General features: G+C 37.9%; 115 protein-coding genes, 1 pseudogene and 2 riboswitches (2 of these 118 only partly in view). Of the genes and pseudogenes, 15 read left to right on the top strand and 101 right to left on the bottom strand.

The features are described 5' to 3' along the window. From KHA93_RS11805 to KHA93_RS11940, 28 genes are all read right to left on the bottom strand, one after another. Positions 1-974, bottom strand: partial view of an ABC transporter ATP-binding protein gene (locus KHA93_RS11805; protein ID WP_213110908.1) — the 5' portion only. The gene continues 745 nt to the left of window position 1, outside the view; only the first 974 of its 1,719 coding nucleotides appear in the window; its start codon is at positions 972-974; its stop codon lies off the left edge, out of view. Positions 975-1,075: 101 nt separating this feature from the next. Beyond that, positions 1,076-1,333, bottom strand: coding sequence for an HPr family phosphocarrier protein (locus tag KHA93_RS11810; protein ID WP_213110909.1), 258 nt, complete (start codon positions 1,331-1,333; stop codon positions 1,076-1,078). 23 nt (positions 1,334-1,356) lie between these two features. Further along, the gene (gene whiA, locus KHA93_RS11815; protein WP_213110910.1) at positions 1,357-2,301 is read right to left on the bottom strand and encodes a DNA-binding protein WhiA; all 945 of its coding nucleotides are present in this window, start codon (positions 2,299-2,301) and stop codon (positions 1,357-1,359) included. Between the two features lie 33 nt (positions 2,302-2,334). After that, positions 2,335-3,318, bottom strand: a complete 984-nt coding sequence (locus KHA93_RS11820; protein WP_213110911.1) for a gluconeogenesis factor YvcK family protein — start codon at positions 3,316-3,318, stop codon at positions 2,335-2,337. Further along, positions 3,315-4,208 carry an RNase adapter RapZ gene (gene rapZ / locus KHA93_RS11825; RefSeq protein ID WP_213110912.1) on the bottom strand — a complete coding sequence of 298 codons (894 nt, stop codon included), beginning with the start codon at positions 4,206-4,208 and terminating at the stop codon, positions 3,315-3,317. The genes KHA93_RS11820 and rapZ overlap by 4 nt, the downstream gene beginning before the upstream one ends. 375 nt (positions 4,209-4,583) lie before the next feature. After that, on the bottom strand, positions 4,584-5,546 hold the full coding sequence (gene trxB, locus KHA93_RS11830) for a thioredoxin-disulfide reductase (RefSeq protein ID WP_349772350.1): 963 nt from the start codon (positions 5,544-5,546) through the stop codon (positions 4,584-4,586). Positions 5,547-5,633: 87 nt separating this feature from the next. Further along, the gene (locus KHA93_RS11835; RefSeq protein ID WP_213110914.1) at positions 5,634-7,145 is read right to left on the bottom strand and encodes a tetratricopeptide repeat protein; all 1,512 of its coding nucleotides are present in this window, start codon (positions 7,143-7,145) and stop codon (positions 5,634-5,636) included. A gap of 438 nt (positions 7,146-7,583) precedes the next feature. Then, on the bottom strand, positions 7,584-8,120 hold the full coding sequence (locus KHA93_RS11840) for an acyltransferase (protein ID WP_213110915.1): 537 nt from the start codon (positions 8,118-8,120) through the stop codon (positions 7,584-7,586). After that, positions 8,117-8,770 (bottom strand): pyrophosphatase PpaX, encoded by a 654-nt coding sequence (gene ppaX, locus KHA93_RS11845; RefSeq protein ID WP_213110916.1) that lies wholly within the window; start codon positions 8,768-8,770, stop codon positions 8,117-8,119. The genes KHA93_RS11840 and ppaX overlap by 4 nt, the downstream gene beginning before the upstream one ends. Next, positions 8,770-9,708 (bottom strand): nucleoside recognition domain-containing protein, encoded by a 939-nt coding sequence (locus KHA93_RS11850; RefSeq protein ID WP_213110917.1) that lies wholly within the window; start codon positions 9,706-9,708, stop codon positions 8,770-8,772. The genes ppaX and KHA93_RS11850 overlap by 1 nt, the downstream gene beginning before the upstream one ends. 13 nt (positions 9,709-9,721) lie before the next feature. Then, on the bottom strand, positions 9,722-10,531 hold the full coding sequence (lgt, locus tag KHA93_RS11855) for a prolipoprotein diacylglyceryl transferase (RefSeq protein WP_213110918.1): 810 nt from the start codon (positions 10,529-10,531) through the stop codon (positions 9,722-9,724). A 71-nt stretch (positions 10,532-10,602) separates the two neighbouring features. Further along, on the bottom strand, positions 10,603-11,538 hold the full coding sequence (hprK, locus tag KHA93_RS11860) for an HPr(Ser) kinase/phosphatase (protein WP_213110919.1): 936 nt from the start codon (positions 11,536-11,538) through the stop codon (positions 10,603-10,605). A 434-nt stretch (positions 11,539-11,972) separates the two neighbouring features. Then, positions 11,973-12,329, bottom strand: a complete 357-nt coding sequence (locus KHA93_RS11865) for a phage holin family protein (RefSeq protein WP_213110920.1) — start codon at positions 12,327-12,329, stop codon at positions 11,973-11,975. Between the two features lie 22 nt (positions 12,330-12,351). Then, a complete protein-coding gene (locus KHA93_RS11870; protein WP_213110921.1) occupies positions 12,352-13,515 on the bottom strand; it encodes a DUF4097 family beta strand repeat-containing protein in 1,164 nt (387 codons plus the stop codon). A gap of 315 nt (positions 13,516-13,830) precedes the next feature. After that, the gene (gene uvrA, locus KHA93_RS11875) at positions 13,831-16,716 is read right to left on the bottom strand and encodes an excinuclease ABC subunit UvrA (RefSeq protein WP_213110922.1); all 2,886 of its coding nucleotides are present in this window, start codon (positions 16,714-16,716) and stop codon (positions 13,831-13,833) included. 7 nt (positions 16,717-16,723) lie between these two features. Further along, positions 16,724-18,703: an excinuclease ABC subunit UvrB gene (gene uvrB / locus KHA93_RS11880; RefSeq protein ID WP_213110923.1), complete on the bottom strand. Its 1,980-nt coding sequence runs from the start codon at positions 18,701-18,703 to the stop codon at positions 16,724-16,726. 148 nt (positions 18,704-18,851) lie between these two features. Beyond that, a complete protein-coding gene (locus tag KHA93_RS11885; protein ID WP_432806314.1) occupies positions 18,852-19,094 on the bottom strand; it encodes a DUF2164 family protein in 243 nt (80 codons plus the stop codon). 80 nt (positions 19,095-19,174) lie between these two features. Beyond that, positions 19,175-19,414, bottom strand: coding sequence for a CsbA family protein (locus KHA93_RS11890; protein ID WP_213110924.1), 240 nt, complete (start codon positions 19,412-19,414; stop codon positions 19,175-19,177). Between the two features lie 300 nt (positions 19,415-19,714). After that, complete coding sequence (locus KHA93_RS11895; protein ID WP_213110925.1) at positions 19,715-20,920, bottom strand: MFS transporter; 1,206 nt, start codon at positions 20,918-20,920, stop codon at positions 19,715-19,717. Beyond that, positions 20,917-21,318: a MarR family winged helix-turn-helix transcriptional regulator gene (locus KHA93_RS11900; RefSeq protein WP_213110926.1), complete on the bottom strand. Its 402-nt coding sequence runs from the start codon at positions 21,316-21,318 to the stop codon at positions 20,917-20,919. The genes KHA93_RS11895 and KHA93_RS11900 overlap by 4 nt, the downstream gene beginning before the upstream one ends. 489 nt (positions 21,319-21,807) lie before the next feature. Continuing rightward, positions 21,808-22,464: a phosphate signaling complex protein PhoU gene (gene phoU / locus KHA93_RS11905; protein ID WP_213110927.1), complete on the bottom strand. Its 657-nt coding sequence runs from the start codon at positions 22,462-22,464 to the stop codon at positions 21,808-21,810. Positions 22,465-22,492: 28 nt separating this feature from the next. Then, positions 22,493-23,278, bottom strand: coding sequence for a phosphate ABC transporter ATP-binding protein PstB (pstB, locus tag KHA93_RS11910; RefSeq protein WP_213110928.1), 786 nt, complete (start codon positions 23,276-23,278; stop codon positions 22,493-22,495). A gap of 15 nt (positions 23,279-23,293) precedes the next feature. After that, complete coding sequence (pstB, locus tag KHA93_RS11915) at positions 23,294-24,037, bottom strand: phosphate ABC transporter ATP-binding protein PstB (RefSeq protein ID WP_233711517.1); 744 nt, start codon at positions 24,035-24,037, stop codon at positions 23,294-23,296. 152 nt (positions 24,038-24,189) lie between these two features. Then, positions 24,190-25,074 (bottom strand): phosphate ABC transporter permease PstA, encoded by an 885-nt coding sequence (gene pstA, locus KHA93_RS11920; RefSeq protein WP_213110930.1) that lies wholly within the window; start codon positions 25,072-25,074, stop codon positions 24,190-24,192. After that, positions 25,071-26,003 carry a phosphate ABC transporter permease subunit PstC gene (gene pstC, locus KHA93_RS11925; RefSeq protein ID WP_267917339.1) on the bottom strand — a complete coding sequence of 311 codons (933 nt, stop codon included), beginning with the start codon at positions 26,001-26,003 and terminating at the stop codon, positions 25,071-25,073. The genes pstA and pstC overlap by 4 nt, the downstream gene beginning before the upstream one ends. 131 nt (positions 26,004-26,134) lie before the next feature. Then, positions 26,135-27,073: a phosphate ABC transporter substrate-binding protein gene (locus tag KHA93_RS11930; protein ID WP_213110931.1), complete on the bottom strand. Its 939-nt coding sequence runs from the start codon at positions 27,071-27,073 to the stop codon at positions 26,135-26,137. 330 nt (positions 27,074-27,403) lie between these two features. Then, positions 27,404-29,185 carry a two-component system histidine kinase PnpS gene (pnpS, locus tag KHA93_RS11935; RefSeq protein WP_213110932.1) on the bottom strand — a complete coding sequence of 594 codons (1,782 nt, stop codon included), beginning with the start codon at positions 29,183-29,185 and terminating at the stop codon, positions 27,404-27,406. Between the two features lies 1 nt (position 29,186). Beyond that, complete coding sequence (locus KHA93_RS11940) at positions 29,187-29,888, bottom strand: response regulator transcription factor (protein ID WP_213110933.1); 702 nt, start codon at positions 29,886-29,888, stop codon at positions 29,187-29,189. 330 nt (positions 29,889-30,218) lie between these two features. Here KHA93_RS11940 and fdxA point away from each other — a divergent pair, with 330 nt between their 5' ends. Further along, positions 30,219-30,461, top strand: coding sequence for a 4Fe-4S ferredoxin (fdxA, locus tag KHA93_RS11945; protein WP_213110934.1), 243 nt, complete (start codon positions 30,219-30,221; stop codon positions 30,459-30,461). Positions 30,462-30,523: 62 nt separating this feature from the next. On the opposite strand, the gene KHA93_RS11950 is transcribed toward fdxA, so the two are convergent. The 3 genes from KHA93_RS11950 to KHA93_RS11960 form a co-directional block, all read right to left on the bottom strand. Further along, on the bottom strand, positions 30,524-32,941 hold the full coding sequence (locus tag KHA93_RS11950) for a heavy metal translocating P-type ATPase (protein WP_213110935.1): 2,418 nt from the start codon (positions 32,939-32,941) through the stop codon (positions 30,524-30,526). A gap of 75 nt (positions 32,942-33,016) precedes the next feature. Next, positions 33,017-33,226: a copper chaperone CopZ gene (copZ, locus tag KHA93_RS11955; protein WP_213110936.1), complete on the bottom strand. Its 210-nt coding sequence runs from the start codon at positions 33,224-33,226 to the stop codon at positions 33,017-33,019. A 14-nt stretch (positions 33,227-33,240) separates the two neighbouring features. Next, the gene (locus KHA93_RS11960) at positions 33,241-33,582 is read right to left on the bottom strand and encodes a metal-sensitive transcriptional regulator (protein WP_213110937.1); all 342 of its coding nucleotides are present in this window, start codon (positions 33,580-33,582) and stop codon (positions 33,241-33,243) included. A gap of 152 nt (positions 33,583-33,734) precedes the next feature. Here KHA93_RS11960 and KHA93_RS11965 point away from each other — a divergent pair, with 152 nt between their 5' ends. Beyond that, positions 33,735-33,947 (top strand): hypothetical protein, encoded by a 213-nt coding sequence (locus KHA93_RS11965; RefSeq protein WP_213110938.1) that lies wholly within the window; start codon positions 33,735-33,737, stop codon positions 33,945-33,947. Positions 33,948-34,226: 279 nt separating this feature from the next. Here KHA93_RS11965 and KHA93_RS11970 read toward each other — a convergent pair whose 3' ends face one another. Next, a complete protein-coding gene (locus KHA93_RS11970; RefSeq protein WP_213110939.1) occupies positions 34,227-34,670 on the bottom strand; it encodes a disulfide oxidoreductase in 444 nt (147 codons plus the stop codon). Next, positions 34,663-35,334: a DsbA family protein gene (locus KHA93_RS11975; protein WP_213110940.1), complete on the bottom strand. Its 672-nt coding sequence runs from the start codon at positions 35,332-35,334 to the stop codon at positions 34,663-34,665. The genes KHA93_RS11970 and KHA93_RS11975 overlap by 8 nt, the downstream gene beginning before the upstream one ends. Before the next feature lie 422 nt (positions 35,335-35,756). Here KHA93_RS11975 and KHA93_RS11980 point away from each other — a divergent pair, with 422 nt between their 5' ends. From KHA93_RS11980 to KHA93_RS11995, 4 genes are all read left to right on the top strand, one after another. Then, positions 35,757-37,172 (top strand): spore germination protein, encoded by a 1,416-nt coding sequence (locus tag KHA93_RS11980; RefSeq protein ID WP_349772282.1) that lies wholly within the window; start codon positions 35,757-35,759, stop codon positions 37,170-37,172. Then, the gene (locus KHA93_RS11985; protein WP_213110942.1) at positions 37,162-38,256 is read left to right on the top strand and encodes a GerAB/ArcD/ProY family transporter; all 1,095 of its coding nucleotides are present in this window, start codon (positions 37,162-37,164) and stop codon (positions 38,254-38,256) included. Before KHA93_RS11980 ends, KHA93_RS11985 begins: the two co-directional genes overlap by 11 nt. Beyond that, positions 38,253-39,377: a Ger(x)C family spore germination protein gene (locus KHA93_RS11990; RefSeq protein WP_213110943.1), complete on the top strand. Its 1,125-nt coding sequence runs from the start codon at positions 38,253-38,255 to the stop codon at positions 39,375-39,377. Before KHA93_RS11985 ends, KHA93_RS11990 begins: the two co-directional genes overlap by 4 nt. 214 nt (positions 39,378-39,591) lie before the next feature. Further along, the gene (locus KHA93_RS11995) at positions 39,592-41,616 is read left to right on the top strand and encodes a S9 family peptidase (RefSeq protein WP_213110944.1); all 2,025 of its coding nucleotides are present in this window, start codon (positions 39,592-39,594) and stop codon (positions 41,614-41,616) included. Between the two features lie 42 nt (positions 41,617-41,658). Here the strand turns inward: KHA93_RS11995 and KHA93_RS12000 are convergent, their stop codons facing one another. Beyond that, positions 41,659-42,168 (bottom strand): hypothetical protein, encoded by a 510-nt coding sequence (locus tag KHA93_RS12000; protein WP_213110945.1) that lies wholly within the window; start codon positions 42,166-42,168, stop codon positions 41,659-41,661. A gap of 23 nt (positions 42,169-42,191) precedes the next feature. After that, positions 42,192-42,692, bottom strand: coding sequence for a hypothetical protein (locus tag KHA93_RS12005; RefSeq protein WP_213110946.1), 501 nt, complete (start codon positions 42,690-42,692; stop codon positions 42,192-42,194). 353 nt (positions 42,693-43,045) lie between these two features. Between KHA93_RS12005 and KHA93_RS12010 the strand changes: the two genes are divergently transcribed. After that, positions 43,046-43,681, top strand: a complete 636-nt coding sequence (locus KHA93_RS12010; RefSeq protein ID WP_213110947.1) for a carboxymuconolactone decarboxylase family protein — start codon at positions 43,046-43,048, stop codon at positions 43,679-43,681. Positions 43,682-43,821: 140 nt separating this feature from the next. On the opposite strand, the gene KHA93_RS12015 is transcribed toward KHA93_RS12010, so the two are convergent. From KHA93_RS12015 to KHA93_RS12125, 23 genes are all read right to left on the bottom strand, one after another. Beyond that, a complete protein-coding gene (locus tag KHA93_RS12015) occupies positions 43,822-45,021 on the bottom strand; it encodes a PDZ domain-containing protein (RefSeq protein WP_213110948.1) in 1,200 nt (399 codons plus the stop codon). Between the two features lie 211 nt (positions 45,022-45,232). Further along, the gene (locus KHA93_RS12020) at positions 45,233-46,684 is read right to left on the bottom strand and encodes a S41 family peptidase (protein ID WP_213110949.1); all 1,452 of its coding nucleotides are present in this window, start codon (positions 46,682-46,684) and stop codon (positions 45,233-45,235) included. 744 nt (positions 46,685-47,428) lie between these two features. Continuing rightward, entirely contained in the window at positions 47,429-48,727 is a 1,299-nt protein-coding gene (locus KHA93_RS12025; RefSeq protein WP_213110950.1) for an O-acetylhomoserine aminocarboxypropyltransferase/cysteine synthase family protein, read from the bottom strand. A 111-nt stretch (positions 48,728-48,838) separates the two neighbouring features. Next, a riboswitch (SAM riboswitch) is annotated at positions 48,839-48,952 on the bottom strand. A gap of 100 nt (positions 48,953-49,052) precedes the next feature. Then, entirely contained in the window at positions 49,053-49,658 is a 606-nt protein-coding gene (locus KHA93_RS12030; RefSeq protein ID WP_213110951.1) for a redoxin domain-containing protein, read from the bottom strand. Continuing rightward, complete coding sequence (locus tag KHA93_RS12035) at positions 49,651-50,298, bottom strand: hypothetical protein (protein WP_213110952.1); 648 nt, start codon at positions 50,296-50,298, stop codon at positions 49,651-49,653. Before KHA93_RS12035 ends, KHA93_RS12030 begins: the two co-directional genes overlap by 8 nt. Before the next feature lie 26 nt (positions 50,299-50,324). After that, positions 50,325-51,779, bottom strand: coding sequence for a cardiolipin synthase (gene cls / locus KHA93_RS12040; RefSeq protein ID WP_213110953.1), 1,455 nt, complete (start codon positions 51,777-51,779; stop codon positions 50,325-50,327). A 364-nt stretch (positions 51,780-52,143) separates the two neighbouring features. Continuing rightward, positions 52,144-53,490, bottom strand: coding sequence for a murein hydrolase activator EnvC family protein (locus KHA93_RS12045; protein WP_233711135.1), 1,347 nt, complete (start codon positions 53,488-53,490; stop codon positions 52,144-52,146). A 68-nt stretch (positions 53,491-53,558) separates the two neighbouring features. Then, a complete protein-coding gene (gene ftsX / locus KHA93_RS12050; RefSeq protein ID WP_213110954.1) occupies positions 53,559-54,446 on the bottom strand; it encodes a permease-like cell division protein FtsX in 888 nt (295 codons plus the stop codon). Next, positions 54,436-55,122 carry a cell division ATP-binding protein FtsE gene (ftsE, locus tag KHA93_RS12055; RefSeq protein ID WP_213110955.1) on the bottom strand — a complete coding sequence of 229 codons (687 nt, stop codon included), beginning with the start codon at positions 55,120-55,122 and terminating at the stop codon, positions 54,436-54,438. Before ftsE ends, ftsX begins: the two co-directional genes overlap by 11 nt. Before the next feature lie 635 nt (positions 55,123-55,757). Beyond that, positions 55,758-55,949: a hypothetical protein gene (locus tag KHA93_RS12060; protein ID WP_213110956.1), complete on the bottom strand. Its 192-nt coding sequence runs from the start codon at positions 55,947-55,949 to the stop codon at positions 55,758-55,760. Positions 55,950-56,167: 218 nt separating this feature from the next. Further along, positions 56,168-56,497, bottom strand: a complete 330-nt coding sequence (gene cccB / locus KHA93_RS12065) for a cytochrome c551 (RefSeq protein WP_213110957.1) — start codon at positions 56,495-56,497, stop codon at positions 56,168-56,170. A 595-nt stretch (positions 56,498-57,092) separates the two neighbouring features. Continuing rightward, positions 57,093-57,917, bottom strand: a complete 825-nt coding sequence (locus tag KHA93_RS12070; RefSeq protein WP_213110958.1) for a nuclease-related domain-containing protein — start codon at positions 57,915-57,917, stop codon at positions 57,093-57,095. Positions 57,918-58,006: 89 nt separating this feature from the next. Beyond that, positions 58,007-59,105 (bottom strand): peptide chain release factor 2 gene (gene prfB / locus KHA93_RS12075; RefSeq protein WP_213110959.1). Its coding sequence is split into 2 segments (ribosomal slippage): positions 58,007-59,032 and positions 59,034-59,105, totalling 1,098 coding nucleotides; the frame shifts between segments, so codons are not numbered across the junction. A gap of 123 nt (positions 59,106-59,228) precedes the next feature. Beyond that, positions 59,229-61,742 carry a preprotein translocase subunit SecA gene (gene secA / locus KHA93_RS12080; protein ID WP_213110960.1) on the bottom strand — a complete coding sequence of 838 codons (2,514 nt, stop codon included), beginning with the start codon at positions 61,740-61,742 and terminating at the stop codon, positions 59,229-59,231. Positions 61,743-61,912: 170 nt separating this feature from the next. Continuing rightward, the gene (locus KHA93_RS12085) at positions 61,913-62,446 is read right to left on the bottom strand and encodes a chromate transporter (RefSeq protein WP_213110961.1); all 534 of its coding nucleotides are present in this window, start codon (positions 62,444-62,446) and stop codon (positions 61,913-61,915) included. Next, positions 62,443-63,009, bottom strand: a complete 567-nt coding sequence (locus tag KHA93_RS12090) for a chromate transporter (protein ID WP_213110962.1) — start codon at positions 63,007-63,009, stop codon at positions 62,443-62,445. Before KHA93_RS12090 ends, KHA93_RS12085 begins: the two co-directional genes overlap by 4 nt. Before the next feature lie 187 nt (positions 63,010-63,196). Continuing rightward, positions 63,197-64,807, bottom strand: coding sequence for a gamma-glutamyltransferase (ggt, locus tag KHA93_RS12095; protein WP_213110963.1), 1,611 nt, complete (start codon positions 64,805-64,807; stop codon positions 63,197-63,199). Between the two features lie 199 nt (positions 64,808-65,006). Next, positions 65,007-65,561, bottom strand: a complete 555-nt coding sequence (gene hpf / locus KHA93_RS12100; RefSeq protein WP_233711137.1) for a ribosome hibernation-promoting factor, HPF/YfiA family — start codon at positions 65,559-65,561, stop codon at positions 65,007-65,009. A 112-nt stretch (positions 65,562-65,673) separates the two neighbouring features. Continuing rightward, positions 65,674-66,021, bottom strand: a complete 348-nt coding sequence (gene fliT, locus KHA93_RS12105; protein WP_490710552.1) for a flagellar protein FliT — start codon at positions 66,019-66,021, stop codon at positions 65,674-65,676. Then, positions 66,021-66,425, bottom strand: a complete 405-nt coding sequence (gene fliS / locus KHA93_RS12110) for a flagellar export chaperone FliS (RefSeq protein WP_213110965.1) — start codon at positions 66,423-66,425, stop codon at positions 66,021-66,023. Before fliS (KHA93_RS12110) ends, fliT begins: the two co-directional genes overlap by 1 nt. Before the next feature lie 62 nt (positions 66,426-66,487). Then, positions 66,488-68,605 (bottom strand): flagellar filament capping protein FliD, encoded by a 2,118-nt coding sequence (gene fliD, locus KHA93_RS12115; protein ID WP_213110966.1) that lies wholly within the window; start codon positions 68,603-68,605, stop codon positions 66,488-66,490. Positions 68,606-68,715: 110 nt separating this feature from the next. Further along, positions 68,716-69,081 (bottom strand): flagellar protein FlaG, encoded by a 366-nt coding sequence (flaG, locus tag KHA93_RS12120; protein WP_213110967.1) that lies wholly within the window; start codon positions 69,079-69,081, stop codon positions 68,716-68,718. A gap of 67 nt (positions 69,082-69,148) precedes the next feature. Further along, positions 69,149-69,772 (bottom strand): hypothetical protein, encoded by a 624-nt coding sequence (locus tag KHA93_RS12125; RefSeq protein ID WP_213110968.1) that lies wholly within the window; start codon positions 69,770-69,772, stop codon positions 69,149-69,151. 174 nt (positions 69,773-69,946) lie between these two features. Between KHA93_RS12125 and KHA93_RS12130 the strand changes: the two genes are divergently transcribed. Next, positions 69,947-70,288, top strand: coding sequence for an inner spore coat protein YmaG (locus KHA93_RS12130; RefSeq protein ID WP_213110969.1), 342 nt, complete (start codon positions 69,947-69,949; stop codon positions 70,286-70,288). Between the two features lie 312 nt (positions 70,289-70,600). Here the strand turns inward: KHA93_RS12130 and KHA93_RS12135 are convergent, their stop codons facing one another. Further along, positions 70,601-72,718, bottom strand: coding sequence for a sensor domain-containing phosphodiesterase (locus KHA93_RS12135; RefSeq protein WP_213110970.1), 2,118 nt, complete (start codon positions 72,716-72,718; stop codon positions 70,601-70,603). 136 nt (positions 72,719-72,854) lie between these two features. Beyond that, the gene (locus KHA93_RS12140) at positions 72,855-73,379 is read right to left on the bottom strand and encodes a DoxX family protein (RefSeq protein ID WP_213110971.1); all 525 of its coding nucleotides are present in this window, start codon (positions 73,377-73,379) and stop codon (positions 72,855-72,857) included. A gap of 408 nt (positions 73,380-73,787) precedes the next feature. Here KHA93_RS12140 and KHA93_RS12145 point away from each other — a divergent pair, with 408 nt between their 5' ends. After that, complete coding sequence (locus KHA93_RS12145) at positions 73,788-74,780, top strand: Gfo/Idh/MocA family protein (protein ID WP_213110972.1); 993 nt, start codon at positions 73,788-73,790, stop codon at positions 74,778-74,780. Positions 74,781-74,795: 15 nt separating this feature from the next. After that, positions 74,796-75,728, top strand: coding sequence for an aldo/keto reductase (locus KHA93_RS12150; protein WP_213110973.1), 933 nt, complete (start codon positions 74,796-74,798; stop codon positions 75,726-75,728). A 186-nt stretch (positions 75,729-75,914) separates the two neighbouring features. Here the strand turns inward: KHA93_RS12150 and KHA93_RS12155 are convergent, their stop codons facing one another. Further along, a complete protein-coding gene (locus KHA93_RS12155; protein ID WP_233711138.1) occupies positions 75,915-76,664 on the bottom strand; it encodes a YybI family spore inner coat protein in 750 nt (249 codons plus the stop codon). A 172-nt stretch (positions 76,665-76,836) separates the two neighbouring features. Continuing rightward, positions 76,837-76,937: riboswitch (cyclic di-GMP riboswitch) on the top strand. Positions 76,938-77,029: 92 nt separating this feature from the next. On the opposite strand from KHA93_RS12155, the gene KHA93_RS12160 reads away from it, so the two are divergent. After that, on the top strand, positions 77,030-77,491 hold the full coding sequence (locus tag KHA93_RS12160) for a chemotaxis protein CheX (protein ID WP_213110974.1): 462 nt from the start codon (positions 77,030-77,032) through the stop codon (positions 77,489-77,491). Between the two features lie 220 nt (positions 77,492-77,711). Here the strand turns inward: KHA93_RS12160 and KHA93_RS12165 are convergent, their stop codons facing one another. The 19 genes and pseudogenes from KHA93_RS12165 to KHA93_RS12255 form a co-directional block, all read right to left on the bottom strand. Next, positions 77,712-78,170: a DUF2269 family protein gene (locus tag KHA93_RS12165; RefSeq protein WP_213110975.1), complete on the bottom strand. Its 459-nt coding sequence runs from the start codon at positions 78,168-78,170 to the stop codon at positions 77,712-77,714. Positions 78,171-78,207: 37 nt separating this feature from the next. Continuing rightward, the gene (locus KHA93_RS12170) at positions 78,208-78,597 is read right to left on the bottom strand and encodes a globin domain-containing protein (RefSeq protein ID WP_213112896.1); all 390 of its coding nucleotides are present in this window, start codon (positions 78,595-78,597) and stop codon (positions 78,208-78,210) included. A 114-nt stretch (positions 78,598-78,711) separates the two neighbouring features. Beyond that, entirely contained in the window at positions 78,712-78,876 is a 165-nt protein-coding gene (locus KHA93_RS12175) for a glycine zipper domain-containing protein (protein ID WP_213110976.1), read from the bottom strand. A 490-nt stretch (positions 78,877-79,366) separates the two neighbouring features. Beyond that, positions 79,367-79,918, bottom strand: a complete 552-nt coding sequence (locus KHA93_RS12180; protein ID WP_213110977.1) for a D-lyxose/D-mannose family sugar isomerase — start codon at positions 79,916-79,918, stop codon at positions 79,367-79,369. Positions 79,919-80,951: 1,033 nt separating this feature from the next. After that, on the bottom strand, positions 80,952-81,086 hold the full coding sequence (locus tag KHA93_RS12185) for a flagellin (protein ID WP_432806315.1): 135 nt from the start codon (positions 81,084-81,086) through the stop codon (positions 80,952-80,954). Positions 81,087-81,408: 322 nt separating this feature from the next. Continuing rightward, positions 81,409-82,143: a flagellin N-terminal helical domain-containing protein gene (locus tag KHA93_RS12190; protein ID WP_213110978.1), complete on the bottom strand. Its 735-nt coding sequence runs from the start codon at positions 82,141-82,143 to the stop codon at positions 81,409-81,411. 153 nt (positions 82,144-82,296) lie between these two features. After that, positions 82,297-82,410 (bottom strand): annotated as a pseudogene (locus tag KHA93_RS23245) (flagellin); the annotation flags it as partial. Between the two features lie 345 nt (positions 82,411-82,755). Continuing rightward, positions 82,756-83,475, bottom strand: coding sequence for a flagellin N-terminal helical domain-containing protein (locus KHA93_RS12200; protein WP_213110979.1), 720 nt, complete (start codon positions 83,473-83,475; stop codon positions 82,756-82,758). A gap of 193 nt (positions 83,476-83,668) precedes the next feature. Beyond that, positions 83,669-83,893 (bottom strand): carbon storage regulator CsrA, encoded by a 225-nt coding sequence (csrA, locus tag KHA93_RS12205; protein WP_213110980.1) that lies wholly within the window; start codon positions 83,891-83,893, stop codon positions 83,669-83,671. A 4-nt stretch (positions 83,894-83,897) separates the two neighbouring features. Next, positions 83,898-84,335, bottom strand: a complete 438-nt coding sequence (fliW, locus tag KHA93_RS12210) for a flagellar assembly protein FliW (protein WP_213110981.1) — start codon at positions 84,333-84,335, stop codon at positions 83,898-83,900. 18 nt (positions 84,336-84,353) lie between these two features. Next, positions 84,354-84,887, bottom strand: a complete 534-nt coding sequence (locus KHA93_RS12215) for a DUF6470 family protein (RefSeq protein WP_233711139.1) — start codon at positions 84,885-84,887, stop codon at positions 84,354-84,356. Between the two features lie 281 nt (positions 84,888-85,168). Then, complete coding sequence (gene flgL, locus KHA93_RS12220; RefSeq protein ID WP_213112897.1) at positions 85,169-86,053, bottom strand: flagellar hook-associated protein FlgL; 885 nt, start codon at positions 86,051-86,053, stop codon at positions 85,169-85,171. Positions 86,054-86,064: 11 nt separating this feature from the next. Then, complete coding sequence (gene flgK, locus KHA93_RS12225) at positions 86,065-87,540, bottom strand: flagellar hook-associated protein FlgK (protein ID WP_213110983.1); 1,476 nt, start codon at positions 87,538-87,540, stop codon at positions 86,065-86,067. 22 nt (positions 87,541-87,562) lie between these two features. Then, complete coding sequence (locus tag KHA93_RS12230; protein WP_213110984.1) at positions 87,563-88,048, bottom strand: flagellar protein FlgN; 486 nt, start codon at positions 88,046-88,048, stop codon at positions 87,563-87,565. 18 nt (positions 88,049-88,066) lie between these two features. Then, positions 88,067-88,504, bottom strand: coding sequence for a YaaR family protein (locus KHA93_RS12235; RefSeq protein WP_213110985.1), 438 nt, complete (start codon positions 88,502-88,504; stop codon positions 88,067-88,069). 174 nt (positions 88,505-88,678) lie between these two features. After that, the gene (locus tag KHA93_RS12240) at positions 88,679-89,494 is read right to left on the bottom strand and encodes a flagellin N-terminal helical domain-containing protein (RefSeq protein ID WP_213110986.1); all 816 of its coding nucleotides are present in this window, start codon (positions 89,492-89,494) and stop codon (positions 88,679-88,681) included. A gap of 21 nt (positions 89,495-89,515) precedes the next feature. Beyond that, positions 89,516-89,944 (bottom strand): flagellar export chaperone FliS, encoded by a 429-nt coding sequence (fliS, locus tag KHA93_RS12245; RefSeq protein ID WP_213110987.1) that lies wholly within the window; start codon positions 89,942-89,944, stop codon positions 89,516-89,518. A gap of 46 nt (positions 89,945-89,990) precedes the next feature. Continuing rightward, entirely contained in the window at positions 89,991-90,287 is a 297-nt protein-coding gene (locus tag KHA93_RS12250; RefSeq protein ID WP_213110988.1) for an EscU/YscU/HrcU family type III secretion system export apparatus switch protein, read from the bottom strand. Next, positions 90,284-92,293, bottom strand: a complete 2,010-nt coding sequence (locus KHA93_RS12255) for a hypothetical protein (RefSeq protein ID WP_213110989.1) — start codon at positions 92,291-92,293, stop codon at positions 90,284-90,286. The genes KHA93_RS12250 and KHA93_RS12255 overlap by 4 nt, the downstream gene beginning before the upstream one ends. Position 92,294: 1 nt before the next feature. Here KHA93_RS12255 and KHA93_RS23525 point away from each other — a divergent pair, with 1 nt between their 5' ends. Further along, the gene (locus tag KHA93_RS23525; RefSeq protein ID WP_267917340.1) at positions 92,295-92,426 is read left to right on the top strand and encodes a hypothetical protein; all 132 of its coding nucleotides are present in this window, start codon (positions 92,295-92,297) and stop codon (positions 92,424-92,426) included. An 83-nt stretch (positions 92,427-92,509) separates the two neighbouring features. Here KHA93_RS23525 and flgM read toward each other — a convergent pair whose 3' ends face one another. The 9 genes from flgM to KHA93_RS12300 all read right to left on the bottom strand — a co-directional run bounded on the left by flgM (position 92,510) and on the right by KHA93_RS12300 (position 99,517). Next, a complete protein-coding gene (gene flgM / locus KHA93_RS12260) occupies positions 92,510-92,767 on the bottom strand; it encodes a flagellar biosynthesis anti-sigma factor FlgM (RefSeq protein WP_213110990.1) in 258 nt (85 codons plus the stop codon). Positions 92,768-92,924: 157 nt separating this feature from the next. Beyond that, positions 92,925-93,329, bottom strand: coding sequence for a TIGR03826 family flagellar region protein (locus KHA93_RS12265; protein ID WP_213110991.1), 405 nt, complete (start codon positions 93,327-93,329; stop codon positions 92,925-92,927). A 67-nt stretch (positions 93,330-93,396) separates the two neighbouring features. Next, positions 93,397-94,107 carry a ComFC family protein gene (locus KHA93_RS12270; protein WP_213112898.1) on the bottom strand — a complete coding sequence of 237 codons (711 nt, stop codon included), beginning with the start codon at positions 94,105-94,107 and terminating at the stop codon, positions 93,397-93,399. Beyond that, positions 94,107-95,567, bottom strand: a complete 1,461-nt coding sequence (locus KHA93_RS12275) for an ATP-dependent helicase ComFA (protein WP_213110992.1) — start codon at positions 95,565-95,567, stop codon at positions 94,107-94,109. Before KHA93_RS12275 ends, KHA93_RS12270 begins: the two co-directional genes overlap by 1 nt. 122 nt (positions 95,568-95,689) lie before the next feature. Next, positions 95,690-96,532: a DegV family protein gene (locus KHA93_RS12280; RefSeq protein WP_213110993.1), complete on the bottom strand. Its 843-nt coding sequence runs from the start codon at positions 96,530-96,532 to the stop codon at positions 95,690-95,692. Positions 96,533-96,581: 49 nt separating this feature from the next. Continuing rightward, positions 96,582-96,776, bottom strand: coding sequence for a Cys-every-fifth RiPP peptide CefA (locus tag KHA93_RS23855; RefSeq protein ID WP_213110994.1), 195 nt, complete (start codon positions 96,774-96,776; stop codon positions 96,582-96,584). A 32-nt stretch (positions 96,777-96,808) separates the two neighbouring features. Then, a complete protein-coding gene (locus KHA93_RS12290) occupies positions 96,809-97,351 on the bottom strand; it encodes a transposase (protein WP_213110995.1) in 543 nt (180 codons plus the stop codon). 231 nt (positions 97,352-97,582) lie between these two features. After that, entirely contained in the window at positions 97,583-98,263 is a 681-nt protein-coding gene (locus tag KHA93_RS12295) for a response regulator (RefSeq protein WP_213110996.1), read from the bottom strand. 111 nt (positions 98,264-98,374) lie between these two features. Next, complete coding sequence (locus KHA93_RS12300) at positions 98,375-99,517, bottom strand: sensor histidine kinase (RefSeq protein WP_213110997.1); 1,143 nt, start codon at positions 99,515-99,517, stop codon at positions 98,375-98,377. Positions 99,518-99,802: 285 nt separating this feature from the next. Here KHA93_RS12300 and KHA93_RS12305 point away from each other — a divergent pair, with 285 nt between their 5' ends. Then, complete coding sequence (locus KHA93_RS12305; RefSeq protein ID WP_213110998.1) at positions 99,803-100,444, top strand: YigZ family protein; 642 nt, start codon at positions 99,803-99,805, stop codon at positions 100,442-100,444. A 4-nt stretch (positions 100,445-100,448) separates the two neighbouring features. Here the strand turns inward: KHA93_RS12305 and KHA93_RS23530 are convergent, their stop codons facing one another. From KHA93_RS23530 to KHA93_RS12350, 10 genes are all read right to left on the bottom strand, one after another. Further along, positions 100,449-100,580: a hypothetical protein gene (locus KHA93_RS23530; protein ID WP_267917341.1), complete on the bottom strand. Its 132-nt coding sequence runs from the start codon at positions 100,578-100,580 to the stop codon at positions 100,449-100,451. Between the two features lie 25 nt (positions 100,581-100,605). Beyond that, positions 100,606-101,430, bottom strand: a complete 825-nt coding sequence (locus KHA93_RS12310; RefSeq protein ID WP_432806349.1) for a carbohydrate ABC transporter permease — start codon at positions 101,428-101,430, stop codon at positions 100,606-100,608. 15 nt (positions 101,431-101,445) lie between these two features. After that, positions 101,446-102,393: a carbohydrate ABC transporter permease gene (locus KHA93_RS12315; protein WP_213110999.1), complete on the bottom strand. Its 948-nt coding sequence runs from the start codon at positions 102,391-102,393 to the stop codon at positions 101,446-101,448. A gap of 96 nt (positions 102,394-102,489) precedes the next feature. Continuing rightward, positions 102,490-103,746 carry an ABC transporter substrate-binding protein gene (locus KHA93_RS12320; protein WP_213111000.1) on the bottom strand — a complete coding sequence of 419 codons (1,257 nt, stop codon included), beginning with the start codon at positions 103,744-103,746 and terminating at the stop codon, positions 102,490-102,492. A gap of 319 nt (positions 103,747-104,065) precedes the next feature. After that, positions 104,066-105,490, bottom strand: coding sequence for a glycoside hydrolase family 32 protein (locus tag KHA93_RS12325; protein ID WP_213111001.1), 1,425 nt, complete (start codon positions 105,488-105,490; stop codon positions 104,066-104,068). Between the two features lie 74 nt (positions 105,491-105,564). Next, complete coding sequence (locus KHA93_RS12330; protein WP_213111002.1) at positions 105,565-106,440, bottom strand: ROK family protein; 876 nt, start codon at positions 106,438-106,440, stop codon at positions 105,565-105,567. 211 nt (positions 106,441-106,651) lie between these two features. Then, on the bottom strand, positions 106,652-108,178 hold the full coding sequence (gene galT / locus KHA93_RS12335; protein WP_213111003.1) for a UDP-glucose--hexose-1-phosphate uridylyltransferase: 1,527 nt from the start codon (positions 108,176-108,178) through the stop codon (positions 106,652-106,654). Positions 108,179-108,278: 100 nt separating this feature from the next. Next, positions 108,279-108,473: a hypothetical protein gene (locus KHA93_RS12340; RefSeq protein WP_213111004.1), complete on the bottom strand. Its 195-nt coding sequence runs from the start codon at positions 108,471-108,473 to the stop codon at positions 108,279-108,281. A 146-nt stretch (positions 108,474-108,619) separates the two neighbouring features. Then, positions 108,620-109,609, bottom strand: coding sequence for a UDP-glucose 4-epimerase GalE (gene galE, locus KHA93_RS12345; protein WP_213111005.1), 990 nt, complete (start codon positions 109,607-109,609; stop codon positions 108,620-108,622). A 28-nt stretch (positions 109,610-109,637) separates the two neighbouring features. Then, positions 109,638-110,810, bottom strand: coding sequence for a galactokinase (locus KHA93_RS12350; protein WP_213111006.1), 1,173 nt, complete (start codon positions 110,808-110,810; stop codon positions 109,638-109,640). Between the two features lie 144 nt (positions 110,811-110,954). Between KHA93_RS12350 and KHA93_RS12355 the strand changes: the two genes are divergently transcribed. Further along, a complete protein-coding gene (locus KHA93_RS12355) occupies positions 110,955-112,166 on the top strand; it encodes an ROK family transcriptional regulator (protein WP_213111007.1) in 1,212 nt (403 codons plus the stop codon). A 426-nt stretch (positions 112,167-112,592) separates the two neighbouring features. Further along, positions 112,593-113,774, top strand: coding sequence for a M14 family metallopeptidase (locus tag KHA93_RS12360; RefSeq protein ID WP_213111008.1), 1,182 nt, complete (start codon positions 112,593-112,595; stop codon positions 113,772-113,774). Positions 113,775-114,315: 541 nt separating this feature from the next. On the opposite strand, the gene manA is transcribed toward KHA93_RS12360, so the two are convergent. Beyond that, positions 114,316-115,263, bottom strand: a complete 948-nt coding sequence (gene manA, locus KHA93_RS12365) for a mannose-6-phosphate isomerase, class I (RefSeq protein ID WP_213111009.1) — start codon at positions 115,261-115,263, stop codon at positions 114,316-114,318. Between the two features lie 18 nt (positions 115,264-115,281). Further along, on the bottom strand, positions 115,282-115,343 hold the 3' portion of the coding sequence (locus tag KHA93_RS12370; RefSeq protein WP_213111010.1) for a low molecular weight protein-tyrosine-phosphatase. Its footprint extends 397 nt past the window's final position; 62 of the gene's 459 nt are visible here — the last part of the coding sequence; its start codon lies beyond the right edge, outside the window — the gene reads right to left on this strand; the stop codon is at positions 115,282-115,284.

A 115,343-nucleotide genomic window follows, 5' to 3' on the forward strand; every position in this document is an offset into this window, starting at 1 on the left:
TTTTCGGCATTTGGGCGATCCTTAATCTCTGGTTCTTGTTCAATTAGTTCTAGGAATCTCTTAAATCCAGCCATTCCTTTCGGATATAACTCTAGTAGCGCACTGATTTTATCAACTGGTTTGATCAACACATTGACATACAATACGAAACTGACAAGCTCCCCGTAAGTAAGGCTTCCTTTAAAACTAAACCACGCACCTACGACTAAAACTAATAGAGTAACTAAACGGGTCATCATATATATGCTGGAATGTGTTACAGCCATAACTTTATATGCGATTAGCTTTGCTAAACGGAAGCTTCCATTATCCTTTTTAAAACGATTAATTTCAAATTCTTCATTTGTAAAAGATTGGACAACACGAACGCCGGATACGCTGTCTTCCACCCTTGCATTTACATCGGCAATTCGGCTGTACATATTCTTCCATGCATTGTTCATTTTAATATTGCAATACGTAACAAGCCAAATAAGGAAAGGAATCATGATGATTGCAATAACGGCAAGCTCAGGATTAATATTAAACATGATGACAAATGCCCCAACAAAGGTCATGATTGCAATAAAAAAGTCCTCAGGACCGTGGTGGGCAAGTTCACCTATATCAAATAAATCATTCGAAATCCGACTCATAATATGCCCTGTTTTCGTATTATCAAAAAAACGAAAAGATTGACGTTGGACATGGGTAAATAATTGTTCTCTCATATCAGTTTCAATATTGATTCCAAGTTTGTGACCTAAATAACTGACGATATATTGCAAAATCGTGCTAAAAAGGTAGACAAGAAACAAAAGAAAAGCAATGGTTACAATCTTATTCCAGTCTCCCCCTGGCAACAGCTTATCAATAAACCATTGGACCGCAACCGGAAAAGCTAATTCAAGAATCGCCACAAAAACGGCGCTTGAAAAATCTATAATAAATAAGCGTTTATGCGGTTTATAATATGAAAAAAACTTTTTCAACATGTACTGCTTCACCTCCAAAGCTCTTTTCCAACATAGAATTTACTTATGATAAAAATAAAAAGGCAGCCAATGGTAAGTTACATCAGCCGCCCATCATTAGATTAATTTTCACTTTGTACAAATGCTGATAATGTGTCTATTGCTTCTTCCTCATCATTACCATCTGCATAAAGCTTTATTGTTACACCAGGACCAATAGCAAGGCTCATTAATCCCATGATGCTTTTTGCATTTACCTTTCTGCCATCTTTTTCAATAAAAATATCAGCAGCAAAACGACTAGCTTCTTGCACAAATTGTGCAGCAGAACGAGCTTGTAACCCAGTATTTAATTTTACTTCTACTTCTTTTACAGCCAAAGTTCATCTCTCCCTTTAATCATTTATTTTTCTTGATCACCTTTTCGAAGGTTCTCCGCAATGGCATCAATTTTTCTTAAACGGTGATTAATACCTGATTTACTAATCGTCCCACTTGATACCATTTCTCCTAATTCTTTTAACGTAACATCTTGATGTTCAACACGGAGCACCGCAATTTCTCGCAGTTTATCCGGCAAAATATCCAATCCTACTGTTTCTTCAATGTAGCGAATATTTTCTACTTGTCTAAGTGCAGCACCAATCGTTTTATTTAAATTTGCTGTTTCACAATTGACTAGTCGATTTACGGAGTTACGCATATCCCGTACAATTCTAACATCTTCAAACCTCAGCAACGCATTATGAGCACCTACTATATTGAGAAACTCTGTGATTTTCTCCGCTTCTTTTAAATAAGTAATAAAACCATTTTTTCTTTCCAACGTCTTACTATTCAATCCAAAATCGTTCATAAGTTCACAAAGCGAATCATTATGTTCTTTATAAAGAGAGAAGATTTCAAGGTGATAAGATGACGTTTCAGGGTTATTGACTGAACCACCAGCAAGAAATGCACCGCGTAAATAAGATCTTTTGCAACATTTCTTTCTGACTAATTCTTCTTCAATATCATGAACAAAGGTTAATCCTTCGCCAAGAATTTTTAAGTCTCTTAGGATTTTCTCAGCGTCTTTTTTTAAGCGAACAATATATATATTATTTTTTTTCAGTCGCATTTTTTTCCTGACCAGCAATTCAACGTCTGTTTCATATAGCTTTTTTATTAATGTATAAATTCGACGAGCGATCGCCGCATTTTCTGTTTGAACATTGACTATCAAAATCCGGTTAGAAAAAGAAATGGAACCATTCATTTTGATGAGAGCTGAAAGTTCTGCCGTTGCACAACAATCTTTCACTTCGAGGTTCGTCAATTCTTTCTTTGTCTCAGAAGCAAACGACATCCCACCTCACCTCCTTTTCTACACGTGATGCGCTTATATTTGAGCCATTTGATCTGGGCTTTTATTTAAAAGCGAATAAATAATACTTGCCACTTTTTCTGTATTATGTCGAATATACCCATTTTCAAAACTGATGAATTCGTCATATAACACTTCAAGTCCGAGAGAGATTAACCGATCAACGTCAAATAGTACCGGTTGCGCTAGCTCTTCCTTATATCGATTTTGTACATCAACAGGAATTTCTTCATTATTTACAAGCACGATGTCAATGAATGGTCTTTTCATATGACTATACAATGCTTCCACATGGTCACTAGCAGTAAATCCTAAAGTCTCTCCAGCTTGAGTCATCAAGTTGCATATATATACTTTTTTAGCTTTTGCATTACATACTTCCTCACCAAGTCCAGGTACGAGTAAATTAGGAAGAATACTTGTATAAAGACTTCCAGGTCCTATTACAATCAAATCAGCTTCACGAATTGCTCGAATGGTTTCAGGAAGTGGTTTAATTACCTCAGGTGTTAAAAAGACGCGATTGATCTTCTTACCGGAAAAAGGGATTTTCGACTCCCCACTTACAATCGTTCCATCTTCCATTTCCGCATGCAGCACGACACTTTGATTGGCAGCAGGTAAAACTTTACCATGAACATTGAGAACACGGCTCGCTTCTTGCACCGCATGAACGAAGTCTCCTGTAATTGAAGTTAAAGCAGCAAGTATTAAATTACCTAAAGAATGACCAGATAGCTCATTCGTCGTGTTAAAGCGATGCTGGAACATTTCTTCTACTAATGGTTCAACATCAGATAATGCAGCTAAAACATTCCTAATATCACCAGGTGACGGAATTTCCATTTCATTTCTAATTCTTCCTGAACTTCCCCCGTCATCGGCAACTGTCACAATTGCTGTAATATCAACTGGTCTTTTTTTTAAGCCGCGCAAAAGTACAGGTAAACCAGTCCCGCCGCCAATTACAACAATTTTTGGCTTTGAATTTTGCTTCATTTAGCTATTCCCTTTCTCTTTTGTATATCTCGGTGGACCACTTGAATTTTGTAGTCCTTCCCATAAAAAGCTCCAATATATTCGGCTAGTGCTACTGACCTATGTTGGCCACCTGTACATCCGATTGCTATGACGAGTTGACTTTTTCCTTCCCTTTTATAAAGTGGAAGCATAAAAGTTAATAAATCAGTTGTTTTGACAAGAAATTTTTGTGTATCATTCCATTTTAAAACATAGCTTGATACTTCCTCATCAAGTCCAGTCTTTGGTCTCATATGATCAACATAATGGGGATTTGGCAGAAAACGTACATCAAAGACAAGATCCGCATCTATTGGAATGCCATGTTTAAATCCAAAGGACATAACATTGACTGTAAAAATGGTTTGTTTATTTGCAGAAAACTCAACTAATATTTTTTCACGCAACTCCATCGGTTTCATCGTCGATGTGTTGTAAATGATTTGAGCACGACCTTTAAGTTCGTCTAGTAATCTTCTCTCCTGCTCAATTCCCTCTAATGGTAAACCTGAAGGAGCAAGTGGATGGGATCTTCGCGTTTCTTTATATCTCCTTACTAATGTAGCATCATCTGCATCAAGAAAGAGGATTTGCGGTGTCACCCAAGTCGAGGCAGATAATTCGTCGATAATCCGGACTAATGTATCGAAAAATTCCCTTCCTCTTAAATCCATTACAAGTGCTACCTTATTCATTTTATTTCCTGATTCCTTCATTAATTCTAGGAATTTTGGCATAAGTGCCGGAGGTAAATTGTCCACACAAAAGAAACCTAAATCTTCAAAGCTGTGGATGGCAACAGTTTTTCCTGCCCCTGACATTCCTGTAATAATAACTAACTGTATTTCATCAGTTGCATTTGGATTCATGCTTCCCCACTCCTATTTTCACTCGAAACGTATTTATTCGTAGTTTCCATTCATATTATTATACTATTTACGATTACGAAATAATAGTGCTTCTTATATAGCAATGTTGAGTCAAAAAAAAATAGCACAGGCTAGGCCTATGCTCTAAGAAAGGGATATTGTATAAAAAGGGGGTCAATATCTCATGATTATACTGTACCCGAAAATCATTTCATTACTGTTACAATTTGATTAAGTCGTGATTACTTTTTTTGATTCTGTTAACCAAGTATGTTGATTTCCTCCCCAATCAACGAAGAAGAAATCAAACATTAGGTTTAACAATTATTTTATAAAATGAAATAGTACGACCCCTTTATGAGTTTCCCTTATAAATTAATTCTGAACAGCTAAATGCTCTTTTACATTTTCAATATACGCTTGAGCGCTTTGGGCGGCGATACTTCCGTCACCGGTAGCTGTAACAATTTGACGTAAAAGTTTTTCACGCACGTCCCCAGCTGCAAAAATACCAGGGATTTTTGTTTCCATATTTTCATTCGTCTCAATATATCCATTAGCATTTGTAATACCCAATTTTGCCACTGGTTCTGTCAATGGATCCATTCCGATATAAATGAAGACACCATCTGTTTTAAACTCTTGCTCTTCTCCATTTTTCGTGGATACAAGAGTAACAGATCCGACTTTCCCGTTTTCTTCATTTACTTCCTTGACAGTATGGTTCCAAATAAATTCTACTTTCTCATTGGCGAACGCACGGTCTTGTAAAATCTTTTGGGCACGTAATTCATCACGACGATGAACGATGGTCACTTTATTCGCAAATCTTGTTAAATAAACACCTTCTTCAACTGCGGAATCCCCTCCGCCAACTACGACAAGATCTCTACCTTTAAAGAATGCACCATCACATACCGCACAATACGATACTCCTCGGCCTGTTAATTGCCCTTCACCTTGAACTCCCATTTTTCGGTATTCGGCACCAGTCGTAATGATTACTGCAAATGCCTTATATTCTTTCGTACTTGTTTTGACAATTTTATATGGATTGCCATCGATGACTTCCTTAATATCGCCATAGGCATATTCAGCACCGAATTTTTTAGCATGATCAAACATTTTTGTTGAAAGCTCTGGTCCAAGTATATGGTCAAATCCAGGATAGTTCTCAACGTCTTCCGTGTTAGCCATTTGACCACCGGGAACACCACGTTCAATCATTAAAGTCGATAAATTGGCACGCGAAGAATAAACTGCAGCAGTCATACCTGCTGGCCCAGCGCCAATAATAATTACATCGTAAATTTTATTCTCTGACATTGTTGTAAACACCCCTTCAGTGTACAAAACAGTTCATTATTTTTACTATTTCCTTACATCTATCGTATAAAACAATCATCATCAAGTCCAAATATATGCTTATTTCCAATACATTTCTACAAACTTAATATATTTACGCAAAGTGGATTGCGATATTCCGTACTCCTCTGCTGTATCCTTTTGTGTTTTTTTATTATTGCTCTGTTTAAGGCAAATATACTCTGATGCGGCTGCAAGCGCATTTGCGTTCTTTAATGAAATATCTTCTCCTAAGCATTCGATAAAAAAAGAAAACCATGGTAATAGTATATTACGTGTATTTAATCCTGTTTCCTTAAACCGCTCGTATAAAATGACTGCAACTTCATGACACTTTTCAACATATTTATTTTCGGGTATCGAGGCATTCAGGCTCTCCTTTAATATTTGAGCCAAATATATCTTTTCAACAAAGGAAAAATCCTCTAGTCGTTTAAAATCCGAATGAGCGATGATGTCTTGCTTATTTTCTATTGTTGAAATTAAAAATATGCCATAAAGCCTTTCTTCCAGCCGTTCACTACGAATCATTTTCAAGACCATATCATTATCCTCTATATTCCGAGGATCTGGATGGTCCTTAACATTCCAAGGTTCGATCTGGTTCTGTCCAGGATTCATTTTAGATAATATTTCCCATGCATTATTGGCTACTTTTTTATTACCTGTAAAGTATGCTGCTTTTGCGAGCCAATAATAAAAACCCGCATCTCCGTCATAGCCATATTTTTGAATATGCCTGAGCCAAAAATACGCCTGTTCATATTTTCCAGTTAAGGCGAATGTAGCACCGAGCTTATAACGATGTTCAAACAGCATCGGCTGTACTTTATCTAAAGCTGCCAACAATTCATCTAATTGTTCTGTTTCTTTTTCATAATAAAGAAACACAGCTAGATTACAAAGAGCGTGTAAATTTCCAGGATTATTTTCCAACACTTTTTCTAAAATACCTGCTGCTTTTCCTGTCTCACCTTCATAAAAATAAGCTAATGCAAGATTGTTGTATGCTGGCCAAAATTCAGGATAATCCTCTATTGTTGTCTCTAACATTTTTACTGCTTCGATAAAATCTCCTTTCTCTAGCAAAACCCTAGATGTTTCGAGTTTATCGATGATTTCATCCTGTTCTACTAAACTTTCAAGATTATCTTCTTCTTCAAGACCGATTAATTGCATTAATTCTTCTGCCTCTATAGTAAACTCGCCAATTGGGTCTTGTTCAAGATAAAGTTGAGAATGCTTATACGCGTCCGTAAACATGCCTAAATGAGCAAAATTATTAGCTAGGAAATAATGGCATTCTGTCATGCTATCATCTAAATCATTAAGTATCATAAATAAAAGTTTATTAGACTCTGTATACTCACCAGCTTCAGTATGGACAATCGCAAGCTGGCAAGCAATCATTGCTTCATCTGGTTCCAGTTCCAATGCTCTTTTCAAATATTTTTTCGCTTTACTTATATCAAAACGGTCGTACGCTTTTACACCTTTATTAAAATAATATTCACCTGTTGGGATGAAAGGAAATATTTTTGCCTTCTCTAATCGTGCCTTTCGGTCCTTCATCTAGATCCTCCGTTGCTATATTCCTTTGTCGCTTTTTGTAGTATATCATACTAGTATGATTGTTTGAAGTAGCGTTGAAATAGGTGTTTTTGTCAATAAAGCAACTGCGACATTGAGTGGAATTCGTCGAAGTATGTTAGTAAGCGTTTCAGTGTTGATGACTTAATAGGAGTTAGGGAAACTCTTAACCAGAAACTTTTTGATTTAAATCTTATGAAAAAAATATTATGCTTACGTATCTAAAATAGTTCTGAGAACCTCACTCTAAAAGAATCAACACAAAAGATGTTAATAACCGCTTTGAACGCCATTATCATTAAAGAAAATGGTGATAAGTGTGTTAATACTGTAACAAGGTATCGGTACTAATATAGCGTGCGAAAATCCTTCTCAATTCACAACAAAAAAAAGACCGAATGCCTCAATAAAAGCATTTGGTCACTTATTCATAACGCCATATATTACATCATCTTTCCGTCTTTCGGCGAGTTCTTCTTTTGTGTATATTACTCGCATCGGGTTGCCACCGACGAAAGCGCCATTTGGCACATCTTTATGTACGAGCGTTCCTGCGGAAACTATAGCTTGATCGCCAATTTTTACTCCGGGCAAGATTGTCGAATTGGCCCCAATCATTACTTCATCCCCAATTTCCACATTTCCTAAACGATATTCCTTTATTAAATATTCATGAGCCAAAATAGTAGTATTGTAGCCAATCACAGTATTCCTACCGACATATATTTTTTCTGGAAACATGACATCCAGCATGACCATTAAAGCAAAAGAAGTGTGTTCACCGACTTTCATTCGTAAAAACGTCCGATACATCCAATTTTTCAATCCTAAAAATGGAGTATACCTTGCCATTTGAATGACGATGAAGTTGCGAACAACTTTCCAAAACGGCACTGTTTTATAAACGTGCCATAATGAATTTGCTCCGGAAACTGGAAAACGTTCCGTCCTTCTCATTTCGTTCCGACTCCAACGATATCCAATAAATCAGACATTTGCTCAAGCATAAAATCAGGCTCAAACTTTTCCAAATACTCTCTGCCTTTTAATGACCAGGAAACGCCGCATGTATAAGTCCCTGCATTTTTCCCACCTAGAATATCATGATGATTATCCCCAATCATGATCGCCTCATCTGGAGAAGATCCCAACTGACTCAACGCCTTTTCTAAAGGCTCCGGATTCGGTTTAGCATGTTCCACCTCATCCAATGAAATCACGACATCGAAAAATTGATCAAGATTTGTTAGAACAAGTCCTTTTAATACAACAGCTCGTACCTTCGTGGACACGATCGCCAACTTGAATCCATTTTCATGAAGAGCTTGGATCGTTTCGAACACTCCATTAAATTCCTTTACTAAAAGATCGTGCTGCTCTACATTAAACGTACGGTAAATCTTAATCATCTCATCTACCTTATCAGGATCGATTCCCATAAATACATCATGTAAAGTTGGTCCCATAAAAGGGAGGACATCCTCTCTTTTATACTTACCGGGATAATATTTATCTAATGTATGTAAGTAAGAGGATATAATTAAATCATTTGTATCGATCAACGTGCCGTCGAGATCAAATAATAAAGTCGTTATTTTTTTATCCATTAGGCGAATCCCCTTTCGTGCTTCACTTTAAGATGCTTCCAGATAGCAGATACAATGAATGTTAAAATAATAGCAGTTACTAAGCGAATGAGAAGTAGTGGTAAAACGGGAATCCCAAGCGGAAGAAAAATTAACGTATCTTCAATAACTGCATGGCATCCGACAAGAAAAATAAATGCCAACGTTGCATCCTTTTTACTTACCCCATCTTCTTTTACTGCTTGAATCATTACACCTGCACCGTATGCAAGACCAAAGATTAATCCCGCTGCCATTGTTGTAGATGTATTTTCTTTCATCCCTAGTAATTTTGTAAAAGGAGCCATCCATTTCGAAAATACAGATAACCATTTATAATCTTTCAATAACTGTATTCCAACCATTAGCGGAATAACAATGATGGCGAGCTGTACGACGCCATAAAAGGCTTTTGACAGTGCAAGCATTGCGATAGACCATGTACCTGTCACTTGTTCTTCTTGCACATGCAGGATTCCGTACTGGGCGATATCTTGACCACCAGACCAAACAAGATTAATGAATATAGCTGAAAAAATTGCCAACCCTAATCGAACGACGATCATAATCCATAATTTCACACCAACTTTTGTCGCAACTGCCGACTCAATGATCAGGTTATGTGAAAATGACATCATCACTGCAATAATAAAGACTTCCTTCACTGTTAAATCAAGTGACAGAATACCGGCAATTCCAGCATATAAATTTAAAAAGTTCCCTAAAACAAGTGGAATCGCGGCATCCCCCGATAAACCTAGGATACCCATAAAAGGCTCAATCATATTTATGATCCAAGGTAGTATAGGTGTATGCTGCAGGACTACCACAATCAGCGTAACAGGAAAAATAACTTTTCCTAATGTCCAAGTTGTCTTAAGGCCTAGTAAACCACCATTTTTTATCGAAGACTTCCACATGATGTTAACTCCTTTATCCTTCCTCTAAGTACCTCTTATCGGCAAGTCCTGCTTTTCGACGATAAATGATAATAATTATAGAGCCAATTATTAATACTAGAGAAAGAACTTGGGCCATTCTTAAACCACTTGTCAGCATGAGACTATCCGTGCGAAGCCCCTCGATAAAATATCGACCGACTGAATACCAAATTACGTACGTTAAGAACAGCTCACCCCTGCGAAGGTTGGCTTTTCTTAATAATATTAATATGATGAAACCAATTAAATCCCATACAGACTCATATAAAAAAGTAGGGTGATAATATTCCCCTTTGATGTACATCTGATCAATAATAAATTGCGGAAGATGTAAATTTTCTAGAAAAGCTCTTGAAACTTCTCCACCATGAGCTTCTTGATTGATAAAATTACCCCATCGTCCAATTGCTTGTCCAATTATGATACTTGGTGCAGCAATATCAGCTAATTTCCAAAAGGATAGTCCTTTCCGCTTCGCATAAATAATCGTAGTTAAAACAGAACCTATTAAAGCCCCGTGAATCGCGATTCCGCCTTCCCAAATTTGTATAATCTGTTCGGGATGCTGTGAGTAATGTTCCCATTCAAAAATGACATAATAAATCCTTGCAGAAATAATCGCAATCGGAATCGCCCATATTAATAGATCAGGAAAAGTATCCTTATGAAGTCCGCGCCTTTCACTTTCACGCACAACTAAAATTAATGCAACAGCAATGCCTATTCCGATAATAATTCCATACCAGTGAACCGGGAAGGGTCCAAGTTTAAATGCAATAGGGTTAATTGGCTCAATACCCATATAGTCAACTCCTTTATATTATGATCGAATACAGCTTGAGACTTGGTTAGCCTCGAGAGGAAGAACTACTATTAAACAATTCCATCTTCGCCGTCTTTAATCACTTGAGCAAGCCGTTCAGTGAATTGTTGGGCAGCATTTACACCCATTCTTTTTAAGCGGAAGTTCATTGCAGCCACTTCAATAATGACAGCTAAGTTACGACCAGGTCTGACTGGTACCGTCAACTTTGTAATATTGGTATCAATGATTTTTATTGTCTCTTCGTCAAGCCCGACTCGGTCATAATGCTTATTTTCATCCCACGATTCTAAATGGACAGTCAATGTAATTTTCTTACTAGGTCGAACTGCTCCTGCACCAAATAATGTCATTACATTAATGATGCCCAGTCCACGAATTTCCAAAAGTTGTTCGAGTAAATCTGGCGGCGATCCGACGAGTAGATTTTCTTCTATTTGCCGAATTTCAACACAATCATCCGCCACAAGCTGATGTCCCCTTTTGATTAATGCAAGCGCAGTTTCACTTTTACCAACGCCACTTTGTCCAGTTATTAAAACACCAATACCATAAATATCGACAAGAACACCGTGAACGGCTGTAGTTGGTGCTAATTTTCCATCCAAATAATTCGTCAGCTTGCTTGAAAATCGTGTTGTTTTCATATTTGTTCGCATAAGAGGAACGCTATTTCGCTCTGCAGCTTCGATTAATTCACTTGGAATATCAAGTCCACGTGATACTACGATCCCAGGGGTTGTATCATTACAAAGCGTCTCCATGCGTTCTTTTCTTTCATGTGGTAGAAGCCCTTCACTAAAAACGATTTCCGTTCTTCCGAGAAGTTGAACACGCTCAGCAGGATAATAATTGAAAAAGCCAGCAAGTTCCAAGGCTGGACGAGAAATATCACTAGTGGTGATTGGTTTATGGATGCCTTCCTCTCCACTAATTAGTTCTAAGTTAAATTGCTTTATTATGTCTTCTGTTCGGACTTTCGCCAACTCAATCACTCCCAATGCATAATGAAAAGCTGTTTTCCTAAAGAATATTGCTTTTGTAAAAACTCCAAAAGCCGGCTTTTACACCTAATGAGTAGGTGTAGCGTTTCTCATGGACTTACCAGCTCTTTTCTCAGTTGGATTATTCTTTTTTGAGGACCGAATCCATTTCTTATTATTGATAATTGTATTAAATAACAACAATGATCGAGAAAAGGGCATAATGAAAATCTTACACTCATTTTATTATTCTATCACTTATTTAATTGGAATCTCTACCCTTCGAACTATTTTTATCAGGACGGACTTGAAAAAACCCTTGCCATAGCATCGAGAATAAGACAGATAGGAACTCTACTAGAAAGATCATTATCTATACCCTATGAACCCAAAATAAAAAGCCCCACTGTATGTAGTGGAGCATTTTCTAGTACCAATTATTTTCTTTTTTTAGGATCAATCAATGCTTTATGAATAATTAAGTTAACGATTGACATGATGATCGCAATGAGAAGGGCAAGCCCAAATCCTGATATTTCAAATTTACTTCCCATGATAGCGTCCGTTATTAATAACGTGCATGCATTAATGACGAATAAAAATAGTCCAAGGGAAAGAACGGTAACAGGTAAAGTAAGGATGATAAGAAGCGGTCTAACAAGCATATTTATTATATATAGAACGATGCTTGCTCCTACAGCCGCTCCGAAGCTTGATACTTGAAAGCCCTCAAAATATCCCGCAAATGCGATGAATAAAAGAGCATTAATCAGTATTCCAATGATCCATTTCATCTACTATCCCCACTCTCTCCAATCAGACGACAGTTGCTTTTACTTCTCCTATATTCACAGATCCTGTTTTCGTATCTGCAAGCACATGGATCACATGATCGTCTGTACCAGTTCGTTTAAATTTCACTTGTTTCTGAATGATTTCTTTCTTTTCATGCATCACATCGATGCCATCTAAATCTAGCTTATAGCTTCCTAAATTAGAACGAACATCGCCATCCACACTCGAATTGCCAGGTACAATTAATTTAATATTTCCTGTAACGGCCTTTGCCTCAAACTTATTTGTATTATTTTCTGTCAGAGTACATGCAATATTTCCATTAAAGGATTGGAGATCGATATTTTCAAATTGACCTAATGCATCAATGGCTCCATTCACAGTTTCAGCTTCTAAATGTGAAGCATTTGAATTGGTAATTTTGATTTGACCATTAACAGTATCAATATCAAATTTTTCTCCGTCGATATTGGAAAGCTCTACTTTACCATTCGTTGTTTTTACCGTTAAGTATTGGGCTTCCAACTGTTCACCTGTCAGTCCGCCATTAAAAATACGAACTGAAATCTTTTTATAAGGTTTCTTTGGAATATATACGGCTGTTTCTACTCTCATCCATTTTGATTGGGTTGCGAAAATGAGCATTTCTTTTTCAACGGAAAATACCGTATTTTCGATAAAATAATTTCTTGCATCTTCTCTATCTTCATATCGATAAACTTTTGCCTGACATTCAATCCGAACCTCGGGTTGATCCCAACTTACTAATCTAACTGGACCATTCGCCACATCCAATTCAATTCTTTCGATTCCCGTATCTGCTTGTTGGAACGTATGAGGAACATCAACGGATTGATTAAATTGAAAATCAAAATGTTTAATCTTATTTAAGGCGTTGCTAACAAAGTCAAAAATTCGTTCTCCCGCAGTTTCTAATTGGGAGTAAAAGGAATCATCTTTACTTGTTTTTTCTTGCTGCTTCTTATCTTCCTCTTGAGATCCAATAAATTCTTCACTTGTTGTGTTTTCGTGCTGTTCTGCCTCCAAGGTTTTGTGCTCTGTTTCACTAACTGGGGCTTTCATTTCACCGTCTTCATCTAACGCTTCTAGTAGGATAATCGCTTCTTGGGCAGATAGTTTTCCTTTTTGCACCAATTCAAGTATTTTTTTTCTTTCTTGATTCATTTTCGACTTCCTCCTTATCCGTAATACAAAGTAATACGATTACGAAGCAGTATAAGTTTCACTTCATTGGCACTAGGTTTTAGTCCATAGATTCTTTGATAAGTTTCCTAAAACGTATATATTGATTTCTGCATCAGGCACTCACTTTTCGCGGTCGATACACAACTCCTCCGCGCTAGGTAGGCCTGCGGGTCTCCCCGCAGGAACTCATGCCAATTATAATGAGCAATCAACAATACGCTTTAATAAAATTTACAAGAATTTCAGCCAAGGAATGACTAACTAATTAATTTAAGTATCTTTCCCTTAAAGATGTTAATGTTTCGCAACTAGTTCTTCTACTTGTTCTTGTCCTGCTATTCGTTTTCTCATTCTCTCTCTGTCACGCTCTAGAATTGGTTTTAAATACCTTCCAGTGTATGAACCAGAACTTTCAGCCACTTTTTCAGGAGTTCCTTTTGCGATGATTGTTCCACCTTTGTCGCCGCCTTCAGGACCGAGGTCAACAATATAATCGGCTGTCTTAATAACATCAAGATTGTGTTCGATGACGAGAACGGTATCGCCATTATCAACGAGTCTTTGTAATACTGTGAGCAGTCTTGCAATATCATCGACATGAAGCCCAGTGGTCGGTTCGTCTAATATATAGAATGAACGGCCATTTGAACGGCGATGTAATTCTGATGCGAGCTTTACACGTTGAGCTTCCCCACCTGATAATGTTGTTGCCGGTTGGCCAAGCTTCATGTATCCAAGTCCAACATCCACTATCGTTTGTAATTTCCGGCTGATTTTAGGAATGTTTTCAAAAAACTCAAGTCCATCCTCAATCGTCATATCAAGCACTTCTGCAATGTTTTTCTCTTTATATTTTACTTCCAGCGTTTCTCGGTTATACCTTTTACCGTGGCATACTTCACATGGTACGTATACATCTGGTAAAAAGTGCATTTCAATTTTAATAATCCCATCTCCGCGGCAAGCCTCACAGCGGCCGCCTTTTACGTTAAAGCTAAATCGTCCTTTTTTATACCCTCGGACTTTTGCTTCATTAGTAGATGCATAAACATCACGAACATCATCAAACACGCCAGTATAAGTGGCAGGATTCGATCTAGGTGTTCTGCCAATTGGTGATTGATCAATATCGATTACTTTTTCCAATTGTTCAATGCCTTTAATTTCCTTGTGTGCTCCGGGCTTTGCCTTTGCTTTATGAAGCTTTTGGGCAAGGCTCTTATGAAGGATTTCGTTGATTAACGTACTCTTCCCAGATCCAGAAACACCTGTAACAGCAATAAAGAGTCCTAGAGGAAATTTAACATTCACGTTTTTTAAATTGTTTTCCTTAGCCCCTTTAATTTCAAGATATCTTCCATTTGCTTTTCTGCGTTCAATTGGAAGCGGAATGAACTTTTCACCTGATAAGTATTGCCCCGTGAGAGATGCTTTGTTATTCGCAACTTCTTCCGGAGTCCCTGAAGCGACAATTTCTCCACCATGAACACCTGCTCCAGGGCCAATATCAATCAAGTAATCCGCCGCAAGCATCGTATCTTCATCATGTTCTACGACAATAAGCGTATTACCTATATCCCGCATATTTTGCAAGGTGCTGATGAGTCTGTCGTTATCTCTTTGATGTAAGCCAATTGAAGGTTCATCCAATATATATAGGACACCTGTTAATCTTGAACCAATTTGGGTTGCCAATCTAATTCGCTGTGCCTCTCCACCTGATAATGTTCCGGCAGCTCGGCTCAACGTCAAATAGTCAAGCCCAACATTGACAAGGAAGCCTATTCTTTCTTCAATTTCTCTTAAAATAAGTTTGGCAATTTGCATTTCTTTATCTGATAAAGTCAAACTAGAGAAAAATTGGTCAGCTTCGACAACGGATAGTCCCGTGATTTCACTAATATGACGGCCCTCAATTTTAACAGCAAGACTTTCTTCTTTTAATCTATGTCCTTTACAGCGCGGACATGGCTGCTGCGCCATATATTTTTCCATTTGTTCGCGGATATAATCTGAACTTGTTTCTTGAAAGCGTCGTTCAACATTACGAATGACTCCTTCAAATCTAATATTGCTTTCACGGACTTGACCGAAATCATTTTCGTAACGAAATTTTATCTGATCACCAGTTCCGTAAAGAATTTTCTCCATATCTTCTTTCGGTAAATCTTGTACCGGGATATCCATATTAATTCCATGATGGTTACAAATAGCAGTCAGGAGCTGCGGATAATATTGAGAACTGATTGGAGTCCAAGGAGCAATAGCATCCTCATTTAACGTACGAGACCAATCTGGAATGATTAGTTCGGGATCGACTTCGAGTTTTGACCCTAGTCCATCACAATCCGGGCAGGCACCAAATGGACTGTTAAAGGAAAACATTCTCGGCTCTAACTTTTCAATTGAAAAACCACATTCCGGGCAGGCATGGTTTTCACTAAAAAGTAATTCTTCTTCACCAATCACATCGATGATGACTTTTCCTTCTCCCAACCCGAGTGCCGTTTCCAATGAATCTGCAAGTCTCGTTTCAACTCCTGCTTTTACAACAATACGGTCGACAATGACTTCAATAGAATGCTTTTTGTTTTTTTCAAGCTCAATATCATCGCCAAGATCATATACATCCCCATCTACACGGACACGAACAAAGCCTTGCTTTTTAATATCCTCAAAAACTTTCGCATGTGTCCCTTTTCTCCCCGAAACGATAGGGGCTAAAACTTGGAGCTTTGTCCGCTCTGGGTATATCATTATTCGATCGACCATTTGTTCAATCGTTTGCGATGTAATTTCAATCCCATGGACAGGACAAATTGGTCTACCAATTCGAGCGTAGAGTAAACGCAAATAATCATAAATTTCGGTAACGGTACCTACAGTCGACCTTGGGTTTCTGCTCGTCGTTTTTTGATCAATTGAAATAGCAGGTGAAAGACCTTCAATCGTGTCTACATCAGGCTTATCCATTTGACCGAGGAATTGACGGGCATATGCAGATAAAGACTCTACATATCTCCGTTGCCCCTCGGCATAAATGGTGTCAAAGGCAAGGGAGGATTTTCCCGAACCAGATAAGCCGGTTAATACGACAAGTTTATCTCTTGGAATAGTGACATCTATGTTTTTTAGATTATGGGCTCTTGCCCCCTGCACGATTATTTTATCCTGTGCCATATTATGTTCATCCTTCCGCTTTTAACTCCAAGATTGCATCGCGAAGCTCAGCTGCACGTTCAAAATCAAGCGCTTTTGCTGCTTCTTTCATCTCTTTCTCCATTGTAGCCAGTAGCTTTTCTTTTTCTTTTTTTGTATACTTTTTCGTTTTTACAGAGGCAGCGTATTCTTCCGTATCCTCTGCAGCAACGGTTGCTCTTATGACATCTCGTATACCTTTTTGAATTGTCATTGGTGTAATGCCATATTTCTGGTTATGGGCTTCCTGCACAGCACGACGGCGCTTCGTTTCTGTAATGGCTTTTTCCATGGAATCCGTCATTTTATCGGCATACATGATGACATGTCCGTTCGCATTTCGAGCTGCACGTCCTGTTGTTTGTATAAGTGAACGCTCTGAACGAAGGAAACCTTCTTTATCTGCATCAAGAATGGCAACGAGAGAAACTTCAGGAATATCTAAACCCTCTCTTAATAAGTTAATTCCTACGAGGACATCATACGTCCCCATCCTTAATTCTCGAATAATTTCAATTCGTTCAAGCGTTTTTATTTCAGAGTGTAAATATTGAACTTTTACCCCAATATCTTTTAAATAATCTGTTAAGTCTTCTGACATTTTTTTCGTAAGCGTTGTAATGAGTACGCGCTCATTACGTGCAACACGTTCATTGATTTCTCCAAGGAGGTCATCGATTTGACCTTCAATAGGTCTAACGTCAATCTTCGGATCAAGCAATCCTGTCGGACGAATAATTTGCTCAACCATCTTAGGAGTATGTTCAAGTTCATATGGACCTGGAGTTGCCGATACAAATATAGCTTGGTGAATATGTTTCTCGAATTCTTCAAATTTAAGAGGACGGTTATCCAGAGCTGAAGGTAAACGAAAACCATGGTCGACAAGAACTTGTTTCCGTGCCTGGTCCCCATTGTACATTCCGCGAATTTGCGGCAATGTCACATGTGACTCATCGATGACAATTTGAAAATCATCCGGAAAATAGTCTAGTAATGTATATGGTGTAGCTCCCGCAGGTCTTAATGTTAAATGACGGGAATAGTTTTCAATTCCTGAACAGAAACCCATTTCTCTCATCATTTCTAGGTCGTAGCGTGTTCGTTGTTCAAGTCTTTGGGCTTCTAGGAGTTTATCATTAGCTCGCATTATCGCAAGCTGCTCTTCCAATTCTTTTTCAATATTTTCAATCGCGATCGATAATTTTTGCTCTCCCGTTACGAAGTGGGATGCCGGAAAGATAGCGGAATGTTCACGATCTCCGATGATCTCTCCTGTAAGAGCATCCACTTCCCTAATTCGATCGATTTCATCCCCGAAAAATTCGACGCGGATACATTGTTCATCTCGCGATACAGGAAAGATCTCTACAACATCGCCACGAACCCGAAATGTTCCCCGTTGAAAGTCAATATCATTACGGGCGTACTGAATATCAACAAGCTTACGTAAAAGTTGATTTCTCTCAATCTCCATTCCCGTTCTTAGAGAAAGAACATGCTCCCGATATTCTTCAGGCGAACCGAGACCATAAATACAAGACACACTGGCGATGATAACAACATCTCTACGCTCAAATAAAGAAGAGGTGGCCGAGTGCCTTAGCTTATCAATTTCATCATTGATACTAGCATCCTTTTCGATATACGTGTCTGTTTGCGGTACATATGCTTCTGGCTGATAATAATCGTAATAACTGACAAAATATTCAACAGCATTATTCGGAAAAAACTCTTTGAACTCACTATACAATTGACCTGCAAGTGTCTTATTATGTGCAATCACAAGCGTAGGCTTGTTAACTTCTTGGATGACATTGGAGACCGTAAATGTTTTCCCTGTACCTGTCGCTCCGAGCAGCGTCTGATACTTTTTACCATCGTGAAGACCAGCGACAAGGCTTTCAATAGCCCGCGGCTGGTCGCCAGCAGGCTTATATTTCGAAACTAGTTCAAATTGATTTTTCAAAATGACGGCCCCCCTACTCTCCCTTTTCATTCGAAAATATTATAACTATCATTATGGACAACACTTATACGCAATTAATCATGTAATATATTTTACCACAACCTATATTGTAAAAACCAGTAAGAAGCGAACATATATTTGGTTTATTTTAAATGTGTTTTTCGAGGGCATATAGGTCTTCTTCGAGCGTTTGCATTCGTTGCTCGGCAATTTCACGGGCATCACGAATCGCTGCATTGTAAAAGACAGGTCCAAGTCGATCTTTTATGAACTCGAAACATGTTTCTGCTGCTATCTCGCCAATTTCCTCTCCACGTTCCTCCCAAAAAAAGTTTTGTATTTCTCGAATCATTTCCCGCTTTTTTTCCGCTGTTAATCTAGGCATTAACATATTATCCACTCCTATCAATATAATGAAAAAATGGAGTTAGACATCCATCGATCGAACTAGGTGGATGACTGACTCCGTATTTACGTTGATGCACTATTTTTCTTTTTCCTTTTCATTTGATTGGTAAAATATAAGCCTACTGTCAGCGAGGCCGCTTCTATTACAATTAACCACCAAGTCATAATATACCCTTTATATGCAGATACGATAATTAACGCAATCGTTAAGAAGAATCCGACTGTTCGGCTATACGTCACTCTTGTAAAAAAAATCATAAGTAGTGCGGGTATAAAAATGGCAGATATTATTTTATCAATCATAAGAAAACACCTCACTTCGGACTATATGTTCAGTTTTTCTGAAAACAGTCAAAAAAGCAAGGATTTTTTGTAAAAAGGGAAATTCGGTATGGTTGACATCCTTTTCTCTATCCGAAAGACTATGATTCTCGATTGAAACGAGCATTTGTCACAATTACTTTCCGAATGGCTACGATTCAAGTATAAAATCGAGCGTCTGTCACTATTCTAATGCACTTGGAAGCCTATCAAAAAAGATATCGTGGCTCGATTGTGTACAGATCAATACAAGGGGAAAATTCATCTCTTGACGAACTAAACCTACATTTCCTTAGCCTCAACAGAACTCTTCACCATTGATTTTTTCTTATCAACCACTAAATAAAACGCTAAAATTACAAAAATTAATATTCCTGATAATACATACACATCTTGATAGCCAAAATGAACAGCTAATATTCCTAGTACAAAGGAGCCGACCGCGATCCCTATATCAAAAAACGTAAAGAAGGTGGCAGTTGCATACCCACTTCTCTCGGGAATGGTTGCCTGCACTGAAAGAGTTTGTAAACTTGGAACGAGTGCACCGTATCCGAAACCAATTAAAATACCAGACAATAAAAATAATAATGGTGAGTTGATAAAGGCTAATAAAATTAGTCCGCCACAAAAGCTAACGAAACCTGGAATTAATACGAATTTTGGGCCTTTTTCATCAAACCATCTTCCTGTATACGGACGAGTTAGGAGCATAGCCGATGCATACACCAAATAAAAAATAGTTGCTAAATGCAACAGATGTTTTTCCTGAGCGTAGATGGATAAAAACGAAAGAACGCTAGCATAAGAGAAAGAAATTAAACTACCTAGGAGGGCAATTGGTACAGATTTTTTTTCGAATAAGTCATGTATGGAAAAAGGTCTTTTTGGGGCTGCACTTTTTTCATACTTTTTATCTGCTTGAATGGTTAAAGATAATGAAGCACCTATAAGCATTAAAATACTCATAATGATAAACAAAGCATTAAATGATAACAGTTGAACAATAAATAGCGCTAGCATAGGTCCGAGGACAACCGCTAAATTGGTGGACATCGTAAAATATCCTAATCCTGCACCACGTCGAGACATTGGAACATTATCTGCCGCAAGAGAACCACTGGCTGTTGTAGCAATACTAAACCAAATACCTTGTACAAATCGCAAAATTAATAGTCCAGAAAATGGTTTTACAAAGGCATATAAGACTGTACAAACTAAATAAAAGAATAAACTAATCCATAACATTTTTCTTTTGCCATTAAGATCTAAGATTTTTCCAGTAAAAGGTCTGATTAAAATCGCAGATAGAAGAAATATTGTCATTAATAGACCCGCATCTTTATCTGATCTATTTAAGCTTTCAAGCGCGTAAAGTGGCAAGGTTGTAACTAAACCATAGAACACAGTAAAAACAGATAAATTCGTACAGAATAAACTTATGAATGTTTTTGTCCATATTGGTTGTTTGTTTTCCAAAGATTTCATCCTTTCTTTAGTTTTCTAAGTAACATTAATAATTGATTTTGCTCTTCTAATGATAGTTGTTGCAAAAATTGATTTTCAAAATTTATCACAGACTCTTCAATCGTCTTAAACTTTTTTTTAGCTTCTTCCGATAGCTGTACCATTTTTTCTCTGCGATCTTCTCCGAACTTTTCAATTAACCAACCTAATTCAATTAATCTTTGAACAGTCCTAGAAATAGTTGGCGCTTCAACATTTAAATATTTCCATATTTGCGTCAGCGTCATTTCTCTATTTTGCTGAACAATATATAAAACGCTCCATTGTGCAGCAAATAAATCAAATTCCTTTAACGTGTTATTCAATTCTTTACTTAAATAGCGCGTCTTTTGGAAAATTTCATGGAATATCGGATTCACAATTTTTCACCTCTAATTATTTACCTAGGTAAGTATTTATTTTAAATCATATTACTACATTTGTAAACTTTATAATAATGAAAAAAATAATGGGCTGTCCAAAAAGTCAGGTAACTGACCTTCGGTGCCCCATCTTGTTTTTATTTTTTTGAGTTGCTTTAAATTGGTCTGTTGATTTGCGCTCCAGGCGCTTCGCTTTCCAAGGGCGTGCCAAGGAGCCTCCTCAGCCACGTACTCTTCGCGCCTTCCACTCCAATCAACAAGTGCAAATTATTAGCATCGGGCTCTAAAGCTATTTTTTAAAAAAGTACAAAAAAATGTCCTATCTAGTAAAGTGTAATTATTGCTTTGGCCCACAATATACTGAAGTAGCAGGCATCTACTAGCTACCTTCAGAAAATGATCCAAAAAATACAAAAGCAGGAGGAGAAAAACGAATGATTTTTCTCCTCCTGCTTTATATTTGCACTTATGGATAGCCCCATCTAGTTAATTTAATTCAACCATCTTACCTACTGACATATAAACAATCCATTCACAAATATTTGTAGCATAGTCTCCGATTCTTTCTAAATATTGTGCCGCCAACAATAAGTGAGAACCTTGATGAATTAAATTTTTGTCATTACCCATTAATTCAATCAAATCAGAAAACACCTTATTAAAATATTCATCAATTACATCATCCTGCTTCGCAATTTCAGCAGCTGCTTCGTGATCCATTTTTATATAGGCACTTAATGAATCACGAACAATTTTCTGAACAAGTTCACCCATTTTTGGAATATCGATAAGCGGCTTAGCATACGTTTCATCTTTTAAGCTAATCGTTGTTTTGGCAAAGCTGACTGCATGATCTGCCATTCTCTCTAAATCTGTAGCAACCTTTAGTGTAGTTGCAATTCTGCGTAGATCACTTCCTACAGGCTGTTGTAGTGCTATTAATGAAAAGCATGTTTTTTCAATTCCAATCTCCGCATCATTAATGGCCTTATCACCGTCTATAACTGATTTTGCCAGCACTACATCTTTATCAAGAAGCGACTTCACTGCTTTATACACAGCTTCTTCAACCATCATTCCCATTGTCAGCAGTTCTTGGTGGAGCTCATTTAATTTTTCACCAAATTGACTTCTAATCGCCATATTTATCCCACCTCTAATAAATTTTTCATTAACCAAAACGGCCAGAAATATAATCTTCCGTCTTTTGATTTTTAGGATTTGTGAAAATGGTATTTGTATCGGCAAACTCCACCACTTCTCCATTTAGGAAAAAGGCCGTTTCATCTGAAACACGTGCTGCCTGCTGCATGTTGTGTGTGACAATGATGATTGTATACTGTTTCTTCAATTCCAAAATTAATTGTTCTAGTTTTGCTGTAGATATAGGATCAAGCGCTGATGTAGGTTCATCCATTAAAATGATCTCCGGTTTCACAGCAAGTACTCTCGCCAATACAAGACGCTGCTGCTGTCCACCAGATAAGCCAGTCGCGATTTTCCCGAGGTTATCTTTTACCTCATCCCAAAGAGCTGCTGCCTGTAAACTGGATTCTACAATTTCATCCAACTTTTTCTTGTTTTTTTGTCCATGTATTCGTGGTCCATAAGCGATATTATCATAAATGGACATCGGAAACGGATTTGCCTGCTGAAAAACCATTCCGATTCGTTTGCGCAAATCTACTGTATCAATTTGGGGAGAAGTAATATCCATATCACCGACTAATATTTTCCCTTCCGTGCGCGTTCCAGTGATCAAATCGTTCATTCTATTTAGAGTGCGAAGAAAAGTGGATTTTCCACATCCTGACGGTCCGATTAAAGCTGTTACTTGATTTTGTTTTAAATCAAGATTGATATTTTTTAATGCATGATTGTTACCGTAATAAAATTGGAGCTGTTCAGTCCGTATAACGGTCTGCTCTTCTATAGGTTTCAAAAGTGTCACTGCCATGATTAATCCACCTCTTTATCCAAAATTCCCCGAGATGTAATTTTCGGTTCGCTCATTGTTGGGGTTTGTAAAAATTTGCTCTGTTTCTCCGTATTCCACGACCTCTCCCATATAGAAAAATGCCGTGTTATCCGAGATACGTGCTGCCTGTTGCATATTGTGCGTTACAATAATAATTGTGTAATCTTTCTTCAGTTCACCAATTAATTCTTCAATTTTCCCAGTTGAAACGGGATCCAGTGCAGATGCTGGTTCATCGAGAAGCAACACTTCAGGGTTCATTGCTACTGCCCTTGCTATACAGAGGCGCTGTTGCTGACCGCCTGATAATGCAAGTGCAGATTGATGAAGTTTGTCTTTCACTTCATCCCATAAAGCAGCTTTGCGTAAACTGTCTTCCACGATTTCATCAAGTTGGCTTTTATTTTTAATTCCGTGATGAGCCGGACCATAAGCAACATTTTTATAAATCGATTTGGCAAATGGATTAGGTCTTTGAAAAACCATACCGATTTGTTTTCTTACTTCAAATACATTTGCCATTGGTGAGTTAATATCGATACCTTTATATATAATACTGCCTTCAATTCTGCAGTTTTCGATTTCATCATTCATACGGTTTAAGCTGCGCAAATAAGTTGACTTACCACAGCCAGATGGACCTATAAGCGCGGTTACGCCATTTTTTGGAAAAGACAAAGAGATGTTTTTGATTGCCTCTTTCTGTCCATAGTAGACATATAGGCCTTCCGTCTCCATCGCAATGTCTTTCTCTAGATTTGGAACGGATTTTACCTGAGCAAGTCGTTTAGACTTATCATTTTTTTTATGCACTATTGTTTGGGTGGCCATTCAAGTGCCTCCTTTATACAAGCTTATTTCCTATCGAGTCTTACAACTTTTTTCATTTATTATGAGGAAGTCATTTTCTTATGAACAAGTCTACCAATCCAACGCGCACCAAGATTGAAGACCAAGATTGCCAATAAAAGTAGAGCAGCTGCGCCATCAGAAACCGCTCTGGCATCAGGCATGATTCCTTCTCCGTTTATTTTCCAAATGTGAACCGCCAACGTTTCTGCAGGCCTCATCGGATTCAGAGGTGATGTCGGCGAAAACGGGTTCCAATTTGTAAAATCAAGATTCGGTGTACTCATTCCAGCTGTATATATTAAAGCAGCCGCTTCACCAAACACTCTTCCCGAAGCTAAGACGATACCAGTAATGATTCCTGGAAGAGCTGCCGGCAAAATAATAGTCGTCATCGTTTCCCAGCGTGAGACGCCAAGTGCAAGCCCGGCTTCTCTTTGCTGTCTTGGTATGTTTCTAATTGATTCCTCCACAACACGAACCATGAGTGGTAGATTAAAAACTGCTAATGCTAGGGAACCAGATAGAATCGAGAATCCCCACCCCATATAAATAACGAAAAACAAAAAACCGAACAAACCGACGACAATGGATGGAAGTGAAGATAATACTTCAATCATCGTCCGAATAAAATCAGTGAACACATTCTTTTTTGCATATTCGGCCATATAAATACCGGCACCAAGTGAGATAGGCACGGTAATTAGCATGGTAAGGACAAGTAAATAAAATGAATTAAACAACTGCGGGCCAACTCCACCGCCGGCTTTAAATATTTGCGGAGGGGAGGAAATAAAATGCCAGCTTAGTTTTGGAATTCCATGATAAAGAACATATCCTAAAAGACTTGAAAGAATGAGAACAATAATGATAGCGATCAAATAAAAAGTAAACGTTGCAATACGGTCTGCTAGCTTTGCATTCATGCCTCTTTTCTCCCCTTTCCAATCATTCTGACTGCAATAATGAAAATCAATGACATGATTAGCAGTACGAGAGCAAGTGACCAAAGCGCATTATTTTCCGCTTGCCCCATGACGGAGTAACCCATGCCCATTGTCAAAATACTCGTTAATGTAGCACCAGGCTCAAATAGAGATGTCGGAATTACGGATGAGTTCCCGATAACCATTTGGACAGCAAGTGCTTCCCCAAAGGCTCGCGCCATACCAAAAATGACAGCTGTTAGTAAGCCTGGTCTAGCGGTTTTCAACACTACACGAAAAATGGTCTGCCAACGAGTTGCACCAAGAGCGAGTGATGCTTCACGAAGCTGTCTTGAAACTCCTCTTATCGCATCAGCAGATAAACTAGTAATGGTAGGCAAAATCATGACAGATAATACAACCGCCCCAGCTGCAATCCCAAACCCGCTTCCAGAAATATGATCTCTTATGAAGGGAACAACAACGGTCAAGCCGATAAATCCATACACAACAGACGGTATACCGACTAGTAGTTCTATGACAGGCTGCAAAATTTTCTTTCCAAAGTTTGGCGAAATTTCTGTCATAAAGACAGCAGCACCAATGGCTACAGGTGCAGAAATGGCAGCTGCTAAAAAAGTGACAGCAAATGATCCAAAGATAAAAGGCAGAGCCCCAATGATTGGTTTCCCTAATTCATTTACCGCTCCCGGATTCCATTTAAGACCTGTAAAAAACTCAACTACACTTCCTTTATTTATATAAAAGGTGGATAAACCTTTTGATGACACAAGAAAGAGAATAGCAAATGCTATTCCGATTGTTAAGCTGACCGCTGCTAGTGTCAGCATTTTACCGGTTCGCTCAATTCTAACTTTTTTATTCGGTTTTAATAATTGAGCAGAGTTATTTTCTACAATCTTCTCCAAAATGGCAGCTCCTTTCAGAAATTCTCATTTTCTTCATAAAGAGGTATAAGGGAGGTCACTTTAGAATTTTTTTCTAAGTTACCACCCTTTACCTATTATTTTTATATGATTTGAAATTTAGTCTTTAAGCGTTACTTAACATTTCCTTCTGCGTCACGTTCCACTTTCATTCCACTCACTGGAAGATATCCCATTTCGCCAAGCAGACTATTTTGAACATCATCTGATAAAATATAGTCGATGAATGCTTTTGTTAAGTCTTTTGCTTCACCATTTGTATACATATGTTGGTAAGCCCAAATTTTCCAAGTATCTGATTCAACGTTCTCTTGAGTTGGTTCATTACCATCGATAGAAAGTGGTAGGATGGAATCATCGAAATAAGAGAATGCTAGATAGCTAATGGCACCTTTTGTTTCACTAACGATTGTGCGCACTGTACCAGAAGATTCTTGTTCTAGGGCTTCCATAGACTCAGCGCCTTTAAGTCCGAACTTTTCGAATGTGGCACGTGTTCCAGACCCTTGAGGACGGTTGATAACTGAAATCTTAATGTCTTCCCCGCCAACTTCTTTCCAGTTCTTGATTTTCCCAGTGAAAATATCAACCAACTGATCTTGAGTAATATTTTTTACACCAACTTCAGGATGAACGACTGGTCCCATCCCTACTACTGCGACTTTATGGTCAACGATTTTGTCAGCAGGAATTCCTTCTTTTTCTTCAGCGAAAACATCAGAGTTTCCAATATCAACGGCACCTTCACTGATTTTGCTCAAGCCTGTACCACTTCCGCCACCCTGAACATTGATGACTGCACCAGGATTTTCAGCAGAGAATTGTTGAGCAGCTGCTTCTACTAAAAGTTGCATTGCACTAGAACCTACTGCTGTGATAGATCCAGTAACTGTACCTTTTGCTTCTTCTTGCTTATCTTTTTCAGCCGGAGCTGGTGTTTCATTATTCGGTTGCTGTGATGAATTTGATTCTGGCTGCGAGTTGCCGCATCCTGCCAAAGCTAATGTAAACATAAATACAAAAGCTAAAATTGCGAATACTTGCTTCTTCATGAGTAAACCCACCTTTTTTTTTTTGTAATCTATTATCGCCTTGCAAATATAATATAAACCTTCATAATTAATCTGGTATGAATGGTTTGTAAAGATTGTGTAAAGATAATGATTATTTTTGTAAAGAAGCCTCACTTTTTGCGGTGACATCGAAGCACTACTTTTTTAATTGATTGTATGTGAGATACAAAAGTGAAGAGGCTAAAAGTCTCTTCGTCTTGTCTAGACAGCGTAGCTGTGAACTATTTCTTAGAGATATCCATAATGTATCGAATTTATTATTTCCCGATAAGCAATAAAAAAATGCATCCTTCAAAAAGGATGCACGGATCATATTACGTTATTTTGTTTTTTAGGAAGGGAAACTATAAAGGTCGTGCCCACTCCTTCAACACTTTTAACTTCAATTTTTCCATTATGCGAATCGACTAGATGTTTGACAATAGCAAGTCCTAACCCTGTGCCACCAGAGCTGCGTGATCGGGCTTTTTCCACTCGATAAAAACGTTCGAAAATTCTTGGCAATTCTTTTTGAGCAATCCCGATGCCAGTATCAGAAATAATAAATTTAACAGCCTTATCCTCTTCTTTAATGCTAACAGAAATTTCTCCACCTTCTGGAGTATAGGCGATTGCATTTGACAGTAAATTTAAAACGATCTGTTGAATCCGATCCTTTTCTCCTTCTATCCAAATATCCTTTTTCTCCGGAAGAATAAGTTTCAAATTCTTTTTAGCTGCCCCTTCTTTTATCGTTTGAGCTGTACTTAAAACAGCTTCTGTTACATTTACTTTTTCAATCGATAGCGGGATGCCGTGGTGTTCGATACTTGATAAATAAAGGATATCTTTAATGAGTCTATGCAATCGGTCACTCTCTTTATAAATAATGGTTAAAAAGTCCCGGCATAGCTCTTCATCTTCCATTGCTCCATCTAGCAATGTTTCAGCAAATCCTTTTAAAGAAGTAATAGGTGTCTTTAATTCATGTGATACGTTTGCTACAAAATCACTGCGCATTTTTTCAAGCCTACGAATGTCTGTTACGTCATGTAGGACGGCAATTATCCCATTCACTTCGCCATTTTCACGTATATATGGTGCTAAATGAGCGTCTACAATTTTTTCTTTTGGATAATAAAAATGTACTTCATTTCTGATTTCATGGCCTGTTTTTAAACATTGATCAATCAAATTACTAAGTTCTTTACTTCTGCCTACTTCGGTATGATGCTTATTTGTAAAGGTACTTGGATCTTCTCCAAGCATTTGCCCCATTGCTCGGTTGGCTAATAATATTCGTCCCTCAATATTAACTAGCAACACTCCACTCATCATATTTGCAAGAACACCTGTTAGACGTTGTTCATTTTCATGGAGTTTATCCATCTGGCTTTTCAAACTAGAAGCTAGGACATTAATGGCATTAGCCAATTGACCAAGCTCACCTTTAGATTTCATTCTTACACGGGCTGTGTAATCTTTTTCCTTCAGTTTTTCAGAGACACTAATCATTTCTTCGATGGGGCCCGATATACTTTTGGCTAGTCTCATACCGATAAGACCAGTCAAAAGAAATGCTGCGAATAATACGAGAGCGATGCTGATCCATAAATTTCTTATCGCCTTCTCTATGTTTTCCATGGATAAGGAAACCCTCATGACGCCGGCCGTTTGATCATTTTCATTAATGGGAATTGCTATATACATCATGCTATAACCAAGCGTATCACTATATCTAATGGACAGCCCTGACTTTAAATGCTCTTTAAGGACTTGCTTTACCTCAGGACGTTTTGCGTGATTTTCCATTTTCAACGGATCATCTTTCGTATCCGCCAAAACAACACCATCTTTATCTATTATCGTTAAGCGTGATTGGATGGATGAAGATAAGAGTATGACTTTATTTTGCAGATCCTCAGCATGCAAACCTGTTTTATCCATCTCAACAGCATTTAACACTAAATGCGCAGTTTGAACCAACTGCTTTTCTTTAAGTTGATAATATGTATTTTTCATTAATTCCGCTAGAAAAAAGCCGGAAACAAGCAACAATAAGGACATTAATAATAAAAATGAAAACGTAATGCGAACCCATAATCTGTGCATCTTATGGTTTCTCCAACTTATATCCGAAGCCGCGAATAGTCTTTATATAAGCAGGCTGCTTCGTATCTGCTTCAATTTTTTCACGCAAATGACTAATGTGGACATCGACAATTCGAGAATCACCAGCAAAATCATAATTCCACACCGCATCTAAAAGTTGATGTCGGCTCAATACTTTCCCTTGATTATTTGCAAGATATAGTAAAAGTTCGAATTCTTTAGGAGTAAGATCAAGCTTCGTACCTGAGAGAACTGCTTCGTATTTTTCCGGAAAAATAGTAAGCTCTCCAATTTCAATGACTTCATCTTTTGCAACGTCATCAGAAATTTCGTTCATATTCGTTCTTCGTAAAATAGCTTTAACTCGAGCGATGACTTCTCTTGGGCTAAAAGGTTTCGTCAAATAATCATCTGCCCCGAGTTCAAGACCGAGTACCTTATCAAATTCATCGTCTTTAGCAGTTAACATTAAAATAGGCGTTTTTATTTTTTCTTGTCTTAACGTTTTACAAACATCCATTCCATCCATTCCAGGAAGCATTAAGTCCAGAATAATTAAATCCGGTTTTTCTGCCATAGCCATGTCAAGACCAGTCTTTCCATCTTCAGCTGTAATAACTGAATATCCAGCCTTCTCTAAATTAAATCGCAAAAGTGTCACAATCGAAGGCTCATCATCTACAACAAGTACTTTTTCCACCATCCATCCTCCTTTATTTTTTCGAGGGATAGGTTCTCTATTCTAGTTTAATGTACGGTTTTCATGTTGACCTGTCAATCTTCATCAAATTGACAATGTATTTTCGTATGATTAGCGGTAAAATTAGAATAACGATGTATTTCATCGTGAATCAGTGCGAGATCTTTGATTTTCTCATACGATTGAAAATGAATAGTGATTTTGCTATTATTAAGATTGAATGGAACTAAAAAAATATCTTTTAGTTCTTTATTTAGGCTCACTGTGACCGAAAGATTTCTCAGTTTTTTGGAGAAATTATCATAAAGATTTTAATATAAAGGTGGTTTTTTTATGTCATATGTTATCACTTCACCATGTCTAGGTGAAAAGTTTGGCGAATGTGTTGAAGTTTGTCCTGTCGATTGTATTCTCGAAGGAGAAGATATGTATTTTATTGATCCAGATCTTTGTATCGACTGTGGTGCTTGTCAAGCAGTTTGCCCGGTTGAAGCAATATATCATGAGGAAGATTTGCTTCCAGAAGACGAGATCTTTATCCAGAAAGCGAAAGAATTTTTCGCTTCTGCGGAATAATTTCACATATAAAAAGACAAGGTCTAGAGATTTTTCATCCCTTCACCTTGTCTTTTTTATTATCATAGCTTTACCCTTTGTAATCTCAATGCATTTAATACAACGGATACGGAGCTGAACGCCATTGCGGCACCAGCCAACCATGGTGCTAGGAATCCCATCGCAGCAATCGGAATTCCTAACGTATTATAGGCAAAAGCCCAAAATAAGTTTTGTTTTATATTACGGATGGTTTTGTGGCTCATATAAATAGAATCAGCGATACTGTTTAAGTCACCACGAATGAGTGTTATATCTGCTGCTTCCATCGCTACATCCGTCCCCGTTCCAATTGCCATTCCAATATCAGCCATCGCTAGTGCAGGAGCATCGTTGATTCCATCTCCTACCATGGCTACCTTTTTCCCAGTGCCCTGAAGTTTTTTTACTTCCTCTGCCTTTCCTTCTGGCAACACTTCAGCAATGACGTGATCAATACCCGCTTCTTTAGCTATTGCTTTTGCTGTTCGTGCATTATCACCCGTCATCATAATGACTTCAATTTTCATTTCTTTTAAGCGCTCGATTGCTTCTTTTGAAGTATCCTTGATTGTGTCTGCCACTGCTACAATCCCTGCAAAATTACCGTCAAAAGCTGCAAGCATGGCAGTTTTTCCCTCACTTTCATACTTTTCCATTTTAGCTAATGCATCCTGAATCTCGACATTATTTTCTTGCATGAGGCGTCTAGTTCCAACGAGAATTTCTTTTCCATCAATAATAGCTTTAATGCCGAATCCTGGAATTGCTTCGAAGGATGAAGGTTGTTTAAAAAGAATCTTTTTCTTTTTTATTCCATCCACAATGGCTTGAGCTAAAGGATGTTCCGATTGCTGTTCGGCAGATCCGATGAATGATAAAAACTCTATTTCGTTAAGATGGGTAGAAACATTTGTTAAAACTGGAGTGCCATTTGTGACGGTTCCTGTTTTATCTAAAATAACCGTATCAATTTTATGAGTTGATTCTAAATGCTCGCCGCCTTTAAATAAAATGCCATATTCTGCGGCTCTTCCAGATCCGGCCATTATCGAAGTCGGAGTAGCTAGGCCCAGAGCACAAGGACAAGCAATGACTAGGACTGCAATCATATTCTCCAATGCCTCAGCAAAATTTCCAGGCGCAACTCTCGTAAACCAAATAATAAATGTTAGAATCGCAATCCCAACTACTATCGGAACAAAAATACCGGAAATATGGTCTGCCAATCGTTGAATCGGGGCTTTTGACCCTTGTGCTTCTTCTACCACTTTGATAATTTGGGCAAGAGCCGTTTCCTTCCCTACCTTTGTTGCTTGCATTTTGATAAAACCATTTTTATTTATTGTTGCACCAATAACAGAATCCCCAGCAGTTTTATCAACTGGAACGCTTTCTCCAGTAATCATAGATTCATCAAAAGCTGACTCACCTTCGATAATCGTCCCGTCCACCGGTACTTTTTCCCCGGGTTTTACTAGTAAAATATCACCTTTCACTACTTCTTCAAGTGGAATATTAAGGATGGCTTCTTGACGCACGACTGTTGCTGTTTTCGCTTGTAATCCGATTAGCTTTTTAATTGCCTGAGAAGATCTTCCTTTTGCTTTAGACTCAAATAACTTCCCGAGAATAATTAGCGTAATCAAAACAGCACTCGTTTCAAAATATAAATCCATAGCATGAGCACCAGTGTTGATTGAGCGAATGACTAAAAACGCACTATAAAAATAAGCAGCTGACGTACCTAGAACAACTAACACATCCATATTGGCACTTTGATTGCGCAAGGCTTTATAGGCTCCGACATAAAATTGCTTACCAATATAAAATTGCACCGGTGTCGCTAGAGCCATTTGCACCCAGGGATTCTGTAACATTTTTGGCACGTAAATAAATGAAGTAAAGCTAAAATGTGATACCATCGTCCAAAGGAGTGGGAGTGAGAGTATTAGAGATAAAATGAATTTTCTTTCTTGTTTTTTAATTTCCCTTTCGCGATAATCGATTGTTTCTTTCTCGCTATCATCCTTTTTTACTACCGCTCCGTACCCCAATCCCTCGACTCGATCGATTAAATCCATTGTCGATAGGACGGAAGGATTATATTCGATCATCGCTTTTTCCAGAGTTAGATTTACGTTTGATTGGAGGACTCCGGACATTTTTTTCAAACCTTTTTCTATTCTGGTGGAGCAAGCGGCACACGTCATTCCCGTAATGACCAATTCTACTTTTTCAGTGACAACATCATAGCCTAGATCTTGAACTTTTTTCTGAATATCTTCAAAAGATACTTTCTCTTTATCATAATGAACAGTCGCCTTTTCTAATGCGAGATTCACATTGGCATCCTGCACACCATCAAGCTTCTTCAATCCTTTTTCGATTCGATTGGAGCACGCAGCACAAGTCATTCCTGTAATTTGAAATTGGTTTTCTGAAACATTAACTTTATTCATTTTCAGATCTCCTTATACCTATATAGGGTATATATTTTTGAAAAAAGAAAGCGTGCAATAAAGAGCACACGTCCTTTACGATTTTACCTCATACCCTTGATCATCAATCGATTCTTTGATTTCATCTACACTAACTTGCTGATTGTTAAAATCTACTTCAACTGTTCCACCTTCGAGATTTACTTTAACATTGGAAACGCCTTGAAGTTTTCCAACACTTCCTTCCACTGCTTTTACACAATGACCACAAGACATTCCTTCAACGTGCAACGTAATTTTTTCCATATTATCAGCCCCTATTATTTCTTCATAAGTTTTTGTATTGTTATAAGAAATTCGTCTAAGACATCCGTATCTCCTTCTTGGATTCTTTCAACGACACAATTTTTCATATGACCTTCAAGCAAAATTTTTGCTACACTATTTAACGCTGCTTGAGTAGCAGAAATTTGCGTAATCACATCATCACAGTAAGTATCATTTTCAATTAATCGTTTTATCCCTCGGATCTGCCCTTCCACTCGGTTCAGTCTCGTAACTAGGTTTTTTTTCACTTCTTCAGAATGATGACTTTTCCGAATCTCTGTTGATTCGCAGCAGGACTCATCCGAGAGCTGTTGAGGATCTAAATCGCGCGCCATTCATATGCCTCCTTTTTTATATATTAACATACCCCCATATGGTATGCAAATAAGAAATTATTTAAAAAAATGAACTATAGAAACGCCTATACACATATATCAATTTTGAATAAGATAAAACGAATATTATTGTTACAGCTAGGAGGGTAGAGATGTCAAACGAGAAAAAGCCAAAAGAAATTCATGTTGAAAACTTAATCATCCATGCTCAAAATGTTGAAGTCATTGACGAACGGCATAATAGGGAACGGGAAAGGGAAGCACCGCCAGTAAGAGATCCGTGGGGATTCTTCTGGGGTAGACCTGCAGAGGCTCCTCGAGTAGCAGAACAAGAAAACGAATCTAAAGCAGAAAAAGAAAACTAACATTACATGTGAAATTATAAGAACGGAAAGTGATTCGAATCACTTTCCGTTGTTATTTATAGGTCAGTAGGCTATGGTATCTTTTTTCATAGAAATGTCTCTATTATTTTATCTTGAATATGTACGGCGATATATCCATTGTGACCACACGAATGACATTTTCGCTTATGGGTACATTGATTCAGCCATTGTAAGCATAAGGCACACCTTTTTTGTGTACATGGTTACAATGAACCACTATATGTCCCCGATCTAGTTACTTCTGTACGATGTGATATCTTATCGCACCTTGCGATCATGTCGAAACATGAGAATCATGAAAATGCTAATCATCGTAAAAGCCGTTAACGCTAAAAATGGAATGGTAATGAATCCAAACCAGTTGATGTATTGAACATTGCATGGCACACCCTGGACACAAGGCTTGATCGATGCGAAGCCAGGGACTTTTTGTACTAAATAATGGTATAAAGATATCGTGCCCCCAATAAGGGATATCGGAAGAACATATTTCTTAATATGTCTTTCATTATAAAAAGCTGCAATGCCAAGAATGATTGTGAGAGGATACATAAATATTCTTTGAATCCAACAAAGTTCACAAGGAATATAACCTTTAATCTCACTAAAATATAAACTTCCTAGAGTAGCAACCACTGATACGATCCAAGCAAAATATAGGACTAATTGTTGAAATGAAAAGGACGATTTAGAATTATTCATTTTTATTATCCAAGCTCTTTTCAATTTGAGCTTTAATTGCATCGTAATCAAAAGGATCATCTAACATCACGCCGTTAATAATGATTGTCGGAGTGAATTGAATATTTACGTCCTTCACTAGCTTATCATCTATCATCACTTCGTCCAGCGTACCTTTTTCATTTATATCCTTTTTGAATTCGTCAAAGTCTATATTCGGAGCATAGGCTTTTGCAATCTCCACAAGCGTATCGGTCGTTACCCATTCCTCATCGTGATTTTGATTGGAAGGCTGTGCATCATAAATTCCTTTATGAAAAGCCCAAAAGTTTTCTGGATCTTGCTTGAAAACTGATTCAGAGGCAAGTGCTGCAAGGACCGATTCATTCCCATGAAAAAGGACGTTAATATATGTAAGCTTTGCTTTTCCAGTATCGATAAAATCTTCTTGAAGTTTTGGAAAAACTCTTTCCCCCCATGCTTTACAAGATGGGCATTTATAATCTCCAAACTCCACAATGGTTACAGGAGCATCCTCATTCCCTAATGTCGGTTGGTTTTCTAAAGAATTAAGGCTGACTTTTTCTTGATCCTTATCTTGACCTTTATTATTGACAACTAATACGAGTGCCACAATTATGGCAAAAATGACGACTGTGAACAATACAATCTTTTTATTATTCATTTAGCATCTCTCCGCATAAGTAACTTTAATGTCATTAATAGTATCATACCCCTTAGCCGTATGTAAATTAATACGATTTCCCATTTAATAGCCTTTGCTAAACTTGTATATTGATTTTTACCCCCACATCCCATTGGCCTATTTGTCGATAAGTAAACTGCTATATATATTTCTAATCGCAGGAATCTTGTGACTTACGCTCCAATCAATAAATGGGCAAAAAATCAACACTTTGCTTTAACAAAGGCTATTGAATAAGAAAGAAATTTTTAACAGATACTTTGAATAATGACTATTACCTTAAATGAGATGAGTTGAGAAAGACTATGTCTTTTTTCAAAAAAAATAGAAGAACCATAAGAAACAGTGTCAAAAAGGAAACACTTATTTTTCCAACCATAGAGGAAAATCTCCATTACATAGTGGAAGCCCTATACGATACAAATGATTTAAAAACACGCAAAATTACTTTTAATGGAATTCCAGGCATCATTATCTTTTTGGAAACAATGGTGAATTCCGAGGAGCTCCAGAGAAGTATTCTTATACCACTTTCTCAAGTAAACACTTTTCAAAGTATTGATGAGCTCATCACAAGTTCCGAGTTTACGAAAAGTAATTATATAAACATCGCTACAACCTCACTTCTAGCAGGAAATAGTGTGCTTTTTCTACAAAATGGAACCGAATTTTATATATTTAACACAATACAAATCAATTCACGCTCTCCAGAAGAACCCGAAAATGAAAAAGTGGTTCGCGGATCTCATGAAGGGTTCGTAGGGAGGCTTAATATTAATTTAAATTTAGTTAGATCTAGAATACGTAACCGCCAATTAAAAATAGAATACTTTCAACTCGGTTGGGAGACAAATACTCGTGTAGCGATAGTTTATATGGAAGGAATTGCAAATCCATCCATGGTAGATGAGGTTAAAAACAGAATTATTTCCATCTCATCCGACATGGTTTTTAGTCCGGGCTTTCTCGAGGAGTTTATTGAAGATAAACCATTCTCTCCTTTTCAACAAATATTATATACAGAGAGACCTGATCGTGTTGAAGCGCATTTAATGGAGGGAAGAGTAGCAATTTTATCTGACGGAACTTCTGACGTCTCAATTTTGCCTGTCACATTTTTTTCATTCTTTCAAACTCCTGATGATTTTAATATTAGATTTTTTGCTGGTTCTTTGTTTCGTCTATTAAGGATATTGAGTTTTTGGGGAGCTATCACTCTACCATCAATTTATATAGCTATTGTTAGTTTTCATTTTGAAATTATTCCAAGTGATGTCATAACCGTCGTAAAAGGATCTATCGAGAACATTCCATATCCACCTTTCATCGAAGCTCTAATCATGGCCGTCACGATTGAACTAATTAGGGAAGCAGGAATTAGACTTCCGACGCCCATTGGACAAACGATTGGTATCGTAGGGGGTTTAATTATTGGAGAATCAGTTGTGAATGCAGGCTTTGTATCTAATGTAATGGTTATTGTCATTGCATTAACTGCTATTATGTCATTCACTATTCCATCATACGAGATGAGTAATACAGTCCGCCTATTAACATTACCGCTCATGATTGCAGCCGCAACAATTGGATTCGTAGGAATTGTATTTTGTCTAATGATTATAGTGATCCATTTATGTAAATTAGAATCTTTAGGTACACCCTATCTTGCACCGTTAGCTCCATTACACGTTCCAAACTTGAAAGACTCGGTTGTCCGTTTTCCAATTTGGATGTTAAATAAACGCCAAAAGAATATTAAGCCTAAAAAAATGCGAAAGCAAAATCCGTCAAGGGAATGGGAAAAAGATGAAAAGTAAGCAGCATATTTCCCAATTTCAGCTTGTGCTAGTATTAATCCATGCCCAAATTGGAGTAGGGATCGTTTCTTTACCTTATAACATGTTCAATAAGGCTAATGGAGATAGCTGGATTTCTGTTTTAATAACAGGAGCGATTCTGCAAGTGATGATCCTATTGATTTGGGTTTTAATGAGCCGATTTCCAACTCGTCATTTGTTCGAGATGCTGCAAATACTGTTTGGGAAATTTATTGGCAAGTTGATTACGCTATTATATACCGGTTATTTTCTTCTCGTAGCAGTGATGGTGTTGGCAAAATACGGATATGTTATAAAGGTTTGGATGCTTCCATTAACACCAAAATGGTTAGTGTTATTACTCATGACATTAACTGCCATTTATATCGCAAAAGAAAACTTAAAAATATTAGGCCGATTCTTCTTTTTCGCATCCATTACATTACTTATATTTATCTTTATGTCAGCATACTCATTAAAATTTGCTAATGCAACTTATGTTCTTCCGATTGGGAGCCAAGGATTACTTCGAATTTTAAACGGAATTCGTGCAGGGTTTCCCTCTTTTCAAGGATTTGAATTATTAATGATTTTATTTCCATTTGTACAAGCGGATCGTAAAAGTGTTTTAAAAGCTGCAACGATTGCCAATGTATTTGTCACCTTCTTTTACTCGTTTATCGTCCTTACTTGTTTGCTGTTTTTTAGTCCCCAAGAAATGAAGCTTGTCCCAGAGCCTGTTTTATATTTAATTAAATCATTTTCATTTAATATCATCGAACGGCCCGATTTGATCTTTACATCTATGTGGATCGTTTTAGTTGCTACAACATTAATGAGTCTACTATATGTCTCTTCTATAGGTCTTTCTTTTGTCATGAATGCAAAAAGTCATCAATACTACACATATATTATTGCAATTGCTTGTTTTTTGATTGCACTTATTCCAGAAGGAAAATTCGATATTGAAGCCTTAGGTAAGATCAATCAAAAACTTGTTATCTTTTTTGCTTTCGTGCTTCCTATTATTTTTCTGTTCATTTCCTTCATTTTTAAAAAGAAAGAACGGAGGGACAGTAAATGAAACATTGGATTCTCCTTATATGGATGACTATTTTCTCCACCATCCTTGTCGGTTGTTGGGATCAGCGTTTATTGAAGGATAGCAGCTTAATATTAGCAATCGGATATGATCAATTAGATAATAAAATAATGACGACAATTGCCCATCCTCTATCATCATTAAGTGGTCCAAATCAGAGCTCCCCTCCACATGTGAGTGAGATTCTGTCTGCATCAGGCGACACGGCACGGGATGCAGAAGTCCATATGGAGAGAAAAGTTCCTGAGAAATTTGATATGTCAAAAGTAAAGGTTATATTACTGGGAAAAGAGCTTGCATCTCATGGTATATTTTCTATTTTAGATTCGACATATCGAGATTTAAGAGGTCCATTGAATGCAAATGTCGCTATTATTAAAGAAAACGCTAAAGATGCCTTGTCCATCAAAGTGCGTGAATCCATGACAATTAGCGACTATTATTCACAATTGCTCCATACGTCTGAACAAGGTGGGATAACAAAAAATGAAAATGTACAGGGTATTTTTCCAATCATTTTATCGCAAGGAAAAGATTTTGTTGTGCCGTATTTAACTATAGAGAAAGAAGAAAATAAAGCAAGGTTGAATGGATTGGCGATGTTCGATGATGATAAATTTTCAGGTACGTTGGGCTTGAAGGAATCGAGCATGTTTCTAATCCTATCCGATAACAAGAAGAAAAACTTGCCACTAAATTTTAAAGTTAGCAATAATAATAAAAAAGAAGATATAAACTTTGTAAGCGTTCAGGTCCTAAAGATAAAAAGAAAAATTAAAATCGATGATACAGATGGCAATGTTAAAGCAAAAGTGAAAATAAATGTTAATTTATCTATTGAAGAATATCCTGAAGACGATTTATATGAAAAAAAGAAAATTGAAAAACTTAATATAAAGATCCAGAAAAATTTAAATGAACTGGCAGAAACCACGGTAGAGAAAATGCAAAAAGCTAATTGTGATGCCCTTGGTATTGGCCAAAGAGTAAAGGCACATCACCTTGAAACATGGAAAACACTAAACTGGAAAAAAGTCTACCCGGAAATCCCGATAGAGGTAGAATTTACATCCGAAATCATCCAGCATGGGATTATTAATTAGAGATCTTAATGATTTGTATAAAAACCCCATTCAAAATGGCTATTTTGAATGAGGTTTTTTTATATCTAAAAATACATTAATGAATATAATCGCAGAAGTATTTAGAGGTAAGTATCTAAAGTAGGGTAAAAAACAGAGAAAGGCTAAACTGACTTCTAATTCGATAGAAAACGAATAATATATAAAAGCAGAAAACGATAAGGAATGATTTGTAATGAAGAGAACACTAATTCCTGAAGATCTTTTTGCATTAAAAATCACTAGTGATCCACAAATTTCTCCAGACGGGAAGAATGTTGTCTATGTAGAAACAAGGATGGATCCGATTACCAATTCATATAACAGCCGCATCTGGATCGTTCCCACTTTTGGTGAGACAGAACCACGCCAATTCACCTCTGGTCCTGGTCATGATTATGCACCTCGTTGGTCGCCTGACGGCAAATGGCTCGCTTTCGTATCTACTCGGCGGCGACATCCTCAGCTTTGGGTCATGTCCAGTTCGGGTGGAGAGGCCGAGTTGCTTTCTCATATTCCGTACGTTGGTGGTATTCCTGTTTGGTCGCCGGACAGCCAAACCATTGCTTGTGTCGTCCGTGTAGGTCCTGAAGGTCCTGAAGAGAAGCTTAATACGCCAAGACAACGTTTTTCAAAAAATGTACTCGTCATTGATCATCTTGAGTATAAATTGGACACGACTGGTTATTTGGTCGGGAAACACTGGCACCTATTCACTATTCCTGTTATAGGTCCGGATCGTGGCAAGTTCAAGCAACTTACGTTTGGCGACTATAACTACTCTTCACCGGCTTGGTCTCCCGATGGGAAGTACATAGCAGTTGCCGGTAATAAGACTCCTGACCGGCTGGACCTAGCTTTAATCAATGATATATGGGTAATTTCAGCCGCAGGGGGAAAGACAAGAAAGCTTACTCGAAGTCAAGGCCCTGCTGACCATCCAGCATGGTCGCCTGATGGACAAATGATTGCTTATGTTGGACATGATCGATCAAATGGGAGTTATACGAACTCAGGAATTTGGCTAGTACGTTTAGCTGGGGGAGGACCTTGGGAATTAACTGCTGGTTTCCCATATCCCATAGGTGATAAATCTATTGGGGACATCCGTGGTCATAAGGAACCTACGATAAGCTTAACATGGACTGCAGATGGCAACAGTATTTATACATGCGTAAGTAAAGCAGGAGCGGTTCATCTTTGGCTTTTTTCAATTCAAGATAATAAAGCTATCCAAATGACCTATGGAAATTTAGTCATCTACAATTTTTACATCCATAAAGAAACTTTACAGGTAGCTATGGCTATTACTACAACTACACTCCCAAATGACATTTGGATTGCTGACATCTTTGATCAAACAACGATTTCTAACGAACGGCGACTCACTAGAGTAAACGAGGATCTGCTCAGTCGTATCGAGATTTCCGAGCCCATCCGTTTTACCTCGAGAACGAAAAATGGTCCTGAAGTCGAAGGGTGGATTTTATATCCACCTAGTTGGGTTCCTTCAGGAGATCGAATTCCAGCAATTCTAGAAATTCACGGTGGACCAATGGTCATGTATGGATACGTCTTCTTTCTCGAATTTCAGTTACTGGCGGCGCATGGCTTTGCTGTAGTTTACACCAACCCTCGTGGGAGCATGGGCTATGGGCAAGAGTTTGTCGCAGCAATCCGTGGAGATTGGGGAAACTATGATTATGCGGATTTGATGGCTGCAATGGACAACGCTCTTTCGAAGGGAACACTTGACCCTAACCGTCTTGGTGTTGCTGGCGGAAGCTACGGAGGGTATATGACAAACTGGATCGTTACTCAAACCCAACGTTTTAGAGCTGCAGTTTCCATGAGAGGTATCAGTAATCTATATAGTTTTTTTGGTACGTCTGACGGAGGATTTTTACAGGCCGACAATTATGGAGGGCCGCCATGGGTGTTGCCTGAAAAATATATGGAGCAATCGCCAATCAAGTACGTGGCAAATGTACGAACTCCGCTCTTGATCATTCATAGCACCCTGGATTTTCGGGTTCCTATTGAACAAGGAGAGCAATTTTATACAGCCTTGAAGTTTCAGGGACGAAATGTGCGTATGCTTCGCTTTATTAACGATACTCATGAGCTATCACGTTCTGGAAATCCATGGCATCGAGTGATTCGATTGGAACATATTCTCGACTGGTTTCAAAGGTATTTATCACCTACGGAAATTGAATAAAAAACATCCGACCACTTGCGGATGTCTTATTTTTGTCCTTTGTTACATAGGTAAAGTCATGTCCTGCATTACTTTTTCTTGAATCTTTTTAAAGCTATCCTTTCCAAACACATTATGGGCTTTTCTCTCTAATTCATTTATTATTTCGTCGTTCTCCATTAAAGTCTCTCTTATCCGTTGGATCAATTGAAGAGCGCTTGGTCCGGTAACACGATTGGCTACACGTTCAAGAAGAACTTTCGCATCTACGGAAAATTTAGGAACAAAGCTAAGGCACATTACGATATTGAGTTGAAGTGCTTTACTATATTCTTTTGTGAAAGCACGGCGAACTCCTCCTCGAACACCTGCATAACCATATGAAATTTCAGACACAGCCCGATAAAATAGAATCATCCCATCTGCATGACTTGAGTCTTTGTTTAATCGGAGTTCACTTACTAAGGATGTTAATCGCTTTACTATTTGATGGGCTTCTTCAATTGATCTCCACCAATCCAGTAATCGTCTCTGTTCCTCTTCACTTAATGTTAAAGCTAGTGTATCTGGCATTTTTTCTCCCCCTTTATTTTGTCCTATAATCGTGGGATTGCTTGTATATTCTCGATTCGTGTACGTATAGAGTCCCATTCAGGTCCAAGCAAAGCCTGACCAAGTTTTATAGCTTCATTGATTCTTAATTCAATTTGATAATTTAAATAACGGCTTTGCTCTACCAGATGATAAACATCAGGGTTTGCTTTTTTTACAGCCAGTTCAAAATTAGGACTTAATTGTTTTACACTAATCCCCAGAGTATCAAGGTCGAACACTAGCAATTCTTTTACAAGTGATATAGATTCACCATGACGAATCCGATTAATCGTTCCTTGAACTGCATCAAACCCATAGCCAATATCAGCTACAGACGCATGGTATGGGTTTAGTCCAGGTGCCGCTCTCATAGATGGGACAGCTCGAAAACCCGTCGTAATAGAGCAAACTACTTCTTTGGCAGCCATCCCTTTTTCTAAAGCAGCATAGATGGCATCAAGATACGCAGCTTGCTCATTGTAGTTCACTCCTGAAAAGTTCATTTAATCTTCTCCTTACACATATTGGCTAAGAAGCAAGGGCAAGTGCCATTGCTTCTTATTTATATATATAAAAATTAACTCTACAAAGTGAACCTTACCGACCAAATTATTATTTCCGTTCTAAATCCTCGTCTTTGAAAGACTTTAATTTGTGCTATTAATCAAGCCAACAATACTCTCGTTTTATACATAGACGTGAAGAATTCATTTGTTTAAATACTAATAAAACTTGATCACGTAACAAGGAACAAGCGTCTTATCATGGTAAAATCCCATCGTATATGTGGGTCTTAATGATAAAATCAAATAGATGTGCGAATAATAACAAAAAAATAAGAGAGGGATGTTTTCATATGACAAATGGCTTTCGTCATTTACATAAGCTGAAGGACTTAGCCCCTGAACAGGAACAAGCCTTTACCGAATTTAATGATGCTGTTTTTCAGGAAGGTGCCCTTACTAAGAAAGAAAAAGAAATTATAGCCGTAGCCATTGCTCACGTAATTCAATCCCCTTATTGGATTAATTCTTATACAAAAAGAGCGAAACAGGAAGGTGCCTCACTCGAAGAACTTGTCGAAGCAGCATTTGTAGCATCAGGCATTGAAGCAGGTGGAGTGGTAACACATAGTACCCACATTCAAAATGCACAGAATCCCGAAGCAGAGGATGTCCTTTATGCAAGATCTAATTTAAAACAACTTAGTTTCATTGGTAAAAATGCTCATATAGGTTTCCGAGGCTATTCTAATTTCAGTGCCACCTCAACGAAAGCAGGAACATTAAGTGCGAAATTCAAGGAAACAATTGCCGTAGCGGTAGCCCATGCAACTCAATGCCCCTATTGCATTGATGTCCATACGAGAAATGCAGTAAAAGCAGGAGCCACTAATAAAGAACTTTCTGAAGCTGTTCTAGTTACTTCTGCTTTACTTGCTGGAGGAGCCTATGCATATTTGGACAACATGATTGAATGCTATGAAGAATAATAAAATTAAACCTCCTCAAATATTGAGGAGGTTTAATTTTATTATTAACAAGGTCTCTTTAAGTTAAAGTAGCTCGTTAGCCCTGAAAGGTAATAGAAAGATAACTTCATCACAATCTAGATGATTTATGAATAATAACTTCAAACCGCCTTTTCGGGCATATACATATCTCTTTTTTCTATAAACAAAATACCAAGTTCATGATGATCTCCTTCGTAAAGAGCACGTTGAACGAGACGAATCTCACCATTTTTATCGAAAACTTCAAGCTTGCAATAGGCACGATTTTTTAATAATGCTTCATATAAATCCTGTTTATTATGTACTTTTATATTGTTGCACGTTTGAATAATCTCACCCGTTTTTAATCCCATTTTATCTGCAGGAGATTCCGGGAGTACATCCAATACCATAATCCCACTATTTTTTGGTGTGAAATAATATAATGTAGAACCTTCACGTACCCTGTGAAAATATGAAATTAATAGCCTTCCAATTATAGCTAAGAAAGCAGCGATTGCCGGGATATAATACGGCATTAAAAAACTGACGGAGCCAATGGCAGTAATGACGATACCGAGACTAAGAACATGTTTACCCAACCTTTTTACAACATTTCCAGGCAGTGTCGTTTGAATTTGTTGCTGAAATCCTAATAGAAATGGAACTAAAATGAAAGAATAGCTTTCTGTTCCCCAATTAATAACCGGCCACCACTCAAACGGAGCATTAATGGGACCACTTGGAAGAAAAAGAAAGAACGGCAATAGCCATAGTCGCTTCGTCTGGAGAGCTCCTACTGTTAATCCCCTTCTACTTTTTCTTAGTTTAGGAGATACGTCTTTTAGACCATTTTTTAACATGAGTATTCCCTCAGTAATTGTGAGAATACCTAGCAAAATTGCAGTCCCCATGAAGAAACTCGGATCTATAGATGTTAATGAATTATTAAAATAAGGAATTTCAAAACTAAATATATGGGCGACAAATAAAAATAACAATGCCAACCCGATAGTAAGAGCTGGAGATAACAGCCTCGCATTCCCAACCAAACCTAATATTAATGTCAAGATGGCAATAAATGCGATGATAGGAAATGGAATAGTCAAACCTAGTGAAACGAACAGTAATGATAAAATAAGTCCCGCAGCGAATCCGGCTGGAAGTAATGACTGTAATTCATGGAAAAGACCATGAACCCTCACATGAAAATCTCGACGCTCCCTTTTGACTCTAAAATACCCCGCGGTTATAGCAAGTAAAATTGAAAAGTATAAGATCGGATGAAGAAACAATCGACCAATTCCCTTTGCGATTTCAAGCAACCATATTTCCGCCATACTCCCACATCCTTTTTTTCGGAAAAATACTTACCTACTATTCTATCAGAACTTTCCGGAAAAAAGGACATAAATTTAGAAAAGCGGAAGTGCCTTGTTCCTAGACAGACAAACTTCAGATCCTTTTTAGGAAAAAGGACCTGAAGTTTGCTAGTTAATAGTCGGTAGAGCTGACAATGTTAAGTCTAGGCATTGATTTTATTATGAATTATTATCGAAACGTCTTTAATGCCACTTGTAATTGTAAATCATTTTTTTCATCTTGAATGGCGCTGATGATTTCCTCTTCTAATTTCAATGCGGTTTTTTCATCGATACGACCAGTTACGGGAATATTTTTAATTGATTGAAACGCCTTAACCGCTCTCTCAGTTTGCTCGTCAAAATATCCATCTTGTCTTCCTGTTCCATAACCTAGTGCCATCAGCATTTCTTGAGCAATCGTCACATTCTCGTTATTCATATCATGGGCAAGAGTTTCTTCTAGCTGTAAAGAATGAGCATGAAAATAAGCAGGTTGTTCTACTTCAATCGTCGGTTTTATTCCTTTTCCATGGATCCAATTCCCATTTGGAGTTAACCATTTAAACATTGTCAATTTAATATTGCTGCGGTCATCTAAAGGTAATGCCTGTTGTACTGTTCCTTTTCCAAAGGTTTTCTTTCCAACTAACGTATAGCCTTCGATTTCATGTAAGGCACCCGCCAATATTTCTGATGCCGAGGCACTTCCTTCGTCGATTAGGACCGTAATCGGATACGATTTTTTCTCTTTTAAACCAGTAAAATATGGATTTTTCTTTCCTGAGCGCTCTTTAATTTGTACGTACGGTTTCGAATCCGTTACTATTTGAAACAAAATATCCTCCACACTCGAGAGCATCCCACCAGGGTTTCCGCGCACATCAATGATGAGTCCCGATATATTCTGTTCCTCTAATTTCCGCAACTGTGTTGAAAAATCTTTTGCTGTTCCTTGTGAAAATGACGTTATTTGAATGAATCCAATATTCTCTCCGTAACTTTTTTTCAAATCTGAAAAAACGGTTAATACAGGCACTTTATCTCTTGTTATTTCTACGTTTAAAGGCTTCGACAATCCAGTTCTAACGATTTCAATTTTTACAATAGATCCTTTTTCTCCACGAATTTTCTTGGATGCTTCATATACATCAAGACCTTCTACTGATTGACCATCAATGCTGATGATTTGATCTTTTGCTTTCAGTCCAGCCTTTTCAGCAGGTGAGTTTTTAATTGGTGAAATAATGATAAGCTTCCCTTCCTGAATCGCAATCTGTGCTCCAATTCCGTCGAAGGAGGAATCTAAACTATCATTAAATCTTTCCGATGCATCTTCATCCATATAAACAGAATAAGGATCCTGCAAAGTGCCGACCATTCCTTGAATAGCCCCTTGTATAAGTTGTTCTTGACTAACATCTTCTACATAAGATTTTTGAATTAATTCCAATGCATCCTCAACTTTGTTCAGCCCTTGGGTTCTCTCTCTTTCAGTTATTGCGTCTTGGTTCGATTCAACTTTTTCCTTGCTAAAATCCATCGTTCCCGGCGGCAATATCCATAATAAACTACCATATGTACCAGCCGCGCCCAATAATAAGGAGCAGATTGAAATGATGACTAGCCATCTATTCTTCATGTTTTTCCTCCTCCGCCGCTCAAGCAATGACACTGCATTCTCAAGAGTTTTTCCATACATCCTATGCAGCAAGAGGACAAGTTATGTGAAGAAACGTGTGTTAATGGGCTAGGAAAAAATGAAGTGCGATTTTTTCAAAGATGAGATTGACTCCTATTTTGAATCATACGATGATACCCACTATTAGACCAAGTACCTAGGGCCGGTCTTTACCCAGGATACAACTTATATTGGACAAAATGCTTCCTGCCTTGCGAATTTTGTCTATTATAGACCTCTTATTGGACAAAACGCTTAGTCCCTTACGAACTTTGTCCATTATAGACCTCTTATTGGACAAAATGCTTAGTCCCTTACGAACTTTGTCCATTATGGACCTCTTATTGGACAAAACGCTTAATCCCTTACGAACTTTGTCCATTATTAACCTCTTATTGGACAAAAACGCTTCCTGCCTTGCGAATTTTGTCTATTATAGACCTCTTATTGGACAAAACGCTTAATCCCTTACGAACTTTGTCCATTATAGACCTCTTATTGGACAAAACGCTTAGTCCCTTACGAACTTTGTCCATTATGGACCTCTTATTGGACAAAATGCTTGATCCAATACGAACTTTGTCCATTATCAATTTATCGCTTTTAATTGGACCACTTCTTCCGAATCAACCGCACTAAGTCGACGCCCCTTTCCCCATTACAAAAGGACTAAGAAACGAGTCTCAGTCCTCTTCAATCACAAAATTATTTTACAGTTGTAGCAGCTACTGCTTTTGCAATTGCTTGCTCAAGGTCGCCAGTGATATCTTCCAGCGCTTCTAGGCCGACTGCCAAGCGGATTAATTCTTCTGTTACACCCGTCAATTTCAATTCTTCAGCGCTAAGCTGTTGGTGAGTTGTAGATGCCGGATGGATAATTAATGATTTGGCGTCTCCAACGTTTGCGACGTGAGAGAATAGCTTCACGTTATCAATTGTCGCTCTTCCTGCGTCACGACCGCCTTTAATACCGAATACGACGATCGCTCCCGCTCCTTTAGGGAAGTATTTTTTCGAAAGTTCATAGGATGGATGATCTTCCAACCCTGGATATGACACCCACTCTACTGCATCGTGTTCTTGTAAGTATTTTGCGACCGCCTTTGCATTTTCAACGTGTTTTTCCATACGAAGGTGTAGAGTTTCTAGACCTTGTAAGAAAATAAACGCATTGTCAGGGCTTAAGCAAGGTCCGAAATCACGAAGTAATTGAACTCTAAGCTTTGTCGCAAACGCAGCTCCAGGAACATCGATGCCAAAGCGGATTCCATGGTAAGTATGATCTGGCTCTATAAAATCAGGGAACTTTTCATTATTCCAATCAAACTTTCCGCTATCTACTACAACTCCTCCGATTGCTGTTCCATGACCGCCAATCCATTTTGTTGCGGAATGAACAACGATATCTGCACCAAACTCAATTGGTCTGCTCAATACAGGAGTAGCGAAAGTGCTGTCAACGATTAATGGAATGCCGTTTTCATGAGCTATATTAGCAACAGCTTCTACATCAAGAATATGAAGGCTTGGGTTTCCGATTACTTCTGCGAAAAGAGCTTTCGTTTTAGGAGTAATGGCTTTTCTAAAATTCTCAGGATCTTTCGGATCAACAAACTTTACATTTATACCATACTTCGGTAGAGAAACAGCGAACAAATTAAACGTACCACCATATAAATCTGTGGCAGCAACAATTTCATCACCTGCGCGAGCAATATTTAAAATTGAAAAGGCAATTGCCGCCATTCCGGATGATAAAGCAACAGCAGCTGTTCCACCTTCAAGTTCTGCAACACGTTTTTCAAATACATCTACAGTCGGGTTCATAATACGGGAATAAATATTTCCTGTAACTTCTAAGCCAAATAATTTTTGTGCGTGCTCTGTATTTTCAAAAACATACGAAGTTGTTCTATAAACTGGAACTGCACGTGCGCCCGATTCATCAGGCACTTGACCTCCATGAAGTAATACCGTTTCTTGTTTGTAATTTTCTTGACTCATTTTTCCATCCTCCTAATTTAAAGTTAGTTGATTCGAAAACTTGGTTTAAAAGTTCTCTTGTAAAACTAAAAACCCTCTTCCATAAGAAGAGGGCTTATAATCAGTTTCCTCCCCTTATCTACCAAATCACTAATGATTTGTAGGAATTAGCACCTTTTCAGATATAAACATCTGAAGGTTGCCGGGCATCGCAGGGCCTATTCCCTCCGCCGCTCTTGATAAGAGTGATATTAATATTCATTTTTAAATTTTCTATAAACTCTTGAAAACTAGTATATATGAAGGCTAATCAAAAAGTCAACACATTTTTTGTTTATTGAAGAAATCACTTTAAATCCTTTACCAATTTCTCCATCATTTCTTCATCCATTGGTCCTAAAATCTTCTTTTGGATAACCCCATTCGTACCAATCAAAAAACTCGTAGGAATTGGAATAATTCTATACTTGTCACCAACTTCTCCCTCTTCATCCAATGGAACATGAAAAGTGAGCCCATAGTCTTCGATGAATTTCTTTACCTTTTCAGGTCCATTCCCGCCTTTTTCATTAGCTGTTAGATTTACTGCAATGATTTCTACATTTAATTTCTCAGCATTTTTTTTATAAAAATTCTCCATATGCGGCATTTCCGCTCTACATGGAGGACACCAAGTTGCCCAAAAGTTCAATATGACTTTTTTTCCATTAAAATCAGACAACCTAATCTTTTCACCATCAAGCGTCATAAGCTCAAAATCGGGAGGAATATCCCCTTCCGTTACACCCTCATTGTACTCCTCCATGCCTTCTACATCATTAGGAGAATCAATATAATATTGTTCTTGTAATGCAATATCCTCTTTCTTTGCGCGGGCATCCTGAATAATATTTACGATTAAAACACATGCAAGTAAAGCAACTAGCGTTAAACCAAAGATTTTCTTAGTCACGTTTCGGCCTCCTTATTTTTGCTAGTATGCTTAATATCATTGCGATTATAACATATGTAGCGATCGGCAATGTTAGTAATTGATTTTGCATAGAATAAAAGAAAGCTAGTACTCCAATGTATAAAACTAAGATTTGAAGTTGCCAAATCAACTGTTTTTCCTTCAATAGGGATAAAATGATAACTAATGTTCCGATTAATAGATGGACGAGTTGCCACATAATCGTTACGTGTGATACATATGAGGAAACTACTTCGTTTATAACGATGAATAAGAGCCAAGCCTGAACAAATTCTTCTATCCTTACCTCATTATTCTTCACGTAAAAATATGTATACACAATAGCCGTGGCTACTCCCAGCCAAAAACCTTTTATTCCTCCATTAAAATAAAGAATGGAGAGCGGATTTGCTAAGATCATTTTGAATTGAAATAGAATTACACTTAACTTCCACGTAATAATAAAAGTAAAGACAACATTCCCATACCAATTAGCTGTATCTTTTCGTTTTCGAAGCGATAAAAAAACTCCAGCCAGAATAAAAGCAGATAGTATGGAGACCCAAGAGGCAGGGAAAGATAAAGTTCCAATCGTATACCAAGTCAATTTATACCAACTCACTTTTCTAACTTTAAACAAAGTCGTACATTGATAAACCTAATCAATTATAGTATTGGAGAAAGGAGGCGTGAGAGAGATTCTTTGAAACGTATTATGAGTGAACGATTATGATATTCTTCTATGGTTAACTCCCGTGAATGTTCCATATCATCTTTATAAATATCAACTAGCTTCCTAACTAAAACTTCATCGTATAAAAATGCATTCACTTCAAAGTTTAGGCGAAAGCTTCGAACATCGATATTCGCTGTTCCGACTGTAGCAATTTTCCCATCAGCCACCATCGTTTTGGCGTGTATAAAGCCTTTTTCATATATGTATACTTTTGCGCCTGTCTTTAAAAGTTCCCCCACATTTGACAAAGTTGCCCAGTAAACAAATGCGTGATCAGGTTTATTCGGAATCATCAGTCGAACATCTACCCCGGATAGAGCAGCTATTTTTATGGCATCGAGCACACTTGTATCGGGAATAAAATACGGTGTTTGAATATAAATGTATTTCTTTGCCGATGAAATTAATTTTATCATTCCAAATTTAATCTGCTCCCACTCCGAATCTGGGCCGCTTGAAACAATTTGAACATCCGTCGCTCCGAGTGGTTCGAGCTCAGGAAAAAGTCGATCCTCATAACGAATTTTTGTAGCGGAAGCTTGATTCCAATCTAAAATAAACCGTGTCTGCATCGCATATACGGCTTTCCCACTAATCTTCAAATGGGTGTCGCGCCAATAACCAAATCTTTTATTTAACCCTAAATATTCGTCTCCGATATTGAAACCGCCAATATATCCAATTTCCCCATCAATAATGGCAAGTTTCCGGTGATTTCTAAAATTAACCTGCAAATTCAGGTGCGGCAAGATGGCTGGGAAAAAGGCACTTACCTTTCCTCCAGCCTCAATTAATGGCCTGAAAAACTTCTTTGGAAGGCGCCTTGAGCCCATCGCATCGTATAACACTTTAACCTCGACTCCCTCTTTCGCCTTTTTCGTGAGGGTATGTAGAAGTTCTTTACCTAACCTATCATTACGAATAATATAATAAACAATATGTATATGTTCCTTCGCGTTTTTTATATCATCTAATAAAGATTGAAATTTATGTTCACCATCAGTAAAAATTTCAACATGATTATCTTGTGTCAGTACAGCCCGATCATTAACAAGTAACATATAAATCAAATCTTGGTATCGGGAGGTTCTATTATCGTTAAACACAAACTCCCCTTTTTGCAATAACTCTATTTGATATTTCGTTATCTCCATAATCCCAATCTTGTTAGTGTCTTTCCATTCGAAAATTTTCCTTCGGCTTAAATTTTGTCCAAAAATTAAATAGAGCACGAAACCTGCGACAGGAATAAAAAATAAAACTAATAACCAAGCCCATGTCGCTCCAGCATCCCGTCTTTCGAGAAATACAACAAAACCAGCCAAAACAATATTTAATAGAAGGAAAATACTTAACAAAACAGCCATGATTGACGTAATCGTCATATATAGCCCCTCGCATCCAGTAATCTAGTCTAAGTCAATTTCCTATATTTTAGCATATTTACCAATATGAAAGTACTAAATGAACCTTTGCAATACATAGAAAAGCGCAAGCGGCTTGCTCATCGACGTACAGGTTAATGGACGAGAGTCTGCTGACGTTGGCACAGGATCGTATTTCTTTTTCGGCCCCGATTGCGATATAGGAGCTATACTAGACGAATCGAAGCTGACTTATCTTAGGAAAATGACGAGAAGTTTGCTATTCTTGGGCTGGACAGCGCAAGTCGAATTGCCGAATATTAAAAACTGATCTTTCTTTAAAAACATAAAAAACCGCACCCTATTGGATGCGGTTTTTCATCGTTTAAAAACTGATATATCTACGTGGGTCAACGGCATTAGATTTAGACATATTCCAAAGACCTACGTGGAGTTCAAAATGTAGATGCTGTCCATATGAATGTCCAGTATTCCCCATCACGCCTAACTGCTGGCCTTTTGATACGACTTGACCCTCGCTGACACTTCTGCTTCTCATATGAGCATAAACAGTCTCATATGTTTGTCCATTTAAATGATGCACAACAAAAACAACATTACCATAACTGGAAGAAGTGTACGATCTACTTACAACTCCATTTGCTGCGGCTACAATTGGAACTGGACCGGATGCAGCAATATCTACACCAGCATGCATAGCACCCCAACGGCCTCCGAAACCTGAAGATATGTATCCAACCGCTGGTCTTGAGAACAATCCAGATGAGACTGGCGGTTTTGAAACATTGTTAGAACCACTATTACTTTCTTGTCCACTTGTCCCACTATTATTATTATTATTATTATTAGCTGATTCGGCAGCTTCTCGAGCTTTGCGTTCTTCTTCTGCTTTTCGGGCAGCTTCGGCAGCTATCCGCTTTTCTTCTGCAATTCTATCTTTTTCTAGCGTTATGGCTTTCTGAAGAGCAACTTCTTGAGCTTTCAATAATTCGGCTTCTTCTTCCATAGACATTTTTTCACTTTCGAGATGCTTCTTCTGAGCAGCTAATTCTTTCATAATTTGAGCTTTTTTAGCATTTTGATTTTTCAAATCAGCTTTCAAACTTTCTAATTCTTTAAGCATGTCATTTAAACTAGCAAGCTCTTTTTCTACTTTTTGCTGATTCGCTTCTAGCATTGCTTGATCTGCTTTTTGTTCTTCTATAATTTCCTTATCGGCGTTCACTAGTGTCGATATAACTGAAATACGATCGATAAAGTCACCGAAACTCTCTGCACCGAGGAGAACATCAATAAATTTGATGGACCCGCCATTCTGTTGAATGTTTCGAGCACGTTCAAGAAGTAAGTCATTTCTTTTTTTAATCCGAGTCTTTAAATCTTTAATTTCTTTCTTAAGCTTTTCAATTTCTGCCTTCGTTTCTTCTATTTGGTTTTGCTTTTCAGTAATTTTTTGATCGGTATCGGATATTTGTCGTTCAAGCTGCTTCATCTCAGCCTCTAACTCACTTTGGCGATCACTAATATCTGAAATTTCATGGTCTTTTTCCACTATAGACTGATTAATATTTGATCTTTTATTTATGACATCTGATTGCTCTTCTTGCAAATCATTTAATGTAGCGGCAGATACGCCTTGGACACTTGTCAAAAGGCCCCCAAACCCTACTGTTACCGCTAGTGTCATGGAAAGTAACGAACGTCTCTTCAAGAATAGTTCCCCTTTCTCCCTCTCACATTCACTCTTTTTAATAGAGCTTCTGTACAATGATAATAGTTTCACACTTTCAAGAATCTTCTTACAGAGATGAAACTGCCCCAGCCGCCAATGATTATTCCAATCAGAAGCATGAGTAGGCTAACTTCATAAACGAAAGGTGTATAATCCAGCGGTTGAACCAATTGTCGCGGAATTCTCATTTGCATAAAGTCGTAAGCGTAGTAATAACCAGTCGCAACAATGCCAATTGGTATGATGGAACCTAGAATTCCAAGCCAGATTCCTTCAAAAAGAAATGGCCATCGTATAAACCAGTTTGTCGCACCTACTAGTTTCATTATTTCAATTTCACGTCGTCTAGCGAAAATAGTAATTTTAATCGTATTTGAGATTAGGAACATGGCTGTAAATAACAATCCAATGATAAGGACTAAGCCGATGTTTCGACTTGTTTTTAAAACTTTAAACAAATTCTCAACTTTCTTCTCGCCGTACTCAGCTGAGTAAACAAATTCCATTTTGCGAATTTGTTCTGCAACGATCGGAGTATCCGTAGGTTTCTTCGTTTTTACGACAAATACATCGTGAAGGGGATTTTCCTGATTTTCTATAAAGTTCCATTCTTTCCCCATTGTTTTTATTAAATGATTCAGTTCATCTTCCTTAGAAGAGAATTTTACCGATTCGACTAAATCCAATTTTTCGATCTTCTGTCCTAATTTTTCTTCATCTTCTTTTGATGCAGTCAGTTCTACATGAGTTCTGATTTCTACATCTTTTTCAAGATCAGTAGCAAACTTATTCATATTCATCAAAATGACGAAGAAAACCCCAACTAATAATAATGTAACGGTAACAGCACTTACTGAGGCAAACGTCATCCAGCCATTTCGACGTAGACTTTTGAAGCTTTCTCTCAGATGCCGTCGAAGGGTTCTAGCTTTCATATCCGTATTCCCCCCGCTGTTCATCGCGGACAATTCTTCCGCTTTCAATCGCAACAACTCTATGTTTAATTGTGTTTACAATCTCTTTATTATGAGTAGCCATAATAATCGTAGTGCCCTTCATGTTAATTTCCTTTAATAGATTCATAATATCCCATGAAGTATCCGGATCTAAGTTACCAGTAGGCTCGTCCGCAATAACAAGTTTTGGATTATTGACGATTGATCTCGCAATTGAGACGCGTTGCTGCTCTCCACCAGAAAGTTCTGTTGGTAGCATACGAACTTTGTGCTTTAATCCAACCATTGCTAAAACGTCCATCACCCTTTTTTTAATATCTTTAGGACGTTGTTCTATTACTTCAAGAGCAAAGGCTACATTTTCAAAAACTGTAAGTGTTGGAAGAAGCCTAAAGTCTTGAAATACAACACCAATATTTCTACGCAAAAACGGGACATGTCGATTTTTAAGTTTCGTTAAATCGACGCCATTCACGGTAATTGTTCCTGATGTAGGTTTTTCTTCCCTATACATCATCTTGATAAAGGTAGATTTTCCCGCACCGCTAGGTCCAACGACATAAATAAATTCACCTTGGTTAATGCGGATGTTCAATCCATTAGCGGCAACGATGCCATTCGAGTATTTTTTTATTACATCCTGCATTTCAATCATGTCATCACCTGGTTCCTAACCCTCTTGTCCAATAGCCAAATTGTCCTACTACGGATTTTGCCAATATGAAAAAAAGTTGGTTTATTTTAGTAGTTTTTCTGTTTTCTCGCGAATATTTTATTTGAGCGAAAAAAACCGCTGCGTTCTGTCGCTTGCTGGCGAAAAATGAACCCAAACCTATTATAACATCAGATATTAATATGTTAAGGGATAATTATATTACAGTTTCATTTCAAATTTGTCGTTTTTCTACTTAATTTTACCATTTTTGTAGTTTTATATCACTAGGTCATTCGTTCTGTATCTAAAAGAACAAAAGCGCAAGCGCCTGTTCAGCGGCGTACAGGCCCACAGGATGTGGCAACGTCGACGTTCCTCTTTAGGGTTGTGACGAGATAAAGGAAACACGGTGAGCCACGAAAAGCGGAAGGCGCCCGATCAGCCCCGACAAGCAAATGTTCTGAGGCAAAAAAGTCGCTCTTTGACTTTATTGCCTCAGAACATTTGACCTCGAGGGGCTGGCGCTGAAGCTAGACGGGAACTATCTTCTTATGAGTTATCCACCAAGTTCCAATTTATAATTTCCTAGTAAACGATAAAAAAACAAAACATGAAGTTGTTTTCATGTTTTGCTTTTACTCATCTTCAGTTATTACTTCAATCGGAATTTCTGTAAAGGTTTCATGTTCTTGTAAAGACTCGTCCGTATCTGAAGATTCTTTACCTTTATTGTGGCTTGAGGACTCTTCTGCTTCTGCTCCGACTCCAAACTCCTTTTTTATCCCTTTCATATCCTCTTTTATTTGATCCGAAATTTCTTTCGGCATTACTTCCCTGCCATTTGTTGCACCTAACCAGCATATTGATACTTTTCTGGCCAATAAGCAAAATCAAGGATTTGGTGAGGAAAACGGAGATTTTAGTTTTGCGAATGTACCATTGATTTTATTGAATGACACTGATTTAACGGATTCGAATTCGGTTAAGGTGAGTGCGGTTTAATAAAAAAGGATGCGACTGTATTTTATTAGCGCATCCTTTAGCATTATTTTTTCTCTGACAACCAGGTAGCAACTTTATCTGCATCATCGCCTTTAATTAGGTTACCTGGCATACCTGGTCTACCTTCTTGAATCGTCTTCAAAATATCGTCCTTTGAAAGCTGAGCACCGATGTGATCTAAGGCTGGACCATTTCGCCCTTCTAGATTATCTCCATGACATGAAATACAGTTTTTCTTTACGATCGCTTCAGCATCATTTGTAGCCGTTCCACCAGCATTATTATTATTATTCGCATTATTTCCGGCGCCACAAGCAGCAAGGCCAAGAGCCAGCGTAATTCCCATAAACAAACCAATTATTTTTTTCTTCAAAATACATACTCCTTTCCATATCTAGCGTAATTTTAGTATACCAACAATCCACTGATTTAAAACGAATTAAGCACCCTACAAACATATATATTATTGGAAAAATTTGCAGAGAACCCTTATACAGTATAGCTTTCCCTCATTTGTAGCTAATATGTGAAATCTTGTATTGTTTAATGGTTTATTACTAAATTTTCGAAATGGGATTTAGGCCTATATCTTATTTCGTTCTAAAATAGAGTGAATGCAGGTACCATTTGTGACAAAAACTCGTTTACATTCCCGTATCGAGAAAATGCGGGAATCAATCGGGCCAATAATCCGATTTCCTTCCTGCATTGGTGAAATGCGAGTATTATTTGTAACAAATTCTCAATTTCGTTCCCACACCAGGAAATTACGGGAACCAATTGTGACTATTGCTATTATTCGTTCTTGATCCTACGAATGCGCTTGTATAAAAATTGATTTCGATTGAGACAGAAACCGTTAATAAACAAATTTTACTGTTCCTTTACTCTTTCGTAGTAAGAAACCTTTCCAATCCCCTTATGGATGAATTTTTTTAATAAAATCTTTCGAATCGTTTTCCTCGTCTTTATCCATTACACCAATCAAAAATTATACTTGTTGTAATTTTTCGTTCTGGAAAAAGAAGAGTAAATTCGTCTACGCTCCGTAAAATCGCGGAATGTATATCCTCTAGAGCCCCACAATTTTTACATAATAAAACCATCTTTTTGCTTTCAAGATTAAACGAACGACAATTAGCACAGATTATCCCCTTGCGAAGTTCATTATAGGTATAATTTGGTGATTTCGAATAAAGTGATACGTTCTTATGAAGAGAAACAAGTTTCTTAGCTAACCTCATATGGTGTTGATTTATTTTTGTTGGAATTTTCTCTAGCTTTGCGAAAAAGCGATTTAATTGGTTTGGGAAAATAATAGGGAGATTTCTTGGGGCGTTATATAAATAGAACTCAGGATTAACGTAGACAATGTAGGATTCAATGGGGATGTTATATCCGTGGTCTTGAAGCATGCGGTGGAAAAGGGATTCAGTTCGTTCCAACTGATTTATTGGATTCTGGACAGGGCTTCCGTTAATGTAAAACCATTTATCGTCTTCAATATAATAATCTCCTTCATGATTTTTAATCTCAAATAATAATAAAGGTTTTTGGGTTATTAGTATCGAATCAATTTGGAAATTCGCATTATTACTTTCTAACTGTAAATCATTGAGTACCAACCATTCTTTCGATAATTGATCCACTCTTTCGTTGAAGAGCCACTCACCTTCATAACCTTTTTCAAGTCTGACCAGTTGAGCAGAATCATCGACCGATAATATCTTCCTGCTTTTTACAATCCTATAAGCTTTCAATTCATCACTTACAACTCTCGGTTTGATATTCATTTTCCACATCCTCTTTATGTAATTATCATTATTGTAGCAAGTCCAATTCATTAAAAAAAGCAGCCGAACGATTCGGCTGCTTCTACTCATTATATTCTCGACCTTAAATATGCATTAATAAAAATATCAATATCACCGTCTGTAACGGCTTGAACGTTTCCAACCTCGGTATTCGTTCGATGGTCTTTTACCATAGAATATGGATGGAATACATATGAACGAATTTGGCTTCCCCAGCCAATTTCTTTTTGAACTCCGCGGATTTCAGCAAGTTGTTTTTCTTTTTGTTCCATTTCAAGCTGATACAATTTAGCTTTTAACATATTCATTGCTTTTTCACGGTTTTTAATTTGTGATCTTTCATTTTGACACGTCACAACTGTACCTGTTGGAATATGCGTAATTCGAACGGCGGAATCCGTTGTATTAACGTGCTGACCACCTGCTCCACTTGAACGGTACGTATCAATTTTTAGATCTTCAGAACGAATATCAATTTCGATATCATCCGTAAACTCAGGCATTACTTCGCAAGAAACGAAGGATGTATGTCTGCGGCCAGATGAATCGAAAGGTGAAATACGAACGAGACGATGAACGCCTTTTTCAGCCTTTAAATATCCGTAAGCATTGTGCCCTTTAATCAATAACGTTACGCTTTTTATCCCCGCTTCATCACCAGGTAAATAATCAAGCGTTTCTACTTTAAAACCTTTTTTCTCTGCCCAGCGTGTATACATACGCAGAAGGATAGAGCCCCAATCTTGAGATTCTGTACCACCTGCACCTGGATGAAGCTCTAAAATGGCATTATTTTTATCATAAGGTTCACTTAATAAAAGCTGAAGTTCAAAGTCGTTTAAACGACCGACAAGTTCTTTTAACTCGGATTCGAGCTCTTTTTCTAATTCTGGATCATTTTCCTCTTTCACGAGCTCATGAGTAAGTTCCAAATTTTCTTGCGTTTCAAGCAATTCCTTATATTCACCAACAAGATCTTTTAGGCTATTTGCCTCATTGATTACCGTTTGCGCAGCTTGCTGATCATCCCAGAATCCGGGTTCCAGCATTCTTTCATCTAGTTCGGCTATTCGTGTCTCTTTTTCGTCTAAGTCAAAGAGACCCCCTAAAATCGGCTAAGCGTGATGCCGTTTTTTCAAGTTCCGTTCTTACTTCAAATAATTCCATTTACTTCCACCTCAAAATATGGGATTTCTTGCTGATTAAAAAAACGTAAGTGCCATGACCGTCCACGTTTCCACTAATGGGGGTCGACGGCCATTTATTGATTTATCATTAGTAGCGATTGACCTACGCCAACCTTCCATGGCAATTCTTATATTTTTTCCCGCTTCCACAAGGGCACGGCGCATTGCGGCCGATGCTTTCCTCTTTACGGACTGGCTTTCTTTTTACCTCTCCGCCTTCTTCCTTCGGATTCACTGCTTGGCCTTTTGCAACTTCCTCACGTTGTAAGTTATTGCGAATTTCTGCCTTCATGACGTATTTTGCAGTATCTTCCTCAATTGCGGTAACCATGCTCTCAAACATAGCATAACCTTCAGCTTGGTATTCTCTAAGTGGGTCAATTTGACCGTAGGCACGTAAATGAATACCTTGTCTAAGCTGCTCCATCGCGTCAATATGGTCAATCCATTTTGTATCAACAGAACGAAGTAAAATGACTTTTTCAAACTCGCGCATCTGCTCTGGTGTTAAGTATTCTTCTTTTTGATCGTAACGAATTTTTAGTTTATCAAAAATGAAAACAACCATTTCTTCCGGTTCTTTACGCTTTAAATCATCTGCAGTAATATCGCCTTCAGGAAGCAGGTTCGCATTCACATAATCGATAATGCCTTGTAAGTTCCATTGTTCTTCTTCCTCGTTTGAAGGAGTATGGACAGATACCGCTCGTTCAATAACGGAAACGATCATCTTCTCTATTATGTCCCGTAGATTTTCTGATTCCATAACGTCATTACGTTGTTGATAAATGATTTCACGTTGTTGACGTAAAACATCATCGTATTGAAGAAGCTGCTTACGAGCGTCAAAGTTATTACCTTCAACACGTTTTTGTGCAGATTCTACTGCTTTTGAAACCATTCTGCTTTGAATTGGTTGGGAATCATCCATACCAAGTCTTTGCATCATGTTTTTCATATTATCTGATCCAAATCGTCTCATTAATTCGTCTTCCATAGACAAATAAAATTGCGTAATCCCTGGATCTCCTTGACGACCGGAACGTCCCCTTAACTGATTATCAATCCGTCGAGATTCATGACGTTCGGTTCCGACAACCGCTAAACCGCCTAATTCTTTTACGCCTTCACCAAGCTTAATATCGGTACCACGACCTGCCATGTTCGTAGCAATCGTTACAGCACCAGCTTGCCCAGCTTCTATAATAATTTCAGCTTCGCGACCATGGTTTTTAGCATTTAATACATTATGCTTTATTCCCTTTTTTTGTAAAAGTGAAGAGATGAGCTCTGACGTTTCAATTGCGACTGTACCTACAAGCACAGGTTGGCCGTTTTGATGACGCTCAGCTATATCTTCAACTACCGCACGGAATTTACCATCCATTGATGCATAAATTAAATCTGGACGGTCATCTCTCGTAATAGGTTTGTTCGTTGGAATCGCAATAACGCGCATATTATAAATGTTGCGGAATTCTTCTTCTTCTGTTTTAGCTGTTCCCGTCATCCCGGCAAGCTTTTCGTACATACGGAAATAGTTCTGGAATGTAATTGTCGCCATCGTCATTGATTCATTTTGAATCTCAACGCCTTCTTTAGCTTCAATTGCCTGATGAAGCCCATCACTAAAACGACGGCCCTTCATGAGACGACCCGTAAATTGGTCAACAATGACGATTTCGCCATCTTGAACAACATAATCCACATCAAGATGCATGCTAGCTTGTGCTTTTAAAGCTTGGTTAAGATGGTGATTTAACGTCACATGTGAGATATCGAATAAGTTATCGATTTTAAACGCACGTTCAGCTTTATTGATTCCTTCTTCTGTTAACTGAACCCCTTTTGTTTTTTCATCATACGTATAATCCTCATCTTTTTTCAGCATGTTGACGAAAGAATTTGCTTGCATATACAATTGTGTAGATTTTTGAGCTTGCCCCGAAATAATTAATGGCGTTCTCGCTTCATCAATTAAAATGGAGTCGACTTCGTCAATGACTGCATAATGCAAAGGTCTTTGAACTTTTTGCTCAGAATAAAGCACCATATTATCACGTAGATAGTCAAAACCAAATTCATTATTAGTACCATACGTAATATCTGCTGCATATGATTCTTGTTTTTCTTCCTTAGACATACTATTTAAATTGAGTCCAACAGTCAAACCTAAAAACTGATATAGCTCTCCCATTTCTGTCGCGTCACGATTCGCTAAATATTCATTGACCGTAACGACGTGAACGCCTTTACCAGTAAGCGCATTTAAATAAACTGGCATTGTAGCAGTGAGAGTTTTACCTTCCCCAGTTTTCATCTCAGAGATATTTCCTTCGTGAAGCGCGGCTCCACCCATGAGCTGGACAGGATAAGGATAGAGACCTAGAACACGTCTAGCTCCTTCACGAACAACAGCAAATGCTTCTACTAAAAGACTATCAAGAGACTCTCCTTTTTGATATCTTTCTTTAAATTCTGCCGTTTTTTCTCGCAAGTCGTCATCCGATTTTCTTTCCATTTCTGACTCTAATGCTTGAATGTTTTCAGCAATCTTTTCCAAGCGCTTAATTTCACGCGTATTAAGATCAAATAATTTATTTAAAAAAGCCACCATATATAGAACGCTCCCTTACATATAAAATTCGGCGAAATAAACAGTAAAATCGAGGATACGTTACACAGATTTAGCCCAAAATAACTACTTCTGCCTTATAATCTTATCACTATCGGCTTTTCATGACAACAAGTGAGCCGCATAGCGAATCTATCGACTTGCTTCATCTTTTATAGGAAAATAGCTCCGTAGACAAGCGCCCCAGCAATGACGTAGGCAGGATGAATTTTCCACTTTTCTAGTAGGAATAGGCTCGTTACCCCAATGATTATCGTATGGATATAACCCGATCCTTCCTTCGAAATCGAGCTGACGAAAAAATTTATGGTCATGATGCCAAGTAAGACCGCAATTGCGGGTCTTACTAACTGTGTCATTTTTTTCACTTGAGGAGAATGCTTATATTTTAATAAAATGCCCAGCAAAGTAATCATCAGTATCATAGAAGGTGCAATCGTTGCAAAAAGAGCGACTATTGCTCCAAGCACACCACCTTGTTGATAGCCAATATAGCCAGCCATTTTTGTTGCAATCGGACCTGGTAAAGCGTTCCCTAGTGCAAGCATTTCACTAAATTCATGAACCGTCAGCCAACCATACGTGTTGACCACTTCATTTTCTATGAGAGGAATAGAAGATGGACCTCCCCCATAACCAAGAATTCCCGGAATAAAAAACGCAAGGAAAATTTGCCAATAAATCATGATTGGCCTCCTTTCACTTCGCTTTTCTTCTTTTTACTTCCTATAACAAAGGCTGTAATAAGGAGAGCAGCAATCAATATTCCTGGATGAATATGTAAAAACTCCAATACGAAGACACTGATCAAAATAAGGACAAAAGCCCAAAGCCATCCGAGCCCTTTTTTTGATTTTACGATAAAATCCCATGCCAAAACACCGAGCATCACACCAGCTACTGGTAACACAGCTTTAGACATGCCTGCTACCCAGGGTTTATCCTTATGCGTCGATAGAAGTGTTAAAAATAAAATCATTAGAACGACAGTAGGAACGGCGGTTGCGAATAACGCATTCATCATTCCCCAGAATCCACCGACTCTCCAGCCGATGTATCCTGCCATCTTTGTATTAATCGGTCCCGGTAAAGCATTCGCCAATGCCAATACATCTGAAAACTCTTCGTCATTCATCCATTTAAATACAAGCACAACTTCTCTATGAACAAGGGGAATAGCTGATGGCCCTCCTCCAAATCCAAGAATGCCTGAACGAAAAAAAGCAATAAAAATATCTTTTTGTTTCATTACGTAAAACCGCCTTTTTATAATTGACGCAAATTTAATTCTACTATGTAAGGAAACAATAGAAAAGCTAATAAGGATAAAAGCAGTCGCTTTTATCCTTATTTTTTACTTTATTTACTTGTAAGTTGATTTGATCCAACCAACATAGTGGCAAAATTAATAGTGGGCTTTACCTAAAAATATTACTTTACCAAACTGCGATGCTACCGTCAGCTCGTGGCTCCGTTCCACCTGATAGTATTCCGGTTTCAGGGTCCCTGCATATTATTTGACCTCTTCCGAACATCCCAGAATCGACCGCACGTTGGACGATATGACCTTTTCGCACTAAAGCTTTAGCAATATGATCAGGGAATTGCGGTTCGACCTCGATGACTTTTTCTTTAATCCATCTCCATCTAGGAGCATCCAATGCAGCTTGTGGATTCAATATGAAATCGACCAAGTTCATGACGACTTGTACATGAGCTTGTGGTTGAATCATTCCACACATTACGCCGAATGGCCCAACGGGTTCATTTTCCTTCGTAATAAACCCTGGAATGATTGTATGGAATGTTTTCTTCCCGCCTTCTAATGCATTATGATGATTTGGATCTAAAGAAAATCCACTGCCCCTGTTTTGCAAACAGATTCCAGTACCTGGAACAACAACGCCAGAACCAAAGTCTCCCGCATGACTTTGAATAAAAGAAACCATGTTGCCTTCTTGGTCTGCAGTAGCTAAATAAACTGTCCCCCCTGGAACAGGTTCTCCAGCTTCAGGAAGAATCGCTTGGTCATTAATAAGAGCCCGTCTAACCGCAGCATATTGTTCAGAAAGCAATTCTTCTTCCGTCACTTTCATGCTTTTCGGGTCGGTGATATATTTTAATCCATCTACATACGCTAATTTTACAGCTTCAATTTGCTTATGATATGTTTCTACGGAATCTTTTGCAGAAAAATCAAAATCTTTCAACATCTGCAGTGCCATTAAGGCAACAATACCTTGTCCATTCGGAGGAATCTCCCATACATCGTAGCCTCTATAATTGACACTAATTGGTTGTACCCACTCTGGCTCATAGGCAGCAAGATCTTCCTTCGATAAAAACCCATTATATTTTGCCACACATTGAGCGATTTTTTCCGCTAGTTCTCCTCGATAAAAGGCTTCTCCATCTGTTTCAGCAATGGCTTCTAATGTGCGGGCATGATCTGGAGACTTCCAAATCTCACCTATTTCAGGAGCTCTACCATTCGGAGCAAATACGTTAAACCATTCTTGGAATTCATCGCCTTTGTACTGTTCAGTGTATTCATGATAACGGATATCCCAAAACTTTCCGATCTCTGATGATACCGGAAAACCGTCACGAGCATACTCAATGGCCGGCTTTAATACTTCCGTTAAAGGAAGTTTTCCAAAGCGTTTCGATAGCGCTACCCAAGAAGCAGGTGTACCAGGAACGGTGATAGGCAATACACCTATTCCAGGCATATGATCATGCCCCATCGCTTTTACTTTTTCAATCGAAATACTTTTTGGGGCAGGACCACTTGCATTCAGTCCATGCAATTCCCCTTTCGTCCACACAAGTACGAAAGAATCCCCGCCAATACTTGTTGAATTCGGTTCAACGACCGTTAAGCATGCGGCCGTTGCTATTGCTGCATCTATGGCATTTCCACCTTGTTGCATTATCCTCAAACCAGCTTGAGCCGCTAGCGGTTGAGTTGTACCGACCATCCCCTTCTGACCATGGACCGTCATTCTTTGCGAAGAGTAAGGATAATATTGATGATCTGTCTTCATATACAATTCTCCCTAGTAAATATTTTTTTCTTTTTCATACCCCAGTTTTATCTAAATGTTTGTAGGCATCCCTGCTTCAAACAAATAGTATGTAAGCCCTTACGATAATTCTAAATTATTGGATTATTTTTTTCTACAAAAACTTTTATTACATTCAAAAAGCACGCAGCCATTGTAACTGCGTGCTTGTTCAACTTGATTAGTTAGTTTCAATTAATCCATATTTACCGTCTTTTCTACGGTATACAATGTTGGTTCCATCAGTTTCCGCATCTGTGTAAATGAAGAAACTGTGACCGAGCATGTTCATTTGAAGAACTGCTTCTTCACTGTCCATTGGCTTTAAATCAAAGCGCTTTGTGCGGACAATGGTCATTTCATCGTCGTCTTCTTCAAAATTTGCGGCTCCGTTAACATTCGTATTGAAAAATTCATTCACATTTCCTTTTTCACGGAATTTACGATTTACTTTCGTTTTATGTTTACGAATTTGTCTTTCAAGTTTATCAACAATTAGGTCAATTGCCGCGTACATATCGTTATTTACTTCTTCTGCACGTAGCGTTAATTGTGGAATCGGAATTGTAATTTCAACTTTAGATCTTTTATCAGGATTCACCTTTAAGTTTACATGAACATTTGCTTCAGGAGTTTCATTAAAGTAACGCTCTAGTTTTCCAACTTTCTTTTCTACATGATCACGAATGGCTTCTGTGACCTCGATGTTTTCACCACGAATTTGGAAGTTCAGCATATATAACTCCTCCTTTTATAATGCTATGTTTATATATTTCTATACAAAACTTAAAAATCCTTCCTGTTTTCTATAAAAATTTTGTCGAATACGTGAAATTTGGCATATTCCTTTACTTTCTTTTATCGTAAAAGATACCGTCGAGTTGTTCAGTTGCTGCGTAAGGATTTGTGTATCGTTCTGCTGATATCTTTCTCTGTTCCAATCCATTCATATCTCTTTGAATGTCCATCTGGATTTTTTTTAATTGACTCGTCATTACCTTATCCAAGATGATTAAGTTTTTCCCAGCTATTTGCTCTTCCGTAGAAAATGGCTTGTTAATCTTGGACAGCCATTCTGAACGCATACCTAACAAACGCTCAATCTCACTGATGACTTCATCTCGTTCGGTAGAACTTGATTTAGACAGAGAAATGATTTCTTTCGTGATTTCCACGCATTTTTCGACAGCGTTCATCAAACCCCATTGCCTCCAACCGCATGTTGCATCTGGCGGTTCATTTGAATGGCCTGTTTCCAAGTATCACGGAATTCAGTTATGAGTTCTTCAACTTCCTTCAGTTTTTCCAAGTCATTATGAATATTCACTTCAATAAGACTACGATTTGCATAATCATAAAGAGCCATCATATTTTTAGAAATCTCCATATCCATGTTTAAGGTCACCATTAATTCTGTAACAATGTTTTGTGCCTTTTGGATATTCGTATTTTTCACTTCAATGTCCTTGGCTTCAATAGCCACTTTCGCCAAGTTAATAAACTTTAAACAACCATTGTAAAGCATTAGCGTGAGCTCACCTGGTGATGCAGTCGTGACGGCATTTGTACGATAAGCTTGATATGGATTAGCGCTTGCCACTTCATTCACTCCTTATTTGTAAGGACTTTTATCTCTTCCTATTATCTCATAAAGCTTGTTTATTAGCCCCCAAATTGTTGCCATAAATAATTGGATTGTTCATTAGCTCGTTGAATCGCTTTCTCCATTGCGGTAAATTGTTTCCAATAGCGTTCCTCTGTCAATTTCATTTTTTGCTCAAAACGAGTAATTCCTTTAGACACATTATCAAGCTCACGACCAATCGTGAACTGCTGATTTGTAGAAGTGGCACGTCCGGCTTTTTCTTGTAATTTTTTCATCGTAGCGTCAACCGTGTCATATAGTCTATGCACGACTCCCCGATCAGATGTCGTTCCATCGCCACGGAATAAGTTTTCAACGGATTGTGGGTCTTTCTCAAGCGCTTCTTTTAGCTTAGCTTCATCGATTTCCAGCTTTCCACCTTCCAAATAATTGGCGGTCGTTTTAATGCCGATACTCGCAAGCTGTTTAAATAAACCATTTGTTTCAATCACGCTGGACATGTCTATTCTCATACTGGATAAAACACTAGAAAGAACTGAATCTCCTTTGAGTAATCCACTTCTTGCCATCTCTTCCCATTTTTCCTGTTGCTTCTCAGATAATCCTTCACGTTCATCATCCGTTAATGGCTTATAACTACGGTAGCGATCCTCATTTAACTTACCATTAATCTCAGCAATTAATTCATTATATTGTGTGACGAATGCTTTTATATTTTCGAATACTTGGTTTGTGTCGTTGCCAACTGAGATAGAAACTGGTTGTGCACCAGCAGTTTCTTTAAAAGTTTGTTTGAGTGTAAACGTGACACCGCTCATTTCGAAGGTGTTAGTGTTTCTTTGAGTCTCTAATCCATTGATTGTAAAAATGGCGTTTTGACCAGCAGTTTCATATCCAGAGTCATTATCGAATTTCAACACCCCGGTCATAAACTGGCCATTAACATTAATTTGTTTTTTTCCTTCTTCATCATACGCGCCAGTTTCTTTACGAGTCAAGGTTACTTGATCAGTAAAAGAATCATAATACATTGTTACGCCAGCAGTGGATTCGTTCACTTTTCGAATAACACTGTTTAAGGTGTCATTTTCGGTCATAAAGATTTTTTCGTTTACTTCGCCTTTCGATGTCTGGGTCTGGATATCGAATGATGCGAAATTTTGTGTATAGGTGATTTCAATTTTAGCTCCTGGTGGAACACCATCCTTAAATTGTTCATCCTCTTCATCAAATCGGATAGCTCCAGTAGTTGGATTTATTTTACCAAGTTGTCGACTACCTTCCATTAGGTAATAAAAACCATCTTCGTCGTCAACTGAATTCCCTATGCTTAAATTTAGAGTTGTTTCCTCCTCTCCATCATTATCTTTCAATGTTACCTTTATCCCAAAAACATTGTCATTATTAATTGGTCTTCCGAGATTAATAGCTTTAAGAGGTACATCATTTCCTACATTAATCTCCTGGGTTTTCTTATCAAGCGCATAATCTACTTTCACAGTTGCATTTTTTGGTAGAGCTGCTCCAAACCTCAAATTCCCGTTTTCATCAACTGCAACTTCATTTTCATCTAAAATTTGTTTTGAATCCAAAACCGCCTTATATGATTTCCCATTTACTTTCACATTAATTTGGGGATTGTCTTTTATATTTGGGGAATCCCCTTCTAAAAACTTTATCTTGTTATCTTCTTTAAGATCTAATTTCAAAGTAGTGAAATTATCTTCTTTTACATTGATTGTCTGGCTATCAACTACTCCTACATCCCATTTTATTGCAGTTCCAAATTGTTGGCTTTTAAGGCTTTTATTTGGATCAATTTTTTCTCCAGTAGAAACTTTCCCAGTATTTTTCATAACGGCTGCACTCGCCAACTGCTTCACCTCAGAAATCGAATACGAAGCCTGTGAAGCCCCACTCGTCACCGTAGCTGAAACGAATGAATCATTAGAAGATGTTACCGTTCTCGAACGGTAATTTGTCGTTAGTTTCAAATTTGAAAGTTTGTCCCTAAATGACAACAGTTTTGTATTTAGTGAACGGTAGTCGTCACGCTGCCATTCAAGGATTTGCTTTTTTTGTTTTAATTTATCAAGTGGCATGCGTTCTGCTTTCATTAAATTTTTGACCATGCTTTCAATGTCCATACCACTTGCAAGTCCTGCAATTCTCATCTCTCATACCTCCATTCCACAACAATTGGTGGAGTTTTTTAGTTTAATAATCGTAGTGACCGCCAATTATATTGACTTCAACTTGTATACTTATTTTCTTAAAACCTGAGTTAAATCTTTTTATCGACCATTAACCCCAAATACTCGGTCATCGCTGCAAAAATATCAAGCATTCTTTTCGCAGGTATCTCTTTTACTACTTCATGAGTTACTTCATCGACAATTGTTACGTAGTATTCATTCAATTTATCGTGATACTGAAATTTCAAATGTGTGGTAGGTGAAGCTTGCAAAAAGTCATTCATGCTGTTGACTACTTTTTCTAATTGATTCATTGTAAGTGAATTAGATGACGAATGAGCTTTTTCTATATCCTGTGTCTGCCCTTGTGCCACACCTACTCCTTCAGCCCTGCTTACTACAGGCTCTTTAAAAGCCAGATTTACCGATAAACCTCCTCCAACCTGTCCTACCATAGTTTTCTCCCCTTCATCCCAGTTTCAACATAATCTATTTTTAATATCGGCAATCTTTACCAATTGTTTAAGTGAACAGACGATTATTGTGTTTATAAATCATGTACTTTTGCATTCCTGTCGCATTGTCAAGAGATGTTTTGGCGTATGTTTCCGCTTTATCACGATTCCCTTTTTTCAATTCCAGTTCCGCCAACAACGCATGTTTCATCCATACTATTTCGATTTTCTCAGAGTTCTCTTCCGCTTTGTTAAAATTACCTTCTTCAATTGAGACAATACCTTCATAATAATATAGAAACGGAAGTGGTTTTATCTCATTTATATACTTTTTCATTTCCGATAAATCTTTTTTATACAAGGCATATATCGTTTTAAAAATCGCTTGATGGTGTGGCTTTTTATACCTTCTTAATATTTTTTCGAGCGAGTCAGAAACGAGCTCGTCCTCTTCATTTGCTACCCCATAATACAACGCAATTAGAGGTTGTTTTAGGTTGTTCTTCATAAAATGCTCTATTTTAGTTAAATTCTTGGCAGCATACATATAGTAAACCTTAGTTGCAAGGATGATTAAAAAAAGGCATACAAACGTTATGACAATAACAAATGGCATTGGAATATGAAGTGCTGATAACGATCCTATTAATACAACGGCAATTATCAGTGAAATAAAAAATGACTTTTTCAAGTGAATACCCCCAATATAAAATTATTATTATTTTTCATATCAATGTTAACCGAAGGGTACCAGTCTCCCTTCTATAATAGACAAGTGCCCATTTAGTTGTCCTAATTGCTCCAAACCTTTATACACCGCATATGATGAAGTGAAGTTAAAAAATATAAAATAGGAGGATGCCACGTGAATCAATTTGATCATATGTATGGTTATGAACATGTTCCTTTGGACCAAAACGATGAAAGAAGAATTCGCCCGTTCGGGTTTGGTGGATTTGGGAGACCTGGATTTGGATTTGGTGGATTTGGGAGACCTGGATTTGGATTTGGTGGATTTGGGAGACCAGGGTTTGGATTTGGAAGACCCTTTGGATTTGGATTTGGGAGACCATTCGGATTTGGATTTCCGTTTGGCTTTCTAGGTGGCCTTGCAGCAGGCTCATTACTAGCTGGACCAGGTTATGGATATGGCTATCCATATCCATATCCTTATCCGTATCCTTATCCGTATTATCCGTATTACTAATACTAACAAAAGAAAGTACGAAGACAGCTATTCAAAAAATACTTTTAGCTATTCACTCGACATTTCCCGGGAAATGTCGAGTCTTTGTTTATTCCGCGGGAAATAGGGAATAAGAAGATATGAGAAATCTACTTAAAGGAGATTGCCAATTATGAAAAACAAAGCTCTTTTTACAACACTTGCACTTGGAGCTGCTTATTTACTTAGAAACGAAAAATCTCGCAATAAACTCATGAATCAATTTAAAAACATGGGTTCTAAAAATAAGTAGATCTTTCAACAAAAATGCCCCTATAACGAAAGGGGCATTTTTTAGTGTAACGGAATTCTCTCTTGTTCATAACTTGCTAACCAAGAATAAAGTTCATTAATTGGCATAGGCTTTGAAAAATAAAAACCTTGTAATTGAGGACAACCCAATTTTTTAAGTGTTTTCCACTGTTCTACCGTTTCAACACCTTCGCTGACGACATTTAGATTTAATAATTTGGCGAGGTCAATAATCGTTTTAGCAATTCCTTTACTCACGTCATTATTTGCTATATCACGAATAAATTGACGATCTATCTTAATCTCCTGAATTGGAAAATGTTGCAAATAGTGAAACGCCGAAAAACCTGTTCCAAAATCATCTATGCTTACTGAAAAACCAAGGTTCTGCAATTCAAATATTCTATTTTTCACTCTACCAAAATCCTCCATCGCCACATTCTCCGTTATTTCAATGACAAGTTGGCGAGGGTTTACCTCATATTTATCGAGACATTCTTTCAAAAATAGATTTAATCTTGAATGTAAAAAATGTCTTGGCGAAATATTGATGGAAAGGGTGTAATCGTGTTCTCCACTTTCCTTCCACTTTTCCAGTTGGATGAAGGCTTGTTCAATTACCCATTCATCAATCGCCATTATCAGCCCCGTCGATTCTGCCAACTCAATAAAATTGAGTGGAGGAATTAGACCTTTTTCTGGATGATTCCAGCGAATAAGCGCTTCAAATCCAATAATTTCACCCGTAAAGCTGTTTATTTTAGGCTGGTAATAAAGTTCAAATTCATTTAAATCAAGACCTTTTCGCAAGTTCATTTCAACAAGAAGATCATCCTCAATCATATTAATCATATCTTCTGTAAATCTTGCCTTAACAGATCTTGCGTGTCTTTTCTTCGCAGTGTTTAACGCAACTTGTGCCATTTGAATACATTTATTTGCATCTTGTCCGTGGTCGGGGTATATACTGACTCCATAGCTGTGAGTTACGTATACATCCTGCCCTTGAATAAACATTGGGGCATGAAGGCTTTTTGCAATTTCCTCCATGTTTACACATTGAACTTCTCCATTAGAATTCGCGGGTAGAAATAGAGCAAAATGGCCGAAGCCAATCCGAGAGACAAGTCCTTTTGACTGAATAGATTCTTGAAGACGTTTCGCTGTTGTCATAAGAACTTCGTCACCACTACTATATCCTAGCACATCTTGAATACTATTAAACTGGTCAAGCTGCAAATAAACCATCAATCGTTTTTCCCCAGGCTTCAGTTCTTTCATCTTTGCATTTACTTGTTCAAGAAAAGCATGATGGTTAGAAAGGCCTGTCAACGGGTCGATATACGCAAGATCTAGCATTTTGCCTTCTACTTCAATCCAATTCAATCGTTCAAAAATAAAACTAACCATATCTGCAAGCATACCAGCTATTGTTTGATCTAACTCAGACCATTGCTTTCTTGAAAAAGACTCACAGCATAACACTCCGCCGATCCCATTACTAAAAATCAATGGAACATCAAGTAGTGATTTAACGCCGCCCATTTGTTGAAAATACCCTTTATTTAAGTCTTTCACGCGCGAATCCGTTTCTGTATCGTTAACCGCTAAAGATCTATTCTTTACAATCTCTTTGAAATATCGGGGCATTTTTGATGATTCTAGTTCTACCCCCAGGAGATGTCTATGAGCTTTTCTATCGTATAAATTTCGGCATGTTAAAATGGTTTGCTCCTCATTAAATACCCAAATACCTACTCGATCGCAATTGATTAATAGTGAAATAGTTTCACATATTTCTCGTAGCATCGATTGTATCTCCGCTTTAGATATCGTTTTTGCTTTAGCTAATTCAAATAGTCGTTGTTGCTGATCCCTAAGCGTTCTTTCTAGTTCAACTGCTTCAAATAATCCTTTTTCGATAAGAGGAATAAGAATATACAGGATCTCGTTATCGGAAAGAGAACTTGATGTCACTTCAAAAAGCCGATCTTCGATCACTAGTTCAATCCCTTTCTCACTGCCAATCTCCATTTTTAATAGCTGCGATTTAATGGCCAAACGATGCAGCTGAAAAATGTTATTTCGATCATGTATGAGCGAAAAAGATTGGTCTTCTCTATTAAAAAGCAGTATACAGGGAGCATGATGCCATTCCATTTAAACACGTCCTTGTGTTATAAATTATAAATACTCGTATTGTATTTATCGGAAGAAATATGAAGAATTGTAGGGGAAAAATATTTTTTTCATTAAAAAGAACCGCTTCCTGTAGAAAGCGATCCTTTTTCAGCAACTATGCATTTTGACCAGCGGGTACGTTTGGAGTTTTCTTCATTCTATTATCTTTTCGATTTTGAATGACTTGTTTTACTGCAGGTGTTAAGAATCTGTCAACTCCATAGTATGTTGCACCTTTCCATGCTATGAGAAGAACGAATGCTGCTAGTAATAATGTTGGATTCGTAGCAATTGTTCCGGCCCAGAGGAAGTTGAGATTCATGACTCCCGCTGCGATGAGAGCTGGGACTGTCAATGCTCCAATGATTAACCCGATTCCGATTAGCACTTCACCCCAAGCGACTAGGAAGTTAAATATGTTTACATTTGGGAGAGCGACATTTTCTAGAAAGGCTGCGTACCAACCTTGAACGATTGGTGCTTCTCCACCTGCTTTTGCAATTGCTCCTTGTATAAATCCTGTTGCATCAAATCCTCCAAATGCTTTGTGCCACCCTGCCTGTAGCCATTGTACCCCGAGCCATATTCTCAACACTGCCCATAGGATACCGATGACTCGGTCATCAAATAATTTTTTCATTTTCCTCACTCCATCTTTTTTTGATAAAGAGTATTTGTGAAATATTTCACATGATTTTTTAAAAAAATTTATGATTGCTTGTTATATTGTAGTATTAACTTTGTGATTTATTTCACTATCTCTTTTCACTTATAATATACTATGGATACATATTTTTTACAACAGTCATTTCCATCATTTCAATAATTTGACATAATTAGAAATGGAAACATGATAACATGCAAGGAGAATTAATATTGACTTATCCTATGGAAATAGACAAGAACCTTGCTTGTAGATAGACAAAAAAAGCCTTTTAAAGTTTTATACTTTAGAATTTTTAAAAAAATATGGAAAACGATACCAAAATGAATGGCGAGTGGACTTGTTTATGCTATACTACTTTTTAAAAGGAGGCGATTTAATTAAATGTCAGAAAAGAAAGTTCGCTGGGGAATAATGAGTACAGCAAGTATTGGTAAACGTTCTGTTATACCAGGAATTCAAGAATCAGAACGAAACGAAGTTGTTGCAGTAGCAAGCAGATCTTTAGAAAACGCTCAAGAATTTGCAAATGAGTTAGGGATAAGGAAAGCATACGGAAGCTACGAAGAATTATTAAATGACCCTGAAATTGATGCCGTATACATCCCTCTACCGAATCACTTACATAAGGAATGGACGATTAAAGCTGCGGAAGCAGGAAAACATATTTTATGTGAAAAGCCAATTGCGCTAAACGAGCATGAAGCGGTAGAAATGGTAGAAGCATGTGAAAAAGCTGGGGTCGTCCTTGCCGAAGCTTTCATGTATCGCCACCAAAAAAGATATCAGGATATTAAAAAACGGATTAAGAATGGAGAAATCGGGGAAATACGTGGGATTCACGGAGTTTTTTCTTTTAATAACGCCGGTGACTACAACAATATCCGTTATACGAAAGAATGGGGCGGTGGATCCATTTACGATGTAGGGTGTTACCCGATCAGTGCCGCACGTTTCATTTTGGAGGAAGAACCGCAAGCCGTTACGACTCACGCCTTTTTTTCACCTGAACATGGCAATGTCGATATGATGGCTTCAGGTTTGATAGAGTTTTCTAATGGAGTGGCCTTGACATTTGATTGTGCCATGTGGGCAGAGTTCCGCAATGAATTGGAGATCCTTGGAACAGATGGAAGAATTGTATTAAAGGCTGCATTCCTCGGTGATCAATCCTATGAAATTTTTAAGGGTGGACAAACAGAAACCGTTCCTGATGATAATATCAATTCTTATAAACTGCAAGCTGATAGTTTTGCAGAAAGTGTGCTAGATGGGAAACCAGTAAAATTCCCATTCGAAGACATTATTAAAAATATGAGAGCAGTAAAAGCAGCTTTAGAGTCGGCAGAAAAAAGAGAAAGAATCATTTTAAAATAAAGGGGCTGAACGTAAATGAAAAGTATTCGAGTAAAAGGCGTAGATAAGGATATTTCTAGCTTAGTAATGGGGTCCGATTATTTCACACCAGAAAAAATGGATCTTGTAACAGAAGTATTAAACAACTACTTGGAAATTGGCGGAAATACGATTGACACTGCCTTCATTTATTATGGTGGTAAAAGTGAAGAGGCAATCGGTATTTGGATGGAAGAAAATAAACGCCGTGATGACGTCATCATTTTAACAAAAGGTGCTCATCCAAATCACGAAGGACCTCGTGTTAGCAAAAAAGCGATTGACGAAGAACTAAAAATCAGCTTGGAAAGACTTCGTACTGACTATGTCGAATTATATGCACTTCATCGCGATAACCCAGAAGTGCCAGTTGGCGAAATTTTGGAAACGTTAAATGCACACGTTGAAGCTGGTCGAATTGGAGCTTTTGGTGGGTCTAACTGGTCAATCGAAAGACTTCAAGAAGGAAATGACTATGCAGCTAAGAACGGACTTGTCGGCTTTTCATTCAGCAGCCCGAACCTAAGTCTTGCAAAAGCGCAAGAACCATATTGGGCTGGATGTGTTTCAGTAGACGATCCTATGCTAGCTTGGCATGAAGGAAATAACATGCCGCTATTCTCATGGTCATCCCAAGCTCGCGGATTCTTCACAGGAAGATTTACTCCGGAAGATCGCTCCAACGAAGATCTAGTTCGCGTATTTTATAATGACGACAACTGGGAGCGTTACCGCCGTGCTGAACAGCTTGCTAAGGAAAAAGGCGTGGAAACTATCCAAATCAGTTTAGCATACGTATTAAACCAAAGCTTCCCAGCGGCTGCAATCATTGGACCTCAAAACAAGCAAGAAATGGTATCATGCAGACAAGCTGCAGATATTAAATTAACAGAAGATGAGATTAAATGGCTTGATCTTCGTACTAGATAATTAGAAAACCGGAAGCGCCTTGCTTATCGACGTACAAACTTCAGGGCCTCTGAATGAGATAAAGGAAACACGACGAGGAACGAGTCGATGTTGACTTATCGTAGGAAGAGGACAAGAAGTTTGCTAGTCGATAGGCGCTGGAGCTAGACAAATGGAAAGACCCGGTGAGATTTGTTTCTCACCGGGTTATCTTGGAGTTTTCCACTGCACATCAACCGTAATCCACTGACCATTTTTATAGTAGAAAAGAACTTCCACAGTTCCAATTCCATCAGCATGGTATGCTCCGCTCACTTGCCGATAGCTTTTTATACCATACTCTTCCTTCCCTTTGATTTTCACGATTTTAAAAAATGCAATTGGATCAATTATCAATTCAGCAGGTTCGTTTAACATTCCATTATTTTGATAAAGACCTAACCTGATGTAATCAGCCTTACGATCCGAAAGATCTAATTGAATTGGATTTTGAATTCCTGGAATCGTCATAACCGCCTTGAAGTTGTTTTGGAAAGAACTTTCAATTGGGAGTGGTTCTGGTAAGGGAATTTCGCTTAGGGTTCCACCTTTTACAGTATGTAAAGTAAAATTATAAAGTCCTCCACTCCCTCCTTTTGCACTTGAATAAAGAATATCGTCAACACCATCATGGTTCAAATCCGCAAATTCAAGCTTCGGCTCAAATCCACCTTCACAGTTTATTTTGATTTTACGAATCCCTTTCCCCTCAACTTCAGCCCAAACTTCTTGATAGTAATCTTTATTATCTTTAAGGGGAATGCCGTATACTGTAATCTTTTCAGGAATACCATCACCTGTCACATCATGGCGATATTCCAAAATGGTCTTCAGTTTTTTTGCAGCAAAAACTGGAGAGATATAAGAAAAAGTAAGCAATAAGGACATGGCTACAATCATCATAAAATATCTTTTCATTAAATCATCTCCCATTATGGTGTTTTGTTATTTTTCACTTTCTATTCAGATTTATGTATGTTGTGCTAAGTAGTAAATAAATCTTCCTATTGCTAATCTTTGCATAAAATGTAGAATTTTGTTGAAAAATGCTATATACTAAAGTACTGAATACAAAGTCGCATGTTATTCAAAATTGAAAAGGCAAACTATTTGAAAAGGTAGGACGCAAAGCTAAGGGTCTAAGGTGTATAGGAAAAACTTCCTAATCACTATGATCGCCTGGTTGCCAAATTTTGTTATCTTATATTCACGACTAAATATAAGAATCTTTTTGGCTATTCTTTTTTGAGAATAGCTAATTTTTTTAAGGAGAGTGTCTAAAATTGTCATTATCCATCGAACAAAGAAATAAAACGGTTCGTGATTTGTTAAATGGAACATTCACTTCATTTAAAAATGTCGTTCCGATCCAGCATGATATTAAAAAACCACAACTATTAGAAAAATCTTTGCAACTTCAGTACGGGGTCCTGATTGGAATTACTGGAGATATTAAAGGAAAATTAATATTATCTTCGGAACCTAATGTTTTTAGTTCAATTAGTGCAGTCATGTTTGGGATGTCATTAGAAGGAGATATGCTGGCATCTTTCAGTGGGGAACTTGGAAATATGATTGCGGGCTGCTTATCGACGATTATTGTGGAAAATGGAATTAAAACTGATATCACCTCACCAACCATTATGGAAGGAAATACTACATTATCTGGTTATGAAAAGGCTATTCAATTGACGATTCTTCTGGATGAGATTGGTGAAATGGATATTTATTTGTTGCTAGACTGAGGATAAGCTGTCATTCGTGACAGCTTTTTTGATTTCGTCTGAAAATTGTTTACTCAGTTTCTTGGTTTTGCGAGTCAATGATATAAATTGTTAGAAGAATCCTATTAGACATTTAGAGAACCGTTAATCGAATTCTAATAGTCGTTAGGCAGTTAGTATTAGCCCTTTCAGTTCTTTCGTTTAGTTCACGACTTAGCAGTTCATTATGAGCATCCATACTCTAAAACGGCTTTAAAATCATTAACGCGATGATAACTAAAAATATTAAGCTTGCTATATGTTCATAGAATACAAGCTTCTTTCCTTCACGAGCGTATTCTTCAGGGATTTCGTCACCATCGTGTGCTTCTTCAATTTTTGCTTTAAGTGGTTTAGATATAGGTGATAAAACGATTGGCCCCATCGCAAGAGCGAGTAAAAAGAGAAATAGACTTACAATATACCAACCTTGGCGAAATAAGCTTGTGTTAACCGCTCCCATTAACAAACCTGAAACGAGTAATAAGGTCCCACCAATCATGACAAAAATATGTATACGATTTTTGATTTTGTACGCTAGCCTTAGCTCATTAATTGTTTTCGCTGATTTTCCAATTTGACTCAACACAAAGCCTGGACCCATACCTAAGATTGCAGAAAATATATGGACAATAACTAATATTTTATAAAATGTTACCACTGATATTCCCTCGCTTCATTAGGAAGAGGATGACTTTTCAATCATCCTCTTCAGAATTCACCATGATTCCAGCCACTTGCGTGAGCCTGCTAAAAAACATTTCACCTGCTGGATGATCACTTAAGCCAACCTCGTCAAAGGCTTCCTTCATACAACGAAGCCAGCTGTTTGCGCGGCTTGGAGTTATTTTAAAAGGAAGATGTCGATACCTCATCGCAGGCGGACCGTATTCCATACTATACAGCGCGGGACCACCAAGAAACTGAGTCAAAAACTTCCTTTGTTTTTCCATAATAATATTTATATCCCCTTCAAAAAGGGGGCTAATATTCGGATCAGCATATACCCGAGGATAAAAGGCATTGACTAATTCCTCTATTTTATCTCCACCAATTTCCTCATAGAGCGATTGTAAACGAGGTTCCATCACTTTCATACCTCCCGATGTGTCTTTCTTTCATTATATAATATAAATCAAAAATCATGATGTGATATACATCACAGTGGGGGAAATGAAGTAAGTTTCTAGCAAATTTTCATGTTATTTCTTTTTACTATTGGCGCTTCCTATCCCTGCACCCAGTGCTATTCCAATAGCAATTCCGAGAACAACATTATCCAAGGCTAAGCCTAATGCTACACCTATTGCAATACCGCTTGCTAAACCAGTTCCTAAATAGTTGCCAGTTTTATTATTTCTCGACATGAACTCACGCTCCAGATATTCTATTTATCTGTTTACGATTGAAGGAACTAAAAGATTCGAAGAACTATTGTTGAAGAAATTCAAAGTATTTTATTATGATTAAGATAATGAACAATTATTAAATTACTAATATTATTAATCGAGATTATTATTCATATTTGCGATATAAGTGCTATTAATTATTCTCCTAATATACAAATTTAAAAGAATGTTAATTTAAATAATCAACGATTTAAGTATTATTCGAAATTCAGTAATGGAAATAGTCTCTTATTAATTTACTAAAAAAAGTATAAAACAGATATAAAAACTTTGAGAATTCAAATTATCTTTTTGGAGAAATATGCCCATGTAGAGACCAAAGAAGAAATTGAGAAGCGGATATTCAATAGTATTTTACCTCTCCAAACAAAACCGTCCTACTCATTTATCGAGGACGGCTTAAAAAAATACAAATATATGAAATTTTTTTTCAGCAACATATACAATTTCACAAAATTTTTTCTGGTATCCTCTTAATCCTAGGATCTGTAAAAATATCGTCTTCGTCAGTGCTACGAGTGGAAAATTCAGATACAACCGCTCCATCACTTCCTGCTTTAAACCAATGAATAGTATTAGGATATATTGTATATTGTTCGCCTGGCTTTAAAATAATCTCATTAAATACAGTGTAATATTGTCCATCACCTTCTGGAGGTTGTGCAGATAAATTTTCTGCAGGTTTTCCTTCAACATAGAGAAAGACTTTTCCATATCTGCACCTGAAAGTTTCTTCTTTTCCATCATCAAATTCTCTTGTTGGATGTTTATGTTCTGGACAAGTTTGATCTGGAAGTAATGCTAGTTCCTTTGCACAGACTAAATCTGTATTTACGTATGTAACTACTTGCAATCCCGTGTTTTCTATTTTACCTAATCCAAAATCTGCGACCTCTACATTGTCTTTTTCTTCTTCTGTTAAAATAATATTTGCCTTATCAAATAATTCAAGCGCCTTGGTTCGTAATTTTTCATACTCGTCCCGATTCACTAGCCCCATCCTCCTTTATTATTTCCATCAATCATATATTTCTATCAGACATCTCAATTACGCTTTAATTAAAAAATCTCTACGATGTATTTAACTTCTTTTTTATATGCTACTTTTCCCATAAAAGTTATGTAATGTAATTATAATTTCACTTCGTTTTTACGTTACATAGGCTATAGCAAACAACCTTAGAGAAACATTGGTACAGGTACAATCATTTATTTTTATTTCCAGCCAAAATTATAGATAGTTTTTTGTAGTTATAGAAAAACTCGGTATGAGTAACCATGTTTTTTCTATTTCAATATTTCTATACTGCTACAGACTCTTCAATTGCTAAGGTTTGCCTATACTCTTCTGCGAGCATTGTCGTTACAAATTCTGCAGTAGGATCAATATCTTCAACCATATCTTTCAAACTAGAGATTTCTGTTTTAAAGAATTCTTTACGGTAGTTGACTTTGTTTACTCTATTGTTGTTAACTCTTTATGCAATTTCTGCTCCCCCCTGACCGCATCGTCACTAAATAAATAATAAATACATAGCCGGCTTTTCCTAGAGTAAGGCTCGCAATTTCTTCTTTCTTTTCTTCAATACTAGCCATTTGAAGTTCTAACTCTTTCAGGCGTTCTTTTAGTTGAGAGATTTTCTCGCTTTCAGTATCGTTCGAAGTATCATATATAAACTACAATTTACAGATAACTTAATGCTCATTTTTATATCATTTAGAGGGCTCAAAAAAAATGGTTTTTAATTCAAGATATCGTAAATAGCAATTCTACTGGGACATGTATATTTATTACCTTTGAACTTCAAAAAAGATTCATTATTATACTTTAAGTAATCGAAAGTATCTTCTAAATTTTAAACGTCATAGTCCATCGATTTAAATGTATTTCCTGCTATATACTTATCGTAAGTATTCCCGTAAATATTGCATAATCCCACTTTAAATTTACCTCTTCTAATAAAATTTCGAAAAGAAAGAATCCCATATACAAAAAAGAGACCCTAGCAAAACTAGAGTCCCTTAATCTAAAATTAACGAAGAAGTTGCAATACTCCTTGAGGAGCTTGGTTAGCTTGAGCAAGCATAGCTTGAGCAGCTTGTGCAAGAATTGAGTTTTTAGTTTGTTCCATCATTTCTTTCGCCATCGTGCGAACATTTGCTTTCACAAATGACTAGACTATATCTTCACCCTCTAGCTATCTAGTAGGGGTCGGGCACTTCGGATCCGCAATGCTGATGGACATTGTTTCACCTATGGATTTCATCATCATAGCCAAAGCGTTAGATGGTTTATCCTAGTCGTTGAACCTTCTCCACTCTTTCGAGACAGGAGCTTGGCTGCTGATTGCCTAATCTTTCTTCTTTTCAGCCCTTCGCGTTTGCCGTTTCCGACTGCGCTGTGGGGAAGAAATCTCTAAAGGGTTTCCAGCAATTCACCCGTTCATAATCACTGACCGTTACCAGTCAGGACGACTGTACCTATTCCGCTTATGCGGCTTCAGTATAATCAACGTCACGAATACGTGATTCTGCAGCTGTTAGGTTTTCTGATGCATTGTTTACATTATTGATGGTATGTTCTAATCTATTTTGCAAAGCACCTAATTTTCCACGTTCTGTAGAAACAGTATTAATAGCAGTTTGAACATTCGTTATAGCTGTATTCGCTCCACCTTGACTCGCCAGGGAATCATTAGTTAAATCTCCGCCTAATTGAGCCGCTCCAAAACCAGTAGTTGTTAAATCAATATTAATAGCTTGTCCCGCATCTGCTCCAACGTGGATAACAAATTTGTTAGCAGGATCACCATCAAGTAATGCTTTACCATTAAATTTTGTATCAGTTGAAATTCTAGTAAGTTCCGTAGCTAGATCCTTAAACTCTTGGTCAATTGCTACACGATCTACAGTGTTATCATTTGTATCGTTTGCGGATTGGACAGCTAATTCACGCATACGTTGAAGAATTGCATGAGTTTCATTCAAGGCACCTTCTGCTGTTTGAATTAAGGAAATTCCATCCTGTGCGTTACGAGATGCTTGGTCTAATCCACGAATTTGTGCACGCATTTTTTCAGAAATTGCAAGCCCTGCAGCATCGTCCCCCGCACGGTTAATTCGAAGACCAGAAGATAACTTTTCCATTGATTTAGATTGAGCATTTGTAGCAGCACCTAGTTGACGATGTGTATTAAGCGCCGCAATATTGTGATTGATAATCATTTTTTTCCTCCCTGAATATGCGATCAACTTCCTTGTAGATCGTGTTAATAATATGCATAGTACTTATTTCGCCAAATAAAATATTTTCAAAATTATTTCATAGATTTTAAAAAGACACTAGAGAGCTAACCGTCTTTAAACAAAAGTAATAAATTATCTTAGCAATTGCAATACTCCTTGAGGAGCTTGGTTAGCTTGCGCAAGCATTGCTTGTGCTGCTTGTGAAAGAATAGAATTCTTCGTTTGTTCCATCATTTCTTTCGCCATCGTGCGAACATTTGCTTTCACAAATGACTAGACTATATCTTCACCCTCTAGAAATCTAGTAGGGGTCGGGCACTTCGGATTCACAATGCTGATGGACATTGTTTCACCTATGGATTTCATCATCATAGCCTAAGCGTTAGATGGTTTATCCTAGTCGTTGAACCTTCTCCACTCTTTCGAGACAGGAGCTTGGCTGCTGATTGCCTAATCTTTCTTCTTTTTAGCCCATCGCGTTTGCCGTTTCCAGCTCCGCTGTGGGGAAGAAAGCTCTAAAGGGTTTCCAGCATTTCACCCGATCATAATCACTGACCGTTACCAGTCAGGACGACTGTACCTTTTACCGCTTTATGCGGCTTCAGTATAATCTACGTCACGAATACGTGATTCAGCTGCAGTTAGGTTTTCTGATGCATTGTTTAAATTGTTGATTGTATGTTCTAATCTGTTTTGTAGAGCACCGAATTTAGCACGTTCAGTTGAAACCTTATCAATCGCTGTTTGAACAGCTGTTATAGCAGCATCAGAGTTAGTTTGATCATCTACTTTAATAGTAGTTAGTGATAATCCTGCTGCTGATACATCTTGTCCACTCGCAACAGTAATTGATTGGCTTGCATCAGCACCTACATGTATAACAAAGGAAGCTGAACCATTTAACAATGCCTTACCATTAAACTTAGTATCCGTTTGAATTCTTGTTAATTCAGTTTTCAGGTCTGTAAACTCTTGATCAAGAGCTTTACGATCAACAGTATCATCATTTGTATCATTTGCAGATTGTACAGCTAATTCCCGCATACGTTGTAAAATAGAGTGTGTCTCAGTCATGGCACCTTCAGCTGTTTGAATCAGGGAAATTCCGTCTTGTGCGTTACGTGAAGCTTGGTCAAGCCCACGTACTTGTGCACGCATTTTTTCCGAAATTGCTAAACCAGCTGCGTCATCACCTGCGCGGTTGATACGAAGCCCTGAAGATAGCTTCTCCATTGATTTAGCTTGTGCACCTGAAGCAACACCCAATTGACGATGAGTATTCAACGCCGCAATATTATGATTGATAATCATTTGTTTTTTCCTCCTTGAATGTGCGATTCACGTCCTTGTGAATCGTATTTTTTTTGCGAATGTTTAGAGTCGGCCGCCCTCTGTGATTCGCTTCATTAGTAATATCGTCATGGTTTAAGGAATGTTTAATAGTTTTTAAGGATAAAAAATAAAAAACTGTCAATTCTCTTCGATTGACAGTTTCCTTACGCTTTTATTTTTTCGCATTTGCTATTATTCCAAACAAATCACTTACTCCTGCAGATGCAGCAGTATTCTCACTTTGGATATCCAGCCACACTTCTTTCCGATGAATTTCGACATTCTTCGGTGCGTTGATACCAATTTTGACTTGGTCCCCTTTAATAGAAGCAATGGTGATTTCGATGTCGTCTCCGATTTGAATGGATTCGCCTTTTTTCCTTGTCAGTACGAGCATCTCGTCACCCCTTTGCTAGTTGCCCGAAAAGCGGGTGTTTTGTTTGATAGTTTTCGTTGTTTAAAATAACTTGTTTTGCGGAATTCGTTTTTACATTTACAACAATTGGCGCTTGTAAATTGGCTGTGCTTTTTTCAAATGGATCATGAACAGTCAATATCACGAACGCGCTTACGTCCGCATCACTTTTAATATCTAACTGCTCTATTGTATTTTCATCTAAAGTAAAATCATATTTTTCAAAAAAGCTATATGGATCCGCGATAACAAATGCTAGCCCCGCTGTTTCTACTGATTGCATAATCGATACCGATGACATATCCGGCAATGGCAACAATGTAAACTTCTTTTCATCAGGGAATCCAGGGATGCCTTTTTCAAATGTTAAAATTTCATTATTTTGGATTTCGACTTCGCCGTGGTATTTAGTTTGTATGTACATAAGTTCACGCTCCACTTTCTATTTTACAAAGTCAATCTTTAAACTGTTTTGTTGTCTTAAATAAATATTCACATCTCCCGGCACATACGAAATAATTGGTTTTCTTATTCTGGCATCAATAACTGGTTTTCTTGTCTGGAATTGAATATCTGTTTTACCAGGCTCAAAATGAATTTTAACAGAAAAAGTGGAAGGTACCCAAGTGATATTCGTATCAACGGGTGGGGGATTTGCTTTTCGCTTTGCCTGCTCTACGAGAACATCTCGTCCTGAATGAATATCAAGCATTTCATCACCTTCTCTTGCGACTCGGGCAATTCCTTCTAAAAGCTTCTGCCTACCACGTACCGCATTTTCCCTCACACGTTGAAAAATACTTTTTATATCCATATCTTCCCATGCTAACGATTGATCAATCGTTAGCCTACCTGGGATCGTACGCATCTTCATGTCAGCAAGAGGCTGCTCGATATGAAGATCAGCGTTAGGTTGCTGTATAGATTGTCTCGCTGGTATTGTTTCCATCCCGATTTTCGCAAATTGAGATTCCATTCTAATTTGTGGGATTTGCACGTTCACCAAGCCCCTTCATAATAATTGTAAAGGGATGTCCCAAACAAAGAGAGCATCCCTTTTATCTTATCTTAAGGCTATTTGCTTAAAGTTTGTTTTCTTGTAAAAGCCCAAAAGCCGGCTTTTACACCTATTTATAAAATTTAATGGTTCTTATGAAGTTTCCAACTCTTTTCTCAGTTGAATCATTCATATTGAGAACAGAATCCATTTAGCGCCGTTAAAATTCATAATAATTAGCAACAATATGAGAAAAGATCTTATCTTAAAAAGTCCATTAATGTCGGTTGAATGATTCTGGCACCAACGGACATTGCCGCAGTATGTACTGCTTCTTGTTGTTTAAATTCCATTACGACTTTTTCAAACTCAATATCCTCATTGTCAGACATAATTCTTTTTGCAATGATCTCTTGGTTATCGATTCGCTCTTCCATGAATTCAAGTCGATTTGTCCGAGCTCCTAGTTCTGCTCTGGCGGAAAGCATTTTGTCTGCACTGGCATCTATTTTATCTAAAAATCCGCTAATTGCTTGTGTATCGCCTTGACCAAGTGCTGTTTCAAGGTCGTCTAACATTGAGAAAATACTATTGCCTTGATTTTCTGAACCAAACACATTTTCTCCAAGCATATTAACTGGTACATATATGCCTTTTGCAAGTTCAAACTCAACATTTTTCGAATTAAAAGAAACATTTCCATTTTTATCCACCGGAGGCGTTAATGTATCCGTCCCATTAAAAATATATTTATCTCCAACTTTTGAATTTGCAATTGATTTTATATGAGCTTTTAACTGGGTAATTTCTTCTTTCATAGCCTCTAATTGCCCTTCGTCATATGTTTCATTACTCGCTTGCACAGTCAGTTCACGTATTCTCTCCAATACCTTACTTGCTTCTCCAATTGCAGAGTCTGTCGTTTCTACCCAGTTATGAGCTTCTGTAAAATTGCGCTTAAACTGTTCGACTTCAAGGACATTCATTCGGTAATACATCCCCTTCATCGCAACAACAGGATCATCAGAAGGACGAGATATTTTTTTCTGAGTCTGTGCTTGAGTAAATAGTTTATCAAGACGACTGTAGCTTTGATTAATATTAGTCATTACATTTTTGGCTATCATTCCATTTGTTACGCGCATCATTACACCCCTTATCTACCTACAATTCCCATTCCATTTATGATTTTTTCCAGCATTTCGTCAACGACAGATATCATTCTTGCAGACGCTGCATAAGCATGTTGGAACTGAATTAAGTTAGAGAATTCTTCGTCAAGCGACACTTCACTGATGGATTTACGGTTATTTTCAACTGAATTGAGCAGGACACCCGTATTGTAATAAAGGCGATTCGCTTGCTGTCCTTTTACCGCTATCACACCAATTAATCCTTCGTAAAATGATTGCAAGGTGCCAGATTCAATCTCAAGATCTAATGTTGTATGGCCAATCGTTACTTTTGAATTAGAAATGACGAGATCTTTTACTTTACCTAGATCTAGTGCATTTTGTCCGTTCCCTTTTTCATTTGCAACTGAAGATGCGGCAACCTGAGAAGGAAGTGTAATTGCTACTTTGATTGAACCCGCTGCCCCTTTGTATGAATTTGGATCAGTAAAAGAGAAGAAATCAACACCTTCATCTCCGTTCAAATCAAAGCCTTCTTTATGAACAGCATTGAAAACTTTGGCAAACGAATATGCATATTTATCGAGTTGATCGAGAATTTCTGTATATAATCCAGTGCCATCATCTTCGTTTCCATATGCATACATAAGTGCAGCTAGTTTTCCCTTACCTTCAGATAAGGAAAGATTTTCGATATCTTTTAACTCTGTAGTGCCATTTCCTTGAACAAGATTTATTCGATTGCCTTTGCCGTCGACAATAAATACATTCCTGCCCCCATCAGCGATAGCTAAAGAATTGCCTCCATAATGAATGTCAGTCGTTTCGATAGGTACAAGTTTTGAAAGCTGATCGATCAAGCGATCGCGTTCATCATATAAATCATTAGGTAAATATCCATGAGGCTCAACTTCACTAATTTGCTTGTTAATAGAAGCAATCTGTGTAGCTAGATTATTGATTTCTCTTACTGTTGCATCGAGTTCTTTTTTTGTATCGTTTCGTAATGTTGTTAAGGAACGAGATAAGTATTGGAACGTTTCCACTACAGCAGTACCTCGTTGAATGACTACTCTTCTAGCTCCTTCGTTTTCCGGATTTGTACTCAAGTCCTGTAACGATTGCCAGAATTGAGCCATTGCCTTTGATAATCCATTATCGCTCGGTTCATTCATAACGTCTTCAATTTGCGATATCGATTTAGCTAGCGCCTCATAATAGCCAAATTTATTGTTTTCACTGCGGAACTGTTCATCGACAAATCGATCGCGGATTCGTTCAATCGTTCCGTCTTTAACGCCTGTCCCTAATTGTCCAGGAATTTGCGGACGGTTTAAAGATGCCGCAGGATAAGGTGTCGTTTGTTCAAAATTAACACGTTGTCGGGTATATCCAGGTGTGTTGGCATTAGCGATATTGTGGCCTGTTACGTATATGGCACTTTGTTGTGTATACATGCCACGCTTTGATGTTTCGAGGCCCATAAATGTAGAACGCATACGCTTTTCCTCCTTTATTTCTTTATGCTTTCGAATCAAATACGGATCGACCTGTATTTGCATTTCCACTTGCCTCACCTTGCGATTTTGTATAGTTCGGCAATTCAGGTTCAGGTGAGAGTAAATCAAGATTTAAGTTTATATATTGTAATGAATATTGTAGTAATTGTTGGTTAAGTACATTCGTTTCTTGCAACTCTGATATTACAGCTGTTAATTTTACATGTAATTCAGAAAGGATTTCTCTGTTTGTACCATCTAGTTGCTGAATTATTTGAGATATCGTCGTTGTTTTATCGTCATTTGTTAAAATGGCAGTTGCCTGCTGCCTCTTGTTTTCTTCAATTTGAATAGAAGTGACAAGTTTTTGCTCATCACGAAGCAACTTGTCTAAATTTTTTATTTCATTTATTTTAATGGCTTCCGTTTTTTCCAATGCTGTTGTATGCAATTGTTGATGTAAACTGAGCAACTTTTCCATCGATTCTATGAGTAGCTGGACCGACATGTTAGGAGGTCCTCCTCTTTACGTATAAATATTAATAAGTAGTCCCTGTATTTCGCCGACAAGGCTAAGAATTTCAAGTCCTTTTTCTTCTTTGTCAAGGACAGTATTTGCCAAATCAATCAGCTTTTTGTCAACTTCTTTCACGATTTTGTACACTTTTGTACGGCCCCGCCAATCGAGACCACGCTGTTCCTCCAGCTGTAGGCCGTTTTTGACGGCATCTTCCATAAAAGATTTGACGAGTTGCTTATATTTTTTAAAGTCTTCTATCGTTTGTGATTTAGCAAGTTTCTGACCTTGCGTTTCGATATCTTGGCGAAGTTTGGCCATTCGTTCATACACGATGTTTTCGCGTCCTTTTGCCATTACTTCAGAAAATCTTATCGATTCCGTTGCTTGCTGTTCTTTTTTCTGAACACTGTTGATTCCCGTTTTTTCGACCCTGCGCACTTCCATGAAGATCACTCCAGATACTTGATTCTGGTTTTACAACCGATTATGGATAGTTTACTACCGATTGTGGGTACATAACTACCAAAAATTCTCATTTACTAACGACTTTTAATAGATTAGCTCCGAAAACCCAGCCCCTCTCACTAAAAAGAGAAAGGCTGGTCAATTTCTCAAAAGTTATTGCAATAACTGTAAAATTCCTTGTGGCAATTGATTGGCTTGTGCCAACATTGCTTGTCCTGCTTGATTCAATATATTATTTCGTGTAAAGTTCGTCATTTCAAGAGCCATGTCTAGGTCGCGAATACGGGATTCTGCTGCAGTTAAGTTTTCGTTTGCTGTTTGCAGATTAGTTACCGTGTGTTCAAGTCGATTTTGGTAAGCTCCGAGTTTTGCGCGTTGTTCGGATACTGTACCAATTGCTTTGTCAAGTAAATCTATTGCAGAGCTTGCTTTGGTCGCGTCGGATACATCTAAGCTATTTATTCCTAGACTGCTTGCTTCCATGCTGTCTAGTTTTACTGTTAATGAATCTCCATTGTTCGCACCAATTTGAAATACGAATCCGTTTGTCGTTTTACCATCTAGCAGATTTTTTTCATTAAATTGTGTTTTTTGGGCAATTCTGTCCACTTCATTAACTAACTCATCAATTTCGAGTTGAATTGATTTACGGTCGTCGTCTTCCAACGTCCCATTCGCTGCTTGCACACTCAACTCGCGCATCCTCTGCAAAATTGAGTGCGTCTCATTCAATGCCCCTTCTGCCGTCTGGATCAAAGATACCGCATCTAAAGCATTTCTCTCCGCCATTCCTAACCCACGAATTTGCGAACGCATTTTTTCTGAGATTGCTAGTCCCGCAGCATCATCCGCAGCACGGTTGATGCGAAGTCCAGATGAAAGTTTTTCTAAGCTTTTTGATGTGCTTCCCATTGTTTGTGATAGGTTTCTATATGCATTTAACGCTTGTATATTATGGTTTATTCTCATATTTTTCTTCCCCTTCATCAATTAATCGCGGTTCGTCACCATGACGTTTTTTTCATAGGCGTTCGTTTTCCGATAGAGCTCGCGCTGTCCGTCTGTATTTTCCATATTCATTGCCTCATTCCAAGAACTGGCCAATTGATCCAAAATACTTAAAACTTCTTGCAAAATCGGAATGTCTTTTTTCAAGTTCCCCATAATGACTTGGTTTGCCATATAGTTATAAAGCGTATCAAGTTGGTTAGCAATAATTCCTGCTTCGTAATTCAAGCCAACTCCAAGGCGCTCGATGATATCATTCACTTTTTGAAGCTTTGAATTAGCTTCTGGATACTTATTTGTTTCGATGCACACGATCGCTTCTTTTAAATGATCAATGCACGCTTCATATAGGAATGCAGTAAGTTGTTGTGGTGTTTTTTGGTAGATTAATTCTTTTGTTAGAAAATCCATTTTCCTGCCTCCGTTCATAGTACATATCGGATATTTCAAGCATTTTTTAATAGTTACGATCCATTTCCTCGAGTAAAAGTAAAATTTCAGCAATAACAGAATAAAGTTGAGGCGGAACATTATCCCCTAGATCAATATCAAGCAAGTGACCTACTAAACTAGCATCCTCTTGCATTGCTATCCCGTGTTCCTTCGCAAGTTCCATGATTTTCGTTGCGACTGTACCTGTTCCATGTGCGACTACTTGAGGAGCACTATCATTGGATTCATCATAGCGAATGACCGCTGCAGACGGCCCATTTTTCATACGCCGATTTTTTTGATTAAAATACGTTGGCATCATACTGAAAAATCATACCCTCTTTCCGTAAAACTAGGGGTTTTACTTTGCTCTTTGCGTTCCTCTGTTTTTTCGGTAGGAGTCAGCTTTGAAAATTGAATTTTACCAATTTTATAGCCGATTTCCTCTAATCTTCCTTTTGCCGTTTTTACTAGAGGCTCCATTTTACTTTGAAAATCGAGACGATCATTTTTTATCATAACGGACAAGGTTTTATCAATTGACGTCAGTTGAATACCGACATCTCCCATTCGCTTTGTTTCTAGTAAAAAGTATAAGCTGCAGTTTTCCCAATCAATCTTTTGCTTCGATTGACTAGACTTTAAAAATACTTTTACGTTCTCTAATTGATCACGAAGAATAATCGGAAGTGTGAATAACATCGTTTGCAGTCCAGAGCTGTCTGTCTTACTCATTAACTGTTGTCCTGTAAGATTATTCAAAGCCTGCTCCGCTCTTTGACTTGCTGCATTATTTCCTTCAGCTTGAATCAATCTTAGTAAACTATTTTTCAAAGAGGCATCGGCATCCGTTCGGGATCCATCACCAGAAACGAGACGGTGCGCGATATCCGAGTCATATGTTAGGCCCAATCTCCTAATATATTCAAATGCGTGTCTGGCACTAGGTTCCTGCCTTAACGTTTGATAAGGTTCATTAAACGAGCGTACGATATCTTTTTCGCTTGGCAACCGCTCCAGATTTAACAACTCTTTTGAAATGAAATGTTTAACACGCTGGTCAGACGGTTGGAATATTAATTTATCGACTGTATTTCGTACTTGGTTAACGATTTCACTCGCTTTTGAAAATTCACCTTTTCCAAGAAGTTTTCGCGCTTCATGAAGCTGAGAGCTTGCTTGCATTAGCTTTTTTTCCGTTCCCATATCTGTGTATAACATGAAGTCGCTTTTTAAAATGGCATTGTCGAGCTGTTTAATCACTGCCTCAAGAGGCTGCCTTGCTTGTATAGGCGCTTGTCTTATAAGATTTTCCGCCACTCGCAACGTATTCGTAATATCACGCTTTATTGCTGTAAAATCCAGCGCCGCTTGTGATAATTTTTTTGTTATGGTAGTGACGATCACATCCCGAGATTGTACAGGGATAGTCGATAAAATTTCATTGCTCATTCGATAGGAAAATTCTGCTTCTTGTTCGGCCGAATCGTTTTCAACAAGATTTGTTAATGCTGTTGCCAGTTCTTGCCTTGCAGCTAGTTCCCTGCCTGAAGCGTGTAACTGCTCTGCTCTTTCGATTGCGTTATGCAATGAATCAGGTAGTTCCTGATTGCCTTTCATAAATTGCATGACCATTGATAAGTTGGAAGTCGTTCTTACTTGTTTCAATGCTTCCCGAATGGCATCCTGGAATGCATTAGTAACGCTCCCTACCTGATTCAATCCTGTTTGATGGATTTCTTGTTGGACTTCCCCTCTACTAATTGAAGGATTTTGCACCTTAAAATCCGGATCCAAATCCTTCACTAATTTATTCAACACTTCTCCAAGTGACCGACCGTGCAATGCTTCATGCACCGCTCTTAGTTGCTGAAGGGTGAAATCAAGGTTTTTCCTAGCCATATTAATTATCGTTTCAAGTCTTTGTTCAGGTGTGCCTGGTCCTTTTTCTATGTATGCCCTAATATTGTTCAGCGTTTCTCTGCTAATCGGAATATGGTATTGGTTCAGTATTTGTATCGCTTGCCTTATATTTTCAGGAAGCGGCAATCCTGTGCCCTTTTCAATCGTAGTGGCAGTTTGCGTGGCAACCGCTTTTACTAAAGGGAGTTCTTGTCCCATATCCGTTACTTGCAACGTAATTTTTCCTGCATCAGGTATATTACCATCAAACTTCACATGTAAGTCCTGACCCTTAACTTGAACAATTGCTTCGCTATTCGGAAGCTTCTCTTTTACTGTCGCGGTGTAAGTCCCACCTTCTTTGATCGTTACAGGAAAATCAGTTTGTGGAAAAACAGCTGTTTTCGTTTCATTCTGAATTTGCATATTGTCAAACTCCTTTCAGAACGGATTAAAAAACAAAGGAATCTGCCCAACCAAAGATGGTGGGGGCAGATTCCCTCATCATCGGATTCGTCGTTTTTCAAAAACGGCAGCTTTAAATAGAGCCATTAAATAGCCCTTTTATTTCTTCGCCGCGTTTCATTAGCTGCTCGTCCTTGAGCAATGCTTCGAATCCGTTCGATTTATCGCTAATTTTTTTTACAATTGATAAAACTTCGCTATGCTTTTGGCAACATCCTTCAAATCTACTTCATAGTTACCGCTTTGCACTTGATTTTTCAACTCTGCCACTCGTACTTCACGTTCTTTTATGATAGACGGAAGCTTTTGCATTTCTTTTGCTTCAGCAGAGATTTCCACCTTATCAGTTTTACCTGTTGCAGACTTTTTCTCCGGTGTATTAAGTTGCTTATTATATGGATTCGTCTCCACAGGTCGAAAAGAATTAATTCTCATTACGTCCCTCCTAACTTTCCATCTAAGGAAAAGCGCAGTAGTTGGAACAAATTATGCTTTTACTATTATTGCTTTCACTACGCTATCTATTGTCTTGTACTCTTATTATCGGTGGTCGATAGAAAAAGTTTAACAGGATATTATCGCCAATTTTCTACTATTTTCTTTTTTCTTGTGAATAATAGCTCGATTTATGCAATTGTTCAAGGCGTTCCTTTTCCATTTCAAATACTTCCAGTTCACCTTTAATGTCAGCATTACATTTTTCACAAAGTTTACCTTCACGAATAATGTTTCCACATCGATCACATGGGTAACCTAAGTTTGGAAATTGTGTTGTATGCAAACGACCGCGTTTGACCCATTTATATAACAAATTTTCTGGAGCACCTGTTGCCTCGGAAACTCTCTCTATTCTTGCCGATCTATTTTCTTGCTTTCGCAAAAATCGATATACCGTATCAAAAAGTGCTTCTTCTTCACGATAACATTTATTACATACATCACGAACTGAATTATTTACATAGATTTCGCCGCAGTTCGGGCAATTTAATAAATCCATTGTCAAATCCCCTTTTATCTGCTTTCCTTGTCTTCTTATTGTTTATATCGGCATCACGACAACTTTTTTAACCCCTTGCAACCGTCAATGATTGAACTTGTTTAGCACCAGTTTGTTTCAACATTTTTGCCGCTTGCCGAAGAGTTGAGCCTGTCGTGTATATATCATCTATAAGAAGGATGTTTTTTCCTTGAATAATGTTTGCTACATTTTTCAATTGAAATATTTGCCGTTGAGAGAGTCGTTCTTCTCGAGACTTTTTTGATTGCTTTTCTGAGTGAGTTCGAATAAGTAAGTCCCATGTGACAAAACCTGTTTCACGGGCGAGAGCCTCTGATTGATTAAAACCACGTTCTTTTAATCGTTCATCACTAAGTGGTATGGCAACGAGGAGATCATGTTCGAGGATTTTCAATTTAGCTGATATTTCCGGGGAAAATGCTTTTGCCAACTCATAGTCACCACGGAATTTAAAGCGGGCAATGAGTTCTTTTAAAAAAGGATTATACGCATAGATGGAAACATTTTTATCAAGTGTACCTTTCCATCTCGGATCCTGTTCCCAACGAATACAGTCAATACATGTGCGTTGTTCAACGAATTTCGGCTTTATTTCTTTTAAAGGTCTTGAACAAACTTTACAATAATCATCACTAATAGGTTCAAGTTTCTCTCTACATTCTTGGCATAAAGGCGACTCTTTTTTAGGAAATATTAATTTTATCCAATCCATTTCATTAATTAAAAGCGTATCACAGTAAAGGCAATAATTTGACATCAATCAATCATCTCCTTTTTCAAAGCTTCTTTGTTCATATGTTCTATATGAATAAGGGCGCGAATCATTGATTTCGTACGTCCATAGTGAAAAAAAGTGATGTTTCCAGTAGGAAATTCCGAACTTCGCCCAACACGTCCAGAGATTTGAACGAGTGCAGCTTCTGTAAAAATATCATCCTCCGCTCCAACGACTGCAACATCAATATTCGGAAATGTGACTCCGCGTTCTAAAATGGTTGTTGTAAGTAATAGGGGAATCTTTTTACTTCTCATTCTTTCAACTTTTTCCTTTCTGTTTGGGTCCTCTGCATAAACGGATTCGATTTCAGGATGGAGTTTACGAAAAAGTGGGAGGGCTTTTTCCATTAATTTAATATCTGGTAAAAAAACGAGTGCCTGCTTGTCCGAGATAATTCTTTTCTTCACCCATGCTTCTACATTTTTGGGGATTCTTCCTTTTTCAAATTGCTTTCTCCAATCTCCGCACCATTTAAAAATTGGGATTGGCAAAGGTTTCCGATGGTATCTGGCAGGAATTTTTACGTGATTTCGTTTTCCATATTTGCATTCCAATTGCCATTTTTCATTAGGTGTAGCAGTTAAGAATATTCTTGCGGCGGAATTTTTGGTGGATTTTTCAACAGCCCACTGCAAGCCCTCATCATAAGAGAACGGAAAAGCATCGACTTCATCTACAACCATTACATCGAAGGCTTTTTCAAAACGCATTAGCTGATGTGTCGTTGAGATCGTAAGTGGAGCGAATAAGTGGCGGTCTTCGGTTCCTCCGAATAATGCGGCGACCTTTATTTGTGGGAAAACTTTTTTAAATCGGGGAGCAAGCTCTAATACAACATCAGTTCTAGGTGTGGCAATGCAAATTCGGTGACCCGAAAGCAACGCTTTTTCAATCGCTTCAAAAAGCACCTCTGTTTTTCCAGCTCCGCAAACTGCCCAAATAAGGACGTCGTTTTTTGTTTTTACAGCTTGGATTGCAGCTCGTGAGGCAACTTGTTGACCGGGAGAAAGTTCGCCATCCCAAGAAAGATAGGAGTAGCGGAATATCGTTGGAAGTTTGGAACTTAATGCAGATTTTCTAGTGATTTTTTTACGTGGGATATTGAATGATCTTTTTTGAAAACCTCTTACAGGAAGGCCACACCACGTGTATAAAGATGTACAAGAGGATACTCGTCCCATCATGATACACTTACGACAATAAAAACAGCCATTTTCTTTCTGGCAATTAGAACACGGGTAATTTGCAAACAGTCTTTGAGCGGAATTTGAACAACGGTTACAACACCATCTGTTTGATTTTTTCACTATTCCGGGAGTAGTTTTAATGTGTCCAATGGAGGTTTGTCTATCCAATTCCTCAGTAGGAAAAGGAATTTCTGAAGCAAGAAGGGAGCGTCCGGAGAGAAAAAGTCGGAGTTCTTCGGGGAAATTTTTCATCAAATCACCTCGAGGATTTATTGATAGAGTTAAAGAAGCCTAATTGTCTAGCTAGAGCGCACTAGGGGCCAGTAGGATGCGCTTCTTTTTAAATAACAGTGGGAATATGACCTAACCCACTGCTATTTTATCGTCCAGCATAGACCCATTGCACCTTCTCCAAGATGAGTGCCAATGACTGGCCCAAAATGGCTTATAGTAAATTCAACATTAGGATAAAGCGCCGATAATTCTTGTTTCCAGCTAGCCGCATCTTCAACACGATTGGCATGGATGATAGTCGCTTGTAATGGTTCACCTTTACGAGCATCCTCGCCAAGCAATTCTTCGATCCGGTTCATTGCTTTTTTACGAGTACGAATTTTTTCAAATGGTACGATAACTTTGTCCACAAAATGGAGGATAGGCTTGATGTTTAAAAGGCTGCCTATTAATGCCTGTGCGCTGGAAAGCCTTCCACCGCGCTGTAAATGAGAAAGGTCATCCACCATAAAGTAAGCTTTCATGGACGCTTTCAGTCCATCCAAGCGAGCTAGTATTTCATCTGGCTCCTTGCCATCTCGAGCCATCATTGCGGCCTCTAGTACATAGAACCCTTGAGCCATGCAACTAATTTCGGAATCAAACGGGTACACCTTGGCACCTTCAATCATGTCACCCGCCGCTACAGCTCCTTGAAAAGTCCCGCTAATGCCGCTTGAAAGGTGGATGCTTATAATCGCATCGTAATCTTTCGAGAGCTCTTTATACAACTCTTCAAACTCCCCAATAGGAGGTTGGGTCGTTGTTGGAAGCTTTTGCCCATTTCTCACTTCTTCATAAAAATCCCCTGTAGAGATATCAATCTCTTCACGATACGTTTCACCGTTAATGACAACACTTAATGGAATCATATGTATGTTCAAATTTTCGCGTATATGTTTCGGTATGTATGAAGTACTGTCGGTTACAACTGCCGTCTTCAAAAATATCAACCTCACTTACTTCCATAATCTACTTTCTACCACCTTCATTCTATCCAATTAAACTACTTTTGAAAAGAGGCATTTCATAAGGGGGACAGGTTCGAGAGGGACAGGTTCGAGAGGGACAGGTTCGAGAGGGACAGGTTCGAGAGGGACAGGTTCGAGAGGGACAGGTTCGAGAGGGACAGGTTCGAGAGGGACAGGTTCGAGAGGGACAGGCACTTTTGTGCCTGTCCCCCCTCACAGATCAAATAGTGGGATGTTCAAAATTACTTATTAATAATCGAGTTGCGCTTCAACGTAATAGCGATAGTTATTAATCTGATCGAAGGGATAAAATCGGAGGATTTTTTCTTTTGTAATTAAGGGATCCTCTTTCTCACTTATATACAATGGATAACTACTCCAAAAGTAATCCTTGAGATCAATAACAATTTTTGCTTCCAATGGATTTCTATGAATATACCGACTTACATACAGAAAATGGGCGGCATCCTTAATTCTTTTACTTATGTAACGCCCTTGAAAAACATGACCAACCAAATCATATCGTTTATTGAAATATCTTGCATACGAAGAATGTGTCTTGTGAATAATTTTTCCAGGAGGAATATGGGTGGTTTCGAGAAGAAGATGAATGTGGTTATTCATTAAACAATAAGAATGGAGATGAAAAGGATATTTCTTTTTAGCCTTTGCCAACATATTTAAATAATAATATCTATCCTCATCATCGTAAAAGAGAACCTCTTTCCGATTTCCTCTGCTAGTAATATGTAAAGTATCACCCGGAATCCATTCCCTTCTTTGTCTAGCCATTGAATCATCCTTTCATATTATTTTCTGCTTCACTACCTTACTTCGACAAAAAACATTACACTCCTCCTATTACACGCAAACTATTAATCTAATTTAATCAAAATAACCTTTTTTGCATCCAGGGCTGTCTCTTTTGAACCTGTCCCTTTGGGGACTGTCCCCAATAAAAATTAAACTAAAAAAACCTATCCAAACTTTGTCTGAACAGGTTCTTTTCGATTATCTTATTTTCTAGCGAACTTCTACCCAACCATTTTTTATGGCGGTGACGACGGCTTGGGTGCGGTCGTTGACGTTCATTTTTTGCAGGATGTTGCTGACATGGTTTTTGACAGTCTTTTCACTGATAAAAAGAGCTTCACCGATTCCGCGGTTGCTTTTTCCGTCAGCTAGTAGTTGCAGCACTTCACATTCTCTACTTGTTAATAAATGGAGCGGAATTTGTACTTCAGGCTGTTGATAACCACTTCCACTATTGTTTTGATTTGCAAGTCTTCTATATTCACCAATTAGTTTATGAGTTACTTTCGGATGTATGTATGAACCACCATCTGCAACAATCTTCACAGCTTCTATCAGTTCGTCTGAATCCATTTCTTTTAGCATATAGCCGGAAGCGCCTGTTTTTAGCGCATGTGTGACATAAGCTTCATCATCATGGATAGAGAGAATCATTGCTTTTGTTTCTGGATATCTATCTAAGAGCTGGCGAGTTGCTTCAATACCGTTTGTCATTTTCATATTGATGTCTAGAAGCACTACGTCTGGTGAATATTTTTCTACAAGTTCAACTGCATCGGAACCATCTTCTCCTTCGGCTACTACTGTAAAGGATTTTTCGAACTCAAGGATGCGTTTCACTCCTTCACGAAATAATTGATGATCATCAATAATTACGATTTTCGTTGACACTAATAATTCCCCCTTATGCCTCTATATTTAGCATTTTTAATAGTTTCATAATACGCGTTCCATTTTCTACAAAGTTTCTATGAGTGACTCTTATATAAAATATGAATCACACTAATCCAATAATGGAATTTGCATTTTGATGGCTGTCCCTGTCGCAGGGCTGGATTCAATGGATAGAACCCCTTCAAGAATAACAATTCGCTCATTCATGCCAATTAAGCCAAACGAACCGCTTTTCTTTTCATCGGGATTAAATCCGATTCCATTATCTTTTACAATAACGGATACACTGTCTTTTCTTCTTTCAAATTTCACAGTAATTTCACTGGCTTTTGAATGCTTAAGTGCATTTTGGACTGACTCCTGAATTAGGCGGAAAAGGGCCACTTCATATTTCGAAGGTAATCTCTTATCCTCACCTATGTGTACAAAGTTCAATTTGACTACTTTACTATATTCTTCAACGGTAGCTAGATACCTCTTTAAAGTTGGGATTAACCCCAGATCATCTAATACCATTGGGCGTAGGTCATAAATGATACGCCGAACCTCGTATAATGCAGCTCGGATCATTTCTTTTAAACTACGTATTTCAAGCAGCGACTGCTCTGGGCCGAATTCTTTATGAACTTTTTCAGCCAAATCAGATCTGATGAGGACGTTTGCCAACAATTGAGCAGGACCATCGTGAATTTCACGGGAGATGCGTTTTCTTTCCTCTTCCTGCGCCTCAATAATGCGAAGCCCGAAATCTTGCTTCATTTTAGCATCTTCCAATACTTCACCGATATCTTTAATATCGCTAACAAGATAGTTTGAGATAATTGTAATTTGTGAGACGAGCGTTTCAGCACGATCAATCGTTTCCTGTAACCCTAGAAGTCTTCTTTCCAAATCATCGCGTCTAAGTCGCAATTGCTTTTCAAACTGAACATTGATTGTATGTCTTGTTTGAAGATCATGTGCATTTTCATACACTTCGCGGACTTCTTTTTCACTAAAAGCACGAAAATTTTTACTAACCTCTGAAAGTCTTTTCCTAGCAAGTCGTGCCTTTATTTCAAGATCATCGCCTTCAACAATTACTTGTTTCACTTGCTCTTTAATCTCTTTCAATTCGGCTATTAAAGAATCATGTTCCTGCCTACATTGCTCGCCGATTCGAAAAATCTCATCTTTACTTTTATCTACCGTTTCAATCATTTGTTCTACTATAAAATCGAGCGCTTTAATATCTAGTTTTCTTAGTGCCATTTGTTCCTCGAGGGATACCCCCCTTTACGCATTAAATTAATTTTACATTAATTTGCATATTTCAACTATTTTTGGAGTAATATTTCAAAAAAATAATTCTAAATTACCGGAATTTTCCCATTTCCAACACCATTTACCGAGACTTTTTAACTATCCACCAGACAAAAAGTACTATGAAAACTCTCATGAACAATTGATATGATTCTATTTCCTTATTATATCATGTATAATTTTGTTAAACATTAAGTTTTTCTTACATTCATACTGTGGAGAGGAGCTAATTTCTTGCTTCCGAACTATTTTACTGTAAAAAAACAGGGCGAACATGAAATCATTATTCAAAAATCAAGATTCATTGCACATATTCAACGTGTCGAAACAGAGGAGGCGGCTCAACAATTTATACAAGAGATAAAAAAGAAGCATTGGAATGCTAATCATAATTGCTCTGCTTATTTAATTGGCGAGCATAACCAAATCCAAAAAGCGAATGACGATGGGGAACCAAGTGGAACTGCTGGAGTCCCGATCTTAGAAGTTCTAAAAAAGCGGGATTTAAAAGATACCGTTGTTGTCGTAACGAGATATTTCGGAGGAATTAAGCTTGGTGCGGGTGGTTTAATACGTGCATATGGAAAATCGACAACAGAAGGATTGAACGCTGTTGGAGTTGTGGAACGTAAATTAATGACTGTTGTGCATATCGAAGCCGATTACTCTTGGCTCGGAAAGCTTGAAAATGAACTGCGCTCATCAGTATACCAACTAAAAGAAATTCATTATTCCGATCTAATTGAAATAGAAGTATACGTGGAAGATTCAGAAGTAGAAACATTCACCGAATGGATCATCGACATGACGAATGGGCAGGCTACGATTTTGCAAGGAGAGAAATTGTATCTTGAGGTGGACATGCCACCAAAGTGATTAATTAACCACCTGGACGAAACGTATAACCACAAACGAGTGAAGGCAATATGAATGGGCATGAGCCCGGTACAATACCGAGTTCATGCCCAGCTAGGTTCCTAATGAAATAACCACTTCTAACTTTATTGGACACTTCAAAGAAACTCCAAAGGAGCTTTTTAATCTTTCACCGCTCCTGCAGCAATTCCTGAAATAAATTGCCTGCTTACGAATAAGAACATGATAATTAATGGCAAAGTTGCCAGTAATGTTCCTCCCATGACCATTCCATAATCTGTTGTGTAAATACCATTAAGTTGGGATAAAGTTAATTGCAATGTGTATCTTGCAGGGTCATTCAGCACGATTAATGGCCATAAATAGTCATTCCAAACGCCGATAAAGGAAAAAATCCCCAAGAATGCTAAAGCTGGCCGTAGAATGGGCAGTGCGACATTCCAATATAAGCGAAAATGACTGCATCCATCGAGTCTACCAGCATCTAGCAGACTATCATTAATTGCTTCTTGGGAAAATTGCCTCACCCAGAAGATTCCAAATGCATTGGCTAGACCAGGAACAATTAAGGCTTTATACGTTCCAACCCATCCGAGTTTCGAAATGATTATATAGGACGGGATAAAGGATAACTGGGAAGGAATCATCATCGTTACAAGTAATAGGCCGAAAAGCCACTTTTTACCCGGAAATTGGAATTTTGCAAAAGTGAACCCAGCGAGGGAACAAAAAAACAATACACAAATGACTTGTACAACTGTAACAAACAAGGTATTCAAAAACGCCTGGAAAAAATCTACGTTATTAAAGACGTTTGTAAGGTTCGTTATTAACTCCGAACCGAAAATAAGTTTAGGTGGAAATCTTAAAATATCACTCGTTTTATTGGTTGACATTACCGCAAGCCAGTAAAACGGAAAAATGGATATTCCAACCCCAATCAATAATAATACATGCAATATTATTGACTTAATTCTCACAAAAATCCATCCTTTCTAGTCTTATCTAGCCCCAGCTTTATCAAAAATTTTCCAATTCAATAACGAGAATAAAGCAATGATGACGAACAACGCCCAAGATACGACGGCCGCGTATCCAAATTGATTGTCAACAAACCCTTGTTTATACATATAAAGGGTAATCGTCATCCCAGCACCGCCAACACCACCGGTATTACCAAGCAATACTTGCGGCTCTGTGAATAATTGCATAGATCCGATCGTTGTCATCAGAATTGTAAAAAGGATAACTGGCCTTAATAGAGGGATCGTAATATAGAAAAATTGTTGCCTCGTATTAGCACCGTCGATTTTTGCTGCTTCATATAAGTCAGTAGGAATAGCTTGCAACCCAGCTAAATAAATGATGGCGTTGTATCCTGTCCATCTCCAAACAACCATCGAGGCGATAACTACTTTTACAAGGAAGGTAGAATCCAACCATTTAACAGGCTCAAGACCAATAATAGTTAATATATAATTTAATAACCCGTACTGATTTCCAAAAATGGATTTAAAAATAATAGTAACAGCTACAATCGAGGTAACATTTGTTATGAAGTAAGCGGATCGATAGAAACCTTTTGCTCGGACAAATGGTGCATTTAGTAAAAAGGCAATGACCAACGCTCCACAAAGCATCGGAATCGTAGAAATAAACCAAATAATAAAAGTGTTGCCAACAGCCTGCCAGAACATTGAATCGGAAATTAAATACTTAAATTGTTTCAATCCGACAAATTCCATTTGGCCAATGCCATCCCATTTCTGGAACGATAAATATAATGAAAATATAATAGGAAACAAACCGAACACAATAAACAATATGTAAAAAGGTGATATAAATAAGTATAGTGCCCTATTCTTATAAATTTCTTTCCACAGACTTCTCTTCGTATTTAACACAACTTGATTATTTAATGTTTCTTGTGGCTTTATTGGGTGTTCCATAAAATTCTCTCCTTTTCAACACCTATTCGTTGAAAAAACAGTCGACTTATTATGATAAGGAATCAGATGAGTTTCCCCATCTGATTCTTAAGTTTATTATCTATTAAGCTCTTTCTTTACTTTATCTAACACTTCTTCCCAAGCTTTATCAGGATCTTTATCTGATTTAGCGATATCTGTTAATGTCTCTGAGTAAATAGAATTTACCCGTGAAAAATCAACACCAAAGTATCTAGGCTTTACATTTTTAGCTGATTCCGTAAATACTTTTGTCGTTTCTTGATTTCCGAAAAATTCTTCGGGATTACTCATTTTTTCATCTTCAAAAATACTTGGAGTAGATGGGAATAAATCCATCGTCACATAAGATTGAAGTTGGTTTTCTGGATTCATCATCCATTCGATGACTTTATATGCTTCTTCTGGATGCTTGGAGCTTTTTAATATCCCAATAAAAGATCCACCATTGTTTCCATCTCCACCTGGAGCTCTAGCAATCCTCCATTTACCTGCTGTATCAGGCGCAGCATCCTTTAAGATGTTTTTCATCCAAACAGCGCCGATGAACGATGCCACTTGACCATTGTTCATACCCGCGTTCCATTCAGTCCCATCATCAAGATTAGCTGATAAACCTTTTTTATGAACAGTGATCGCTCTATCCCAAGATGTTTTAATATTACCTGAATCACCTATAAAATTATCACTTTCATCAAAGTACGCTTTTTCTCCTTGACTCAAGGATTGAGTGTAGACCCTGTTTAACGTATCAAACATTTTGACACCAGTAGCAGCCTGTAATTTTTCACCTGCAGCAATATAATCATCCCAAGTTGCTAGTTCCTTGGATACTTCATCTGGATCTGTAGGTAAACCAGCTGCCGCAAATAAATCTTCACGGTAAAATAACGCCGTAGGACCTGTATCCATTGGTAGAGCAATTAGGTTCTTTTGGTCAGGTGTTAATCCAAAATTCCATTTCCACTCTAGGTAATCACTTTTTATTTTATCCGCACCATAGTCTAATAGATTTACAAATTTGTCATGATTCGGAAGGAATTCAGTTACCCAGTCGTTTAATCCGACAATATCAGGGGCACCCGTCCCAGTTGTTAGTGCTGTCTGCAGCTTTGTCTTATACTCGCCGCCATCAATTTTTTGCGCATTAATCTTAATATCAGGGAATTGCTCATTTACCTTTTTAATCAACTCATCATCAATCGATCGGTTCCAATACCATAATGTGAGCGTGACTTTTCCGTCTTTCCCGCCTGAGGAAGACTTGCTGCAACCAACCATAGAAAGCACTAACATAATGATTGCCAAAAAACTAAACACTTTTCTCTTTGTCATACATTTTGCACCCCGATTTCTTTTTTTAAGTAGACCCCTAAACTGGAAAGCGTTTGCACAAAAGATGAATAAAGATTCTAGCTGAAAAAAAAAAAAACGATAAATAAATGAAAAAATGCTAACAACCATTTACCGTCCTTAAGAAATCATAGAAAAGTTTGGATGATTTGTCAACAAAATATCAGACACTTCTTAGTATTCATTCAACACTGAATTTTTACAAATTACGACAAAAAACAACATGTTTTTAACTAGAATAGTAAAAATCATGCTGTATACTAAGCTGACATATAGTGTATAAGTCCTTCTCATCTTATACTCACCAAATAGACTTAAGGTAGTCTATTGAAACATTCTTCAGGGAGACTTCTCCTCCTGTAACTGAGACTTCCAACGTAAAACAATCTTTATTTATGAAAAATATCTCTGTCATGACAGAACTTCCACCATTTAAAAATATCTCTATTGATGCACAATCTATCAAAATTTCAAAGTCATATATTTCATGCAATGGCATTGTATCGACACTTGGAAATTCGTTCGAAAATGAAACATTGCCACTGTTTCTTCGGTCGAGGACTAATTCCTCTTTTTCACGATCGAACAGAATTTCGATCTTATCTTTTTCTCCCGCTAATGTGACTTTCATTAATGATGTTTCACGATCCAGTTCCTTTACTTCCCCTTTAATAAGAAGCGGTAAGTTGCTTACCTTCAATTTTTTTGCAAAACCAGGTTGAATGATTACTTCTTCTTTTTGAACGATTGTTTCCTTTATTAGTTTTTTTAAATCAATAGGTGTTTGAACAAGTTTATACGTATTGTCTTGCATACGCAAAGCTAATCTTTTAGGGATTGACATAGCACTTCTAAATGGATCAGTAGGAACTTCATTTGCGTATTGCCAGTTGCTCATCCATCCAATCCAAATGGGTTCCTCCACATTGCTCCAAGTAACAGCAGCATAGAAGTCGCGCCCATAATCCGCCCATTTTATCGTCTTGTTATCATCGTCACAAATGAAAGCTTCCCCATTAAAATCACCAACAAAATACTGAACAGCAGAACCTCCGTTAGGTCCACCCGGATTAACACTAACAATTAATAGCCACTTCTTTTCATTGCTGCCTTCGACTGGTATATGGACTAAGTCGGGACATTCCCACACTCCACCGTGAGCACCATAGTTCTCTCCAAAAGATGAAAGATAACTCCAGTCTAGAAGATTGGGAGAATGATAAAAACGAATATGGTCTCCACAAGCTAGAGCCATCACCCATTTATTTGATTCATTATGCCAAAATACTTTTGGGTCACGAAAATCTTTTAAACCTGGATTAGATATAACTGGATTACCTTCGTACTTTGTCCAAGTTCTGCCTCGATCATTTGAATAAGCGATACTCTGCTTTTCATTATCTTCACCATGATGAGTAAAAATGGCCACCATTACATCTTCATCGGAATCTTTTAATCCGCTCGTATTTTGTTTATCAATTACTGCACTCCCAGAAAATATTTGCCCTAATTCATCTGGATAAAGAGCAATCGGCAATTCTTCCCAATGTAGTAGATCCTTGCTTACTGCATGCCCCCAATGCATAGGCCCCCAAATTTTACTATAAGGATGATGTTGAAAAAACAAATGATATTCCCCATCATAATAAGCTAACCCATTCGGATCATTCATCCACATTTCTTTCGGACTGAAATGAAATTGCGGTCGCCATTTTTCTTCATACATATTCACCACTCCTTTTTAACGAATAACAGCATAATCCTCAAAATACTGGAATTATGCTGCATTAGTTTTGTTGATTATTCTATTTCTAAAGCCCGCTTCGCAAGCATTAAAGCTCCTGTAATCCCAGCATCATCTCCTAGTGCCGGCGGGACAATATAATCTTCAATGTGTTCCGTGATTTGGGAGAGCGGAACGTATCCATTTAGTAATTCTTGAACTTGTTTACGAACGAGTGGGAAGATTTGCGCTTGTTTCATCACACCGCCACCCATGATAATTTTTTTCGGTGAGATCGTTAAAATATATTGCATGAGCGCTTGCGCAAGATAATAGGCTTCTATTTCCCATACTTCTTGCTTTTGTTGAAGCTCATGGCCCTTTTGTCCCCAACGTTTTTCAATTGCAGGGCCAGCCGCCATTCCTTCTAGACAATCTTTATGGTAGGGACAAAATCCTTCGAAAGTATCATCTGGATGCCTTTTTACTAAAACATGTCCCATTTCAGGATGAGAAAGACCTTGAAGTAAATTCCCTTGGACAACTGCTCCTGCCCCAATTCCTGTTCCGACTGTTATGTATAAGCAACTATCTAGACCTTGGGCAGCCCCTTGCATCATTTCCCCAAGTGCAGCTACATTCACATCAGTGTTAAACTCAATTGGTATTTGTAAAGCTTCTTCTATCGTTTTCAAGAAAGGAAAATTGGTCCACCCTGGCTTTGGCGTAGACGTGATATTCCCATAAGTACGGCTATTTTTATCAATATCGACAGGACCGAAAGAACCAATTCCAAGCGCTTTCAAATCAAATTTTTTGAAAAAATGTATCACTTCATGCATCGTTTTTTCCGGTGTTAATGTATCGATTTTAACACGTTCAATGATTGTTCCATCTTCGGTACCTACTGCACAAACAAACTTCGTACCTCCGGCTTCAATTGCTCCAAGCATTTCTAACACTCCATCCTAAAAAATTCTTTTCCACTTTAGTCTACCATATAGGAAGGAAAAATTATCTAGTAAAATAAGAAAAGCGCAAGGCGCCAGCCTATCAGCGAGAAGCTAATGTTCTAAGAAGTAAAAAGTCCCTCTTTGACTTTTAGCGACTCCGTCTATTTGACAGCACCTAGAGCTAGACAAAAAAGCCAGCTCGAAAGCTGACTTAAGAATTTTTTATCATATGATGGATGAATTTTTTGAATGCGACTTGTCCTTCTGGAGTTCTTTTATATACACCAGCATGCTCAAGAACGGTAGAAAAGACTCGTCCTACTTCCTCGCGTAATATATCAAGAACATTATTTTCGTTAAGTTCTGGATGAGTTTCGAATACTTTACAAGCCCAATCAGCATGTTTGTTAGTTATGTCGTCTTCATATAGACTCGTTTTATAGTCAGACTTAAGTAAGTATTCCCCAACGAGTTGGAGTTCCTCTTTTAACCTGCCAGGTAAAACAGCCAATCCCATCACTTCAATCAATCCGATGTTTTCCTTTTTAATATGATGAACTTCATTATGTGGATGGAAAATCCCGAGTGGATGTTCTTCGTTCGTACGATTATTTCTTAAAACAACGTCGAATTCAAATACTCCATTTACCATGCGAACGATAGGCGTTACCGTATTATGCGGTTCGGAGCCGCTTGTAGCATGGACCTCTACGTCAGGATCACTATAATGTTTCCACGAGTTCAAAATGTATGCAGCAAGTTCGGCAATTTGGTTGCGATCCTTTCCACGAAGGCGAATGACCGACATTGGCCAACGCACAATTCCCGCTTCTACTTCTTCATATCCCGGAAATGTAAAAGTGTCATCCATTTCCGCTTTAGCCATCGGAAAAACATGATTTCCACCTTGGAAATGATCATGGCTTAAAATCGATCCTCCGACAATCGGAATATCGGCATTAGAACCAATGAAATAATGAGGAAACTGTTCGGCAAAAGAAAGAAGCCTTTCAAATCCAGCCTTCGAAATTTTCATTGGGCGATGTTCACCGCAAAAAAGAATCGCATGCTCGTTGTAATATACATATGGGGAGAATTGTAAAAACCATTCCTCTCCATTTAAATCAACAGGAATAATTCGATGGTTTTGCCGCGCTGGGTGATCAACTCGTCCAGCATACCCGACATTTTCCTTACAGAGTAAACATTTCGGATACTCTGAAGCTTCTTTTTTATCTTTGTTTGCAGCTATCGCCACTGGATCTTTTTCAGGTTTTGATAAATTTATCGTAATTTCAAGATCCCCATAAGGAGTTGGCGAAAACCAATGCTCGTTTTTGGCCACTCGGTCTGTCCGAATATAATGTGAATCCTGAGCTAGTTTATAAAAATAGCTAGTGGCTGCTTCGGCTCCCTCATTTTTGTATATATCAAAAAATGTACGAATGATTGTTGATGGACGAGCAATGAACGCTCCCATCAATTCCGTATCGAGTAAATCACGAAACGTTACTGTATTATGAGGCAGTTTATCATTTTCTGCTGCCCAGTCTAAAATATGTGCAAGTATCCTTACGGGCGAATTGTCGTCCGGAGCTTTTGCACCTACGGATTTCCAATCTTCAAGACCTAACGTGGCAAGTAAATCGTTCCGTACAAAATCAACATCCCACGTTTCAATCAGTCTTTTTTTCAATCCATATTGAATCAGCTCTTCCAAAGCTTCATATATTAACATGCTGTCGCCCCTTTCGTTTTGGTATTTTTCTTATAATTGTCAAGAACAAGTATCCGTACGGGAGGATAGAGAAATTGAAATCAAACGTACGTTGATTGAATCACCATGAATGGCAATTGACATCAATCGTACGATACTTGAAACCCTTCGAACGGCAATTGGACATCATTCGAACGAGAATTGAAACACCCTGAACGGCAATTGGCATCATTCGAACGAGAATTGAAACACCTTGAATGGCAATTGGCAGCACTCGAACGAGAATTGAAACACCTTGAACGGCAATTGACATCATTTCGAACGAGAATTGAAACACCCTGAACAGGAATTAGCATCTCATATCTCAAATAGGAGTACGCATATGGGAACTGATATCTTTTATAAGCAAGGGGAACCTTCCTTACGAGGGTAACCCCTTAGTCTTCATCTCCCAAAAACAAATCACTCCACATATCCATTCGGATTTTTTTGGAACCATTTCCAAGCACTTTCGATCATGGATTCAAGAGAATCATGTTGAGGTTTCCAGCCTAATTCTTTTTTCGCTTTTTCCGATGAAGCTACTAGTTTGGCAGGATCTCCTGCACGTCTTGGTGCTACCTTTTCCGGGATTTCTTTTCCGGTTACTTTCCGGGCAGTTTCAATGACTTCCTTCACACTGAATCCATTTCCGTTACCCAAATTGTACGTTCCACTTTCACCCGTTTTCCGTAGCTTTTCAATCGCTAAAATATGAGCGTTTACTAAATCCATTACGTGAATATAGTCACGGATGCAAGTGCCATCTGGAGTATCGTAATCTTCGCCAAAAATGGCAATTTCATCACGTTTTCCTAGTGCTGCTTCCAAAATAATTGGAATTAAATGAGTTTCAGGTGTGTGATCTTCACCGATGATTCCGTTCGTATGAGCTCCCGCTACATTAAAATAGCGTAGAACAACATAGCGAATGCCGTATGCAGGCTCGCACCATTTCAACATTTTTTCAATGGCAAGTTTCGTTTCGCCATATGGATTCGTTGGATTGGTAATGGCGGATTCAACAATTGGTATTTCCTCTGGCTCGCCATAAACTGCTGCTGTTGATGAAAACACGATATTTTTTACATTGTATTTATTCATCGCTTTGACGAGGGAAATAGCACCACCTACATTATTATCGTAATATTGAAGCGGCTTTTGTACACTCTCTCCGACTAATGAATCGGCAGCAAAATGCATGACAGCATCAATATTATTTTCGGTAAAAACAAGATCTAGAAAAGGTTCATCCCGTAAATCACCGTCATAAAAAACAGCTCCATCTAATAGCGCTGCTGAGTGGCCCTTTTGTAAATTATCAACTACAACCACTTCTTCCCCACGCGCAAGCAATTCAGCTACCGCATGACTCCCAATATAACCTGCACCACCACAAACTAATATCGCCATCCTAACTCCTCCTCCGTTATAAAAAGTCTTACTCTACGATTTCTTTTGCTCCATCGCCAATACCAACTACATAGAAATCAGCTTTTAAGCCAGTTACTTCTTCATACGCCTCGCCAACATTTTTAATAAAATCATCAAGCTTTTCTTTATTGACAAGATTGATCGTACAGCCACCAAATCCCGCTCCTGTCATTCTTGCGCCTAAAACATCTTCATTCCAGGCTGCTTCTACAAGAGCATCTAGTTCTTTACCTGTCACTTCGTAATCTTTCATAAGTGATAGATGCGATGCATTCATTAATTTACCGAATGCTTCTAGGTCACCTTCATTTAATTTTTCAACAGCCACTAAAGTTCGGGCATTTTCTGATACTGCATGTTTCGCACGCATACGGTCGGTCTCATTTTCAATCAAATATTTATGAGCCTCAAATTCATCGACAGTTAAATCACCGAAAGATTGAATATCAAGTTCTTTTTGCAACTGTGCAAGGGCTCTTTCACATTCAGAGCGGCGCTCATTATACTTTGAGTCGGCCAATCCTCTGCGCTTATTCGTATTAGCAATAACTAACACATGGTCGGATAATTGCAGCGGGCTATATGTATATTCCAAAGTTTGGCAATCAAGTAAAATGGCATGACCTTCTTTGCCCATTCCACATGCAAATTGGTCCATGATTCCACAGTTCACGCCGACAAATTCATTCTCAGCCTTTTGAGCGTATTTTACGATTTGTACACGTTCAATATTTAAATCAAAAAGTTCATTCAACATGACTCCAGTTACAAGTTCAATCGAAGCTGATGAAGAAAGACCAGCTCCGTTAGGGATATTCCCGTAAAAAAGTAAATCTAGTCCTGTAGAAATTGTTTTACCTTCTTTTTGGAAAACATCCACGACACCTTTCGGATAATTTGCCCAATCATCTTCTTCCTTATATAAAAGGTTATCTAATGGAGATTCAATCACCCCAACATCTGGGAAGTTCATTGAGTAAAAACGAAGAACGTTATCCTCTCTTTTTCTCACTAATAATGTTGTTCCGATATCGAGTGCACATGGAAAAACATGCCCTCCATTATAATCGGTATGCTCTCCGATCAAATTCACCCTTCCCGGGGCAAAAAACGTACGAATTTCTCCATTGTCTCCGAAAATCCCGGTAAACTTTTTACGTAATTCATTCTTCTTTTCCATGACCAGTCACCTCTTATTTTTTATTGAACAATTTTAAAATTGTAATGAAAATGAACTTTGTTAATTAATTTAATTTACTTATATGTTATTATAAGAAAAAGTGATTTGCAATACATATTTCTGGATTAAGGAAGTGCTTTTTCAATGAAAAAAGGTAGCTTTCAATGGATGAAATCATTAAATCGAACGATCATTTTAAATAAAATACGTACAGACGGACCGATTTCCCGTGCTCAAATAGCGAAAGAAACAAAATTAACACCACCGACTGTCAGTAGTCTTGTCAGTGAGCTGATTGATAAAGACCTCGTGATTGAAAGTGAGCAAGGCGAATCCATTGGCGGAAGAAAACCTACATTATTAGTAATTAACAGTGATCGTTTCTATATTATAGGATTGGATGTTGGAGCAAAAAAGATTCGTGCTATTCTTATTGATTTATCCGGAAAAACCTTAGATAAAACGCAAACCATTATTCCTAAGCCTATTTCCAATGAAGATTTACTCTCGCTTATTAAACGAACCATCTCTGATTTGGCATCTATACATGAAACGAAAGAAGTGATTGGAATCGGTGTTGGTATGCATGGAGCTGTTGATGTGGAAACAGGAACAAGTTTATTTGCTCCTGGCCTAAACTTAAGAGATATCCCTATCAAAAAAGCACTGGAAGCAGAATATGACGTACCTGTAAAAATAGACAATGACGTGAGAGCGATGGCATTCGGTGAATATTGGTTTATGGAAGAAAAAAAAGATGAAAACATTGTGACGGTTAATATAGGAATCGGTGTTGGTGCAGGTATTGTTTTAAACGGGAAGATTTTTCACGGAAAGTACGATTTGGCCGGTGAGATTGGTCATATGACAGTTGATCTGAACGGAAATCAATGTTCCTGTGGGAATATTGGGTGCTGGCAAACACTAATTTCTGGTCCCGCCATAGGTGAAGCAGCCATAAAACAGCTTGAACTAAATCCTAATAGTCATCTTTTAGATATGATTGACGGTGAAAAACACAAAATTGAGGGAAAAACAGTGTATGAAGCAGCCATTGCAGGAGATTCCCTCTGCATAAAAATTTTAGAAAAAACAGGGGAATACATTGGAATCGGATTAACTAATTTAATTCATATTTTAAATCCTTCGAAAATCATCATTGGTGGGGGAGTTGCAAATGCGAGTCCGATTATTTTGCCTAAAATAAAGGAAACGATCGCACAAAGAGGTTTGACAAATCAGGCAAAGGCAACTCCTATTTATTGCTCTGATTTAGGGTCATTTGGAACGGCTATAGGGGCATGCGCTCTTATTCTTGGTGAAATTTTTGAAGGGGACGTTTCAGTAGTAGGTTGAAGTAGGGGGATTTTTAGAGTAAAAAATCTGATTAATCAAGATCAGATTTTTCTTTATGTTATTCCTTTAAAACCGCAATGATTAACGACAAAATTTGTTGAAGTGGATTTTTCGCAGAAATTCCATATTAATTCTCAATCCAAAATCATTAGTGTTTACTTTTTCGTCGAGAATTACACATTGATTCTCGATGAAACTCAATAATATTCATTTTTTGTCGTGAATTCACCCCTGATTCGAGACGAAACCCATCAAAGTTCACTTTTCATCGCATACCCCAATAGGTTCACATAGCAAAACTTTTTTACAGAACAATTTGAGGAGGCTCATTCTCGATGTCCCATCCATCTATCGTAGAGGTTTCTGTCATCTTTCTTATCTTTTCACATACTACTAAAATGATAATGGTTTTTTGGAGGGATGCAAATGGAGATTCGAGTCCGATCGGGGGATACTCTTTGGCATTATAGCCAGCTATTTTTCATGCCCATTGTTCTAATTATTGATTCAAATCCAGGTATTAATCCGAATGCACTACAAGTGGGGCAAATGGTTAAAATTCCCGGATTTACCGAAAGTAGTTACACCATTCGCTCGGGAGATACGTTTTGGAAGATTGCGCAATCGCATCATTTAAATATTGATGCTTTACTTCTAATGAATCAAAATATTAATCCAAGCCAACTTCAAGTCGATCAAAAAATTCGCATTCCTCTAAGAGTCACGACCCTAACTATGGATGGAAGAGATCATTATGACTTTCAAAAAATGAAAAATGATATTGAAAAATTATTAGCCATCTATCCTTTCATGAGGAGAAGGGAAGATGGTAAAAGTGTAGACAATCTTCCGTTATACGATTTACTGGTTGGAAAAACCAATCGAAAAATCCAGATAAACGCTTCTTTTCACGCAAATGAATGGATTACTTCCCCTATTTTAATGAAATTTTTAAACGAATACTTGCTAGCATTAACGAATGGTCAAAATATTAGTGGAGTTTCGGCTTTATCGATATATGAGCGATCCCAACTCTCCGCTCTACCGATGGTAAATCCCGACGGAGTTAGTCTAGTGTTAAACGGTCCACCCGCAGGAAGACGCGAAGAAGTGATTCGTTTGAATCTTGGAAGCACCGACTTTTCAGGTTGGAAGGCAAATATTCGTGGAGTTGATTTAAATAAACAGTTCCCTGCAAATTGGGAATTCGAGAAAGAACGTAAACCTAAAGTTCCTGGCCCAAGAGATTATCCAGGTCCTTCACCATTATCTGAGCCGGAGACAAAGGCGATGGCTGATCTTGCAAAAAATGAAAGTTTTGCACGACTTCTGGCACTGCATACGCAGGGACGTGAAATTTATTGGGGATACGAAGGATTTGAGCCTCCTGAATCCGAAGTGCTGGCCAACGATTTTGCAAGACTAAGCGGTTATACAGCGATTCGCTATATCGATAGTTATGCCGGCTATAAAGACTGGTTTATCCAAGAATTTCGCAGGCCAGGCTTCACGATTGAACTTGGATTAGGTCAAAATCCGCTTCCTATATCACAATATGATGAAATATATGCTCATGTAAAACCGCTGTTAGTTAGAGCATTAATCTAAAAGTATAATGAAAAGCCCATTCTTCGTTCGGAAACGAGGAATGGGCTTTTGGATTCGTTCGAAAAATTATACAATGGACAATTGGGAACTTACCATTACAATCCCGAACTCTATTACGAATTTGTAGTAGCGTTAAATCGATAATTGTACGATTTTAATCCCTGATTACATGACTTTTGTGATAACCGCATGATGAAATCTTTTTATTTAATTGACGTGATTATCGTTTTACTGATGTTGATTCAATTTATTGAACATCAGCCTAATTTTACTGACTGCATTCTTGGTTTTACTGGCCATTAGCTTGATTTTACTGGCCATTAGCTTGATTTTACTGGCCGCTTTCAAGCATTACTGGCCACTACCTCGATTTTACTGGCCGCTTTCAAGTAATTACTGGCCACAAACTCGATTTTACTGGCCGCTTTCAAGCATTTACTGGCCACTACCTCGATTTTACTGGCCGTTCTCTTAATTTTACTAGGCACTAGCCCAATAATAAAAGCTACTTAGCTAATCATAAAAAGCTACTACTAAAGAATTAAACATGTGAGACAATCAACGTCGCTTTTCCATCCAATTCAAAACTTCCCGTCCCAGCTGGCAAAATAAAATGATCTCCTTTTTTCACGGGATACTTCTTTTCACTTATCGATAATTCTGCTTCTCCATCCAGTACACTCAAAAGCATAAACGGTTGATCTTGCACAAATTGAGCAACTCCATTTACGTCCCATTTATACACAGTGAAGTAGTCGGATTCCACGAATTTTGTAATGGCTGCTCCTGGGATAGTATCTACTTCCGGCGAAAAATCGGAAACTTGATGAGGAATCATTGAAACATCGATTGATTTTTCAATATGTAGCTCGCGTGGCTTTCCGTCTTGTCCAGGACGATCGTAATCATATAGTCTATATGTTGTGTCGGAGCTTTGCTGTGTTTCAAGCACGAGCGTCCCTTCACCTAATGCATGAATCGTGCCGCTTGGAACATAGAAAAAATCTCCTGGCTTTATTGGTACTCGTTTTAATAACTGATCCCATTGGTTATTTTCTATCATAGACACGAATTCTTCTTTTGTCTGTGCGGAATGACCGTAGATCAACTCCGCTCCTTCTTTACAATCTATAATATACCAGCATTCCGTTTTTCCAAGTTCTCCTTTTTCATGAACGTTCGCATATTCATCATTTGGATGTACTTGAACAGATAAGTCAGCATTCGCATCTAAAATTTTTGTCAATAGCGGGAACACTTTCATTTGCTGATTACCAAATAATTCAGAATGCTTTTCCCAAAGCTCTATCAACGTTTTGCCTGCATATTCACCATTTTTCACGACAGAAGGGCCGTTTGGATGTGCAGAAATCGCCCAGCATTCCCCGGTATGATCGCTCTGAATGTCATAGCCAAAATTCTCTTTTAATGCAGTTCCTCCCCAAATTCTTTCCTGAAAAACTGGCTGTAAAAATAATGGTTCTCCCATGATGCCATCCCTTCCTTATTACATTTCTCTTTTTATTTTCTCCAACAATGCTTGGCAGCCTTCCAACACTAGATTATACG

Origin of the sequence: Lederbergia citrisecunda (assembly GCF_018343695.1) — a bacterium.
Taxonomy (GTDB): Bacteria; Bacillota; Bacilli; order Bacillales; family Bacillaceae_C; genus Lederbergia; species Lederbergia citrisecunda.

Excerpts from the sequence above, each read along its gene's own strand:
- KHA93_RS12060 (WP_213110956.1), bottom strand. The coding sequence starts at position 55,949 with ATGCCGAAAGAAATTTCGGATCAAATAAAAGAGGATATGAAAGGGATA.
- KHA93_RS12155 (WP_233711138.1), bottom strand. The coding sequence starts at position 76,664 with ATGAAAAGATATTTTATGATGATTGTAGCCATGTCCTTATTGCTTACT.
- pnpS (WP_213110932.1), bottom strand. The coding sequence starts at position 29,185 with ATGCACAGATTATGGGTTCGCATTACGTTTTCATTTTTATTATTAATG.
- KHA93_RS12315 (WP_213110999.1), bottom strand. The coding sequence starts at position 102,393 with ATGGAACACCCAATAAAGCCACAAGAAACATTAAATAATCAAGTTGTG.
- KHA93_RS12150 (WP_213110973.1), top strand. The coding sequence starts at position 74,796 with ATGAAAAGTATTCGAGTAAAAGGCGTAGATAAGGATATTTCTAGCTTA.
- cls (WP_213110953.1), bottom strand. The coding sequence starts at position 51,779 with ATGACGATTACGTCAATCATGGCTGTTTTGTTAAGTATTTTCCTTCTA.
- KHA93_RS11930 (WP_213110931.1), bottom strand. The coding sequence starts at position 27,073 with ATGAAGAAGCAAGTATTCGCAATTTTAGCTTTTGTATTTATGTTTACA.
- KHA93_RS11840 (WP_213110915.1), bottom strand. The coding sequence starts at position 8,120 with ATGAGAAGGACGGAACGTTTTCCAGTTTCCGGAGCAAATTCATTATGG.
- csrA (WP_213110980.1), bottom strand. The coding sequence starts at position 83,893 with ATGCTCGTACTGACAAGGAAAAAAGGCGAATCCATTCAAATCGGAGAC.
- fliW (WP_213110981.1), bottom strand. The coding sequence starts at position 84,335 with ATGTACATACAAACTAAATACCACGGCGAAGTCGAAATCCAAAATAAT.
- KHA93_RS11940 (WP_213110933.1), bottom strand. The coding sequence starts at position 29,888 with ATGGTGGAAAAAGTACTTGTTGTAGATGATGAGCCTTCGATTGTGACA.
- KHA93_RS12020 (WP_213110949.1), bottom strand. The coding sequence starts at position 46,684 with ATGAAGAATAGATGGCTAGTCATCATTTCAATCTGCTCCTTATTATTG.
- pstB (WP_233711517.1), bottom strand. The coding sequence starts at position 24,037 with ATGGAGACGGAAGGCCTATATGTCTACTATGGACAGAAAGAGGCAATC.
- secA (WP_213110960.1), bottom strand. The coding sequence starts at position 61,742 with ATGGTGGCTTTTTTAAATAAATTATTTGATCTTAATACGCGTGAAATT.
- KHA93_RS12325 (WP_213111001.1), bottom strand. The coding sequence starts at position 105,490 with ATGTATGAAGAAAAATGGCGACCGCAATTTCATTTCAGTCCGAAAGAA.
- flgL (WP_213112897.1), bottom strand. The coding sequence starts at position 86,053 with ATGCGCGTAACAAATGGAATGATAGCCAAAAATGTAATGACTAATATT.
- KHA93_RS11990 (WP_213110943.1), top strand. The coding sequence starts at position 38,253 with ATGAAACATTGGATTCTCCTTATATGGATGACTATTTTCTCCACCATC.
- KHA93_RS11820 (WP_213110911.1), bottom strand. The coding sequence starts at position 3,318 with ATGAAGCAAAATTCAAAGCCAAAAATTGTTGTAATTGGCGGCGGGACT.
- ftsE (WP_213110955.1), bottom strand. The coding sequence starts at position 55,122 with ATGATTGAAATGCAGGATGTAATAAAAAAATACTCGAATGGCATCGTT.
- KHA93_RS12340 (WP_213111004.1), bottom strand. The coding sequence starts at position 108,473 with ATGATGTCAATTGCCGTTCAAGGTGTTTCAATTCTCGTTCGAGTGCTG.
- KHA93_RS12250 (WP_213110988.1), bottom strand. The coding sequence starts at position 90,287 with ATGATGCCAACGTATTTTAATCAAAAAAATCGGCGTATGAAAAATGGG.
- KHA93_RS12025 (WP_213110950.1), bottom strand. The coding sequence starts at position 48,727 with ATGAGTCAAGAAAATTACAAACAAGAAACGGTATTACTTCATGGAGGT.
- KHA93_RS12175 (WP_213110976.1), bottom strand. The coding sequence starts at position 78,876 with ATGTCGAGAAATAATAAAACTGGCAACTATTTAGGAACTGGTTTAGCA.
- rapZ (WP_213110912.1), bottom strand. The coding sequence starts at position 4,208 with ATGAATCCAAATGCAACTGATGAAATACAGTTAGTTATTATTACAGGA.
- hpf (WP_233711137.1), bottom strand. The coding sequence starts at position 65,561 with ATGCTGAACTTCCAAATTCGTGGTGAAAACATCGAGGTCACAGAAGCC.
- KHA93_RS11850 (WP_213110917.1), bottom strand. The coding sequence starts at position 9,708 with ATGTGGAAGTCTTCGATAAAAAATGGTGGTTTACTAGGCCTTAAGACA.
- phoU (WP_213110927.1), bottom strand. The coding sequence starts at position 22,464 with ATGGCGATTAGAAGTCAATTTGGTGAAAAATTAAATGAGCTCCACCAA.
- flgK (WP_213110983.1), bottom strand. The coding sequence starts at position 87,540 with ATGCGTTCTACATTTATGGGCCTCGAAACATCAAAGCGTGGCATGTAT.
- KHA93_RS12145 (WP_213110972.1), top strand. The coding sequence starts at position 73,788 with ATGTCAGAAAAGAAAGTTCGCTGGGGAATAATGAGTACAGCAAGTATT.
- KHA93_RS11985 (WP_213110942.1), top strand. The coding sequence starts at position 37,162 with ATGAAAAGTAAGCAGCATATTTCCCAATTTCAGCTTGTGCTAGTATTA.
- manA (WP_213111009.1), bottom strand. The coding sequence starts at position 115,263 with ATGGGAGAACCATTATTTTTACAGCCAGTTTTTCAGGAAAGAATTTGG.
- galE (WP_213111005.1), bottom strand. The coding sequence starts at position 109,609 with ATGGCGATATTAGTTTGTGGTGGTGCAGGTTATATTGGGAGTCATGCG.
- ggt (WP_213110963.1), bottom strand. The coding sequence starts at position 64,807 with ATGAAGACAGATCATCAATATTATCCTTACTCTTCGCAAAGAATGACG.
- fliS (WP_213110987.1), bottom strand. The coding sequence starts at position 89,944 with ATGGATTTTCTAACAAAAGAATTAATCTACCAAAAAACACCACAACAA.
- KHA93_RS12070 (WP_213110958.1), bottom strand. The coding sequence starts at position 57,917 with ATGAATATCAAACCGAGAGTTGTAAGTGATGAATTGAAAGCTTATAGG.
- KHA93_RS11890 (WP_213110924.1), bottom strand. The coding sequence starts at position 19,414 with ATGATTGATAAAATAATATCTGCCATTTTTATACCCGCACTACTTATG.
- KHA93_RS12300 (WP_213110997.1), bottom strand. The coding sequence starts at position 99,517 with ATGGCACTAAGAAAACTAGATATTAAAGCGCTCGATTTTATAGTAGAA.
- ppaX (WP_213110916.1), bottom strand. The coding sequence starts at position 8,770 with ATGGATAAAAAAATAACGACTTTATTATTTGATCTCGACGGCACGTTG.
- KHA93_RS12350 (WP_213111006.1), bottom strand. The coding sequence starts at position 110,810 with ATGGAAAAGAAGAATGAATTACGTAAAAAGTTTACCGGGATTTTCGGA.
- KHA93_RS11970 (WP_213110939.1), bottom strand. The coding sequence starts at position 34,670 with ATGAATAATTCTAAATCGTCCTTTTCATTTCAACAATTAGTCCTATAT.
- KHA93_RS12230 (WP_213110984.1), bottom strand. The coding sequence starts at position 88,048 with ATGTCGGTCCAGCTACTCATAGAATCGATGGAAAAGTTGCTCAGTTTA.
- KHA93_RS11950 (WP_213110935.1), bottom strand. The coding sequence starts at position 32,941 with ATGAATAAAGTTAATGTTTCAGAAAACCAATTTCAAATTACAGGAATG.
- KHA93_RS12015 (WP_213110948.1), bottom strand. The coding sequence starts at position 45,021 with ATGGCGGAAATATGGTTGCTTGAAATCGCAAAGGGAATTGGTCGATTG.
- KHA93_RS12270 (WP_213112898.1), bottom strand. The coding sequence starts at position 94,107 with ATGTCAAATTATTGCCTTTACTGTGATACGCTTTTAATTAATGAAATG.
- whiA (WP_213110910.1), bottom strand. The coding sequence starts at position 2,301 with ATGTCGTTTGCTTCTGAGACAAAGAAAGAATTGACGAACCTCGAAGTG.
- KHA93_RS12010 (WP_213110947.1), top strand. The coding sequence starts at position 43,046 with ATGACAAATGGCTTTCGTCATTTACATAAGCTGAAGGACTTAGCCCCT.
- flaG (WP_213110967.1), bottom strand. The coding sequence starts at position 69,081 with ATGGTAGGACAGGTTGGAGGAGGTTTATCGGTAAATCTGGCTTTTAAA.
- KHA93_RS11960 (WP_213110937.1), bottom strand. The coding sequence starts at position 33,582 with ATGGCGCGCGATTTAGATCCTCAACAGCTCTCGGATGAGTCCTGCTGC.
- KHA93_RS12200 (WP_213110979.1), bottom strand. The coding sequence starts at position 83,475 with ATGATTATCAATCATAATATTGCGGCGTTGAATACTCATCGTCAATTG.
- KHA93_RS12265 (WP_213110991.1), bottom strand. The coding sequence starts at position 93,329 with ATGGATTTATTAAATTGCCCGAACTGCGGCGAAATCTATGTAAATAAT.
- KHA93_RS11965 (WP_213110938.1), top strand. The coding sequence starts at position 33,735 with ATGTCAAACGAGAAAAAGCCAAAAGAAATTCATGTTGAAAACTTAATC.
- lgt (WP_213110918.1), bottom strand. The coding sequence starts at position 10,531 with ATGGGTATTGAGCCAATTAACCCTATTGCATTTAAACTTGGACCCTTC.
- KHA93_RS12000 (WP_213110945.1), bottom strand. The coding sequence starts at position 42,168 with ATGCCAGATACACTAGCTTTAACATTAAGTGAAGAGGAACAGAGACGA.
- KHA93_RS11885 (WP_432806314.1), bottom strand. The coding sequence starts at position 19,094 with ATGTTAATGCCTAGATTAACAGCGGAAAAAAAGCGGGAAATGATTCGA.
- KHA93_RS12005 (WP_213110946.1), bottom strand. The coding sequence starts at position 42,692 with ATGAACTTTTCAGGAGTGAACTACAATGAGCAAGCTGCGTATCTTGAT.
- KHA93_RS11835 (WP_213110914.1), bottom strand. The coding sequence starts at position 7,145 with ATGAAGGACCGAAAGGCACGATTAGAGAAGGCAAAAATATTTCCTTTC.
- KHA93_RS12215 (WP_233711139.1), bottom strand. The coding sequence starts at position 84,887 with ATGGAATCTCAATTTGCGAAAATCGGGATGGAAACAATACCAGCGAGA.
- KHA93_RS11975 (WP_213110940.1), bottom strand. The coding sequence starts at position 35,334 with ATGAATAATAAAAAGATTGTATTGTTCACAGTCGTCATTTTTGCCATA.
- KHA93_RS12330 (WP_213111002.1), bottom strand. The coding sequence starts at position 106,440 with ATGCTTGGAGCAATTGAAGCCGGAGGTACGAAGTTTGTTTGTGCAGTA.
- copZ (WP_213110936.1), bottom strand. The coding sequence starts at position 33,226 with ATGGAAAAAATTACGTTGCACGTTGAAGGAATGTCTTGTGGTCATTGT.
- KHA93_RS12170 (WP_213112896.1), bottom strand. The coding sequence starts at position 78,597 with ATGGAACCTCGTTTACAATCGCTCTATGAGGAAATTGGTGGAGATAAA.
- KHA93_RS11865 (WP_213110920.1), bottom strand. The coding sequence starts at position 12,329 with ATGAAATGGATCATTGGAATACTGATTAATGCTCTTTTATTCATCGCA.
- KHA93_RS12290 (WP_213110995.1), bottom strand. The coding sequence starts at position 97,351 with ATGGCTAGACAAAGAAGGGAATGGATTCCGGGTGATACTTTACATATT.
- KHA93_RS12090 (WP_213110962.1), bottom strand. The coding sequence starts at position 63,009 with ATGAAACAAAAAGATATTTTTATTGCTTTTTTTCGTTCAGGCATTCTT.
- KHA93_RS12275 (WP_213110992.1), bottom strand. The coding sequence starts at position 95,567 with ATGAAAAATTTCCCCGAAGAACTCCGACTTTTTCTCTCCGGACGCTCC.
- KHA93_RS12140 (WP_213110971.1), bottom strand. The coding sequence starts at position 73,379 with ATGAAAAAATTATTTGATGACCGAGTCATCGGTATCCTATGGGCAGTG.
- fliD (WP_213110966.1), bottom strand. The coding sequence starts at position 68,605 with ATGAGAATTGCAGGACTTGCAAGTGGTATGGACATTGAAAGCATGGTC.
- KHA93_RS11895 (WP_213110925.1), bottom strand. The coding sequence starts at position 20,920 with ATGAAATCTTTGGAAAACAAACAACCAATATGGACAAAAACATTCATA.
- pstA (WP_213110930.1), bottom strand. The coding sequence starts at position 25,074 with ATGAATGCAAAGCTAGCAGACCGTATTGCAACGTTTACTTTTTATTTG.
- KHA93_RS12360 (WP_213111008.1), top strand. The coding sequence starts at position 112,593 with ATGGAGATTCGAGTCCGATCGGGGGATACTCTTTGGCATTATAGCCAG.
- galT (WP_213111003.1), bottom strand. The coding sequence starts at position 108,178 with ATGTTAATATATGAAGCTTTGGAAGAGCTGATTCAATATGGATTGAAA.
- KHA93_RS12255 (WP_213110989.1), bottom strand. The coding sequence starts at position 92,293 with ATGCAAATTCAGAATGAAACGAAAACAGCTGTTTTTCCACAAACTGAT.
- ftsX (WP_213110954.1), bottom strand. The coding sequence starts at position 54,446 with ATGAAAGCTAGAACCCTTCGACGGCATCTGAGAGAAAGCTTCAAAAGT.
- flgM (WP_213110990.1), bottom strand. The coding sequence starts at position 92,767 with ATGAGAATTAATTCTTTTCGACCTGTGGAGACGAATCCATATAATAAG.
- KHA93_RS12240 (WP_213110986.1), bottom strand. The coding sequence starts at position 89,494 with ATGAGAATAAACCATAATATACAAGCGTTAAATGCATATAGAAACCTA.
- fdxA (WP_213110934.1), top strand. The coding sequence starts at position 30,219 with ATGTCATATGTTATCACTTCACCATGTCTAGGTGAAAAGTTTGGCGAA.
- KHA93_RS12190 (WP_213110978.1), bottom strand. The coding sequence starts at position 82,143 with ATGATTATCAATCACAATATTGCGGCGCTTAATACACATCGTCAACTA.
- fliT (WP_490710552.1), bottom strand. The coding sequence starts at position 66,021 with ATGAACGCTGTCGAAAAATGCGTGGAAATCACGAAAGAAATCATTTCT.
- KHA93_RS12085 (WP_213110961.1), bottom strand. The coding sequence starts at position 62,446 with ATGATTTATTGGCAAATTTTCCTTGCGTTTTTTATTCCGGGAATTCTT.
- KHA93_RS12320 (WP_213111000.1), bottom strand. The coding sequence starts at position 103,746 with ATGACAAAGAGAAAAGTGTTTAGTTTTTTGGCAATCATTATGTTAGTG.
- KHA93_RS11995 (WP_213110944.1), top strand. The coding sequence starts at position 39,592 with ATGAAGAGAACACTAATTCCTGAAGATCTTTTTGCATTAAAAATCACT.
- KHA93_RS12180 (WP_213110977.1), bottom strand. The coding sequence starts at position 79,918 with ATGGGGCTAGTGAATCGGGACGAGTATGAAAAATTACGAACCAAGGCG.
- uvrA (WP_213110922.1), bottom strand. The coding sequence starts at position 16,716 with ATGGCACAGGATAAAATAATCGTGCAGGGGGCAAGAGCCCATAATCTA.
- KHA93_RS12355 (WP_213111007.1), top strand. The coding sequence starts at position 110,955 with ATGAAAAAAGGTAGCTTTCAATGGATGAAATCATTAAATCGAACGATC.
- KHA93_RS11870 (WP_213110921.1), bottom strand. The coding sequence starts at position 13,515 with ATGAATCAAGAAAGAAAAAAAATACTTGAATTGGTGCAAAAAGGAAAA.
- KHA93_RS12235 (WP_213110985.1), bottom strand. The coding sequence starts at position 88,504 with ATGGAAGTGCGCAGGGTCGAAAAAACGGGAATCAACAGTGTTCAGAAA.
- pstB (WP_213110928.1), bottom strand. The coding sequence starts at position 23,278 with ATGGCAGTGACACTTTTGAAACCTATAGAAGAGCAGACCGTTATACGG.
- KHA93_RS12135 (WP_213110970.1), bottom strand. The coding sequence starts at position 72,718 with ATGGAATGGCATCATGCTCCCTGTATACTGCTTTTTAATAGAGAAGAC.